This window comes from Streptomyces sp. NPDC087901, assembly GCF_044742205.1.
Lineage (GTDB): Bacteria > Actinomycetota > Actinomycetes > Streptomycetales > Streptomycetaceae > Streptomyces.
In genome coordinates this window covers 741,159-852,807 of record NZ_JBIUUC010000001.1, presented here as the reverse complement: position 1 = coordinate 852,807, position 111,649 = coordinate 741,159, and the positions used below count along the sequence as shown (strand labels likewise).

At 71.6% G+C, this 111,649-nt stretch carries 102 protein-coding genes, 1 other RNA gene and 1 pseudogene (2 of these 104 only partly in view); 56 read left to right on the top strand and 48 right to left on the bottom strand.

The genetic code is table 11. The features are described from left to right. Positions 1-2,254: the 5' portion of a bifunctional [glutamine synthetase] adenylyltransferase/[glutamine synthetase]-adenylyl-L-tyrosine phosphorylase gene (locus tag ACIOEW_RS03805; protein WP_362554583.1), read on the bottom strand. It extends 746 nt beyond the left edge of the window; the window shows 2,254 of its 3,000 coding nt (coding positions 1-2,254); it begins with the start codon at positions 2,252-2,254; its stop codon lies off the left edge, out of view. A gap of 136 nt (positions 2,255-2,390) precedes the next feature. Here ACIOEW_RS03805 and ACIOEW_RS03800 point away from each other — a divergent pair, with 136 nt between their 5' ends. Further along, the gene (locus ACIOEW_RS03800) at positions 2,391-2,906 is read left to right on the top strand and encodes a pyridoxamine 5'-phosphate oxidase family protein (protein ID WP_401961022.1); all 516 of its coding nucleotides are present in this window, start codon (positions 2,391-2,393) and stop codon (positions 2,904-2,906) included. A gap of 49 nt (positions 2,907-2,955) precedes the next feature. On the opposite strand, the gene ACIOEW_RS03795 is transcribed toward ACIOEW_RS03800, so the two are convergent. Further along, entirely contained in the window at positions 2,956-3,747 is a 792-nt protein-coding gene (locus ACIOEW_RS03795; protein WP_362554586.1) for a putative protein N(5)-glutamine methyltransferase, read from the bottom strand. A 209-nt stretch (positions 3,748-3,956) separates the two neighbouring features. Between ACIOEW_RS03795 and ACIOEW_RS03790 the strand changes: the two are divergent. After that, a pseudogene (locus tag ACIOEW_RS03790) lies at positions 3,957-4,546 on the top strand (TetR family transcriptional regulator). Positions 4,547-4,598: 52 nt separating this feature from the next. Here ACIOEW_RS03790 and ACIOEW_RS03785 read toward each other — a convergent pair. The 6 genes from ACIOEW_RS03785 to glnA all read right to left on the bottom strand — a co-directional run bounded on the left by ACIOEW_RS03785 (position 4,599) and on the right by glnA (position 11,585). Next, the gene (locus ACIOEW_RS03785; protein ID WP_401961019.1) at positions 4,599-5,015 is read right to left on the bottom strand and encodes a universal stress protein; all 417 of its coding nucleotides are present in this window, start codon (positions 5,013-5,015) and stop codon (positions 4,599-4,601) included. A gap of 1 nt (position 5,016) precedes the next feature. Continuing rightward, a complete protein-coding gene (locus ACIOEW_RS03780; RefSeq protein WP_401961016.1) occupies positions 5,017-6,510 on the bottom strand; it encodes an APC family permease in 1,494 nt (497 codons plus the stop codon). A 121-nt stretch (positions 6,511-6,631) separates the two neighbouring features. Next, a complete protein-coding gene (locus tag ACIOEW_RS03775; protein ID WP_401961014.1) occupies positions 6,632-7,852 on the bottom strand; it encodes a saccharopine dehydrogenase family protein in 1,221 nt (406 codons plus the stop codon). 43 nt (positions 7,853-7,895) lie between these two features. Next, positions 7,896-8,423, bottom strand: coding sequence for a hypothetical protein (locus ACIOEW_RS03770; RefSeq protein ID WP_401961012.1), 528 nt, complete (start codon positions 8,421-8,423; stop codon positions 7,896-7,898). Between the two features lie 126 nt (positions 8,424-8,549). Continuing rightward, positions 8,550-9,773 (bottom strand): NADH:flavin oxidoreductase, encoded by a 1,224-nt coding sequence (locus tag ACIOEW_RS03765; protein ID WP_401961010.1) that lies wholly within the window; start codon positions 9,771-9,773, stop codon positions 8,550-8,552. Positions 9,774-10,223: 450 nt separating this feature from the next. Then, positions 10,224-11,585, bottom strand: a complete 1,362-nt coding sequence (glnA, locus tag ACIOEW_RS03760; protein ID WP_362554600.1) for a type I glutamate--ammonia ligase — start codon at positions 11,583-11,585, stop codon at positions 10,224-10,226. A 243-nt stretch (positions 11,586-11,828) separates the two neighbouring features. Here glnA and ACIOEW_RS03755 point away from each other — a divergent pair, with 243 nt between their 5' ends. The 6 genes from ACIOEW_RS03755 to ACIOEW_RS03730 all read left to right on the top strand — a co-directional run bounded on the left by ACIOEW_RS03755 (position 11,829) and on the right by ACIOEW_RS03730 (position 17,819). Next, a complete protein-coding gene (locus ACIOEW_RS03755) occupies positions 11,829-12,506 on the top strand; it encodes a DUF3105 domain-containing protein (RefSeq protein ID WP_401961007.1) in 678 nt (225 codons plus the stop codon). Positions 12,507-12,508: 2 nt separating this feature from the next. Then, complete coding sequence (locus ACIOEW_RS03750; protein ID WP_401961540.1) at positions 12,509-13,255, top strand: DUF305 domain-containing protein; 747 nt, start codon at positions 12,509-12,511, stop codon at positions 13,253-13,255. 125 nt (positions 13,256-13,380) lie between these two features. Beyond that, positions 13,381-13,806 carry a CBS domain-containing protein gene (locus ACIOEW_RS03745; RefSeq protein ID WP_362554604.1) on the top strand — a complete coding sequence of 142 codons (426 nt, stop codon included), beginning with the start codon at positions 13,381-13,383 and terminating at the stop codon, positions 13,804-13,806. Between the two features lie 100 nt (positions 13,807-13,906). Further along, positions 13,907-14,347, top strand: a complete 441-nt coding sequence (locus ACIOEW_RS03740; protein WP_401961005.1) for a hypothetical protein — start codon at positions 13,907-13,909, stop codon at positions 14,345-14,347. A 60-nt stretch (positions 14,348-14,407) separates the two neighbouring features. Continuing rightward, a complete protein-coding gene (locus ACIOEW_RS03735; RefSeq protein ID WP_401961004.1) occupies positions 14,408-15,985 on the top strand; it encodes a multicopper oxidase family protein in 1,578 nt (525 codons plus the stop codon). A gap of 79 nt (positions 15,986-16,064) precedes the next feature. After that, positions 16,065-17,819, top strand: coding sequence for an NAD+ synthase (locus ACIOEW_RS03730; protein ID WP_401961002.1), 1,755 nt, complete (start codon positions 16,065-16,067; stop codon positions 17,817-17,819). A 147-nt stretch (positions 17,820-17,966) separates the two neighbouring features. On the opposite strand, the gene ACIOEW_RS03725 is transcribed toward ACIOEW_RS03730, so the two are convergent. The 4 genes from ACIOEW_RS03725 to ACIOEW_RS03710 all read right to left on the bottom strand — a co-directional run bounded on the left by ACIOEW_RS03725 (position 17,967) and on the right by ACIOEW_RS03710 (position 23,144). Then, positions 17,967-19,178 carry an MFS transporter gene (locus ACIOEW_RS03725; protein WP_362554612.1) on the bottom strand — a complete coding sequence of 404 codons (1,212 nt, stop codon included), beginning with the start codon at positions 19,176-19,178 and terminating at the stop codon, positions 17,967-17,969. A 220-nt stretch (positions 19,179-19,398) separates the two neighbouring features. After that, positions 19,399-20,421, bottom strand: a complete 1,023-nt coding sequence (locus ACIOEW_RS03720; RefSeq protein WP_401960999.1) for an endonuclease/exonuclease/phosphatase family protein — start codon at positions 20,419-20,421, stop codon at positions 19,399-19,401. A gap of 192 nt (positions 20,422-20,613) precedes the next feature. Then, positions 20,614-21,396 (bottom strand): TetR/AcrR family transcriptional regulator, encoded by a 783-nt coding sequence (locus tag ACIOEW_RS03715; protein ID WP_401960997.1) that lies wholly within the window; start codon positions 21,394-21,396, stop codon positions 20,614-20,616. A 143-nt stretch (positions 21,397-21,539) separates the two neighbouring features. Then, a complete protein-coding gene (locus ACIOEW_RS03710) occupies positions 21,540-23,144 on the bottom strand; it encodes an MFS transporter (RefSeq protein WP_401960995.1) in 1,605 nt (534 codons plus the stop codon). Positions 23,145-23,331: 187 nt separating this feature from the next. On the opposite strand from ACIOEW_RS03710, the gene panB reads away from it, so the two are divergent. The 3 genes from panB to ACIOEW_RS03695 all read left to right on the top strand — a co-directional run bounded on the left by panB (position 23,332) and on the right by ACIOEW_RS03695 (position 26,269). Next, positions 23,332-24,219, top strand: a complete 888-nt coding sequence (gene panB, locus ACIOEW_RS03705) for a 3-methyl-2-oxobutanoate hydroxymethyltransferase (RefSeq protein ID WP_401960994.1) — start codon at positions 23,332-23,334, stop codon at positions 24,217-24,219. Positions 24,220-24,395: 176 nt separating this feature from the next. Continuing rightward, positions 24,396-25,415 (top strand): ATP-binding cassette domain-containing protein, encoded by a 1,020-nt coding sequence (locus ACIOEW_RS03700; RefSeq protein ID WP_401960991.1) that lies wholly within the window; start codon positions 24,396-24,398, stop codon positions 25,413-25,415. Further along, complete coding sequence (locus tag ACIOEW_RS03695; protein ID WP_362554623.1) at positions 25,412-26,269, top strand: ABC transporter permease; 858 nt, start codon at positions 25,412-25,414, stop codon at positions 26,267-26,269. Before ACIOEW_RS03700 ends, ACIOEW_RS03695 begins: the two co-directional genes overlap by 4 nt. Positions 26,270-26,296: 27 nt before the next feature. Here the strand turns inward: ACIOEW_RS03695 and ACIOEW_RS03690 are convergent, their stop codons facing one another. Beyond that, complete coding sequence (locus ACIOEW_RS03690; protein ID WP_401960990.1) at positions 26,297-29,617, bottom strand: BTAD domain-containing putative transcriptional regulator; 3,321 nt, start codon at positions 29,615-29,617, stop codon at positions 26,297-26,299. A 203-nt stretch (positions 29,618-29,820) separates the two neighbouring features. Between ACIOEW_RS03690 and ACIOEW_RS03685 the strand changes: the two genes are divergently transcribed. After that, positions 29,821-30,624 (top strand): site-2 protease family protein, encoded by an 804-nt coding sequence (locus ACIOEW_RS03685; RefSeq protein ID WP_362554627.1) that lies wholly within the window; start codon positions 29,821-29,823, stop codon positions 30,622-30,624. A 5-nt stretch (positions 30,625-30,629) separates the two neighbouring features. Here ACIOEW_RS03685 and ACIOEW_RS03680 read toward each other — a convergent pair whose 3' ends face one another. Both ACIOEW_RS03680 and npdG read right to left on the bottom strand, forming a co-directional pair. Then, positions 30,630-30,821, bottom strand: a complete 192-nt coding sequence (locus ACIOEW_RS03680) for a hypothetical protein (protein WP_401960988.1) — start codon at positions 30,819-30,821, stop codon at positions 30,630-30,632. Positions 30,822-30,909: 88 nt separating this feature from the next. After that, positions 30,910-31,620 (bottom strand): NADPH-dependent F420 reductase, encoded by a 711-nt coding sequence (gene npdG, locus ACIOEW_RS03675; protein WP_362554631.1) that lies wholly within the window; start codon positions 31,618-31,620, stop codon positions 30,910-30,912. 142 nt (positions 31,621-31,762) lie between these two features. Here npdG and ACIOEW_RS03670 point away from each other — a divergent pair, with 142 nt between their 5' ends. Both ACIOEW_RS03670 and ACIOEW_RS03665 read left to right on the top strand, forming a co-directional pair. Further along, the gene (locus tag ACIOEW_RS03670) at positions 31,763-32,365 is read left to right on the top strand and encodes a hypothetical protein (protein ID WP_401960986.1); all 603 of its coding nucleotides are present in this window, start codon (positions 31,763-31,765) and stop codon (positions 32,363-32,365) included. Positions 32,366-32,444: 79 nt separating this feature from the next. Beyond that, positions 32,445-33,755 carry an MFS transporter gene (locus tag ACIOEW_RS03665; RefSeq protein ID WP_401960985.1) on the top strand — a complete coding sequence of 437 codons (1,311 nt, stop codon included), beginning with the start codon at positions 32,445-32,447 and terminating at the stop codon, positions 33,753-33,755. Positions 33,756-33,801: 46 nt separating this feature from the next. On the opposite strand, the gene ACIOEW_RS03660 is transcribed toward ACIOEW_RS03665, so the two are convergent. Continuing rightward, positions 33,802-34,035, bottom strand: coding sequence for a hypothetical protein (locus ACIOEW_RS03660; protein ID WP_148017597.1), 234 nt, complete (start codon positions 34,033-34,035; stop codon positions 33,802-33,804). 206 nt (positions 34,036-34,241) lie between these two features. Between ACIOEW_RS03660 and map the strand changes: the two genes are divergently transcribed. Together map and ACIOEW_RS03650 are read left to right on the top strand one after the other, a co-directional pair. After that, complete coding sequence (gene map, locus ACIOEW_RS03655) at positions 34,242-35,099, top strand: type I methionyl aminopeptidase (RefSeq protein ID WP_362554637.1); 858 nt, start codon at positions 34,242-34,244, stop codon at positions 35,097-35,099. Between the two features lie 216 nt (positions 35,100-35,315). Continuing rightward, positions 35,316-35,981, top strand: coding sequence for a biliverdin-producing heme oxygenase (locus tag ACIOEW_RS03650; RefSeq protein ID WP_362554639.1), 666 nt, complete (start codon positions 35,316-35,318; stop codon positions 35,979-35,981). Positions 35,982-36,114: 133 nt separating this feature from the next. On the opposite strand, the gene ACIOEW_RS03645 is transcribed toward ACIOEW_RS03650, so the two are convergent. From ACIOEW_RS03645 to ACIOEW_RS03635, 3 genes are all read right to left on the bottom strand, one after another. After that, positions 36,115-36,786, bottom strand: coding sequence for a PhzF family phenazine biosynthesis protein (locus tag ACIOEW_RS03645; RefSeq protein WP_401960982.1), 672 nt, complete (start codon positions 36,784-36,786; stop codon positions 36,115-36,117). Between the two features lie 84 nt (positions 36,787-36,870). Further along, entirely contained in the window at positions 36,871-38,454 is a 1,584-nt protein-coding gene (locus tag ACIOEW_RS03640) for an HtaA domain-containing protein (protein WP_401960980.1), read from the bottom strand. A gap of 80 nt (positions 38,455-38,534) precedes the next feature. Continuing rightward, positions 38,535-39,959: an HtaA domain-containing protein gene (locus tag ACIOEW_RS03635; RefSeq protein ID WP_401960978.1), complete on the bottom strand. Its 1,425-nt coding sequence runs from the start codon at positions 39,957-39,959 to the stop codon at positions 38,535-38,537. Between the two features lie 136 nt (positions 39,960-40,095). Here ACIOEW_RS03635 and ACIOEW_RS03630 point away from each other — a divergent pair, with 136 nt between their 5' ends. From ACIOEW_RS03630 to ACIOEW_RS03600, 7 genes are all read left to right on the top strand, one after another. After that, on the top strand, positions 40,096-41,169 hold the full coding sequence (locus ACIOEW_RS03630) for a hemin ABC transporter substrate-binding protein (RefSeq protein ID WP_401960976.1): 1,074 nt from the start codon (positions 40,096-40,098) through the stop codon (positions 41,167-41,169). After that, positions 41,166-42,263 (top strand): FecCD family ABC transporter permease, encoded by a 1,098-nt coding sequence (locus tag ACIOEW_RS03625; protein WP_401960974.1) that lies wholly within the window; start codon positions 41,166-41,168, stop codon positions 42,261-42,263. The genes ACIOEW_RS03630 and ACIOEW_RS03625 overlap by 4 nt, the downstream gene beginning before the upstream one ends. Next, a complete protein-coding gene (locus tag ACIOEW_RS03620) occupies positions 42,260-43,099 on the top strand; it encodes a heme ABC transporter ATP-binding protein (protein WP_401960973.1) in 840 nt (279 codons plus the stop codon). The genes ACIOEW_RS03625 and ACIOEW_RS03620 overlap by 4 nt, the downstream gene beginning before the upstream one ends. 191 nt (positions 43,100-43,290) lie before the next feature. Then, positions 43,291-44,427: an iron uptake system protein EfeO gene (efeO, locus tag ACIOEW_RS03615; RefSeq protein ID WP_362554653.1), complete on the top strand. Its 1,137-nt coding sequence runs from the start codon at positions 43,291-43,293 to the stop codon at positions 44,425-44,427. Positions 44,428-44,450: 23 nt separating this feature from the next. Further along, entirely contained in the window at positions 44,451-45,728 is a 1,278-nt protein-coding gene (efeB, locus tag ACIOEW_RS03610) for an iron uptake transporter deferrochelatase/peroxidase subunit (RefSeq protein WP_401960969.1), read from the top strand. A gap of 30 nt (positions 45,729-45,758) precedes the next feature. Continuing rightward, complete coding sequence (efeU, locus tag ACIOEW_RS03605; protein ID WP_362554657.1) at positions 45,759-46,742, top strand: iron uptake transporter permease EfeU; 984 nt, start codon at positions 45,759-45,761, stop codon at positions 46,740-46,742. Beyond that, positions 46,675-47,607 carry a hypothetical protein gene (locus ACIOEW_RS03600; RefSeq protein ID WP_401960967.1) on the top strand — a complete coding sequence of 311 codons (933 nt, stop codon included), beginning with the start codon at positions 46,675-46,677 and terminating at the stop codon, positions 47,605-47,607. Before efeU ends, ACIOEW_RS03600 begins: the two co-directional genes overlap by 68 nt. Before the next feature lie 127 nt (positions 47,608-47,734). On the opposite strand, the gene ACIOEW_RS03595 is transcribed toward ACIOEW_RS03600, so the two are convergent. Continuing rightward, positions 47,735-48,481: a bifunctional DNA primase/polymerase gene (locus ACIOEW_RS03595; RefSeq protein WP_401960965.1), complete on the bottom strand. Its 747-nt coding sequence runs from the start codon at positions 48,479-48,481 to the stop codon at positions 47,735-47,737. Positions 48,482-48,750: 269 nt separating this feature from the next. Between ACIOEW_RS03595 and ddaH the strand changes: the two genes are divergently transcribed. Continuing rightward, positions 48,751-49,647 (top strand): dimethylargininase, encoded by an 897-nt coding sequence (gene ddaH / locus ACIOEW_RS03590; protein ID WP_362554663.1) that lies wholly within the window; start codon positions 48,751-48,753, stop codon positions 49,645-49,647. A 12-nt stretch (positions 49,648-49,659) separates the two neighbouring features. On the opposite strand, the gene ACIOEW_RS03585 is transcribed toward ddaH, so the two are convergent. Beyond that, entirely contained in the window at positions 49,660-50,673 is a 1,014-nt protein-coding gene (locus ACIOEW_RS03585) for a small ribosomal subunit Rsm22 family protein (protein ID WP_401960963.1), read from the bottom strand. 142 nt (positions 50,674-50,815) lie between these two features. On the opposite strand from ACIOEW_RS03585, the gene ACIOEW_RS03580 reads away from it, so the two are divergent. Next, positions 50,816-52,177, top strand: a complete 1,362-nt coding sequence (locus tag ACIOEW_RS03580) for a hypothetical protein (protein WP_401960960.1) — start codon at positions 50,816-50,818, stop codon at positions 52,175-52,177. Positions 52,178-52,247: 70 nt separating this feature from the next. Here ACIOEW_RS03580 and ACIOEW_RS03575 read toward each other — a convergent pair whose 3' ends face one another. Further along, positions 52,248-53,567 carry a multidrug effflux MFS transporter gene (locus ACIOEW_RS03575; protein WP_401960957.1) on the bottom strand — a complete coding sequence of 440 codons (1,320 nt, stop codon included), beginning with the start codon at positions 53,565-53,567 and terminating at the stop codon, positions 52,248-52,250. Between the two features lie 78 nt (positions 53,568-53,645). Between ACIOEW_RS03575 and ACIOEW_RS03570 the strand changes: the two genes are divergently transcribed. Further along, positions 53,646-54,650, top strand: a complete 1,005-nt coding sequence (locus ACIOEW_RS03570; protein WP_350993904.1) for a Gfo/Idh/MocA family oxidoreductase — start codon at positions 53,646-53,648, stop codon at positions 54,648-54,650. Between the two features lie 50 nt (positions 54,651-54,700). Here ACIOEW_RS03570 and ACIOEW_RS03565 read toward each other — a convergent pair whose 3' ends face one another. After that, complete coding sequence (locus ACIOEW_RS03565; RefSeq protein WP_362554673.1) at positions 54,701-56,329, bottom strand: alkaline phosphatase D family protein; 1,629 nt, start codon at positions 56,327-56,329, stop codon at positions 54,701-54,703. A gap of 307 nt (positions 56,330-56,636) precedes the next feature. On the opposite strand from ACIOEW_RS03565, the gene ACIOEW_RS03560 reads away from it, so the two are divergent. From ACIOEW_RS03560 to ACIOEW_RS03550, 3 genes are all read left to right on the top strand, one after another. Beyond that, complete coding sequence (locus ACIOEW_RS03560) at positions 56,637-57,410, top strand: SDR family oxidoreductase (RefSeq protein WP_401960954.1); 774 nt, start codon at positions 56,637-56,639, stop codon at positions 57,408-57,410. A 159-nt stretch (positions 57,411-57,569) separates the two neighbouring features. Further along, on the top strand, positions 57,570-58,037 hold the full coding sequence (locus ACIOEW_RS03555; protein WP_401960951.1) for a lamin tail domain-containing protein: 468 nt from the start codon (positions 57,570-57,572) through the stop codon (positions 58,035-58,037). A gap of 97 nt (positions 58,038-58,134) precedes the next feature. Further along, on the top strand, positions 58,135-59,019 hold the full coding sequence (locus ACIOEW_RS03550; protein WP_401960948.1) for a PhzF family phenazine biosynthesis protein: 885 nt from the start codon (positions 58,135-58,137) through the stop codon (positions 59,017-59,019). Positions 59,020-59,051: 32 nt separating this feature from the next. On the opposite strand, the gene ACIOEW_RS03545 is transcribed toward ACIOEW_RS03550, so the two are convergent. Together ACIOEW_RS03545 and ACIOEW_RS03540 are read right to left on the bottom strand one after the other, a co-directional pair. Continuing rightward, positions 59,052-59,984, bottom strand: coding sequence for an NAD-dependent epimerase/dehydratase family protein (locus ACIOEW_RS03545; protein ID WP_401960946.1), 933 nt, complete (start codon positions 59,982-59,984; stop codon positions 59,052-59,054). Next, positions 59,981-61,054, bottom strand: a complete 1,074-nt coding sequence (locus ACIOEW_RS03540; RefSeq protein ID WP_362554682.1) for a ScbA/BarX family gamma-butyrolactone biosynthesis protein — start codon at positions 61,052-61,054, stop codon at positions 59,981-59,983. Before ACIOEW_RS03540 ends, ACIOEW_RS03545 begins: the two co-directional genes overlap by 4 nt. 126 nt (positions 61,055-61,180) lie before the next feature. Here ACIOEW_RS03540 and ACIOEW_RS03535 point away from each other — a divergent pair, with 126 nt between their 5' ends. Together ACIOEW_RS03535 and ACIOEW_RS03530 are read left to right on the top strand one after the other, a co-directional pair. Further along, entirely contained in the window at positions 61,181-61,843 is a 663-nt protein-coding gene (locus tag ACIOEW_RS03535) for a ScbR family autoregulator-binding transcription factor (protein ID WP_350993888.1), read from the top strand. 155 nt (positions 61,844-61,998) lie between these two features. Continuing rightward, positions 61,999-62,376, top strand: coding sequence for a VOC family protein (locus ACIOEW_RS03530; RefSeq protein WP_401960945.1), 378 nt, complete (start codon positions 61,999-62,001; stop codon positions 62,374-62,376). A 155-nt stretch (positions 62,377-62,531) separates the two neighbouring features. Here ACIOEW_RS03530 and rnpB read toward each other — a convergent pair. The 3 genes from rnpB to ACIOEW_RS03515 all read right to left on the bottom strand — a co-directional run bounded on the left by rnpB (position 62,532) and on the right by ACIOEW_RS03515 (position 64,207). Further along, an RNA gene (rnpB, locus tag ACIOEW_RS03525) (RNase P RNA component class A) lies at positions 62,532-62,933 on the bottom strand. 61 nt (positions 62,934-62,994) lie between these two features. Beyond that, positions 62,995-63,564 (bottom strand): Uma2 family endonuclease, encoded by a 570-nt coding sequence (locus ACIOEW_RS03520; protein ID WP_401961537.1) that lies wholly within the window; start codon positions 63,562-63,564, stop codon positions 62,995-62,997. A gap of 115 nt (positions 63,565-63,679) precedes the next feature. Further along, on the bottom strand, positions 63,680-64,207 hold the full coding sequence (locus tag ACIOEW_RS03515; RefSeq protein ID WP_362554690.1) for a TetR/AcrR family transcriptional regulator: 528 nt from the start codon (positions 64,205-64,207) through the stop codon (positions 63,680-63,682). Positions 64,208-64,349: 142 nt separating this feature from the next. Here ACIOEW_RS03515 and ACIOEW_RS03510 point away from each other — a divergent pair, with 142 nt between their 5' ends. Both ACIOEW_RS03510 and ACIOEW_RS03505 read left to right on the top strand, forming a co-directional pair. Then, on the top strand, positions 64,350-65,093 hold the full coding sequence (locus ACIOEW_RS03510) for a MerR family transcriptional regulator (RefSeq protein ID WP_401960943.1): 744 nt from the start codon (positions 64,350-64,352) through the stop codon (positions 65,091-65,093). Beyond that, entirely contained in the window at positions 65,090-65,959 is an 870-nt protein-coding gene (locus tag ACIOEW_RS03505; RefSeq protein WP_401960941.1) for a hypothetical protein, read from the top strand. The genes ACIOEW_RS03510 and ACIOEW_RS03505 overlap by 4 nt, the downstream gene beginning before the upstream one ends. Here ACIOEW_RS03505 and ACIOEW_RS03500 read toward each other — a convergent pair. Further along, entirely contained in the window at positions 65,910-67,331 is a 1,422-nt protein-coding gene (locus ACIOEW_RS03500; protein ID WP_401961535.1) for an RNB domain-containing ribonuclease, read from the bottom strand. The genes ACIOEW_RS03505 and ACIOEW_RS03500 overlap by 50 nt on opposite strands. 190 nt (positions 67,332-67,521) lie before the next feature. Between ACIOEW_RS03500 and yaaA the strand changes: the two genes are divergently transcribed. Further along, entirely contained in the window at positions 67,522-68,322 is an 801-nt protein-coding gene (yaaA, locus tag ACIOEW_RS03495; RefSeq protein ID WP_401960940.1) for a peroxide stress protein YaaA, read from the top strand. Between the two features lie 85 nt (positions 68,323-68,407). Continuing rightward, the gene (gene eda, locus ACIOEW_RS03490) at positions 68,408-69,028 is read left to right on the top strand and encodes a bifunctional 4-hydroxy-2-oxoglutarate aldolase/2-dehydro-3-deoxy-phosphogluconate aldolase (RefSeq protein ID WP_401960938.1); all 621 of its coding nucleotides are present in this window, start codon (positions 68,408-68,410) and stop codon (positions 69,026-69,028) included. 221 nt (positions 69,029-69,249) lie between these two features. Here eda and ACIOEW_RS03485 read toward each other — a convergent pair whose 3' ends face one another. From ACIOEW_RS03485 to ACIOEW_RS03470, 4 genes are all read right to left on the bottom strand, one after another. Further along, positions 69,250-70,506, bottom strand: coding sequence for a bifunctional RNase H/acid phosphatase (locus ACIOEW_RS03485; protein WP_362554699.1), 1,257 nt, complete (start codon positions 70,504-70,506; stop codon positions 69,250-69,252). Then, entirely contained in the window at positions 70,506-71,249 is a 744-nt protein-coding gene (locus ACIOEW_RS03480; protein ID WP_362554710.1) for a C4-type zinc ribbon domain-containing protein, read from the bottom strand. Before ACIOEW_RS03480 ends, ACIOEW_RS03485 begins: the two co-directional genes overlap by 1 nt. Beyond that, complete coding sequence (locus tag ACIOEW_RS03475; RefSeq protein WP_350993876.1) at positions 71,246-72,082, bottom strand: Nif3-like dinuclear metal center hexameric protein; 837 nt, start codon at positions 72,080-72,082, stop codon at positions 71,246-71,248. Before ACIOEW_RS03475 ends, ACIOEW_RS03480 begins: the two co-directional genes overlap by 4 nt. A 299-nt stretch (positions 72,083-72,381) precedes the next feature. Beyond that, a complete protein-coding gene (locus tag ACIOEW_RS03470) occupies positions 72,382-73,425 on the bottom strand; it encodes an iron-siderophore ABC transporter substrate-binding protein (RefSeq protein ID WP_362554701.1) in 1,044 nt (347 codons plus the stop codon). A 198-nt stretch (positions 73,426-73,623) separates the two neighbouring features. Between ACIOEW_RS03470 and ACIOEW_RS03465 the strand changes: the two genes are divergently transcribed. Next, a complete protein-coding gene (locus tag ACIOEW_RS03465; protein WP_401960933.1) occupies positions 73,624-75,057 on the top strand; it encodes a hypothetical protein in 1,434 nt (477 codons plus the stop codon). Positions 75,058-75,441: 384 nt separating this feature from the next. Here the strand turns inward: ACIOEW_RS03465 and ACIOEW_RS03460 are convergent, their stop codons facing one another. The 3 genes from ACIOEW_RS03460 to ACIOEW_RS03450 form a co-directional block, all read right to left on the bottom strand. Beyond that, entirely contained in the window at positions 75,442-76,383 is a 942-nt protein-coding gene (locus ACIOEW_RS03460) for a 3-oxoacyl-ACP reductase (RefSeq protein WP_350994857.1), read from the bottom strand. Positions 76,384-76,426: 43 nt separating this feature from the next. Then, positions 76,427-77,503: a Zn-dependent alcohol dehydrogenase gene (locus tag ACIOEW_RS03455; RefSeq protein WP_401960929.1), complete on the bottom strand. Its 1,077-nt coding sequence runs from the start codon at positions 77,501-77,503 to the stop codon at positions 76,427-76,429. Positions 77,504-77,578: 75 nt separating this feature from the next. Further along, positions 77,579-78,451 carry a MaoC/PaaZ C-terminal domain-containing protein gene (locus ACIOEW_RS03450; RefSeq protein ID WP_362541370.1) on the bottom strand — a complete coding sequence of 291 codons (873 nt, stop codon included), beginning with the start codon at positions 78,449-78,451 and terminating at the stop codon, positions 77,579-77,581. Between the two features lie 286 nt (positions 78,452-78,737). Here ACIOEW_RS03450 and ACIOEW_RS03445 point away from each other — a divergent pair, with 286 nt between their 5' ends. The 5 genes from ACIOEW_RS03445 (at position 78,738) to ACIOEW_RS03425 (ending at position 82,582) form a co-directional block, all read left to right on the top strand. Further along, positions 78,738-79,682, top strand: a complete 945-nt coding sequence (locus ACIOEW_RS03445) for an ABC transporter ATP-binding protein (RefSeq protein ID WP_401960926.1) — start codon at positions 78,738-78,740, stop codon at positions 79,680-79,682. After that, entirely contained in the window at positions 79,682-80,404 is a 723-nt protein-coding gene (locus tag ACIOEW_RS03440; protein ID WP_362541364.1) for an ABC transporter permease, read from the top strand. The genes ACIOEW_RS03445 and ACIOEW_RS03440 overlap by 1 nt, the downstream gene beginning before the upstream one ends. An 11-nt stretch (positions 80,405-80,415) precedes the next feature. Continuing rightward, positions 80,416-81,603: a sensor histidine kinase gene (locus ACIOEW_RS03435; RefSeq protein ID WP_401960924.1), complete on the top strand. Its 1,188-nt coding sequence runs from the start codon at positions 80,416-80,418 to the stop codon at positions 81,601-81,603. A 26-nt stretch (positions 81,604-81,629) separates the two neighbouring features. After that, a complete protein-coding gene (locus tag ACIOEW_RS03430) occupies positions 81,630-81,860 on the top strand; it encodes a hypothetical protein (protein ID WP_401960921.1) in 231 nt (76 codons plus the stop codon). 89 nt (positions 81,861-81,949) lie between these two features. Next, on the top strand, positions 81,950-82,582 hold the full coding sequence (locus ACIOEW_RS03425) for a response regulator transcription factor (RefSeq protein WP_362541439.1): 633 nt from the start codon (positions 81,950-81,952) through the stop codon (positions 82,580-82,582). Positions 82,583-82,609: 27 nt separating this feature from the next. On the opposite strand, the gene ACIOEW_RS03420 is transcribed toward ACIOEW_RS03425, so the two are convergent. The 3 genes from ACIOEW_RS03420 to ACIOEW_RS03410 form a co-directional block, all read right to left on the bottom strand. Further along, complete coding sequence (locus ACIOEW_RS03420) at positions 82,610-84,040, bottom strand: DHA2 family efflux MFS transporter permease subunit (protein ID WP_401960918.1); 1,431 nt, start codon at positions 84,038-84,040, stop codon at positions 82,610-82,612. A gap of 89 nt (positions 84,041-84,129) precedes the next feature. Continuing rightward, on the bottom strand, positions 84,130-85,326 hold the full coding sequence (locus ACIOEW_RS03415; protein ID WP_401960915.1) for a lipid-transfer protein: 1,197 nt from the start codon (positions 85,324-85,326) through the stop codon (positions 84,130-84,132). A gap of 170 nt (positions 85,327-85,496) precedes the next feature. Then, positions 85,497-87,671, bottom strand: a complete 2,175-nt coding sequence (locus ACIOEW_RS03410; RefSeq protein ID WP_401960912.1) for an acyl-CoA dehydrogenase — start codon at positions 87,669-87,671, stop codon at positions 85,497-85,499. 261 nt (positions 87,672-87,932) lie between these two features. Between ACIOEW_RS03410 and ACIOEW_RS03405 the strand changes: the two genes are divergently transcribed. Beyond that, on the top strand, positions 87,933-89,744 hold the full coding sequence (locus ACIOEW_RS03405) for an MFS transporter (RefSeq protein WP_401960910.1): 1,812 nt from the start codon (positions 87,933-87,935) through the stop codon (positions 89,742-89,744). On the opposite strand, the gene pepE is transcribed toward ACIOEW_RS03405, so the two are convergent. Both pepE and ACIOEW_RS03395 read right to left on the bottom strand, forming a co-directional pair. Continuing rightward, complete coding sequence (gene pepE, locus ACIOEW_RS03400) at positions 89,707-90,435, bottom strand: dipeptidase PepE (RefSeq protein ID WP_401960908.1); 729 nt, start codon at positions 90,433-90,435, stop codon at positions 89,707-89,709. The genes ACIOEW_RS03405 and pepE overlap by 38 nt on opposite strands. Positions 90,436-90,470: 35 nt before the next feature. Further along, the gene (locus ACIOEW_RS03395) at positions 90,471-91,304 is read right to left on the bottom strand and encodes an IclR family transcriptional regulator (protein ID WP_401960905.1); all 834 of its coding nucleotides are present in this window, start codon (positions 91,302-91,304) and stop codon (positions 90,471-90,473) included. A 147-nt stretch (positions 91,305-91,451) separates the two neighbouring features. On the opposite strand from ACIOEW_RS03395, the gene ACIOEW_RS03390 reads away from it, so the two are divergent. The 7 genes from ACIOEW_RS03390 (at position 91,452) to ACIOEW_RS03360 (ending at position 99,122) form a co-directional block, all read left to right on the top strand. Further along, positions 91,452-92,405: a DUF1177 domain-containing protein gene (locus ACIOEW_RS03390; RefSeq protein WP_401960902.1), complete on the top strand. Its 954-nt coding sequence runs from the start codon at positions 91,452-91,454 to the stop codon at positions 92,403-92,405. After that, the gene (locus ACIOEW_RS03385) at positions 92,405-93,793 is read left to right on the top strand and encodes a cytosine permease (protein WP_401960899.1); all 1,389 of its coding nucleotides are present in this window, start codon (positions 92,405-92,407) and stop codon (positions 93,791-93,793) included. The genes ACIOEW_RS03390 and ACIOEW_RS03385 overlap by 1 nt, the downstream gene beginning before the upstream one ends. Beyond that, positions 93,790-95,118 (top strand): M20/M25/M40 family metallo-hydrolase, encoded by a 1,329-nt coding sequence (locus ACIOEW_RS03380; RefSeq protein ID WP_362541335.1) that lies wholly within the window; start codon positions 93,790-93,792, stop codon positions 95,116-95,118. The genes ACIOEW_RS03385 and ACIOEW_RS03380 overlap by 4 nt, the downstream gene beginning before the upstream one ends. 161 nt (positions 95,119-95,279) lie before the next feature. Further along, on the top strand, positions 95,280-95,867 hold the full coding sequence (locus ACIOEW_RS03375) for a class I SAM-dependent methyltransferase (protein WP_401961531.1): 588 nt from the start codon (positions 95,280-95,282) through the stop codon (positions 95,865-95,867). A 194-nt stretch (positions 95,868-96,061) separates the two neighbouring features. Then, complete coding sequence (locus ACIOEW_RS03370) at positions 96,062-97,000, top strand: N-acetylmuramoyl-L-alanine amidase (RefSeq protein WP_362541329.1); 939 nt, start codon at positions 96,062-96,064, stop codon at positions 96,998-97,000. 211 nt (positions 97,001-97,211) lie between these two features. Further along, positions 97,212-97,997, top strand: coding sequence for a hypothetical protein (locus tag ACIOEW_RS03365; protein WP_362541327.1), 786 nt, complete (start codon positions 97,212-97,214; stop codon positions 97,995-97,997). 114 nt (positions 97,998-98,111) lie between these two features. Further along, positions 98,112-99,122: an LLM class F420-dependent oxidoreductase gene (locus tag ACIOEW_RS03360; RefSeq protein WP_362541324.1), complete on the top strand. Its 1,011-nt coding sequence runs from the start codon at positions 98,112-98,114 to the stop codon at positions 99,120-99,122. Positions 99,123-99,180: 58 nt separating this feature from the next. Here the strand turns inward: ACIOEW_RS03360 and ACIOEW_RS03355 are convergent, their stop codons facing one another. The 4 genes from ACIOEW_RS03355 to ACIOEW_RS03340 form a co-directional block, all read right to left on the bottom strand. Beyond that, on the bottom strand, positions 99,181-99,981 hold the full coding sequence (locus ACIOEW_RS03355) for an SAM-dependent methyltransferase (RefSeq protein WP_362541321.1): 801 nt from the start codon (positions 99,979-99,981) through the stop codon (positions 99,181-99,183). 222 nt (positions 99,982-100,203) lie between these two features. Further along, positions 100,204-101,250 (bottom strand): PHP domain-containing protein, encoded by a 1,047-nt coding sequence (locus ACIOEW_RS03350; RefSeq protein ID WP_401960895.1) that lies wholly within the window; start codon positions 101,248-101,250, stop codon positions 100,204-100,206. Between the two features lie 131 nt (positions 101,251-101,381). Next, a complete protein-coding gene (locus tag ACIOEW_RS03345) occupies positions 101,382-102,161 on the bottom strand; it encodes a maleylpyruvate isomerase family mycothiol-dependent enzyme (protein WP_401960893.1) in 780 nt (259 codons plus the stop codon). Positions 102,162-102,202: 41 nt separating this feature from the next. Next, positions 102,203-102,757 carry a hypothetical protein gene (locus ACIOEW_RS03340; RefSeq protein WP_362541312.1) on the bottom strand — a complete coding sequence of 185 codons (555 nt, stop codon included), beginning with the start codon at positions 102,755-102,757 and terminating at the stop codon, positions 102,203-102,205. 140 nt (positions 102,758-102,897) lie between these two features. Here ACIOEW_RS03340 and ACIOEW_RS03335 point away from each other — a divergent pair, with 140 nt between their 5' ends. After that, complete coding sequence (locus ACIOEW_RS03335; protein ID WP_326735924.1) at positions 102,898-103,188, top strand: hypothetical protein; 291 nt, start codon at positions 102,898-102,900, stop codon at positions 103,186-103,188. A 12-nt stretch (positions 103,189-103,200) separates the two neighbouring features. On the opposite strand, the gene ACIOEW_RS03330 is transcribed toward ACIOEW_RS03335, so the two are convergent. The 3 genes from ACIOEW_RS03330 to ACIOEW_RS03320 form a co-directional block, all read right to left on the bottom strand. Further along, complete coding sequence (locus ACIOEW_RS03330; protein WP_401960891.1) at positions 103,201-104,274, bottom strand: prenyltransferase; 1,074 nt, start codon at positions 104,272-104,274, stop codon at positions 103,201-103,203. Then, complete coding sequence (locus ACIOEW_RS03325) at positions 104,271-105,047, bottom strand: class I SAM-dependent methyltransferase (RefSeq protein WP_401960888.1); 777 nt, start codon at positions 105,045-105,047, stop codon at positions 104,271-104,273. The genes ACIOEW_RS03330 and ACIOEW_RS03325 overlap by 4 nt, the downstream gene beginning before the upstream one ends. Before the next feature lie 71 nt (positions 105,048-105,118). Continuing rightward, positions 105,119-106,459, bottom strand: coding sequence for a glycosyltransferase family 4 protein (locus tag ACIOEW_RS03320; RefSeq protein WP_362541303.1), 1,341 nt, complete (start codon positions 106,457-106,459; stop codon positions 105,119-105,121). Positions 106,460-106,689: 230 nt separating this feature from the next. Between ACIOEW_RS03320 and ACIOEW_RS03315 the strand changes: the two genes are divergently transcribed. The 6 genes from ACIOEW_RS03315 to ACIOEW_RS03290 all read left to right on the top strand — a co-directional run. Next, a complete protein-coding gene (locus tag ACIOEW_RS03315; protein ID WP_362541300.1) occupies positions 106,690-107,301 on the top strand; it encodes a TetR family transcriptional regulator in 612 nt (203 codons plus the stop codon). Between the two features lie 149 nt (positions 107,302-107,450). Beyond that, entirely contained in the window at positions 107,451-108,728 is a 1,278-nt protein-coding gene (locus ACIOEW_RS03310) for a substrate-binding domain-containing protein (protein ID WP_401960885.1), read from the top strand. Positions 108,729-108,731: 3 nt separating this feature from the next. Continuing rightward, a complete protein-coding gene (locus tag ACIOEW_RS03305) occupies positions 108,732-109,526 on the top strand; it encodes an ABC transporter ATP-binding protein (RefSeq protein WP_401960882.1) in 795 nt (264 codons plus the stop codon). Beyond that, complete coding sequence (locus tag ACIOEW_RS03300) at positions 109,523-110,266, top strand: ABC transporter ATP-binding protein (RefSeq protein ID WP_401960880.1); 744 nt, start codon at positions 109,523-109,525, stop codon at positions 110,264-110,266. The genes ACIOEW_RS03305 and ACIOEW_RS03300 overlap by 4 nt, the downstream gene beginning before the upstream one ends. Then, positions 110,266-111,153: a branched-chain amino acid ABC transporter permease gene (locus ACIOEW_RS03295; RefSeq protein ID WP_401960878.1), complete on the top strand. Its 888-nt coding sequence runs from the start codon at positions 110,266-110,268 to the stop codon at positions 111,151-111,153. The genes ACIOEW_RS03300 and ACIOEW_RS03295 overlap by 1 nt, the downstream gene beginning before the upstream one ends. Then, on the top strand, positions 111,150-111,649 hold the start of the coding sequence (locus ACIOEW_RS03290) for a branched-chain amino acid ABC transporter permease (RefSeq protein ID WP_362541286.1). It continues 610 nt past the right edge of the window; 500 of the gene's 1,110 nt are visible here — the first part of the coding sequence; it begins with the start codon at positions 111,150-111,152; its stop codon lies off the right edge, out of view. Before ACIOEW_RS03295 ends, ACIOEW_RS03290 begins: the two co-directional genes overlap by 4 nt.

Here is a 111,649-nt window from a genome sequence, read left to right as displayed (position 1 = left end):
CCTCCTGGTCGTCGACGCCCTCCCGGGGCGCATGGACGAACAGGACGTCGGCGTCGGAGCCGTATCCGAGCTCGTGGCCGCCGAAGCGGCCCATGCCGATCACCGCGAACCGGGTGGGCAGGGTGTCGCCCCACTCCGCGCGGACGGCGGCGCGCAGCGCCCCGGCGATCGTGACGGCGTTCAGATCGGTGACGGCGCTGCCGACCCGGTCGACGAGCGCCCCGGGGTCGGGTTCGGCGGGGCTGTCCTCGGTGCCGTAGGAGCCGATGAGGTCGGCGGACGTCGTACGGAACAGTTCGCGCCGGCGCACCCCGCGCACCACCGCCACCGCGGATTCGGCGTCCTCGGCCCGCCCCACCGCGGCCAGCACCTCCTGCTCCATGGCGTCCCGGCTGCGCGGCTTCAGCCCCTGCGGGTCGCCGAGGATCGCCACCGCCTCGGGGGCGCGCAGCAGCAGGTCGGGGGCGAGGCGCCCGGCCGACAGGACCCGGGCGAGGTTCTCCGCCGCGGCGCCCTCGTCCCGGAGCAGTCGCAGGTACCACGGGGTCTTGCCGAGCGCGTCGGACACCTTGCGGAAGCCGAGGAGTCCGGCGTCCGGGTCGGCGGAGTCCGCGAACCAGCCGAGCAGCACCGGCAGCAGGGTGCGCTGGATGGCGGCCTTGCGCGAGACCCCGGACGACAACGCCTCCAGGTGCCGCAGAGCGGCCGCCGGGTCCTCGTATCCGAGGGCTTCGAGGCGGTGCGCGGCGGCCTTCGCGCTGAGCCGGGACTCACCGGGCGCGAGCTGGGCGACGGCGTCGAGCAGCGGCCGGTAGAACAGCTTCTCGTGCAGCCGCCGCACCACGGACGCGTGCCGCTTCCAGGCCTGGTTCAGCTCGGCGATGGGGTCGGTGCGCATACCGAGGGAGCGTCCGAGCCGCCGCAGGTCCGGCTCGTCCACCGGGACCAGGTGGGTGCGGCGCAGCCGGTAGAGCTGGATGCGGTGCTCCATGGCGCGCAGGAAGCGGTAGGCGTCGTCCAGCTGGGAGGCGTCCACCCGTCCCACGTATCCGCCCTCGGCGAGCGCGCCCAGCGCCTCCAGGGTCGATCCGCTGCGCAGGGCGGGGTCGCTGCGGCCGTGCACGAGCTGGAGCAGCTGGACGGCGAACTCGACGTCCCGCAGCCCGCCGGGGCCGAGCTTGATCTCGCGGTCGACCCGGTCGGCGGGGATGGTGTCGACGACGCGGCGGCGCATCTTCTGCACGTCGGGCACGAAGTTCTCGCGGTCGGCGGCCTGCCAGACGAGGGGCGAGACGGCCTCGACGTACTCGGCGCCCAGCTCGGGGTCGCCGGCCACCGGCCGGGCCTTGAGGAGCGCCTGGAACTCCCAGGTCTTGGCCCAGCGCTGGTAGTAGGCGAGGTGCGAGCTGAGCGTGCGAACCAACGGCCCGTTGCGGCCTTCGGGCCTGAGGTTGGCGTCGACGGGCCAGATGGTGCCCTCGACGGTCGTGTCGGAGCAGATCCGCATCATGTGCGCGGCCAGTCGGGTGGCGGCCTGCATGGCCGCGCTCTCCTCGGCGCCGTCGGTGCGGTCGGCGGGCTCCGCCACGAAGATGACGTCGACGTCGGAGACGTAGTTCAGCTCGTGGCCGCCGCACTTGCCCATCGCGATGACGGCGAGCCGGCACTGCGCGGCGTCGGCGGGCGTGGCCGTACGTGCGACGGCGAGCGCGGCCCGGAGCGTCGCGGTGGCCAGGTCGGCCAGCTCGGCGGCGGTCTCGGCGACATCCGTCGTACCGCACACATCACGTGCCGCTATCGACAGCAGGCACCGGCGGTAGGCGACGCGCAACGAGTCCGGGTCGTCGGCCCCGGCCAGCTCGCGTTCGAACTCGGGGACCCCGGGGTGCAGATCGGCCGCCTCGTACGTGACGAGGGCCTGCCAGTCGCGCGGGTGCCGGGCCAGGTGGTCGCCGAGGGCCTCGGATGCTCCGAGCACCCCGAGAAGCCGGTCCCGCAGGGGTTTGGCGGTGACGAGGGTGTCCAGCAGGATCTGCCGCTCGTCGGCCTCCTCGGCCTCTACGAGCCGGACGAGGCTGCGCAGCGCCAGATCGGGGTCGGCGGTGGCCCCGAGGGCTTCGAGGAGGACGGGGTCGGACCGTACGGAGGACAGGTCGGGCAGGTCGAGGAGCCGCTCGGCGGCGGACGGATCGGTGAAACCGTGCCGCAGCAGTCGGGTGAACGTACTGCTCCTGCGCCCCGGCAACGTCGTCATTCCGCGCTCTCCTGCTCGCCGCCCGATCACCACCCAGTTCTACGAGCGTAGTCCCGCACCGATGAATACGGAGCAGGTGCGCAGTCCGTACTTCGTAGGCAGGATCGCATTCAGCACCCGACCGGAAGGCCCGACCATGTCCGCATCCGAGCCAGTCACCGAGCTCGACCCCCGCTACAGCAGCCCTGGCGCGGTGCCGAGCCCCTGGGCCGGCGCCCAGCAGCTGCTGACCGATGCCGAGCTGTACTGGCTGAGCACGGTCCGCCCGGACGGACGCCCGCACGTCACACCCCTGATCGGTGTCTGGTGGCAGGGCGCGCTGCACTTCTGTACGGGCTCCGAGGAGCGCAAGGCCCGCAATCTGGCGGCCAACGACGAGGTCGTCCTCACGACCGGAAGCAATTCCTGGTCGGCGGGGCTCGACGTGGTGGTCGAGGGCCGGGCGGAGCGGGTGACCGACGCGGACAGGCTGGCCGGCCTCGCGGAGGCGTGGAAGGCGAAGTACGGCCCGGTCTGGCACTTCGACGTGGCCGACGGCGCGTTCGTGGGCTCGCAGGACAACCGGGCCGAGGTCTTCGCGGTGTCCCCGCGCACGGTGTTCGGCTTCGGCAAGGGCGACCCGTTCACCCAGACCCGGTGGCGGTTCGTCTGAGCGCCCGGCCCGGACGAGCCCGGCGTGCGGGGCTCGTCCGGGTCTCTGCTCAGCCGGTCGGCAGAGTCCCGATGACGACGGTGGCGTACCACTCGTCGGAGGTGACCACACGCGGGACGAGCCCGCTGCCGCCCACGGCCTCCTCGGCCCGTGCCGCCTGCCGTTCGCTGGTCTCGACCAGCAGGCTGCCGCCCGGGGCGAGCCACTGCGGTGCCTCGGCGGCCACCCGTCGCATCACGTCGAGACCGTCGCCGCCTCCGTCGAGGGCGACGAGCGGTTCGTGGACGCGCGCCTCGGCGGGCAGCAGGGCGACATCGTCCGTCGGTACGTACGGCACATTGGCGAGGAGCACGTCGACGCGCCCGCGCAGGGAGCCGGGCAGGGGCGCGAAGAGGTCGCCCGCGTAGACCCGGCCCAGGTCGCCGATGTTGCGCCGGGCGCAGCGCACCGCGGCTGGTTCGACGTCGGCGGCGTGCAACTCGACGTCGTCCAGCACGGCGGCGAGCGCGGCACCGAGCGCGCCCGAACCGCAGCAGAGGTCGACCACGACAGCCGGGCTCGGGGCCAGTTCCGCGGCCTGGCGGATCAGGAACTCGGTGCGGCGGCGGGGGACGAAGACCCCGGGATCCACGGCGATGCGCAGACCGCTGAACTCGGCCCAGCCGAGGACGTGTTCCAGGGGGTGGCCGGTGACGCGCCGTTCCACCATGGCGGCGAGTTCGACGGGACCGGCCGCGGTGGCGGCGATCAGATCCGCTTCGTCCTCGGCGAATACGCAGCCGGCGGAGCGAAGGGTGGTGACGAGAGAGGAGAGAGCGAGGGGTGACAGCGGGACCGGCATGGAGCGGAGAGCCTTTCGGGAAAACGCCGATGGGTGCTCCGCGGCCGGTTACGTCCGGTCGACCACGCGATCGTGTGAGGCGAGCACCCAGCCTGATGCAGCGGTAATGGGTCCCACCTCCTTCGGTACGTCCCCGTGCGGGGATGCGAAACACTACCGCAGCCCGGCTCAAGATCCGGTCCCCACTGCGGCCACAGATAATGACGCCCATGGAGCGCTCTGTGGGACTACGGGAACGCAAGAAGGAAGCCACCCGGCAGGCCGTGCACGAAGCGGCGTTGCGGCTGACCGTCGAGCACGGCTTCGACCAGCTCACGGTGGAGGCCGTGGCGGATGCGGCCGGGGTCTCCCGCAGAACGTTCTCCAACTACTTCACCGGCAAGGAGGACGCCCTTCTCCACGGCGAGGAGCAGCAGATCAGGGAGCTCGTCAGGGCCGTGCGCGAGCGCCCCGCCGAGGAGGACGCCTGGACGGCGCTGCGGGCGGCCGTGGCACGGTTCGCCGAGCGCGTCGCACCTCCGGAACGCGAATGGGCGGTCCGCACCCGCCTGGCCATGCACCACCCCTCCCTCCTGGCCCGCCAGCTCGCCAACCACGCAGCGCTGGAACGCGACTTGGCCGAGGCGGTGGCCGGGCGCCCGGCCCACTCGACAGAGCCGGTCCGCCCCCTGGTCCTCGCCACGGCGTTCCTCTCCTCGCTGCGGATCGCGATGCGCATGTGGATCGAGGAGGCCCGGCCCGGGAGCCCATCGAAGTGATCGACGAGATCCTGGACGAGATGGGACGCAGCTTCGGCTGAGTCGGGCGAGTCGGCCGACCGGGCAACCGCCGGGGTGTCGCCGTCTGCCGGCTCACACCTCGGTCGGCACGCAGAGCACCGGAACGGTCGACAGGTGGAGGAGCTTGTGCGGGGTGGAGCCGAGCAGTGCCCCGCGGATCGGGCTCTCGCCCCAGCTGCCCACCACGATGACCCGGGCCTCGTGACGTGCGGCGGCCTCGATCAGGGCCTGCGCCGGGCTCCGGTCGATCACCTCGACGGTGGCGGACACGCCCGCCTCTTCGGCCGCCGCGAGCGCACGCTCGAGCCCCGAACGGCCCGCCTGGCGGACAGCCTCGTAGTGCGCCCGGTACTCCTCGCCCGTGGGGCCGGGCGGCGCCGCCCCGTAGACCAGGACCAGCGGCTCGCCGTACGCGGCGGCCACCTCGATGGCGATACGCAGGGCGCGTGCGGCACCGGGTGACTCGTCGTAGCCGAGGACCACGGACATGTCAGCGCTCCTTGCCGTGCACGAGTTCGGGGTCGACCACACCGCGGCGCTCGTCCCAGAACAGGGACGACCGGAACCGCCACACCACCATGAGCACCACACCGATCAGGCTGATGAAGATACCGATGACGAGTGGCGGGCCGAGACCGAACCACGAGGTGCCGCTGTACGAGTTCGCCGGGTCCGACATGTCGATGACGGACCGCACGAGCAGCCAGGTCAGCAGACCGGATCCGATCAGCGGACCGAGGCCGATGAGCAGGAAGCTCCGTACGCTCTCGGTCAGATGGTGGCGGTAGTAGACCGCGCAGGCCACCCCGGTCAGCGCGTAGTAGAAGGCGATCAGCAGGGACAGCGCCGTCAGTGAGTCGAACAGGGCGTTCTCGCTGATCTGGTTGACGACGAGATACCAGGCGATGGCGATGGCGGCCACCCACCAGGTGCTCACGTCAGGTGTCCTGAACCGCGGGTTGATACGGGCGAAGTGCGCCGGCAGCGCATGCCTGCGGGCCATCGACAGCGCGGTGCGGGAGGCGGGAATGATAGTGGTCTGGGTCGAGGCGAGCGCGGACGTCGCCACCGCGAGCAGCACGACCCAGTCCCAGCCGCCCATGACCTCGCGGGCGAGCAGGGCGAAGACGAACTCCTCCTCGTCGGCGTTCTCGGCCAGGTACGCCGTTCCGGCGAACGCGACGACCGCGAAGCCGACGGACAGGTACGTCACCAGCAGGATGACGGTCGACCACACACCCGCCTTGCCGGGGGCGGTCGCGGAGTCCTCGACCTCCTCGGTGAGGTTGACGGCGGATTCCCAGCCCCAGTAGATGAACACGCCCAGCAGCAGGCCGCTGGTGAGGGCCGCGCCGCCCGCCCCGAAGGGGTTGAGCCACGCGGCCGACGGATGGATGGAGTCGAACGACGTCGTGCCCGCGTAGACGCGGTACAGCGCGACGATCACGAAGACGATGAGGAAGGCCACCTGCGCCAGGATCAGCACGTTCTGCACCTTGGCCGACAGCTCGGTACCGATGACGCAGAGGCCGGTCATCACCAGGATCAGGATCACGGTGAGCAGTTGGCGCACGAACGTGTTGTCGGCCCAGCTGTCGAGTCCGACTGCCAGCAGGCCGAAGCTGACGGCGACGTCCGCGAGGGAACCCACGACGAGCACACCGGTCATCGTGATGGCCCATCCCCCCAGCCACCCGCTCCACGGCCCCATCGCGCGGGTCACCCAGGAGAACGTCGTCCCGCAGTCCTGGTCGACCTTGTTCAGGTAGTAGAAGGCCGACGCGATGAAGAGCATCGGCACGAAGGAGGCGAAGAGCACTCCCGGTGCGTAGATGCCGACGAGCGCGACGATCGGCCCGATGACGGCCGCCACGGAGTAGGCCGGGGAGGTGGCGTTCAGCCCGATGACGAGCGCGTCGACGAAGCCGATCGCGTTGGCCTTCAGAGTCGCCGGCTGTGCTGGTCCGGCAAGGTCCTTCGCCATGTGCCCTCGCTACGTCACGGGCCCGGGGAGGAAGCGGAATGGGCCGATTTCATGCTATTGAGACGATTCTGGTTACGCACATCCGCCGCGCACACGGCCCAACGGATGTGCGCGGTACGGGTCACTGCTCGCGCATGCCCCACGGTGCGCCGTACTCGGTCAGGAGATCGAGGAACGGCCGCGGGGGCAGGGCCTCGGGCCCCAGCACTCCGCTGCCGCCCCACGCGCCGCCCGCGAGGAGTTCGAGGGCGGCCACGGGATTGATCGCGGTCTGCCAGACGACGGCCTGGGAGCCGTACTCCCGCATCGACCACTGGTTGTCGACGACGTGGTAGAGGTACACCTCCCGGGGCCGGCCGTCCTTGACGCCCTTCACCCAGGTTCCCGCGCACGTCTTGCCGTGCATGCGCTCGCCGAGTCCGGCGGGGTCCGGCAGGCAGGCGGCGACCACGTCACGAGGCGATACCGCGGCCTGCCCCGAGCCGCTCTTCACGGACACGGGTTCGGTCCGGTCGAGTCCGAGCATGTGGAGGGTCCGGAGCACCCCGATGAACTCGTCGCCGAGCCCGTACTTGAAGGTGACTTTCCGGGCCTTCAGCCACCGCGGGACGAGCAGCACCTCCTCGTGCTCCACGTTGACGCACTCCACGGGCCCGATGCCTTCGGGGAAGTCGAAGACCTCCGGCTCGCTGAAGGGGGCCGTGGTGTACCAGCCCCGCTCCTGCTCGTACACGACCGGCGGGTTCAGGCACTCCTCGATGGTCGTCCAGATACTGAATGACGGCGCGAAGTCATAGCCGTCCACCGTCAGATTCGCCCCGTCACGGATCCCGATCTCCTCGATCTCGTCGAAGAGCTCGTCGGAGGCGTACCGGGCGAACACATCGGACATGCCGGGCTCCACGCCCATGCCCACGAGCGCGAGACGCCCTGCGGCCTCCCACTCCGCGGCCCGTTCGAACTGCGCGTCCCCGAGCTTGACCCCGCACTCCTCGTACGGACGGGTCGGGTGCGGCCGGGACAGGGACATGGCCATGTCGAGGTAGTGGGCGCCGTGGGCGAGGGCGGACTCGAACAGCGGCAGCACGAAACGAGGGTCCGTGGCGTTCAGCAGGACGTCGCAGCGGTGCTCACCAAGCGCCTGCCGCACCGCTGCCCGGTCCGAGGCGTCCAGCCGGACGGCGCCGAACCGGTCCCCCCGCTCCCCCAGGGCCGCGACGGCGCTCTCCGCCCGTCCGAGGTCGTAGTCGGCGACGGTCATGTGCTCGAAGAAGGGCCGGCGGGCCGCGATCCTTGTGATCGCCGTGCCGACGCCTCCCGCTCCGACCAGGAGGACACGCATGGGAACACCACTCCTTCAGCTGTTCGGGCGATCTTCCGGGGCCTCAGCCGCAGTGCTCGATCTGCGAGGACTGCATCCCGGCGAGGAACGTGGGCTTGACGTCATGCTTCCTGTTCTGCGGAGGACTCGGCTCCTTGGGCCCCTTGTCCTCGATCAGCCAGCTCTTGGCCGGGTCCGCGACATCGGTGAAATAGAGCCGGCTCGGCTCGCCGAGACCGGCGCTCTCCCCGGTGGGGGCCACCAGGCTCAGCGGTGTGACCCACCAGACGGTGCACCCGTCCATGGATCCCACGTCGATGTAGTCACCCCCGGGAAAGGTCAGTGTGATGTCGTGGATGGGGAGGTGCCCGTGATTGGCGATGCTCAGGGTCTCCGTACCGTCGGCGTTGGGCTGCCGGATGAAGCTGACCTTGACCGCCTGCTCACGTTCCGCCTGTCGCTGGGCCTTGTTGCTCGCGTCACGCGACTGCATCAGGCTCAGGACGGACACGACCAGCGCCAGCAAGGCGACTGCGGCGGCGATCCACTCCGTACGGAGACGGCGACGCGACGGCGGCGGAGCAGATGTCATGGATCCACCGTCGGTCGACTCGCCGCACCACGCCTCCGGGGCGCATCCTTCCGGGGGCCGGCTCCGGCTCCGGCCCGGACTCCCGGACCCCGCGCCCTGAAGCCGCTCGGCGCGACCGTTCCTGAATCAGCGCGCCCGTTCCTCGATCAGCGGGCAGCGGGTCCCTGTGTAGATGGTGGGCATGCAGCGGTTGCAGTGGATGCACTGCGAGCGGGTGGCGGCGTCACGGCCGATGCGGTGCAGCAGGTCGGGCTCGCGCAGCAGGGCGCGGGCCATCGCGACGAACTCGAAACCCTCCGCCATGGCGCGGTCCATGCCCTGCCGGTCGGTGACCCCGCCGAGCAGGATCAACGGCAGCTCCAGCTCGGCGCGGAACCGCCGGGCCGAGTCGAGCAGGTACAGGGGGCGGTAGGGATACGTACGGAACACGCCGCGGCCCACCGCCCGGATCGCAAGCCGCTGGGGGAGCGGGAAGTTGGCCGCGAACTCGGCGACGGGGGCGCCTCCCCGGAACAGGTACATCGGGTTCAACAGCGAGCTGCCCGCAGTCAGTTCGAGTGCGTCGACGCTGCCGTCCGCCTCCAGCCAGCGCGCCACCTGGAGGCTGTCGTCCACGGTGAGCCCGCCGGGCGCACCGTCCTTCATGTTCAGCTTGGCGGTGATGGCGAGCCGGTCCCCCAACGCGTCGCGTACCGCACGCGTGACACCCAGCGCCACGGCGGCGCGGGCACGCAGTGAGCCACCGAACGCGTCGGTGCGGCGGTTCAGCCGGGGGCTGAGGAAGGCGCTGGCCAGGTAGTTGTGGCCGAGGTGGATCTCCACGGCGTCGAAACCGGCCTCGGCTGCCAGCAGGGCGGCCTCGGCGTGGGCCTTGATGACACGGTCGATGTCCTCGGCGGTGGCCGCCCTGTTGCGGCGCATGCTCAGCGCGTTGAACCCTGCCATCGGGGCGAGGGAGGTCAGCCCGTTGGACCGGCCGTCGGCCACCGGCCCGGCGTGGCCCAGCTGTGCGCTGACGGCGGCACCGGTGTCGTGCACCGCCTCCGTCAGCCTGCGCAGCCCCGGCAGCGCCTCGGGTCGCATCCACAGCTGACGCCGCTCGGTACGCCCCTCCGGCGCCACCGCGCAGTAGGCCACGGTGGTCATGGCGACCCCGCCTGCGGCGGGTCGCAGGTGGTAGTCGATGAGCTCCTGGGTAACCAGTGCGTCGGGGGTGGCGCCCTCGAAGGTCGCGGCCTTGATGACCCGGTTGCGCAGCCTCAGCGGCCCGAGCCGGGCGGGCGCCAGCACATCCGGGGCACCCTGGGGCGCCTCTCCCGTCGGCCCTGTCGTTCCCGGTCCATCCACCATGGCGCGGAGCATCGCAGAGATCTGACGAATAGTCAGTAGCGGGGTGGCTGCAATGTGCACCCGTGCTGCGAGCACGTCTGCCGCCTCTCGGCTTCTCCCTCCGCCCGCCCTCCGAGCCGAAGGCGATGGTCAGGTCGGCGCCGGTGAGGAAGGGGGCGAGACGCGGTCGGCCGTTCGGACAGCGTCCAGGTCGGCTACGAGGATCCCGGAGGGGGCACACATCCTGATCGCCGGCCCGGCAGCCAATGTGAAGGTGCATCGCCCCGGCCGTCTCCGCATCCGGCCACGGGAGCGGGGGACCCGACGAGCGCCGGCCGCGGCACACCCGCCCCGGCTGTTCCTCCCCCGCCTCGCACGGCGTGATCGCCTCGCACCCGATACGGCTTCGGGCCGACGGTACGAAACCGTCGGCCCGAAGCCGTCCACACACACCGCACGCGCCGAGGGCGCCTACAGCACCGGCAGCAGTGCCTTCAGCTCGAAGGCCGTGACCTCGCTGCGGTACTCCTCCCACTCCTGCTTCTTGTTGCGCAGGAAGAAGTCGAAGACGTGCTCGCCGAGCGTCTCGGCGACCAGTTCGCTCTTCTCCATCAGCGCGATCGCCTCGCCCAGGTTCTGCGGCAGCGGCTCGATGCCCATCGCGCGGCGCTCCGCGTCGGACAGGGCCCAGACGTCGTCGTCGGCGCCGGCCGGGAGTTCGTAGCCCTCCTCGATGCCCTTGAGGCCCGCGGCGAGGAGCACCGCGTACGTCAGGTAGGGGTTGGCGCCGGAGTCGATGGAGCGGACCTCGACGCGGGCCGAGCCGGTCTTGCCGGGCTTGTACATCGGGACGCGGATCAGCGCGGAGCGGTTGTTGTGGCCCCAGCAGATGTACGAGGGGGCCTCGCCGCCGGCGCCCGCGGCGCGGGAGGAACCGCCCCAGATGCGCTTGTAGGAGTTGACCCACTGGTTGGTCACGGCGGAGATCTCCGCGGCGTGCTTGAGCAGGCCCGCGATGAAGGAGCGGCCGACCTTGGAGAGCTGGTACTCGGAGCCGGACTCGTAGAACGCGTTGCGGTCGCCCTCGAAGAGGGAGAGGTGGGTGTGCATGCCCGAGCCGGGGTACTCCGAGAACGGCTTCGGCATGAAGGTCGCCTGCACGCCCTGCTCCAGCGCGACCTGCTTCATGACCAGGCGGAACGTCATGATGTTGTCGGCGGTGGACAGTGCGTCCGCGTACCGCAGGTCGATCTCCTGCTGGCCGGGGGCGCCCTCGTGGTGGCTGAACTCGACCGAGATGCCCATCGATTCGAGCATGGTGATCGCCTGGCGGCGGAAGTCCATGCCGACGTTCTGCGGGGTGTGGTCGAAGTAGCCGGAGCTGTCCGCCGGGGTGGGGCGGGTGCCGTCGACCGGCTTGTTCTTCAGCAGGAAGAACTCGATCTCGGGGTGGGTGTAGAAGGTGAAGCCCAGGTCCGAGGTCTTGGCCAGGATGCGCTTGAGCACGTAGCGCGGGTCGGCGAAGGAGGGCGAGCCGTCGGGCATCAGGATGTCGCAGAACATCCGGGCCGTGCCGGGGGCCTCCGCGCGCCAGGGCAGGATCTGGAACGTGCCCGGGTCCGGCTTGGCGATCATGTCCGACTCGTACACCCGGGCGAAGCCCTCGATGGCCGAGCCGTCGAAGCCGATGCCCTCGTCAAACGCCTGTTCCAGCTCGGCAGGGGCCACGGCCACCGACTTGAGGTAACCGAGCACGTCGGTGAACCACAGCCGTACGAACCGGATGTCGCGCTCCTCAAGTGTCCTGAGGACGAATTCCTGCTGCTTGTCCATAGCCACATCCTTGCAGTTCAGACGGTCCGTGCACCACCGCCCGGGGTAGGGGAGGAAGTCCAGTATCACGACCCCGGATTTCACCCAGATTACGCACCCGACGTGAGATGGAGCACTCGGCCACCCACTACGATCGGCGGCCATGGTGTGTATGGGACGCGACGGCCTCGCAACTGCCCTGCGCACACCGGTTCCCGACCCGTTCCCGTCATCTCATCGCCCCTTCGCAGAAGGACCTACGACATGAGCTTCGACCGCAGGACCCGCATAGAGCAGATGCGCAAGGCCGACCGCGCGCGAGACCGCCGCACCCGCGTGCTCGTCATAAGCCTCAGCGTCGTCGTCGTCGCTGGTCTCGTCACCTTCGGCACCTACACGCTGATCGACAGGTCCGAGGCCTCGGCCGACCAGAAGGCCGCGGACGCCAAGAACGCCGAGCAGTCCGAGGCGGAGAAGAAGGAACTGGCCGAAGGGCCGATCCAGGGCGAGAAGACGTGGGACGCGAAGAAGCTGGCCCGCAACCACGTCACCGAGACCGTCTCGTACCCGATGAAGCCGCCGGTCGGCGGGGACCACAGCCCCGTCTGGATGAACTGCGACGGCGACGTATACAAAAAGGCGATTCCCGACATGAACGCCGTGCACGCGCTGGAGCACGGTTCGGTGTGGGTGACGTACACGGACAAGGCCTCGGCCGCCGACGTGGACAAGCTCGCCGAGCGGGTCGGGAAGACCCCGTACTCGCTGATGAGCCCGTACAAGGACCAGGCCGGTGCCATCATGCTGAGCGCCTGGGGCAAGCAGGTCACGGTGGACGGTGCCGATGACCGCCGGGTGGCGCAGTTCTTCGCCAAGTACGTGCAGGGTGCGCAGACGCCCGAGCCGGGCGCGGCGTGCACCGGCGGACTGGCGGCTCCGTGACGGTGACCGATCGCACCCGGCGCATCCGGTGGGCGGCGGGTTCCGCCGTCGCGCTCGCGCTGCTGTTCGCGGGGGCGGCGACGGTCGCGGCCGCGCGGGGCGACGGGGCGGAGCATCACGCGGCCGCCCCCGCCGCGAAGAACCCGGCATCCGGTTCCGCGGACGCCGGGTTCGCCCGCGACATGGCCGTCCACCACCAGCAGGCCGTGGAGATGTCCTTCATCGTGCGCGACCGCACCCAGGACGAGGACGTGCGCCGTTTCGCGTACGACATCGCCAACACGCAGGCCAACCAGCGAGGCATGCTGCTCGGCTGGCTGGACCTGTGGGAGCTGCCGAAGGCGGCCGCCGGGCAGGAGCCGATGGCCTGGATGGCTGCCGGCCGGCACGCGGGCCACGACATGGCCGGGATGCCGGGCATGGGCGGCGGTTACGAGGCCCACGACGGGTCCCTCATGCCCGGCATGGCGACCCGTACCGAGCTCGAACAGCTCCGCAGGGCCAGTGGCAAGCAGGCCGAGATCCTGTACCTCCAGCTCATGACCGACCACCACAGGGGCGGTATCGACATGGCCCGCGGCTGCGTGGACCTGTGCACGGTGAAGGTGGAGAAGCGGCTGGCCCGGGGCATGGTCGAGGGCCAGCAGTCGGAGCTGGAAGCCATGGCCGGGATGCTGGCAGAACGGGGTGCCCCGCCCCTGACGCACCGCCCCGGTCCGCACAACGCCCAGGCCGGGCTCGCCCCGTAAGGTCCCCCTCCGCCGCAGATGCACCCGAATGGGCGATAGCGGTCGCGTACTCCGAACGGGCCCATGACGATGGGTTCGCTCGGGGTCGTACGGAAGTGCCCATCGGCACGCAGGAGGAATCCCCCATGACCACCGCCAAGGACATCATGCACACCGGCGTCACCTGGATCCCGGCGCACGAGACCCTCGACCGGGCCGCCCAGATGATGCGCGACCACAACGTCGGCGCGCTGCCCATCTCCGAGAACGGCGATCAGGACCGGATGATCGGCATCCTCACGGACCGCGACATCGTGGTCGGCTGTGTGGCCATGGGCCGGGATCCGTCGAAGACGACCGCCGGCGAACTCGCTCAGGGCACGCCGCGGTGGATCGACGCGGAGGCCGGTGTCGAGGCGGTGCTGGAGGAGATGCAGAACCACCAGATCCGCCGGCTGCCGGTGATCGAGAACAAGAAGCTGATCGGGATGATCAGCGAGGCCGATCTGGCCCAGCACCTCTCCGACGACCAGATCGCCGGCTGGGCGGAGAAGGTCTACTCCCGCAGCTGACCCGTGCGCGACCGGTGCGGTCGGTACGGCCCGTCCTCCCGCGGCGCGCGGGGTGACGGGCCATCGCCGTCCATATACCCGGTGGGGGTAGTGTGACGGCATGTCCGGACCAAGGAGTGCGACGTACGGGCAGCTGCTGCTGTTCGCCGCGCTGCTCTTCGGGATCTTCACCATGCACACCGTCGGACACCCGTCGGAACACAGCGGCCCCGGGCTCACGGCGCGAGCCGCCTCGCACGTGATGGCCGGGCCCGACGCGGCCGTGGCGCCGCCCGGGCCCGTCATGACACCCGGACCTGCGGCGGCCGTCCGGCACGACTCCCCGGCACCCCAGCACGGTATGGACCCGATGGCCGTCTGCCTGGCCGTGCTCGCCACCTGGGGCGTCGCCCTGCTCATCCTGCTGTCGTCGGTACGCCGGTACGCCGGCCGGGGGCTGGGCCAGGGCCGGGTCCGGTCGTTGCGGATGCCCCGGCCCCCTCCTCCCCCGCCCCGGCCGCGCAAGGCCGTCCTCACCGGACTGTCGGTGCTTCGGATATAGGCGCCCCGCGCCCCCGTCCGTCCTCAGCACACCGACAACATCCTTGAGGTGCACTCAGTCATGCCCGCTCAGCACACCCGACGCGCCGTGCTCGGCGCCTCGCTCGCCTTTGCCGGTACGGGAGTTCTCGCCGCCTGTTCCAGCGGCGACGGAGCCGCCGACCACGCCGCCATGAATCACGGGGCCCCCTCCGGCACCGCGGTCCCGGAGGGCTACGTCTCCCCCGACGGCCCGGAAGTCGCCGCGGCCGAGAAGCGGCGGGGCGCCGGCCCCGAGCGCAAGATCGCCCTGACCGCTACCGCGTCCCGGCTCGACCTGGGCGGCGGGCGCACCGTCAGTTCGTGGGCGTACGGGGACCGGCTCCCCGGGCAGGAGATCCGGGTCACCGCGGGCGACACGCTCGCCCTCACCCTCGCCAACCATCTGCCGCAGGCCACCTCGCTGCACTGGCACGGACTCGCCCTGCGCAACGACATGGACGGAGTACCCGGGCTGACCCAGCGGGCCATCGGGGCGGGTACGGACTTCACCTACCGGTTCGCGGTGCCCGGCCCCGGGACGTACTGGATCCACCCGCACTCGGGCGTCCAGCTCGACCGCGGGCTGTACGCGCCGCTGATCGTTGAGGACCCGAAGGAGCCCCTGTCGTACGACAAGGAGTGGGTCGTCGTCCTGGACGACTGGGTCGACGGGGTGGACGGCTCCACCCCCGACGCGGTGCTCCAGGAACTCACCGGGGGCAACGGCCACAGCGGGCACGCGATGCCGGGGACGCCCGCGGCGGAAGAGGACGGCGGCGGGCCCTCGCGGATGCTCATGGGCGCCACCAGTGAGCTGCTGGGCGGCGGCGACGCCGGTGACGTCGGCTATCCGTACTACCTGGTCAACGGCCGTGTGCCCGAGGACCCGTCCGCCTTCACCGCACGGCCGGGCGACCGGATCCGGCTGCGGATCATCAACGCGGGCGGCGACACCGCCTTCCGCGTCGCACTCGGCGGCCACCGGATGACGGTGACGCACACCGACGGCTTCCCGGTCCGGCACACCCCCACGGACGCCCTGCTGATCGGCATGGGCGAGCGGTACGACGTGCTGGTCACCGCCGGGGACGGGGTGTTCCCGCTGACCGCGCTGGCCGAGGGCAAGAAGGCCTCCACGATGGCGCTGCTGCGGACCGGGAGCGGCGCGGCGCCCGGCGCGTCCGTGCGGCCGAAGGAGCTGGACGGCGAGCTGGTGACGGCCGGCCGGCTGGCCCCCGACGAGTCCGTGGCCCTCTCAGGCCGCAAGCCCGACCGGACCGTGCGGATGCGGCTGACGGGTTCCATGGAGGCGTACGACTGGGCCTTCGACAGGAAGCCGTACACCGCCGACCAGCGGCACCCGGTGAAGACCGGGGAGCGGGTCCGGATGGAATTCCGGAATGCGACCGCGATGTGGCACCCCATCCATCTGCACGGGCACACCTTCGCGCTGGCCGGTGGCGCTGCCGGGGCCCGCAAGGACACCGCGATCGTGCTGCCCCGGCAGACGCTGACCGTTGACTTCGACGCGGACAACCCGGGTCTGTGGATGCTCCACTGCCACAACCTGTACCACGCGGAGGCGGGCATGATGACGGTCCTCGGCTACCGCCGCTGACCGGCGCCCTGGCGGGCCGCGGCACTTTTCGCACGGCCCGCCAGGACATTGCGTCAGTCAGACGATTACACTGGGCGGCGTGCCTCAACTACGCCTCGCACTGAATCAGATCGACTCGACCGTCGGCGATCTCGCCGGGAACACCGAGTCGATCCTCCACTGGACCCGGCACTCCGCCGAACAGGGCGCCCACCTGGTGGCGTTCCCCGAGATGGTGCTGACCGGTTACCCCGTCGAGGACCTGGCCCTGCGGTCGTCCTTCGTCGAGGCGTCGCGGGACGCGCTGCGCGCGCTCGCCGCCCGCCTGGACGCGGAGGGCTTCGGGGAACTCCCGGTCGTCGTCGGCTACCTCGACCGTTCCGAGTCCGCCGCGCCCCGCTACGGCCAGCCCGCCGGGTCTCCGCGGAACGCCGCCGCGGTGCTGCACCGCGGGCAGGTCGCGCTGAACTTCGCCAAGCACCACCTGCCCAACTACGGGGTCTTCGACGAGTTCCGGTACTTCGTGCCGGGCGACTCGATGCCCGTCGTGCGGGTGCACGGCGTCGACGTGGCGCTCGCGATCTGTGAAGACCTCTGGCAGGACGGGGGCCGGGTGCCGGCCGCGCGCGCCGCCGGCGCCGGGCTGCTGCTGTCGATCAACGCCTCTCCGTACGAGCGGGACAAGGACGACACCCGGCTGGAACTGGTCCGCAAGCGGGCCCAGGAGGCCGGCTGCACCACCGCGTACCTCGCGATGATCGGCGGCCAGGACGAGCTGGTCTTCGACGGCGACTCGATCGTCGTCGACAAGGACGGCGAAGTGATCGCCCGCGCCCCGCAGTTCGCCGAGGGCAGTGTGATCCTGGACCTCGACCTGCCGGCCGCCTCGCCTGAGGCGCCGGCCGGCGTGGTGAACGACGGGCTGCGGATCGACCACGTGGTCCTCTCCGAGGAGCCGCTGCCCGCGTACGAGGCGGAGCTGGCCGGAGGGTACGCCGACCGGCTCGACGACGACGAGGAGCTGTACTCGGCGCTCGTCGTGGGCCTGCGGGCGTACGCGGCGAAGAACGGCTTCAGCAGTGTGCTGATCGGGCTCTCCGGCGGGATCGACTCGGCGCTGGTCGCGGCGATCGCCTGCGACGCGCTGGGCGCACAGCACGTGTACGGCATCTCGATGCCGTCGAAGTACTCCTCGGACCACTCCAAGGGTGACGCGGCCGAGCTGGCGCGGCGTACCGGGCTGAACTTCCGGACCGTACCGATCGAGCCGATGTTCGACGCGTACATGGGGTCGCTGGGGCTCACCGGCCTCGCCGAGGAGAACCTGCAGTCCCGGCTGCGCGGCACGATGCTGATGGCCGTGTCCAACCAGGAGGGCCAGATCGTCCTGGCGCCGGGCAACAAGTCGGAGCTGGCGGTCGGTTACTCGACGCTGTACGGCGACTCCGTAGGCGCGTACGGGCCCATCAAGGACGTCTACAAGACGTCGGTCTTCCGGCTGGCGAAGTGGCGCAACCGCGCCGCCGAGGAGCGCGGGCAGACCCCGCCGATCCCGGAGGCCTCCATCACCAAGCCGCCCAGCGCGGAGCTGCGGCCCGGTCAGGTCGACACGGACTCGCTGCCCGACTACGACGTGCTGGACCGGATCCTGGAGATGTACGTCGACCGCGACCAGGGGCTCGACGCGATCGTCGCGGCCGGGTTCGACGCGGCGCTGGTGGCGAAGACGCTGCGGATGGTGGACACGGCGGAGTACAAGCGGCGGCAGTACCCGCCGGGCACGAAGATCTCGCCCAAGGGCTTCGGCAAGGACCGGCGGCTGCCGATCACGAACCGGTGGCGCGAGTCCGGCTGACGCCGGGGGGTGGGGTTACGGACCCCTGGACGTGTCCGGAGCGAAGTGCGTGCGGCCCGTCCGGCCGAGGTCTTGTCCTCAATCGCCGGACGGGCTTGATTTGGCAGGCTCGCGTTCGGCGGGCGCGGGCTTGATCGGTCGTTGGGTTCAGTGCACGTCCGCCCCGGCCTTCTGCGGGGCGGACGTCACCGCCCGGGCCACGACCCTCGACGGGGTCCGGTCGCGGTCCAGGACGCCCGCTGTGACCGCCACCGCGAGTCCCGCCACTGTCAGTACCGCGCCGACCAGGGCCGGGGAGGTCCAGCCCCAGCCCGCCGCGATGGCCATGCCGCCCAGCCACGCGCCACCCGCGTTGGCCAGGTTGAACGCGGAGTGGTTGGAGGCGGACGCCAGGGTCGGGGCGTCCTTGGCCTTGTTCATGACGAGCATCTGCAACGGTGTGGTCGTCATGAAGCCGACCCCGCCGAGCAGCACGACCATCACCAGCGCGGCCCACTGCACATGGGCGGCGAAGGGGAAGACGACCAGCACGACAGCGAGCGCGCCCAGCGAGCCGTACAGCGTCGGGCGCAGCGCCCGGTCCGTGAGCGGTCCCGCGGCGAGTGCGCCCAGGGTCATGCCGATGCCGAAGAGCGCCAGCACCAGCGTCACGGAGGACTCGCCGAAGCCCATCGCCTCGGTCGTCATCGCCGAGAGGTAGGAGTACACGGCGAAGACCCCGGCGAAGCCGAAGACGGCGGTGAGGAGTCCGAGCAGGACCTGACGGTTGCCGAGGGCCTTCAGCTCGTGGCGGACGTGCCGTTGCGCCTCTGCCGGGATCTGCGGGACGAGGCGGGCGAGCGCGGCCATCGCGCAGAGCCCGATGACCGCGACCACGAGGAAGGTGGCCCGCCAGCCGAGGTGCTGGCCGAGCAGGGTGGCGGCTGGGACGCCGACGACGTTGGCGATGGTCAGGCCGAGGAACATCGTCGCCACGGCCCGCGCCTGGCGTCCCTCGGCGGCGAGCCGGGTGGCGACGACCGCGCCGACTCCGAAGAAGGCTCCGTGCGGAAGCCCGGCCAGCAGCCGTCCGGCGAGCAGCCAGCCGAAGCCGGGGGCGAGCGCGGAGGCGAGGTTGCCGACGGTGAAGAGCCCCATCAGCAGGAGGAGCATCCGTTTGCGCGGGATGCGTGAGCCCACGGCGGTGAGCAGCGGGGCGCCGAGCACCACACCGATCGCGTACGCCGACACGAGGTAGCCCGCGGTGGGGACGGAGGTGCCCAGATCGTCCGCGACGTCGGGCAGCAGGCCCATCATCACGAATTCCGTAGTACCGATGCCGAAGGCGCTCACAGCGAGTGCGAGCAGAGCCAGAGGCATGAAGAGAGACCTTTCCGAAGTGGGCCCCGTGCGCTCCGGCAGGCCCGGTGGGCCCGCGGGAGCAGGAAGGCAGGAGGAGACGCGGCCGTACGTGCGCCGGCGCGGGCCGGCTGGGGCCGGATCGCACGGTGACGGACCGGCTTCCTCGCCGGCGGCCTTGTTCCCGTTCGGAACAAATTCTCTCAGACGATTTATGCCCGGAGGTAAACGGACCGTTGCGTCACAGTTTGACGCGGGCGGCGATCGGAAGATGGTCGCTGTCCGTGGCCGGGAGCGTCCACGACGACATCGGCTCGACACCCTTCACCATGATCTGGTCGATCCGGGCCATCGGGAACGACGCGGGCCAGCTGAATCCGAAGCCGTCACCCGCCGCGCCCTGGGTGGAGCGCATCTGGGCGGTGACCGCGTGGAGCGAGCGGTCATTCATGGTCCCGTTGAGGTCGCCGAGCAGGGCGACCCGTTCCAGCGGTTCGTGGGAGATGGCCTCGCCGAGGGCGTCCGCGCTCTGGTCCCGCTGGCTGGCGGTGAATCCGGCGTGCAGCTTGACCCGTACCGAGGGCAGGTGGGCGACGTAGAAGGCGATCGGGCCCTCGGGGGTGGTGACGGTGGTCCGCATGGCGCGGACCCAGCCCATCTTGATGTCCACCGGGCGGGTGCCGCTCAGGGGGTACTTGCTCCACAGGCCGACGGTCCCCTGCACCGAGTGGTAGGGGAAGCGGTCGGCGAGCGCCGATTCGTACGCCGCGACCTTGCCGCTGGGGAGCTCCTGCAGGGCGATGACGTCGGCGCCCGAGCCGGCGACCTGCTGGGCGGTGCCGGCGGGATCGGGGTTGTCCGCGTTGACGTTGTGAGTGGCGACGGTGAGGTCGCCGCCGGTGCCCGACTTGTCGGTGAGCAGCCCGCCGAAGAGGTTGAACCAGACCACGACCGGCAGCAGCAGGGCGATCAGCGCGGTCGCCGAGCGGCGCACCAGGCCCAGGATCAGCAGCAGCGGGACGAAGACGGCGCACCACGGCAGGAACGTCTCCGTGAGGCTGCCCAGGTTGCCGATGGTGTTCGGGATCTGGGCGTGGAGGAGCATCACGAGGGTCAGCAGGACCGAACAGCCGGCCAGGACGATCCCCCGCCGCCAGATGCCCCGGTCACGGGTCAGTCTTTCGCGCAGGTCCCGGAAGCGTGATCCGGTGCGCTGCGGTCCTGCGTCGCCGTTACCGGTGTCCGCCCTGTACGCCTGCACCATTGCGCTGTCCTCACTGCCTTGCCGTACACATCGCCGCGCCCCACGACCCTAGGCGATGTGCGATGACTTTCCGGCCGTCGGCGACGGCCGTACTGCCCTGAGGACGACGCGAACGGTACGGCGGGTTCCGGTCGCCGGGGGTCCGCTTTGCCTTGTGACAGAACGATCACACTCGCCCGGGACCCGGGCGAGTCAGCCGTGGCCTGCGTCTTCACCGGATCCGGCGGCGGCGGACCTCGGCCCGAGGCCCTCGACCAGCAGGCCGATGATGCGGTCGGCGAGGTCCTCGGGAAGCGGCGCTTCGGGCCGGTGAATCGTGCGTACGAGCATGGGGCCGAGGAACAGGTCGTCCATCAGCTCGACGTCCGTGTCACCCCGCAGCTCACCCGCCTCGACCGCACGGCCGACGGCGGCGAGCATCGCGACCCGGCGGGGTGCGATCACGGTGCGCTGGTACTCGGTCCACAGCTTGGGATGGCTCTTCATCTGCGCGAAGACGTTGTGCAGCAGCACCGAGGAGCGCTGGGCGAGTCCGCGGGTGCGCATGGACTCCAGCAGGACGCGCAGGTCGTCGAGGCCTCCGGTGCCGGAGACCTCGGGTTCCGGCGGCTCGATCTCGCACAGGACGTCGACGAAGAGTTCCTCCTTGCCGGCCCAGCGCCGGTAGATGGTGGCCTTGCCGACTCCGGCGGTGCGGGCGATCCGCTCGATGGACAGTCCGGCCAGGGGCTCGCCCGCCTCCAGGAGCCCGACGACGGCGTCCAGGATGGACCGCTCGGCCGCCGCGCTGCGCGGGCGGCCGCGTCGGGGCTCCTGCTCATCTCCGGGGCGGGGCTCCGGGTCCTGGCCGTCGTGGACCTGCCGGCCCGCTTCCCGGCCGTCGTGGACCTGCCGGCCCCGCTCCTCGGAGGGCCGGTCGTCCCGGTCCCGCTCCCCGGGGAGCCGGCCGTCCCGGTCCGGTGCCTGAGCCTGCACGTGAAACCACCTTTCGCCGCCCCCGATTCTCCCCGACGCGGGCGGCGCCCGGCCGCATCGGCGCCTGCCGTCCGGGCCTGACCGGGCCCGCCCCGTCCGGCCCGGTCAGGACGAAGGCCCCGGGCCGTGCCGGGCCGCCGGCCTCACCGTCCGGCGGGCGCGGGCACGGCCTCCTCGTCCTGCGCGGCCTCCTGCCCGGCGGGAGCCCCGCCCGGCAGGAACAGGGCGACCACGATCGTTCCGACCAGGGCGACACACGCCGACCCGATGGCCGTGACGTGCATGGCGCTCATGAAGGCGTCGTGCGCGGCGGCGACCAGCGGGGTGCCCGCCGGGCCCATCTTCTCCGCGACGCCGAGCGTCGCCTCGATCGACTCGCCCGCCACATCCCTGGCCGCGGCCGGGACCGCGTCGAGGTGTCCCTCGATGTCGCCGCGGTAGACGGCGGACAGCACCGACCCGAGGACGGCGATCCCGAGGGCGCCACCGACCTGCCGGAACGTGTTGTTGACGGCCGAGCCCGAGCCGGCCTTCTCGCGGGGCAGCGCCTGCATCACGGCGACGGTGACCGGCGGCATCACATGGGCCATGCCGGTGCCCTGGACGAAGAAGACCACGCACATCACCCAGACCGGGGTGGTGGCGTCGAACAGGGCGAACGCCGCGAGGCCGGCGGCGACCATCAGCATGCCGACGGTGCACACGGCGCGGGCGCCGAACCGGTCGACCACAAGCCGGGCCCGTGGGGCGAAGACCATCTGCGCGACGGCCAGCGGCAGGATCAGCAGCCCGGACTGCAGGGCGCTCCAGCCGCGCACGCTCTGCATGTAGAAGGCGGAGAAGAACGTCACACCCATCAGCGCGAAGAAGACCAGCGCGATGGCGGCGACGGCCGCGGAGAAGGCCGGCTTCCTGAAGTAAGACACGTCGATGGCCGGGCTGCTGCTGCGCTTCTCGTGAAGGACGAACACGACCAGGACGGCCAGGCCGCCGATGACCGGCAGAACCACGGAGGCGTCGGTGAAGTCGGCGAGTTCGCCGCCGCGGATGATGCCGTACACCAGCAGCACCAGGCCGATGATGGAGAGCACCACACCGACCGGGTCGAGCCGTCCCGGCTTCGGGTCCCTGGAGTCCGGCACGAGCACCACCATGGCGATCAGCGCGAGAACCACGACGGGCACGTTGACCAGGAAGATCGAGCCCCACCAGAAGTGTTCGAGGAGCAGTCCGCCGGTGATCGGGCCGATCGCGATGCCGAGGCCGACACTGCCGGCCCAGATACCGATGGCCTTGGGCTGCTCGTCACGCTCGAAGACGTTCATCAGGACGGCGAGCGTCGCCGGCATGACGAAGGCGGCGCCGAAGCCCATCACCGCACGCCAGGTGATCAGTTCGGCGGGCGATCCGGACATGGCGGCGAAGGCGGAACCGGCTCCGAACAGCACGATGCCGAAGAGCAGGACCTTCTTGCGCCCGATGCGGTCGCCGAGCAGGCCCGCGGTGAAGAGCAGCCCGGCGAAGACGAGCGTGTAGGAGTTGATGGCCCACTCCAGCTCGCTCTGGGTGGCTCCCAGACCGGTGGGCGAGGGGGACGCGATCGTCTTGACGGCGACGTTCAGGATCGAGTTGTCCAGCACCACGATGAGCAGGCTGAACATCAGGACGGCGAGGATCGCCCAGCGGCGGCGGTGGACCGCCTCGGGGACCTGGGGCACGGCGACAGGAGCGCCGGACGGTATGGACATGACGAGAAGCGTAACTTCATTTCGATACGAGACCGTCTCGTATTGGAAAGTCTTTACCGGACTGCCGTGACACCGGATGCCACCCTTGTGGCGGGCCCACTTCCCGGGAACGGCTCCGGGATGCCACCATGGAAGAGATCCGGGGACGCCGTCAGGGCGCCTCGAGATGACGAAGGAGCCGTTGGCAATGTCGCTTCAGGCTGCGCACAACCAGTCCGCCACACCCCCCGCGGGAGCCCCGTCCGACAGCAGCAAGGCGCTGTACGGAGGAAAGAGCAACCGCCGCATCACCATCCACGACATCGCCGCCGCCACCGGGCGCGGCGAGAAGTGGCCCATGCTCACCGCCTACGACGCGATGACCGCGTCCGTCTTCGACGAGGCCGGCATCCCGGTCATGCTCGTCGGTGACTCCATGGGCAACTGTCACCTCGGCTACGAGACCACCGTGCCCGTCACGATGGACGAGATCGCCATCCTGTCCGCCGCCGTCGTCCGGGGCACCAAGCGCGCCCTGATCGTCGCCGACCTGCCTTTCGGGGCCTACCAGGAGAGCCCGGTCCAGGCCCTGCGCAACGCCACCCGGCTGATCAAGGAGTCCGGGGTCGGCGCGGTCAAGCTGGAGGGCGGCGAGCGCAGCCACGAGCAGATCAAGCTCCTGGTCGACGCCGGCATCCCGGTCATGGCCCACATCGGCCTGACACCGCAGTCCGTCAACGCGATGGGCTACCGCGTGCAGGGCCGCGGTGAGGAAGCCGCCCAGCAGATGCTGCGCGACGCCAAGGCCGTACAGGACGCGGGCGCCTTCGCCGTCGTCCTGGAGCTCGTCCCGGCCGAACTGGCCGCCGAGGTCACCCGCACCCTGCACATCCCCACGGTCGGCATCGGGGCCGGCCCCGACACCGACGCGCAGGTGCTGGTCTACACCGACATGGTCGGCCTGACCGGCGGCAAGGTGCCGCGCTTCACCAAGCAGTACGCCGACCTGCGCCAGGTCCTCGGCGACGCCGCGAAGGCGTACGCGGACGAGGTCGTGGGCGGCACCTTCCCGGCGCCGGAGCACACCTTCCACTAGGGCCCGCACGGCTTCCACCGAAGCCTGCACGGCCCCGGACCCGCCCCGGGAGCCGTCCGGCACCGGGGCCCACCGACCACTGCCGCACCACCGACAGCCCGCCGACTTCCCCCATCGGCGGGCTGTCGCCCTGCTGTCGGCGGCCTGTCGGCGTGCTGTCGGTGGCGGCTGGTCTGATGGTGGACATGACGCGAATCGACAAGAACCCCAGGAACGGCAAGAACGCCGTCGAGGTACGGGGACTGGTCAAGCACTACGGCTCGACCAAGGCTCTGGACGGCGTGGACCTCGATGTGCGCGAGGGCACCGTCCTCGGCGTGCTCGGCCCCAACGGCGCCGGCAAGACCACCCTCGTACGAGTCCTGTCCACCCTGATCCAGCCCGACGCCGGACACGCGACCGTGGCGGGCTTCGACGTGGTGAAGCAGCCCCGCGCGCTGCGCCGCACCATCGGCCTGACCGGGCAGTACGCCTCGGTCGACGAGAAGCTCTCCGGCTGGGAGAACCTCTACATGATCGGGCGGCTGCTCGACCTGCCGCGCAGGAAGGCCCGCTCGCGCGCCGACGAGCTGCTCGAGCGCTTCTCGCTCACCGACGCGGCGAAGAAGGCCGCGATGGAGTACTCCGGCGGAATGCGCCGCCGGCTGGACCTCGCCGCCTCCATGATCGGCAGCCCGGCCGTGCTCTACCTGGACGAGCCGACGACGGGGCTCGACCCCCGTACCCGTAACGAGGTCTGGGACGAGGTGCAGCGGATGGTCGCGGAGGGGGCGACCGTGCTGCTCACCACCCAGTACATGGAAGAGGCCGAACAGCTCGCCAACGAGCTCACCGTCATCGACAAGGGCAAGATCATCGCCCGCGGCGGCGTCGACGAGCTGAAGGCCAAGGTCGGCGGCCGCACCCTGCAGATCCGCCCCTCCGACCCGGCCGAACTGGCCGCGATGGCGCAGGCCATCAGGGAGGCCGGCCTCGACGGTGTGGCAGGTGCCCAGGCGGTCCCGGACGAGGGACTGCTCTACGTACCGATCCTCAGCGACGAGCAGCTCACCGCCGTCATCGGCCTGCTCGGCACCCGGGGCTTCTCGCTGGCGCACGTCGCCACCGCGCTGCCCAGCCTCGACGAGGTGTTCCTCGCCGTCACCGGCGGCAAGGCCACCGTCACCGACACGATCCCCCAGGAGGTCGCGGCATGAGCACGACGACTCTGACGCCCACCCCCACCGACGCGGCCGTGGCCGCCCCGGCCACGAAGGTCCACGACGAGGGCCGGATCGGACTGCGGAACAACCTGCGCCACATCGGGGCGCTGGTGCGGCGCAATCTGCTCCAGATCAAGAAGGATCCGGAGTCGATGTTCGACGCACTCCTGATGCCGGTCATCTTCGTGCTGCTGTTCGTGTACGTCTTCGGCGGTTCTGTCGGCAGCAGCATGGGCGGCGGGCGGCAGGAATACCTGAACTACCTGATCCCCGGTCTGATGGCGATGATGGGCATGAACATCGCCATGGCCGTCGGCAGCGGTGTCAACGACGACTTCCGCAAGGGGGTCATGGACCGGTTCCGCACCATGCCGATCGCCCGCTCCTCGGTGCTCATCGCCAAGATCGTGGTCGAGCTCGCCCGGATGATGGTCGCCACGCTGATCCTGCTGGGCATGGGCTTCGCGCTCGGCATGGAGCTCCACGGGTCGGTGCTGGGGCTCATCGGGGCGATCGCCCTTGCGGCCGCGTTCGGCGCCGCCATCATGTGGATCTTCATCCTGCTCGGACTGTCCATGAAGACGGCTCAGGCCGTCCAGGGAATGGGGATGATCGTGATGATGCCGCTCCAGTTCGGCTCCTCCATCTTCGCCCCGCCCACGACGATGCCCGGCTGGCTCCAGACGTTCACCGACTACAACCCGCTCTCCAACCTGGCCGACGCGGCCCGCGCCCTGATGATGGGCACCTCGGTCGGCAACTCGGTCTGGCTGACGCTCGGCTGGACCGTGGTCATCACCGCGGCGATGGCCCCGCTCGCGGTGTCCAAGTTCCGCAAGAAGTCCTGACCTCCTGACCGCAGGGGTTCGGGTCCATCAGCCCCGGTACGCGTCCACGAGGGCGGCGGCCTCCTCCCGGGAGAGACCGCCGCCCTCGGCGTGCGCGGCCTCGTAGGCGGTATCCCCGAGTGCCGCACGGACCATCGCCTCGGCCCGGGCGAAGTTCTCCCGCTCCATCGACGTCAGGAAGTGCCCCTCCGGCAGCAGCGCCCGGCCGGCGGCCAGCAGCCGCGCGCCGAGCTCCGCCCCGCGCTCCTCGCCGAGCCCGCCCAGCGCCCATGCCACGGTGACCAGGTGGATCACCGCCATCTGCGGCGCCACCATCTGCGTCAGCGGATCACCCAGGCGCGTCAGCGCCTGCCGGCCCAGGTCCAGGCCGCCGGCGTAGTCCCCGTCCTGGTTGTCCAGCCAGGCCAGGCCGCCCAGCACGAACCCCTCGAAGATCGCCATGGTCTGGGATCTGAACTCCTCGAGCAGTTCGAGGAACTGCTCGCGGGCCTCGGCCGTACGGTCGGAGCGGCCCAGCCACAGCGCCAGGAAGAGCCGGGCCGCCGGACGCGCCTCGTGTCCCGCATGCCGCTCGTCCGCGATCACCTCGCGCAGGATCACCTCGCCCTCGGCCCCCCGGTCCAACTCGGTGAGCGCGGAGGCGTAGCGGGTGCGGAGCACCGACACCTGCGCCAGGGCGCCGAGCTTCTCCGCGTAGTCGATCGCGGCCTGGTAGTCCTCGGCCGCCCGGATGAAGTCGCCGGACTTCTCGCTCGCCTCACCGCGCGAGGAGAGCGCCTCGGCCATGCCCCAGTCGTCGCCGAGACGGCTGAAGATCTCCAGGCTCTCGTCGGCGTCCACATGGGCCGCGCCCGCCCAGTCGGGGCGGTTGGCCAGGACGTTGGCTCGCATCTGGAGCGCCGCGGCAAGCTCCCACTCGAAGGCGAACTCCCTTGCGGCGCGGACCGTTTCGTTCAGCAGGTGCCGCAGATCTGCGACGCCGCCGGTCAGCATGACGGCGAAGAACCAGAGCGACGCGGGGCTCCGGCAGGTCTGCGGCTGACCGGCCCGGTAGGTGTCGGCGATCCCCCGCAGCCGCACCATGCTGGCCTCGTTCGTCCACTCGTCCATCGCGTGGTCCATGTTGACCAGCTGCACCAGCGCCACCTGGCGCCGTGCTTCCTGGAGCAGTTCGGGTCCCATGGGCGGGGGCGCGTCGGTGCAGCGTTCAAAGATCGAGGGCGCGGGCCGCACGGGTGCGGCGAACGGGTCGGGGCCGAGAGCCGCGGCGGCGTCGGCCCAGTGCAGGGCGTCGCTGCGCAGATTGCGGATCTGCCAGTACCAGGAGAGGGAGATCACCAGGCACAGCGACTCCTGCTCGTCACCTGCGGAGACGGCGTGCCGCAGCGCGGTGCGCAGGTTCTCGTACTCGCGCTGGAAGAGCTCGATGGCGGCGCGCTGTCCGGCGCCGCGGAGCAGAGGGTCGGTGGTACGGGCCAGCTCCCGGAAGTGCACGAGGTGCCGGCGCTCGACGGCGTCCCGCTCCCCCGTCTCGTCGAGCCGCTCCGCCGCGTACTCGCCGACGGTCTCCAGGAGGCGGTAGCGCATCCCGCCGTCCGCCGCGGGTGCGGCGACGACCAGGGACTTGTCGACAAGTGAGCCGAGCAGTCCGGCGACCTCCTGCGCCTGCTGCGTCCCGTCCGCGCAGACCGCCTCGGCCGCTTCGAGGGTGCAGCCGCCGGCGAAGACGGACAGCCGCCGCAGGGTGGCGCGTTCGTCCTCGGTGAGAAGGTCCCAGGACCAGTCGACGACGGCCCGCAGGGTCTGCTGGCGCGGGAGCACCGTGCGGCTGCCGCCGGTCAGCAGCCGGAACCGGTTGTCGAGCCGGTCGGCGATCTGCTGCGGGGTAAGCATCCGCAGCCGGGCGGCGGCGAGTTCGATGGCGAGCGGCAGACCGTCCAGGCGGCGGCAGATCTCGGCGGTGGCCGCCGCGGTCGCCTCGTCGGCGTCGACCCGGAAGCCGGGCAGGGCGGCGGCGCCGCGCTCGGCCAGCAGGCGCAGTGCCGTCGGGTCGGGCAGCGGCTCGACGGGCCGGACGAACTCGCCCGGCACGCCGAGGGGTTCGCGGCTGGTGGCGAGGACGGTGAGCCCCGGGCAGCGGGCCAGCAGATGATCGGCGAGGGCAGCGGCGGCCTCGATCACATGCTCGCAGTTGTCCAGGAGCAGCAGCATGCGGCGCCGGGAGCAGTGTTCGGTGAGCCGGGAGAGCGGCTCGCCCGCACCCCTTTCGGCGGCCCGGAGTTCCTCGGCACCGGCACCGCGCAGCACGGTCTCGCGAGCGCCCAGGGCGCCGAGGACCGCCTCCGGTACCGCTTCCGGGTCGTCGACGGGCGCGAGTTCGGCCAGCCAGACGCCGTCCGGCCAGGACGCGGGGTCGAAGGATTCCGCGGCTTCCTGGGAGAGCCGGGTCTTGCCCGCCCCGCCGGGTCCGAGCAGGGTGACCAGCCGGGCCCGGGAGAGGTCGTCGCGCAGGGCGTCGATATCGCGCTCGCGTCCGACGAAGCTGGTGAGCCGGGCCCGGAGGTTGCCCTGCCGGACAGCCGGTGCCGGGGCTCGGGGGGTCGTCGTTCGCGGGGCGGGACGGGGCGGTTCCTGGCGGAGCAGTCCGGCGTGCAGCGCGCTCAGCTCGGGTCCCGGGTCGGTACCGAGCCGGTCGGCGAGCACGGTGCGCACCTCGTCGTACGCGGCCAGTGCCTGCGCCGTCCGCCCGGCGTCGCGCAGGGCACGCAGCCGCAGCGCCTGGAGCGGTTCGTCGATGGGGTGCTCGTCGCAGAGCGCGGCCAGCTCCGGCAGCACCTCGTCGGCCCGCCCGAGCGCGAGCGCCGCGGTGAGCCGGTTCCTGCGGGCATCGAGGCGGCGGACGGTCCAGCGGGCCGCGGCGGAGTGCCGGTCGGGCAGATCGGCCAGCGCCGGTCCGCGCCAGAGGCCGAGCGCATCGTCGAGGACGCTCAGGGCCTTCGCCGGATCGCCCGCTTCCAGGGCTCGCGCCCCCTCGCCCGAGAGGCGTTCGAAGCGGTAGAGGTCGACGCTGTCCGGTTCGGCGGCCAGCCGGTAGCCGTTGTCCGCGGAGGCGACCGCCGTATGGCCGAGCGCCCGCCGGAGCCGGCCCACGAGTGCCTGCAGCGCCCCCGACGCGTCGGCGGGCGGGTCCCCGTCCCACACCTCGTCGACGAGCACCGCGGCCGACACCGTCCGGCCGGGGCGCAGCGCGAGCACGGCGAGCAGGGCGCGCAGCCGCGCCCCGCCGATGGCGACGGCCGTACCGTCGTCGCGAAGTGCCTGGGTGGTACCGAGGATGCCGTAGCGCACGCGCCCATTGTCCGTGACGGGGGCCGGGCCATCCACAGCCACCCGGCCGTACCCGCTCGCCCCGCCCGTATCCCTGCCCGTCATGCCTCCACCATTCATGGAACCACCGGCCCGAAGCGAGACGTTTTCCGCGTGTCGCCTGTACGGTCGGGGCTCGCCGCCCGCCCGCTCCCGCCTTCCCCGCAGCCACCAGGAGCTCGCCGATGACCACCGCAACACCCCGCAGCGACCGGCGTATCAGCCCGGTCTTCCTCGGTATCGCCGCCGTGACGGCGGTGTCCGGCTGGGCGGTGTGGACGGACTTCGCCGAGCAGCCCGGCTTCGCCACGTTCCTGTTCGTCACGGCGGCCTGGGTCGTCTCGCTCTGTCTCCACGAGTACGCCCACGCCCGGACTGCGCTGCACAGCGGCGACATCTCCATCGGTGCCAAGGGCTACCTGACCCTCAACCCCTTGGCGTACACGCATGCCCTGCTGAGCATCGTGCTGCCCGTGCTGTTCGTGATCATGGGCGGCATCGGGCTGCCCGGTGGTGCGGTCTTCATCGAGCGGGGACGGATCCGCGGCCGCTGGCGGCACAGCCTGATCTCGGCGGCGGGCCCGCTGACGAACGTCCTGTTCGCGCTCGTGTGCACCGCACCGTTCTGGCTGGACGCACTGGACGGCGTCCCCCTCGCCTTCCGGTACGCGCTGGGCTTCCTGGCGCTGCTCCAGGTGACGGCCGCGATCCTGAACTCCGTACCGGTGCCGGGGCTGGACGGCTACGGGGTGATCGAGCCGTGGCTCTCGCACTCGGTCCGGCGCGCGGTGGAGCCGTTCGCGCCGTTCGGGCTGATCGCGGTCTTCGGCCTGCTGTGGGTACCCGGGGTGAACGCGGCCTTCTTCGACGCGATCGACGCGCTGCTGCGGTCGCTGGGCGTCAGCGAGTTCGAGACGTACTGCGGTCTCGACGCCTACCGGTTCTGGCAGACGCAGAATCCGGTGTGCGCGATGAACGTGAACGGATAGGCGCCCTACACACCCTGCGCGGCCTGGGCGTTCACGACGCGCTGCCGGCGCACGTAGTACCAGGACATGTTGGACGAGAGCCCGACCAGCAGCACCCAGACGATCCCGAGTAGCCAGCTGCCCTGCACGAAGGAGATCACGGCAGCCGCGACGGCGAGGACGCAGACGGCGATGGCGTAGAGAGCGAGGCGGGGCATGGGGGTGGCTCCTGTCGGGGGATGATGCGCGGTCCCGTCCAGTGTCCCCCATGCCCCCGGCCGCCGGGCGCAGGGTGCGGTGGCCGGCTCACACGTCGGTGGTGCGCAGCCCCGCGTGTGCCTTGTAGCGGCGGTTGACCGAGATCAGGTTGGCGACGAGCGACTCGACCTGGTGGGCGTTGCGGAGCCGGCCCGCGAAGATGCCGCGCATGCCCGGGATGCGGCCGGCCAGTGCCTGGACGATGTCGGTGTCGGCGCGGACCTCGCCCAGCACCAGCACATCGGTGTCGATCTCCTCGATCGTCTCGTCCTGGAGCAGCACCGCCGAGAGGTGGTGGAAGGCGGCCGTGACGCGGGACTCCGGCAGCAGGGCGGCGGCCTGCTCGGCGGCGCTGCCCTCCTCGGGCTTCAGCGCGTAGGCGCCCTTCTTGTCGAAGCCGAGCGGGTTGACGCAGTCGATGACGAGTTTGCCGACGAGTTCGTCGCGCAGGGACTCCAGGGTCTTGGCGTGCCCGTCCCACGGCACTGCGACGATCACGACGTCGCTGTCGCGCGCGCAGGCGGCGTTGTCCGCGCCGCGGACGCCGTTACCCAGCTCGTCGGCGGCGGTCTGTGCGCGGTCCGCCGCACGGGAGCCGATGATCACGTCGTGTCCGGCGCGGGCGAACCGGTAGGCGAGTCCGCGCCCCTGCGGGCCGGTGCCGCCGAGGACGCCGATGGTCAGGCCGGATACGTCGGGGAGGTCCCACGGGTCCTTGGCGGGGGGCTTGGGCGCGCTGCCGCTGTCATTTGTAGTCATGGCCCCGACACTACTGCCAGGTACGAGAGCGGGACGCTGTGTCCTCGGCCAGTGGGACGGACCTTCGCGCGACGCCCCGTACGGATGGTTCCGCCACCGTTCGCCGGTGTGCGGTCCCCGGTGTGGTGCATGATGCCGGGCCATGGATGCCGTACGAGTGGCGCTGCTGCGTGAGGTGCTCGCCGGGACCCAGTGGCCGTCGGCTACCCGACGGTTCGCCGGGACGCTGCGCTCGTCCGTCGTGCCGCACGGAGGCGGGCTGCTGCTGGTCGGGACCGAGGTGTACGAGCCGTGGCACCTGGCGGCCCATCTGGTCGACGAGTCCACCTGGTCGGGGCTGCCCGAGCTGGTGCCCACGCTGGTGCGCCACCGGGTGGAACCGGGCGACCCCGCGCACCTGGCGGTGGGGCTGGGCCGGATCGAGGCGGCGGGGCGGGGCGAGACGCTGCTCGTGGTGGTGCCGGAGCGGCCGGGCGAGGGGCTGCTGGAGCGGGTGCACGATGCCCGCCGGGCCGGGGCGACCGTCCTGTCGCTGGACAACGGCGATCCGGAGGTCCGGGGGCTCGCCCACGAGGCGCTCTCCGTGACGGGCGGCGACGATGTGGACCTGGACACGGTCCAGCACCTGGTCAGCGCGGCGGCAGGGGAGAACGGCACTCCGGTGCAGCGCGGCCGGCGTCGGTTCCGGGACCGGCTGTCCCGTCTCGCCGACCAGCTGACCGCGCCGCCGCCGGCGCGGTGGTGACCCGGAACACCAGCGGCCGGGCTCCACGCTCCGAAATCTGTTTGCATCGGGCACGCACCGGGACGGACCATGTCTCCTCGTGACCTCTCGCCCCTCCCTCGCCGCCAGGCTCGCCGCGCTGCTGCCCGACCTCTCGCCCTGGCGTTCCTCGGCGGACTTCCGCCTGTTGTGGGTGCAGGGGATCGTCACCTACTTCGGCAGCTTCATGGCACTGATCGCGCTGCCGCTCCAGATCAAGGACCTCACCGGGTCCCCGCTCGCCGTCGGCGCGATGGGCGCGGTCGAGCTGGTGCCGCTGGTCGTGTTCGGGCTCTACGGTGGGGCGCTCGCCGACGCGGCCGACCGTCGCAAGGTCATCCTGGCCACGGAGGCGGGGCTCGGTCTGCTCGCGCTCGTCCTGCTGGTGAACGCGGCCCTGCCCGATCCGATGCTCTGGCCGCTCTATGTGGTCGCCGGGGGTGTCTCCGCACTCGCCGGGCTCCAGCGGCCCGCGCTGGACTCGCTGATGGCCCGCATCGTGCCGCACGACCAGCTGGGCGCCGCCGCCGCGCTGAACTCGCTGCGCTGGCAGGCCGGCGCGATCATGGGCCCGGCGCTGGCGGGCCTGGTGGTGGCCTATGCCGGGCACGCCACGGCGTACGCCGTCACCGTGGTCACGTTCGCCGTCTCCGTGGTCCTGTGCCGCAGGCTCACGCCCGCGCCGCCCGCGGAGCAGGGGATGAAGCCGTCGCTGCGCGGCATCGCGGAGGGGGCGCGCTACGCGTGGAGCCGGCCGGTGCTGCTCGGGACGTACGCGATCGACATGGCGGCGATGTTCTTCGCCTTCCCGAACACGATCTTCCCGTTCCTAAGTGACGAGCTGGACGCCGAGTGGTCGCTGGGGCTGATGTACGCGGCGGGCTCGGTCGGCTCCCTCGTTCTGGGACTGACCAGCGGCTGGACGTCGCGGGTGCGTCGGCACGGGCTGTTCGTGGTGTTCGGTGCGGCCGTCTGGGGGCTGGCCATCGCGGCGGCCGGCTGGTTCGGCAACGTATGGCTGGTGCTGGTCTGTCTGACGGTCGCCGGTGCGGGCGACATGCTCAGCGGGCTCGGCCGTTCGACCATCTGGAACCAGACGATCCCGGAGGAGCTGCGGGGGCGGCTCGCGGGCATCGAGGTGCTCTCGTACAGCGTCGGCCCGCAACTGGGGCAGGTACGGGCCGGCGGTATGGCCGGGTGGACGGGGACCCGCACCGCGGTCTGGTCCGGGGGCGTGGCCTGCGTCGCCTCGGTGGCGCTGCTGGCGGCGGCCCTGCCGAAACTCCTCACGTACGACTCGGAGACGGACGAGGACGCGCTGCGCAGGCGCGCGCAGAGCGAGGAGGCCCTGCGGGCGGCGCCGACGGGCTGAGCCCGGGGCTCGCGGGCCCCGGACCCCTGCCGTCAGAACCCTGCCTTCAGCCGCCCGCGTTCTCGTCCGGGTCCGGGCGGTCGTGCCATTTGGGGTCGGTCTCCCATTCCAGGTTCCGCTCCTGCGCGGTCTCCATCGCGTGCTGCGCCTCCTGACGGGAGGTGTACGGGCCGAAGCGGTCCTTGGCCGGGCACTCGGGGCCCTCCTCGACCTTCTTGTGCTCCAGGCAGTAGAACCACTCGCCCGGCTTGCCGACCGTGCGCTTCTTGAAGAGAGCCATCGTGGGTTCCTTTCCTCGGTGCCATGCTGCCCCATACACGCTGGTTAGGGCCTGCTATTCGGATCAGGGAGCGGGGTCCGGGGCGTGCGACTGCAAGGCGGAGGAGTCACTGCGGAGCATTGGCGACCGACGACAACGCGGCAGATGTGCGTGCCGGACCCCGCGAGCCCGGCATGATCCGAATCGCAGGCCCTAAACTCACTGGCATGTCTGGCCAGTCGCTGCTTGTACCAGGGGAGCTCACTCCCGTCCGTTCCGTGCCCGGAAACATCCGGCGCCCCGAGTATGTGGGCAAGCCCGCTCCGACGCCGTACAGCGGCCCGGAGGTCCAGGACGCCGACACCGTCGAGCGCATGCGCGTCGCGGGACGCATCGCCGCCCAGGCGATGGGTGAGGCTGCGAAGCACATCGCGCCGGGTGTGACGACGGACGAACTCGACCGGGTCGCCCATGAGTTCATGTGCGACCACGGCGCGTATCCGTCGACGCTGGGGTACCGGGGCTTCCCCAAGTCGCTCTGCTCCTCGCTCAACGAGGTGATCTGCCACGGCATCCCGGACTCCACGGTGCTGCGCGACGGCGACATCGTGAACCTCGACGTGACGGCGTACATCAACGGGGTGCACGGCGACAACAACGCCACCTACCTCTGCGGCGACGTGGACGAGGAGTCGCGGCTGCTCGTGGAGCGCACCGAGGAGTCGCTGAGGCGGGCGATCAAGGCGGTGCGGCCGGGCCGCCAGGTCAATGTGATCGGCCGGGTCATCGAGTCGTACGCGAAGCGCTTCGGGTACGGGGTGGTGCGGGACTTCACGGGGCACGGGATCAACTCCTCGTTCCACTCCGGACTGATCATTCCGCACTACGACAGCCCGCACGCCACCACCGTGATGCAGCCCGGCATGACGTTCACCATCGAGCCGATGCTGACGCTCGGGTCCCACGACTACGACATGTGGGACGACGGCTGGACCGTGGTCACGAAGGACCGCAAGCGCACGGCGCAGTTCGAGCACACGCTCGTGGTGACGGAGACGGGCGCCGACATCCTCACGCTCCCGTAACTCCTCCCCTGTTCACCGAACGGCCGCCCCTTCCGGGCGGCCGTTCCTCGTTTCCTCCGGCCGTTTTTACCGACAAGCCGTCGGGAAGCAGTTGACTTAGGTAAGCCTTAGTAGGAAGATCGACGCATCGGCAGGCGCCGGGCGAACAGCCTCGGCGGCCCGGTATTTCCGTCTCTTTCTGGACTTCCCGTCCCCCTCGGTCCCCGGAGGCCCGCCTTGGACGCAACCGTCACCGCCACGCCCTTCTCGACGCTGATCCGCACCGCGTCGCACGAGCAGCACACCGAGGCGGAGACCTCGACCTTCATGAGCGATCTGCTCGGCGGGCGTCTCGGGGTGGACGCGTACACGCGTTACACCGAGCAGCTGTGGTTCGTGTACCGGGCACTGGAGGACGGCGCCCAGGCGCTGGCGGACGACCCGGTCGCCGGGCCCTTCATCCAGCCCGAGCTGATGCGCACCGCCGAGCTGGAGCGGGACCTGACGCATCTGCGGGGTGCGGACTGGCGCGAGGGCCTGGAGCCGCTCCCGGCCACGGCCGCGTACGCCGACCGGGTCGCCGAGTGTGCCCGCACCTGGCCCGCCGGGTACATCGCGCACCACTACACCCGGTACCTGGGCGACCTCTCGGGCGGTCAGATCATCCGCGACAAGGCGGAGAAGACATGGGGCCTCGCGCACAAGGGTGACGGGGTGCGGTTCTACGTCTTCGAGGAGATAGCCAACCCCGCCTCCTTCAAGCGGGGTTACCGGGAACTGCTGGACGCGGTGAACGCGGACGACCTGGAGAAGCAGCGCATCGTGGACGAGTGCAAGCGCGCGTTCGCGCTGAACACCGCGGTGTTCCGGGAGCTTGGCGAGGTGTTCCCGCTCAGCGCTTAGGCCTTGTGCGGCCGGCGGCGGGGCACCCGGGCTCGGGGTGCCCCGCCGCTTCGTCGTGTTCTCATTCGCTGTGTCCTCAATCGCCGGGCAGGCTTGATCTCGCCGCTACGGGGATTGGCCTTCCGCCTGGCGGTCAGCCCTTGAGCGCCAGTACGACCCGGCCGCCGATCTCCACCGTGCCGTCCGGTGCGGGGGCCGTGAGGATCTGGGAGCCGTGGCCCTGCCTGATGTTCAGGGCGCGGCCCAGCCGGTCGCTGAGCAGCAGCGCCGCAGCCCCCGTCGCCTCGTCCTCCGCGATCCCATCGAACCGCCGGGGGAACCCCCGCGCCCTCACCCGGCCTGCGGCCTCGTCCTCCCACGCCCAGGCGTAGAGCCAGCCCTCACCGGGCGGCGGGGCCGGCAGCGCGTCGACCTCGGCGACCGAGCCGTACCGCTCCAGCGTGCGCGGCGGCGCCCACTCGGGGCGGGCGGTGATCCAGCTGAACTCCCCGTCCTGGCGGGCGAAGACCTCCCCCACACCCAGCTCCAGGATCTCCAGGTCCAGCAGCCATGCGGCGCCGACCACGGGATGCCCGGCGAACGGCAGCCTGAGCCCCGGTGTGTAGATGTCCAGGTGGCCGCGTTCGGGGTCGTCCACGAACACGGTCTCGCTGAAGCCGAGCTTCCGGGCGAGCTCCTGCCGGGAGACCGCATCGGGGTGGTCGCGCCCGTCGCGTACGACTCCGAGGGCGTTCCCGTGCCGGCCGTCGGGGCCGCAGAACACGCGTAGTACGTCGATGCCGGCGGGTACGTCGTAGTCACTCACGTGCGCATTCAAGCACCCGCCCGGGCACCCGCCCCGTGTGAGGGCCGGTACCCGGGCGGTGGTGTCGCCCGGTGGGGACGGGGATCAGACGGTACGGCGACGGCGGGCCACGACGACCGCTCCCGCACCGGCTGCCACGATGGCGCCCGAGGCGGCGAACAGGGTGCCGGCCGGGAGGTCGGAGCCGGTGGAGGCGAGGGCGCCCGAGCCGCCGACCGTGCCGGCGCCGCCGGTGGACGAGCCGCCGATGGTGGACGAGCCGCCCGTGGTGGAGGTGCCGCCCGTGGTCGAGCCGCCCGTCGAGCCGCCGGTGGAGGGGAGTTCGGCATCCTCGTCGAGGGCGACCGCGACGGTCAGCGCGTCGAGCTGGTCACCCGCCTGGTACATCCCGCCGAAGGCCTTGGTGGCACCGGCGGCGGTGAGGTTCGCCGGAACGGCCGAGAGGGTCACCACGCCGTTCTTGGCGGTGAGTCCGCCCGCGGGCAGCTTGAGGTCGGCGAGCGCGAGACCGGTGTAGTGGGCGGTCTCCTTCGTCTCACGGTCCTTGGCGGACACGTCGGCGATGAGCTTTCCCTCGGTGCCGTCCGCCTCGATCTTCAGGTTGGTCAGGGAGAGGTCGAGGGCGTACGCGCCGTTCTCCTCGTGGCCCAGGAAGCGGACCTTGCCGTGGAACGCGGCGCTCAGGGTCTGCTTCGCGGCGTCGAACCGGCCCGTGGCATCGGGGAAGCGGTAGCCGTTGCCGGACGCGGTGGCGCCGGCGGCCGTCTCGACCTTGCCCTTGGCGATGGTGCCCGTGATGTACGAACGGAAGGAGGCCTTGACGCCCCAGTCCAGGGTGCCGTCGACGATCGTGCCCGGGGCGACGGCGGGCTTGTCGGTGACGGTGGTGGTCGGGGACGGCTTCGGCGTCGACTCCGTCGGCTGCGTCGTGGGCTTCCCGGTGGGCTTCTCCGTCGGCTCGGCCGGGTCGGTCGGCTTCTCGGTGGGCTTCTCGGTGGGCTTCTCCGTCGGCTCGGCCGGGTCCGTCGGCTTCTCGGTCGGGGTGGCGACCGCCTTCACGGTGAGCGTGGCGGGGTCGAGCACCTCCCCTTCCTTGTACTGGCCGTTGAAGGCCTCGGAGCCCGCCTTCGTGAGCTTCGCGGGGATGTCCTTGAAGACCATCGCCCCGCCCGCGCCCTGCCCCGGCCGGACGGCCGACAGGTCGAGGTCGGCGACCGCCACGTCGTTCGAGGTGCCGGCCGGGGTCGCCACATCGGCGGTGATCGCACCGCCCGTGCCGGCCGTGGAGAGCTTGACGTCCGAGAGCGTGATGTCCAGGACGCCGCCGTGGGCGGAGAAGTTGACGCCGCCCTCGAAGGCGGTGTCGGTGCCGTGCGTGGTCATGTCGTACGTGCCCTTGCCGTTGACAAAGGTGAACACACCGTTGCCCTCGGCCTGGGTGGCGCCGTCCTTGACCGTGATCTTTCCGGCGGCGCCGATGTACTTGCGGAAGGACTCCTTGAAGCCCCAGTCCAGGGTGCCGTCCTTCAGCTCCATCGCCGGTGCTGCCGCGGCGGCGCTCTGCGTGGACTGCTCGGCAGCGAGCGCCGGAAGAGCGAAGGCGGCGCCGAGGGCGGCGGCCGTGGCGACGGCGGCGGCAAGGGCTATGGGACGGCGGGTGGCTGCCATGGTCGGGGGTCTCCTCAGGGATGAACAGCGATCAACGGGGGTGGTGCGGGGGATTTTTCTGGCGGGGAAAGGGATGCGGGTCAGGAAGGGGTGTCCGCGGTGGAGCGGTTGCGGCGTACGAGAAGGAGCACGCCGGCCGCGGCCACGGCGAGCACTCCGGCGCCGAGTGCCACGTACAGCCCGGTGGGTGAGCTCTCGTCCGCCACGGTGGCCGCGGCCACGGGGGTCCTGGCCGGGGCGCTGTCCGACGGCTGCGCCGAGGGCGTCGGCTCACTGCCCAGGTCGGGAAGCGCGGGCAGCTCCGCCTTCGCCGTTACGGCCACGGCGAGCGAGACCGGGTCCATCGCGGTGCCCGCCTTGTAGAGGGAGCCGAACGCCTTGGCTCCGCCGGCGGTCAGGGTGGCGGGGGCCTCCGTGAGGACCGCGAGGCCGTCCTTCGGGGCGAAGTCCTCTGCCGTGAAGGTGACCAGGGGGACGGCCCTGCTGGTGGCGCCCTCGCTCAGGACGTCGGCGCGGAGCGTGCCCGTGCCCGCCTTCAGGACCACCGCGAACCGGGAGAGCTTCAGGTCGAGGCCGCCCGCCCCGGTGAAGCGGACGCTGCCCGCGAAGTCCGCCGCCAGGCTCTGCCTCTCCGGGTCGTACGTGCCCGTGCCCTCCGGGAAGCGGAAGAGCGCTCCGCCGTCCTGGGCGCCGCCGGACAGCGTCCACTTGCCCTGGCCGATCGCGCCGGTGACGTACTCACGGAAGGTGCGGCGCACACCCCAGTCGACGGCCGCGTCCTCGAAGCGGCCCGACGTCTCCTTCGGGCTCGCACTGCCCTTCGGCGTCCCGGGGGACTTCGGCGTCCCGGGGGACGTCGACGCGGCGGGCTTCCCGGCCGGGGCCGAGGTGTCCACGGAGAGGCTGACCGGGTCCAAGGGCGTACCGGTCGTGTAGTAGCCGGCGAAGGCCTTGGCGCCCTGCGAAGTGAGCGTCGCCGGGATGTTGTTGAGGGCGATGGGGGTGGAGCCGCCCGTCATGTCGATCCCGGAGAGGCCGAGCGTGGCCAGCGGGACCTGGGCGGTGGAGGTGACACGGCCGCTCCCCCGGTCCTTGCTGACCATGTCCGCGTACACCGTGCCGCTGCCACCCTGGATCCGGACGGTGGGGCGGCTGATGGTGAGGTCGAGTTCGTAGGATCCGCCGGACTGCTTGTGGCCGGTGAAGTGGACACCACCCGAGAAGCCGGCCCGGAAGGCGCCGTTCGCCGGGTCGTAGGAACCGGTCGCGGAGTGGAAGCGGAACTGACTGCCGCCGACCGTTGCCGCACCACCGGTCAGGCCCCAACTGCCCTGTGCGATCGGGCCCGTGACATAGCTCTGGAAGGAGGACTTGATGCCCCAGTCCAGCCGTCCACCCTGCACCGTGCGGGTCGCCGCTTGCGCCTCGGCGGCCGGGAGCAGCGCTGCCGGCAGTACCGCGAGAAGCGCGACGGCGAGCGCGCGGGCAGGTCTGAACGAGGACATGAGGACCCCTCCGAGGTCTAGAAAATAAGGTAAGGCTAACCTAAGGTATGTACATCGTGTGCCGGTACCCCTTTCCGTCACATTCCTCGCAATCCCTTACCAACTGCACGCCGCAGAACGACAGGACGGTGCCCCAGTGCGCTTCCATCAGGACTTCGACCCGCCGGGCCGGGGCGCCGGGCAACCAAGGCGCAGGCGCACCGGCGTCCTGACGGCCGCCGTATCCCTGGCGACGGCGCTGCTGCTGGCCGGCTGCGGGGGTACGGGGGCTACCACGGCGAAGACGGCGGGAGCCGAGGCGTCCACGGCAGCCGACCGGATCGAGCCGCTGGCCGCGACGCCCGCACCCCGGTTGCCCGTCACCGTGGAGTCGGCGGACGGCAAGCGGACCACGATCACCTCGGCGGACCGGATCGTGCCGCTCACCGGCAGCCTGAGCGAGATCGTCTTCACCCTCGGCCTCGGCGAGCAGGTGGTGGCCCGCGACATCACCGCCACCTTCGAACAGGCGGCGAAGCTCCCCGTGGTGACCCGGGCCCACGACGTGTCGGCGGAGAGCGTCCTGTCCCTGCGGCCCACCGTCGTGCTCGCCGACACCACGACCGGCCCGGCCGAGGCCATCGGCCAGATCCGCGACGCCGGCATTCCGCTCGTGGTCGTCGAACCCGCCAAGGAGCTCGCCGACGTGGGCCGCCGGATCGACACGGTGGCCGCCGCCCTCGGCGTACAGAAGTCCGGTGACGCGCTCAGGAAGCGCACCCAGGACCGCATCGACGCCGTACGGAAGTCCGTGCCCGCGCCGGCCGACGGGGCGGAGAAGCCGCGGGTCGCCTTCCTCTATCTGCGCGGCTCCGCGTCCGTCTATCTGCTGGGCGGCCGGGAGTCCGGGGCGAGTTCGCTGCTGGAGGCGGCGGGCGCCGTCGACGCGGGCAAGGCGTCCGGGCTGAAGAAGGACTTCACCGCCATCACCAGCGAGGCCCTGGCCAAGGCGGCCCCCGACGCGATCCTCGTGATGGCGAAGGGCCTCGACTCGGTCGGCGGTGTCGACGGGCTGGTGAAGATCCCGGGCGTAGCGGAGACCCCGGCGGGCCTGGACCGCCGGATCGTCTCGATCGACGACGGGGTGCTGCTGAACTACGGGCCGCGCACGGACCGGGTGCTGAGCGACCTGGTCGCCCATCTCCACCCCGAGGGCGGTGCGGCCAAGTGACCACCTCGTACAAGGCCCCCACCCGGCCGGCCGCGGCCGAAGAGGCCCCTGCGCCGCCCCCGGCCCGGCACTCCACGGCCGTCACCCTGACCGCCGGGCTGCTCACCGCACTGCTCCTGGGCTGCCTGCTGTCCGCAGGCCTCGGCGCGTACAGCATCCCGCTCGGCGACGTGCTCGCCTCCGTCCAGCACCGGATCGGGCTCGGCGGTCACGCCCTGGACCGGGTCGGCGAGAGCGTCCTGTGGAACGTACGGCTGCCGAGGGTCGTCCTCGCGCTGCTGGTCGGCGCCTCGCTCGGCTGCGCGGGAGCCCTGATGCAGGGCGTGTTCGGCAATCCGCTCGCCGAGCCGGGCGTCATCGGGATCTCCGCGGGGGCTGCGGTCGGTGCGGTGGCCTCGATCGCGCTGGGGCTGAGCTTCTTCGGCAACTGGACCATCACCGTCTGCGCGTTCGTCGCAGGGCTGCTCACCGTCCTGCTGGTGTACGCGCTGTCGCGGTCGGGCGGCCGGACGGAGGTGGTGACGCTGATCCTCACGGGCATCGCCGTCAACGCGTTCGCGGGCGCGCTGATCGGTCTGTTCATCTTCTTCGCCGACAACGCGCAGATCACCCAGATCACCTTCTGGCAGCTCGGTTCGCTGGCCCAGGCCACCTGGCCCAAGGTGCTGGCGGTACTGCCGTGCGCGGTGCTCGGGCTCGCCCTGGCCCCCTTCTACGCGCGGAAGCTGGACCTGCTGGCGCTCGGCGAGCGGCCGGCCCGGCACCTCGGCGTCGACGTCGAGCGGCTCCGGATCGTGCTGGTGCTCGTCGTGGCACTGCTGACCGCCGCCGCGGTGGCCGTCGCCGGGATCATCTCGTTCGTCGGGCTGCTGGTGCCGCACCTGCTGCGGATGGCGAACGGCCCGGGGCACCGCTTCCTCGTGCCCGGCAGCGCGCTCGGTGGTGCGCTGGTGCTGGTCGCGGGTGATCTCGCGGCCCGTACCGTCGCCGATCCGGCCGAGCTGCCGCTCGGTGTACTGACCGCGCTCTTCGGCAGCCCGTTCTTCTTCTGGCTGCTGCGCAGAACCCGTCGCAGGCAAGGTGGTTGGGCATGAGGACGCTGCGGAACCTCTTCGCGGTACGGGGCCGGCAGCTGCCCGCGCCCGTCTCCCCCGGCGACCCGGTCGCCGAGGCGCGCGGCCTGCGGGTCCGCCTCGGCGGGCGGCAGGTGCTCGACTCCATCGACCTGACGGCCCACGCGGGCGAGGTGCTGGCGCTCGTCGGCCCGAACGGGGCGGGCAAATCGACCCTCCTCGCCGCGCTGGCCGCCGACCTGCCCGTCGAGGGCGGGGAGGTGCGGATCGGCGGGCGCCCGGTCACCGACTGGTCCGCGCCCGAACTGGCGCTGCGCCGGGCGGTGCTGCCGCAGTCCGCGGCTCTCTCCTTCCCGTTCCCGGTGGAGGACGTCGTACGGATGGGGCGCGCACCCTGGGCCGGGACGGACCGGGCGGACGAGGACGATCCGGCGGTCCGCGCGGCGATGGCGGCCACCGAGGTCACCGAGTTCGCGGCCCGCCCCTTCTCCGCACTCTCCGGCGGCGAGCGGGCCCGGGTGGCCCTGGCCCGGGTGCTGGCGCAGCGCGCACCGCTGCTGCTGCTCGACGAACCGACCGCCGCGCTCGACCTGCGCCATCAGGAACTGGTGCTGAGGATCTGCCGGGAACGGGCCGCGGCCGGGGACGCGGTCGTGGTCGTCCTGCACGACCTGGGCCTCGCGGCCGCGTACGCGGACCGGGCCGCCGTGCTGCACGACGGGCGGATCTCGGTGGCAGGCCCGCCGGCCGAGGTGTTCACCAGTGCCTCGCTCAGCAGCGTCTACCGACAGCCGGTCGAGGTGTTCCCGCATCCGCGGACCGGGGTGCCGCTCGTCGTGCCGGAAAGGGCCTCTTGACCATCGCATGACCCGTTCCGGGGTCGCTCATGGGTCGGTTGTGATCACTTCGTTTCTGTGAGTCCTCTGTGAGAGCTGAATCACTGCGAGGAGGGGTATCAGTCAGGTAAGCCTCGGTTAAGTTAGGTCGGCCTCACCCGGCTTTGTCCGGCTGTTCCTTCCTTCTCCTTTCGTCGTCAAGTGGAGCCCGCATGCGAGCCGTTCGTTTCTCCGTCGTCACCGCTGCCGCCACCGTGGCCGCTCTGACCGCTGTCACGGGCTGCGCCGAGAAGAGCGACGGCAAGGGCGAGGGCGCCGTCCAGGTCGTCGCCAAGGACGACTCCTGCGACGTCTCGAAGACGAAGCTGCCTGCCGGGCACATCGAGCTGGCCGTGCAGAACAAGGGTTCCAAGGTCACCGAGGTCTACGTCCTGTTCCCGGACGACCGCATCGTCGCCGAGCGCGAGAACATCGGCCCGGGGACCAAGGCCACCATCACCGCCGAGATCAAGGCCGGTTCGTACGAGATCGCCTGCAAGCCCGGCATGAAGGGCCACGGCATCCGGCAGAAGATCGAGGTCAGCGGCGGCAAGGTGGCCAAGCGCAGCCCTGAGATGGACAAGGCCGTCGCCGCGTACCGCACCTACGTCCAGGCGCAGGCCGACGAGACGCTGCCCAAGGTCAAGGTCTTCACGGACGCCGTAGCCGCCGGTGACATCGAGGCCGCGAAGAAGGCCTACGCCGACTCCCGTATCGGCTGGGAGCGCACCGAGCCGGTCGCCGAGTCCTTCGGCGACATCGACCCGAAGGTCGACGTCCGCGAGGACGGCCTGGAGGACGGTCAGAAGTGGACCGGCTGGCACCGCCTGGAGAAGGCGCTGTGGCAGGACAAGAAGCTGGGGACCGAGGAGAAGGCCCTCGCGCCCACCCTCTACAAGGACCTGCTCGACTGGCAGAAGCGGGTCGGCACGGCGGAGATCACCCCGACCTCGATGGCCAACGGCGCCAAGGAGCTCCTCGACGAGGTCGCCACCGGCAAGGTCACCGGTGAGGAGGAGCGCTACAGCCACACCGACCTGGTCGACTTCAAGGCCAACGTCGAGGGCGCGGAGAAGTCCTACGCGCTGCTGAAGCCGATCGCCACGAAGAACGACGCGGCGCTGACCTCGTCCCTGGACAAGCAGTTCGCGGCACTGAACACGCTGCTCGACAAGTACCGCACGGACAAGAACTCGTACGTGTTCACCTCGTACGAGAAGGTCGGCAAGGCGGACCGCAAGGAGCTGTCGGACGCGGTCAACGCACTGGCCGAGCCCCTCTCGCGGCTCGCCGCCGCGGTGACGAAGTAACCGGCCGGAAGGAGGTTCCGGGCATGTCCGAGCAGAATCGGCAGACATCCGACGACGCCGACGAGACCTCGGGGGGCGCCCCGTCCAGGCGGGCGCTGCTCGGCTGGGGCGGCGCCGGGCTCGCGCTCGGTGCGGCTGCGGCCGGCGGCGCGGTGGCCGCGGTGCGTTCCGGGGACACCCCGGTCACGGCCGCGGACAGCGGCGCCGCGGTGCCGTTCCACGGTGCGCACCAGGCCGGGATCGCCACCGCTGTCCAGGACCGCCTGCACTTCGCCGCGTTCGACGTGACGACGAAGGACCGCGCCGAACTGGTCGCGCTGCTCAAGGAGTGGACCCGGGCGGCCGAACGGATGACGGCCGGCCACGCGGTCGGCGACGGGGCCTACGGGGGTCTGGCGGAGGCTCCGCCGGACGACACGGGCGAGGCCCTGGGGCTCAAGCCGTCCCGGCTGACCCTGACGATCGGCTTCGGCCCCTCGCTGTTCGCCAAGGGGCGGTTCGGCCTGGAGGACAGGCGGCCCGAGTCCCTGGTCGAGCTGCCGAAGTTCCCGGGCGACAACCTCGACAGGGCCCGCAGCGGCGGCGACCTGTGCGTCCAGGCCTGCGCGGACGACCCGCAGGTGGCGGTGCACGCCATCCGCAACCTCGCCAGGATCGGCATGGGCCGCACCGCGATCCGCTGGTCGCAGCTGGGCTTCGGCAAGACGTCCTCGACGACGCCCGACGCCCAGACCCCGCGCAACATGATGGGTTTCAAGGACGGCACCCGGAACATCTCCGGCACCGACACCGCCGCCCTCGGCCGGCACGTGTGGGTCGGCGAGAAGGACGGCGCCGGCTGGATGACCGGAGGCTCCTATCTGGTGGCCCGGCGCATCCGCATGCACATCGAGACCTGGGACCGGACCGGACTGCAGGAGCAGGAGGACGTCTTCGGCCGCGACAAGGGCGAGGGCGCCCCGGTCGGCAAGGCGAAGGAGCGCGACGAGCCGTTCCTGAAGGCGATGCTGCCGACCGCTCACGTACGGCTCGCGCACCCCGACACCAATGACGGGGCGACGATCCTGCGCCGCGGCTACTCCTTCACCGACGGGACGGACGGCCTCGGCCGTCTCGACGCCGGGCTGTTCTTCCTCGCGTACCAGCGCGACACCCGCAAGGCGTTCGTACCGCTCCAGCGGCGCCTGGCGGCACACGACGCACTCAACGAGTACATCCAGCACGTGGGTTCGGCGCACTTCGCCGTCCCGCCGGGCGTCCGCGACAAGGACGACTGGTGGGGCCGGGCGCTGTTCTCGTAACGGGACTCGAAGCGGAAAGGGAACCGAAACGTGTTCAGCAACTTTTTGATCGGCCTGCGCGAGGGCCTTGAGGCCAGCCTGGTCGTCTGCATTCTCATCGCGTACCTGGTGAAGACCGGCAACCGGCACAAGCTGCTGCCGATCTGGGTCGGGGTCGGCATCGCGATCGTCGTCAGTCTGGCCTTCGGCGCCGGTCTCGAATTCGGTTCGCAGGAGATGACGTTCAAGGCCCAGGAGGCGCTCGGCGGTTCGCTGTCGATCCTCTCGGTCGGCCTGGTCACCTGGATGGTCTTCTGGATGCGCCGCACCGCGCGTCATCTCAAGGCGGAGCTGCACGGCAAGCTCGACGCGGCGCTCGCGATGGGCACCGGCGCCCTGGTCGCCACGGCGCTGCTCGCGGTGGGCCGCGAGGGCCTGGAGACCTCGCTGTTCGTGTGGCGTGCGGTGCACGCGGCGGACGACGGCTGGCATCCGATGATCGGCGCGGTGCTGGGCATCGCCACGGCCGTCGTGCTGGGGTGGCTGTTCTACCGGGGCGCGTTGAAGATCAACCTGGCGAAGTTCTTCACCTGGACCGGCGGCATGCTGGTGGTCGTCGCGGCGGGTGTGCTCGCGTACGGCGTCCACGACCTGCAGGAGGCCGAGTTCCTCGGCGGTCTGCAGAACCGGGCGTTCGACATCAGCGCCACGATTCCGCCGGACAGCTGGTACGGCACGCTGTTGAAGGGGACGTTCAACTTCCAGCCCGATCCGACCGTTCTCCAGATCACGGTGTGGGCGCTGTATCTGATCCCCACCCTCGCGCTGTTCCTCTCCCCGGTAGGGTTCGGACGGTCAGAGAGCCCTGCAGTGGGGGCGACGGATCAGAAGGCGCGGAAAGCAACGGATGAGAAGCCTGAGGCCGGTTCGGCTGGCGACGGGGCTCGCGACAGCGACAGTGCTGAGCATGACGGCGAGCGGGTGCGTGACGGTGCACGGCGAGCTGGAAGTCGTCCCGGCGGCGACGCGGCCTGAGGCCGCGCAGGCCCTGGAGGATTTCACCACCGCGTACAACGCGGCGGACAAGGCCTACGACCCCGCGCTGGACGCGGAGCAGGTCACCGGCGCGCTCGGAGCGATCAACCAGGCGGGGCTGCGGGCCCGGGGGAAGAGCTATCCCAACGGCAACGCGAACCACCGGCCGCTGGAACTGACCGACGTGAACTACGTCGTTCCGAAGAAGGCCGGCTGGCCGCGGTGGTTCCTCGCGGACACGGACTCCAACCGCGATCAGGACAGCGGGAAGCTCGACACCCGCTGGTTGTTCGTCTTCGTCAAGTCCGGCCCCGACGCGAGGTGGAAGGCCGCTTATCTGTCGGTCGTCACCCCGTCCCAACTCCCCGACTTCGCGAAGGACGGCGAGGGGCGGGCCACACCCACGGCCGCGGACAGCGCCGAACTGGTGGTGGCTCCGCAGGACTTGGGCGCGAAGTACACGGGCTACCTGCAAAAGGGCGCGCCGGACGTGTTCGCCCCCGGATCGTCCACCTCGGCCTGGCGCAACGCCCGCCTGAACACCCGACGGGCCGGCTTCTCGTACCAGTACATCGACCAGCCGCTGAGCAGCGGGCCTTTCGGGCCGCTCGGCCTGGAGACGGCTGACGGCGGCGCGCTGGTCTTCTTCAGCAGCAAGCACTTCGAACGGCAGACCGCCGCGAAGGGGCTGCGCCCGACGGTCTCCCCGGACGTCGCCGCACTGCTGACCGGTGAGGTGCAGAGCACCCTCACGAAGGAGCGGGTCTCCAGCCAGCTGGTGTACGTCCCGAAGAAGGGTGCCGGGTCGGGCAAGGTGATCGTGCTGAACCGCGTGCCGGGGCTGACGGCGGCGAAGGGGTCCTAGCACCGGAACGGCGCGGGCGAAGGGGGCCCAGCACCGGAACGGCGCGGGGCGAAGGAATCCCAGCACGGGTACGGCGCGGGGCTAACGGCCCCGGCCGCCCGGTCCGGGGCTCCCGCACCGATCCCGGCTACCGGCTCAGCGGCCAGGCCACCGACTCGTGGTCGACGTCGCTCTGCTCCGCGGAGCCCACGAACCGCGCACACGCGTCCGTCAGGGTCTCCAGCAGCGTCAGCGGGTCGGGCAGCGGATTCTCCGGCCCCCGGACCCAGCGGACGTCCAGCTCACCCGGAAGCATGGCCGGCGGCAGCAGCACATAGCTGCCACGGCAGTGCCACCGCAGCCCGGGGTGCTCGTCCATCGTCTCGGGGTGGCAGTCCAGCTCGCACGGCCACCACTCGTCCTCGTCCTCCGGCGTACCGCGCGTCGCGGTGAAGAAGAGCATCCGGTCGTCGCCGGAGCAGGCCACGGGGCCCACCTCGATACCGGCGGCGAGGAGCCGTTCCAGCGCCTGCGTGCCCGCCGACAGCGGCACGTCGAGAACATCGTGGATCATGCCGGTCGCGGTGATGAAGTTGGCCTGCGGCTGGCTGCGGGCCCAGCGCTCGATCTGTGCGCGGTCGGTCGTGGACTGTGTCTGCCAGGCGAAGGAGACCGGGTGCCTGGCGGGGGTGGGACAGCCGACGCGTTCGCACGAACATCGGTAGCCGACCGGATGGGCGGCGGGCGCGATCGGCATCCCCGCCTCGGCGACAGCCAGGAGCAGCGCCTCGCGTGCGGCGCCGTCGACATCGCTCTGCTGCGGTTTGGGCCGTCGGCGCAGCCAGTGGGAAAACCTGCTCTCCGAGCCGCGACTGTGGCTGAAATCGGCGCCCATCTATCCCCTTACCTCAGCGTTGCCCCTGCCCATGGTCCCACCATCCTGCGCTTCGGGTGGCCAGAGTTCCGAAGCGGGGTAGGACGGCCGACGCCCCGTGGTGACCGATGTTGCACTGTTTGTCATGAAATGGCAGATGAATTTCAGGTGATCGGGGCCGTGGAAGGGGGTGGCCACCGCTCTCGCACGGAACCACGCGGTCACACGTCACACAGCTGTACGGAACCACCCGATCGGTCCACTGTGCCTGCGGCCCGGAACGGCGCACTATGGGCTCACGCACACACCCGTGCGACGCACCGGCCGCAGCGGCCACCAATGCCGCAGCGACGATTCGTGAGGAGCCACCGTTGCCTCGTGAAGCCACACCCCGCCGCTACCTGATGTGTGCCCCGGCCCACTTCAAGGTGACGTATTCCATCAATCCCTGGATGGACCCCACCAAGCCCGTGGACCTGCCGCTGGCGCAGACCCAGTGGGAGGACCTGCGCGACCGCTACCGCACTCTCGGTCACACCGTCGAGCTGCTCACGCCTCACCCGGACCTGCCGGACATGGTCTTCGCCGCCAACGGGGCCACCGTCATCGACGGCCGGGTGCTGGGGGCCCGCTTCGCGTACCAGGAACGGTTCCCGGAGGCGGCCGCCCACCGCGACTGGTTCCGCGGCCACGGCTTCACCGAGATCCATGAGCCGGTCCACGTCAACGAGGGCGAGGGCGACTTCGCGGTGACCTCCTCGTACGTCCTGGCGGGGCGCGGCTTCCGGTCCAGTCCGCTCTCGCACGACGAGGCCCAGGAGTTCTTCGGGCGGCCGGTGATCGGTCTCGATCTGGTCGATCCGCGCTACTACCACCTGGACACGGCGCTGAGCGTGCTGGACGACGCGGCCGACGAGATCATGTACTACCCGGGCGCCTTCTCGCCGGGCAGCCGGGCGGTGCTGGCCCGGCTCTTCCCGGACGCGCTGATCGCGAGCGAGGCGGACGCGGCCGCGTTCGGCCTGAACGCGGTGAGCGACGGGCTCCACGTGCTGCTGCCGCAGGCCGCCACCGGCCTGTTCGACCCGCTGCGGGAGCGCGGCTTCGCGCCGGTGCCGATGGACCTCGGTGAGCTGCTCAAGGGCGGCGGCAGCGTGAAGTGCTGCACGCAGGAGCTGCGCGGCTAGCCGGCCGGGGAGTCACCGGCCGGAGGGGCTCTCCGGCTCCTGCGGGGGCGGCCAGGCGTCGCCCCAGTCGATGTCCCGGGCGGCGCGGTACAGCTCGCCGTGCCGCTTGGTGACCGTGGCCCGTCGCAGCGCCTCGTCCCGGGTGCAGAGCTCCAGCAGCACCTGGCCCTTGCGGATCTGCGGCCGGCGCGTGATCCGTGCGTCCACGGGCCGCGGGGTGAAGCGGGTGGCCACGACGTAGCTGAACTTCTCGTCCTCATACGGCAGCGAGCCGCCCTTCACCTTCCGGTGCAGCGAGGAGCGGCTGACGCGGGCCGAGAAGTGGCACCAGTCCGTGCCCGGCTCGATGGGGCAGGCGTCGCTGTGCGGGCAGGGTGCGGCGACGGTGAGTCCGGCGGCGATCAGCCGGTCCCGGGCCTCGATGATGCGGGCGTAGCCGTCAGGGGTGCCGGGCTCGACGATCACGACGGCCTGCGCGGCACGGGCCGTGGCGTCGACGAGGGCGGTCCGCGCCTGCGGTGTGAGCTCGTTGAGCACGTAGGAGACGGTCACCAGGTCGGTGGCGTCGAGGGCGAGGTCCTCGCCGATCCGGGCCCGCTGCCACTCGGCGGCGCGCAGTCCCGGGACGCCGGAGGCCGCGGCCAGGTCGCGGCCCAGTTCGAGGGCGGGCTCGGCCCAGTCCAGGACGGTGGTCCGCGGCCCCTCCCAGGCCCCGGCGACCGCCCAGCTCGCCGCCCCGGTGCCGCCGCCGACATCGGTGTGCGTGGCCGGCTCCCAGTCCGAGGCGGCATCGCGCAGGGCGTCGAGTGCGGACCGTACCGCCTCGAAGGTCGCGGGCATCCGGTACGCGGCGTACGCGGCGACGTCCGAGCGGTCGCGGAGCAGCGGGGCGTCGGTGGGGGTGGTCCCCCGGTAATTGGCGATGAGCCGGTCGACGGCCTGGGCGGCCTGCTTGGGCGGCAGCCCGTCCAGGAGTCCGGCCAGGGCGGCGCGCAGGGTTTCCGCGGTGGGGAGGGTGACGTTCACCGAGGAATTGTAGGCGGACGCGCACGGGCCCGGACTCCGCACAGGATCGGGACTGAATGGAAACGGAACCGAACTGTAAACGCATACACGCCAGTTGCTACGCTGACCGCCGCGAGGTCGCGTCGTGCCCATCGGAGGGACCATGAGACTGAAGTTCGGGCGCCTGACTCCGGTCAGCAGTGGGAGCAAGAGGCAGAGGGTCGTGCGCCTGGCTCTGGTCGGTGGGCTGGTGGTGCTCACTCTGCTGCTCCTGCTGTCCGCCGGCGGTGGTGACAGCGGCAACAAGAAGGCCGACCCCAAGCCGAAGAAGCCGGTGAAGCGGAGTGCGGGCCCGGCGACGCAGCTGACCGTCCCGTCCACGTACACGACCAGGCGCGGCTGGGAGCTCATCGGCACCTCCCCCGACTACGCGCTCTCCCGGACGACCGGGCGGCTCGCCTATCTGGTGCGGACGGCCCAGGGGGAGTACCAGCTGCGGACCATCGACCCGGAGACCGGGCGGGCCGGCTGGAGCGGGGACGCCTGGCGCCCGCCGGCCGCGGCGCACTTCCCGAAGCTGCTCACCGTCACCACGGAGGACCAGGAGTACTTCGTGACCTGGGCGTACGGGAAGGTCGGCGAGGACGCTCCGGCGCCGGCCGACCGGATCGTCTCCCTCGACGTGTACAGCGTGGAGACCGGCGACCGGCAGCGCGTCGAGGTGCCGTGGAGGTCGGTGCCGACCGTCATCGCCACCGGCCCCGGCATCGTGATCGGCGACGGCGGGACTTCGAGCGTGGTGGTGGACCCGGGGACCGGCAGGGTCACCAAGGTCCCCGCCAAGGCGCTGAAGTACCCGAAGGACTGCGCGTCCTGCAAGCACCTCACCGAGGTGCGCGGTCTGACGTCGAAGGGCCTGCTGGTGAGCGGGGCCCGGGAGTTCTGGGTGCAGGGCGGCTGGTTCAGCCGGAAGGTGGCGCCCAAGGGCGCCGACAAGCGGAGCGGCGTCCCGACGTCCGTGGCCCCCGGAGTGGTGCTGGCGAAGTGGCAGCTCACGAAGGGCTCGAAGCTCGCCGCGACCCACGAGCTGTGGACGGTGCACGACACGGAGACGGGCAAGGCACTGGTCTCCGTGCAGTGCCACAAACCGGCGATCGCGCCGGGCCAGTACCCGCAGGCCGTCGTCTCGTCGTCGGGCGACTATCTGGTGGCCGGGAACCTCGCGTTCGATCTGGAGGCCGGCAAGGGCTTCTGCTTCGAGGACACCGAGGGGTCCAAGACGCTCGTCCTGGCGTCGGTGACCGACGGCGGAACGGCGTACGGGGCGACGAACGTGCGCAACGCGGCGGATGTGCTGGCCGGGGGCGGCTTCCCGGTCGAGGCCGACCTGTCGGCGGGGGTGACGGACATGCTGTCGCCGAACGTGCGGGTGCCGGGCGCGGAGTCCCCGGAGGGGGTCGGGCTGTTCCGCTGGGCCGACGACAAGGACCGGCTGCACCTGATCGGCTATCCGCAGGCGGACTGACACCCGGCCGCCCACCGGAAGGGGCGGGCCGGCCACGGGAGCGGGCCGGCCGGCCCGCTCCCTCACGGCCTCAGGCCCGCGCGGCCACCTGCTGCCACGGGCGGCACAGCCCGAGGAAGCACGCCAGCGCGCCCACCGCGCACACCAGTTGCACGACGGCCATCGGCACGGCCGTCGCCTCCCCCGCGATCCCGACGAGCGGCGAGGCGACGGCGCCGATCAGGAACTGGGAGGTGCCGAGGAGCGCGGACGCGGAACCGGCGGCGTGCTTGGTGCGCATCAGCGCCTGTGTGTTGGTGTTCGGCATCGCCAGGCCCATCGCCGACATCAGCACGAACAGGCCGGTCGCCACCGGTACGAGTCCGACGTCCCCGAAGACCCCGGACGTCATGAGCAGCAGCGCCGTCGCGGCCAGCACGATGACCGCGAGGCCGAAGCCGAGCGCCTTGTCGAGGCTGACCCGGCCGACGAGGATCTTGCCGTTGATCTGGCCCACGGCGATCAGCCCGACGGAGTTGATGCCGAACAGCAGGCTGAAGGTCTGCGGCGAGGCACCGTAGATTTCCTGGACCACGAACGGAGACGCGGCGACGTAGGCGAAGAGTGCGGCGAAGGCGAGACTGCCCGCGATCATGTAGCCGCTGAAGACGCGGTCGGCGAGCAGGCCGCGCATGGTGCGCAGCGCGTCCCCGATGCCGCCGGTGTGGCGCTCCGCGGGCGGCAGGGTCTCGTGCAGCCACTTCCAGACGACGAGCGTGAGCAGGATGCCGACGACGGTGAGGACGGCGAAGATGCCCCGCCAGTCGGTGAGCCGCAGGACCTGTCCGCCGATGACGGGGGCGATGACCGGGGCGACGCCGGAGATGAGCATCAGTGTCGAGAAGAACCTGGCCATCTCCACACCGTCGTACATGTCGCGCACGACGGCCCGGGCGATGACGATGCCGGCCGCGCCCGCGAGGCCCTGGACGAGGCGGAAGCCGATGAGGAGTTCGGCGGTCGGGGCGAAGACGCAGATCGCGGTGGCGAGTACGTAGACGACCATCCCGAGGAGCAGCGGGCGGCGCCTGCCCCAGCGGTCGCTCATCGGGCCGACGACGACCTGGCCGAGCGCCATGCCGGTGAGGCAGGCGGTCAGGGTGAGCTGGACCGTCGTGGCGGGTGCGTGCAGCGCGTCGGTGACGGCGGGGAGCGCCGGGAGGTACATGTCCATGGACAGCGGCGGCAGCGCGGTCAGTCCGCCGAGGACCAGAGTGACGAGGAGTCCGGTGCGCCGGGCGGTGGCGGCGGGGCCGGGTGGGAGGGGGGCGGGCCTGCCGGGAAGTCCGGCCCCGGCCCCGGTGTCGGGCGTGGGTATCTGCTGGGCTCGGCTGACGCCGCTCTCCGGCATTCTCATCTCCATAGTTGTTGAATCCGCCTCTATGCTCTCAGCTCAGCCGGAATGGTCGACACCTTTGTGGGAGCGTGCATGAGCAGGACTGTCCGTTGGGGCGTGCTGGCGACAGGTGGGATCGCGGCGACTTTCACCGCCGACCTGCAGGCGATGCCCGATGCGGAGGTGGTGGCCGTGGCCTCCCGTACGGACGCCTCGGCGAAGGCGTTCGCGGAGCGGTTCGGGATACCGCGGGCGTACGGGAGCTGGGCCGCGCTCGTCGCCGACGAGGACGTCGACGTGGTGTACGTGGCCACGCCGCACTCCGCGCACCGGGAGGCGACGGCCCTCGCCCTGGAGGCCGGGAAGCACGTGCTGTGCGAGAAGGCGTTCACGATCAACGAGCGCGAGGCCCAGGAGCTGGTGAAGCTCGCCCGGGACCGCGGCCTCTTCCTGATGGAAGCGATGTGGACGTACTGCAACCCGGTCATCCGGCGGATGACGGAACTGGTGCGGGACGGGGCGATCGGCGAGATCCGCACCGTGCAGGCCGACTTCGGCTTCGCCGGCGACATCGGCGCCGGGCACCGGCTGCGCGATCCCGCGCTGGGCGGCGGGGCGCTGCTGGACCTGGGGGTCTATCCGGTGTCGTTCGCGCAGCTGCTGCTGGGCGAGCCGGACCGGGTGCAGGCCGATGCGCTGCTGTCGCCGGAGGGCGTCGACCTGAGCACCGGCATGCTGCTGGGCTGGGAGTCGGGCGCCAACGCCCTGCTCTCCTGCTCGATCGTCGGGCATCACCCGACGGCCGCCACGGTCATCGGGACAGCCGGCCGGATCGACTTCCCGGACAGCTTCTTCTATCCGCAGCGCTTCGTGCTGCACCGGGCAGGCAGGGAGCCGGAGGAGATCACCTCCGGTCCGGGGCCGCAGGGCCTGACGGGGATGCAGTTCGAGGCGGCCGAGGTGATGCGGGCGGTCCTGGCGGGCGAGACGGAGTCCCCGCTGGTGCCGCTGGACGGTTCGCTCGCGGTGATGCGGACGCTCGATGCGGTACGTGAGCGCATCGGCGTCCGCTACCCCGTGGACGGCGTGGTGTCGTAGGACGTCCGACCCCCAGATCAAGCCGGGGTCGGGCCGGGGTCAGGCCCTGGTCAGGCCGGGGTCAGGCCCTGGTTGCCCACCTCCGTGACGAACGAGGCGGCCGTCGTCACGGGGGCGCCGGGCGTGGTGACGGCGGACACCGTGCGGTAGTCGGCGCGCGCCTGGCGCTCCTGGAGCGTGACGAGGACGTAGCCGCGGCGCCCGTTGTAGAACTTCATGTGCGGGTTGGCGGTCGTCTGGTTCGTCCAGTTGGCCGGCTTCTCCGAACCGTTCTTGCCGCTGGCGATGGAGGTGGCGACGATCTCGGTGCCGACGGTGCGGGAGGCCGGGTCGTCGAAGTCCCGCTTCAGGTCGAAGGCGTAGCCGACGTGCACGTCGCCGGTCAGCACCATGAGGTTGTCCGTCCCGGTGGCCTCGGCGCCCCTCAGGACGCGGTCCCGGGACGCCGGGTAGCCGTCCCACGAGTCCATGGAGAGCTTGTAGGCGTCGGTCGGGACGTCGCGCCGCTGGGCGAAGGTGACCTGCTGCGGGACGACGTTCCAGGTGGCCTTCGAGTGGCGCCACCCGTCGATCAGCCAGCGCTCCTGGGCGGCACCGGTCAGGGTGCGCGAGGGGTCCTCGGACTCGGGTCCGGAGGTCTGCCAGCCGTCGCCGTACGCCTGGTCGCTGCGGTACTGGCGGGTGTCGAGGATGTCGAACTGGGCGAGCCGGCCGAACTGCAGGCGCCGGTAGAGCTTCATGTCCGGGCCGTGCGGCTGCTGCGGGGCGCGCAGCGGCTGGTTCTCCCAGTACGCGCGATAGGCGGCGGCCCGGCGGATCAGGAACTCCTCGGGCGGCACGTTGTTCTCGGGGGTCTCGCCCGCGTAGTTGTTCTCGGTCTCGTGGTCGTCCCAGGTGACGACGAAGGGGTGCGCGGCGTGGGCGGCGCGCAGGTCGGGGTCGGACTTGTAGAGGGCGTACCGCAGCCGGTAGTCCTCCAGCGTGGTCGTCTCCCGGTTGAAGAGGGCGGGCAGGGTGCGGTCGGTGTAGTTGCGGGCCCCGCCGGTCGCGGTGACGGCGTACTCGTAGAGGTAGTCGCCGAGGTGGAAGACGACGTCGACGTCCTCCTCGGCGAGGTGCTTGTACGCCGTGAAGTAGCCGTCGTGGTAGGCCTGGCAGGAGACCGCGGCCAGGCTCAGTTCGCGCTTGTGGGCGCCGGGGGCGGGCGCGGTGCGGGTCCGGCCGACCGGGCTGGTCCACTGCCCGGTGCGGAAGCGGTAGTAGAGGACGCGGTCCGGGGCGAGGCCTCTGACGTCCACGTGGACGCTGTGGTGGAACTCCGGGTGGGCGGTGGCGGTGCCGCGCCGGACGATGCGCTGGAAGCGCTCGTCGCGGGCCAGCTCCCAGCGCACCTCGACGCGGGCGGCGGGCAGTCCGCTGTCGGGCTCGAACGGGCGGGGCGCGAGCCTCGTCCACAGCAGGACGGAGTCGGGCAGCGGGTCACCGGAGGCGACGCCGAGGGTGAACGGGTCCTCGGTGATCTTCCGGGCGTCGAGCTCGGCGGCGCTCGCCGCTCCCGCGGCCGGCAGGCCGACGGAGAACGCAAGTGCGGCGGCGGCTCCGGTGACGGTGAGAAAGCGGCGACGGCCGGTGTGCCGGGCCGCGTCGCGCATCTCCTGCTGGTGCGATGAGTGCGTCATCTGTCCCTCCCCTGACTGGTGATGTGGGGGAAGTCCATCGGGCCGGCGCATCGGGCGGTTGGCGTGCTCACGTCGCACGGACGTCGCCTGGATGAGGAATGCGGCAGAAATGGATCCCCAGGGGCAAATCCCGCGTATGCGGCACATCCATGATCGTTTACTGTCGCTGCGACACCCGCGGAATCGCCGGCACCCGGCGCGGGAGTCACCGCTCAGGACGCGAACACCCCTTCCGGCCAAACGCTTTCACCCTGCCCGGCCCGTCCGGAACCGGGTCGCCCCGCGACCGGGCGTACGCTGCCGCACCATGAGCAACAAACCGTTGAACTCCGCAACGAAGACGGCCGTGGTCACGGGCGCGGGCTCCGGAATCGGCCGCGCGGTGGCTCTCGCCCTGGCCGGCGCCGGCTGGTCGGTGGCGCTCGCGGGCCGCCGCCCGGAGCCTCTCACCGAGACCGCCGCGCTGGCCGGGCCGGACGCCCGGGTGATCACCGTCCCCGCCGATGTGTCGCGCCCGGGCGACGTGGACGCCCTGTTCTCCTCCGTACGGGAGTGCTTCGGCCGCCTCGACCTGCTCTTCAACAACGCGGGCACCTTCGGGCCGCGTGCGGTGCCGGTCGAGGACCTCTCGTACGACGACTGGCGCACGGTGGTCGACGTGAACCTGACGGGGGCGTTCCTGTGCGCGCAGGCGGCGTACCGGCAGATGAAGGAGCAGGACCCGCAGGGCGGACGGATCATCAACAACGGCTCGGTCTCCGCGCACGCGCCGCGCCCGCACTCGGTCGCATACACCGCGACCAAGCACGCCATGACCGGCCTCACCAAGTCGCTGTCGCTGGACGGCCGCCCGTACCGGATCGCCTGCGGGCAGATCGACATCGGCAACGCCGCGACCGACATGACGGAGCGGATGCGGACCGGGATCCTCCAGGCCAACGGCGAACTGGCCGTGGAACCGGTGATGGCGGCCGCGGACGTGGCCCGGACGGTGGTGCACATGGCGGAGCTGCCACTGGAGGCCAACATCCCGTTCGTGACGGTGATGGCGACGGCGATGCCGTACGTGGGCCGGGGCTGACCGGTCCGGGCCGGAACCGCCCCCCGGACGACCACAACTGACCGGCCCTCACGCCCGAACGACCGATGCCCGCCGGATTCTCACCCCGCCCGGTCCGGCAAGCGCGTGCTGCCCTTATGCTCACAGTTCTTCACCGGAACTCCACACAAGGAACACAGCATGCGCATACGCACCGCGGTGCCCCTCGCCCTGGCCGCCACCACCGCCCTCGCGGGCTCGCTGCTCCTGGCCACCCCGGCCTCGGCCGCGAAGCACCAGGGCGGGGTGCACCTGGGCAAAATCCAGTACGACAGCCCCGGCAAGGACACCCGGTCCAACACCTCGCTCAAGGCCGAGTGGGTCGAGATCCACAACAACACCAAGGCGAAGGTGCAGCTCAAGGGCTACAAGCTCAAGGACAACACGGGGTACACCTACACCTTCCCCGCCTACAGCATCGGCGCGGGCAAGACCGTCCGGGTCCACACCGGCAAGGCCAAGAACAGCTCCGGGCACGTGTACTGGAACCGCGGCTCGTACGTCTGGAACAACACCGGTGACAAGGCGCGGCTGATCAAGCCGAGCGGCAAGCTCCTGGACTCCTGCTCCTGGACGAAGGCGAGCAACGGCACCAAGAACTGCCACTGAGCATGCCGCCGCGGTCCCGGGCCGTCCCCGGTCCCGCCCGGTGACGGGGCGGGACCGGGGGGGGAATGCCCCGGGCCGCGGCGCGGTTGTGCCGCACATGACTGATCTTCCCGGGACCGCGATCCTGCGCTACACAGCCTTCTCCGCCGACCCCGCGGGCGGAAATCCGGCGGGAGTCGTGTTGGACGCCTCCGGTCTGGACGATGCGGGCATGCTCGCCGTCGCGGCCGGGCTCGGCTACAGCGAGTCGGCGTTTCTGACCGGCCGGACCGAGGCGTCGGAACCCGGTGCGCGCGGTTACGCGATCCGCTACTTCAGCCCGAAGGCCGAGGTCCCGTTCTGCGGCCACGCCACCGTGGCCACGGCCCTGGCCCTCGCCGAGCGGGACGGCCCCGGGAACCTGGAGTTCGCCACCGCGGCGGGCCGTGTGCCGGTCTCCGTCGTCCGCGAGGGGGCCGAACTGCGGGCGACCCTCACCAGCGTGGAGCCGCACGTCACGGACGTCGCTCCGGAAGACGTCACGGAGGCGCTGGCCGCGCTGGACTGGCCGGCCGCGGATCTCGACCCGGCCCTGCCTCCCCGGATCGCCTACGCGGGCGCCCGCCATCTCGTGCTGGCCGCCGCGAGCCGTGAGCGACTGGCCGCGCTCTCCTACGACTTCGCGCGCCTCGAAGCCCTGATGCACCGGCTGGACCTGACCACGCTGCAGCTGGTGTGGCGCGCGTCGGACACCGTCTTCCACGTCCGCGACCCGTTCCCCGTCGGCGGTGTGGTCGAGGACCCGGCGACGGGCGCGGCGGCGGCCGCCTTCGGCGCGTACCTGCGCACCCTGTCCCTGGTCCCGGAGACCGCCGGGCTGACCCTGTACCAGGGTGAGGACATGGGCCGCCCCGGCACGCTGACCGTCACCCTGCGGGCGGGCGACGCGCGGGTGCGGGTGAGCGGGACGGGCACCAGCATCCCGGCCCCGGCGGGCGCGTGACGGGAATCCCCGCACACGCGTGAGCGGCAGCGTCAGCGGTCGAGGAACTTCCGGTACCAGGGGGCGTGTGCGGCGAAGGACGTCCGGAAGTCCGGCCCGGGGTCGCAGCCGAACTCCTGCCGGACCCGTTCGTCGGCGAACCAGTGGTCCACGGTGAGCATCTCGAAGTGGTGTGTGGCGTACGGGACACCGGCCAGCCGCGCGCGGGCCTCGTCCAGTCCGATCTCCGTGCCCGCCCAGGGCAGTCCGAGTGCGCCGAGCACCGTGGACAGCAGATCCGAGCAGCCCACCGGTTCGGGGTGATTGACGTGGTAGACACCGGACGGCGGCTTCGGGGCGAGCGCCGCTCCCAGCAGTGCCCGGCCCAGGGTCTCCACGTCGATCAACGAATGGCGGGCGTCGCAGCCGGCCGGCGCCGCCTCCAGGTAGCGCAGCAGGGCGACGAGTCCGGGAATCGCCCACCGGTCCCCCGCCCCGTACACGATGTGCGGGCGCAGGACGGCTCCCCCGGCAGCCAGGACGTGCTGTTCGGCGGCGACCCGGGTCAGGCTGGTGGCAGAGGCGGGTGCGGGCTCGGCCGCGCCGGGGAGCAACTCGGTGAAGGGGCCCCTGCCGTAGACGGAGGCGGTGCTCAGCTGGACGATCCGGCCGACTCCGCTGCGTACGGCCTCGTCGACCAGCGCGCGGGTTCCGTGGTCGTTGACCGTCCGGGCGGTCTGTTGGTCGGAGCCGATCAGGGAGGCGCAGTGGATCACGGCGTCGACACCCTCGCAGCTGCCGCGCAGCGATCCGGGGTCGGCGAGATCCCCGTACACCGTCTCGAATCCGGGCCCTTCGGCCGCGGCGTCGAGCGCGGTCCGGTGGCTCATCAGGCGTAGCCGGACCCCGGGCGTCGCGCGGGCGGCGGCGGTGACCCGGCTGCCGATGAAGCCGGTCGCACCGGTGATGAGGATGCGGGGGGTCACGAGAGTTCGCTCCGGACGTCGCCGGGACCGGCCGGGTGGGGGCCCTGCGCGCGAAGGGTGCAGGTGAAGGCCGGTTCGCCGTCCTGGACAGCCCGTACGAACACGCTGGGGGGCGAGACGCCGTCGGCCGGGAGCGGTGTGGCCTCGATCCGGCAGGGCCGGTCCAGCTCCACGTACTGGAGGAAGTCGGCCTGAAGATCCGTCGGCAGGAAGGCCGAACCGGTGGCGGCGTGTGCGGCCTGCCGGGCCGCCTCCAGCAGCAGAATGCCGGGCACATGGTCGTTGGGGCGGCCGAAGAGTGTCGGGTGCCGGGTGTCGGTGCGCAGCAGCCAGGTGCCGGACTCGGTGCCGGGCGAGAGGACGACGTCCTCTTCGGAGGTCCTGCCGACCGTGCGCGGTGCGACGGCGGGCAGGAGGGGTATCGGGGTGCCGAGCACGGCGCTGCGGTGGCCGCGCAGCCGCTGGTACGCCGCCGCCGAGGAGCAGCTGATCCGGCCGCCGCCGGATGCGAGCACGGTGCCGCGGCGGTGCAGGAGAAGTTCGATGTGCATGGAGCCGAGACTCCGGCCCCGGCGGCGGATCCGGGAGCAGGACACGTCCACGGTGATGTCCCAGGCGTCGTCGCCCAGGGCGAGCCGTTCGGACGCGGAGGTGTACCTCAGCTCCCACATCACGAAGGCGTCGCCGACCGGCACACCGAACTGCTCATGGGCGACCAGCATCGTCGTCTGCCGCATGGTCTCGGCTATGAGCAGGGGGTCCTGATGGCGGCCGCCGACGGGGGCGAAGAACCGGTGGGACCGCGGCCAGTGGGCCGGTACCGAGAACTGGGTGTCGGTGAGCCGGATGAGCCCGGTGGGGAAGACGTCCTGCGAATCGGTCCGGTGGACCAGCTGTCTCAGCCGGTCGGGCGACCCTCCTCCTCTGGCGCCGGGTGCCTCCCCACCGGCCGATGACGCCTCTGCCGGAGCGCCGGAAGCGGCATCGGTACGGCCGGCACCCGCAAAGTGCCCGACGTGCCCGACGCTCTCCAGCGACATCGAAGCGCTGCGTGAGGTGAGCTGAACCATGAAGTTCCCCCAGGAGGATCCGAGTCAAAGGGCCGAGCCGCCCCGCAGTAAGATACTGACAGCCCGGTTTTCCTTTCCAGCCAACCCCCTGTGGCACGAACCACGCCACTACGTAGAGAGAAGCTGATGGCACAGCAGGCGCGCGCGATCCAGACCCGCCGGTCGATCCTGGTGGCGGCCGCCGACGTGTTCGACGAGCGCGGGTACAGCAGCGCCACCATCAGCGAGATCCTGGCACGCGCGGGGGCGACCAAGGGCGCACTGTATTTCCACTTTGCCTCGAAGGAGGACCTCGCGCTCGGGGTGATGGACATACAGCTGCACAGCGATCCGCTGCCGCCCCAGCTGACGAAGCTCCAGGAACTGGTGGACCAGGGCATGCTCCTTGCCCACCGTCTGCGCCATGAGCCGCTGGTCCGTGCCAGCGTCGGCCTCGCCATGGACCAGGCCGTGGAGGGCCTCGACCGCGGCACACCTTTTCGCGCCTGGATAGACCGGCTCGAACACCTCCTGGTGACCGCCAAGGCGCAGGGTGAGCTACTGCCTCACGTCGATCCCAGCGAGGCGGCCGAGATGCTGGCGGGATCCTTCTCGGGCATCCAGGTGATGTCCCAGGTCCTGTCCAACCGCGAGGACCTGGGCCGGCGGATCTCGGTCCTGCTGCATTACGTCCTGCCGAGCATCTCGACGCCGGCCGTCCTGGCCACGCTGGACATGGCCGAAGATCGCGGTGAGCGTCTGCTCCGCAGCGTCGAAAACGTACCCAGCCAGGCCGGCGCCCCCAACTAGGCGTCCGCGGTGGCCTCTTGCCCACCGGAATCAGACCGACCGGTCCGCTACGGCTCGCCGAATACCCTGCGCGGCACCTGGTCGCGCACCCGGCCGTCCGGCCCCCCGCCCCGTAAGCTCGGTTGCTCACCGTCGGCCACCGACAGGAGTCACCGATGCCGGCCCGCCGCGTCGTCCCGAACATCCCGATCGGCACGGGTGACGGAAGCGGGGACGATCCCGAAGCCATGCGGGCCAACGCCGTCTTCTACGGGCACTTGGGCTTCGAAGAGGTCATGAACCACGGATGGATCATGACGCTCGCCTCCCCCTCCCACCCCACGGCCCAGATCAGCATCATGACCGCCGACAGAACCGGCCCCGTCACCCCGGACCTGAGCGTGGAGGTGGAGGACGTGGACGCGGCGTACGCGGCGGTGGTGGAGGGCGGCGCGGAGATCGTCTACGGCCCGGCCGACGAGGAGTGGGGCGTGCGCCGCTTCTTCGTACGCGATCCGAACGGGCGCGTCATCAATGTCCTGAGCCATCGGTGATCCGGCGGCGGCAGGGGCACACTGACGCTCCGGCCCCTGGGCCTTCCCAACGGACTTTCGGCCGGGGGCTCGGGGGAGGGTGATCCGGACGCCGATGTGCGTCAACGCCTGCTTCGGGGGCGGCAGCGGGGGTGCGGCCCCCGCAGGAGGAGCGGCAGACGAGTCGGGCTGTACGCCGGGTTCTGTCGCCCGGTCGCCTCGCGGCGGCCGGGGAGACGGCCATCCATCTAGGACCGGCATTGCTGCCGGTCTCGTGCGGTCTACCCGCGAACTCGGGCGGGCCGCCCTCGAACGTTCGCGCAGAGCCGTCTTGCGACGGCCCCTCTTGACCTTGCTCCGGGTGGGGTTTACCTAGCCGCCTGAGTCGCCTCAGGCGCTGGTGGTCTCTTACACCACCGTTTCACCCTTACCGGGGACCGAAGTCCCAGGCGGTCTGTTTTCTGTGGCACTGTCCCGCGGGTCACCCCGGGTGGCCGTTAGCCATCACCCTGCCCTGTGGAGCCCGGACGTTCCTCGGGAGGGTCCGAAGATCCTCACGCGGCCGTCCGCCCGGCTCGTCTGCCGTGGCGCCCATGCTACCCGTCCGGCCACGGAGTCCCGACAGGGCACGTGAACGGCTCAGATGAACGGCTCGGTCTCCAGATCGAGCGCGAAGGGCGCCGGAAGGCGGATCGGCTTGCCGAACGGAATCGTGCAGTGCTGGCGGTAGTCGTCCCCCTGCGGGTCGCTGAAGAGCGTCACCGAGGACTCCTCGCGGTCGACCAGCAGGTAGAGCGGGACGGGGCCTCGCGCGTAGCAGTGCCGCTTGCCCGTACGGTCGGCCGCCGGCTTGGACGAGGTGACCTCGACAACCAGGGCCACCCCCTCACACGGCATCCAAGGGTCCGCTCCCCGGTACAGGCGCAGTTCGGTGGGAGCGAACGTGCCGTCCGGGATGACGTGGTTCTTGGGGCACCCCCCGCCGCTGCGCAGCTTCAGGCCCTTGTTCCCGGAGAAGTCCATATCGGTCCGCGCATGCCTGATCACCTGCTTCATGATCACGCTGATGTAGTCCTCATGATCCCCGTCCGGCGGCGGCATCACGACAATCTCCCCCTCGATCAGCTCGGCCCGGAAGCCCTCCGGCGTGTCCAGCGCCAGGAAGCCCTCAAGCAGGACTTCCGCCTGCGAGAGCGGTTCGTGCGGCATGGCAGACATGTCACGCCCCTTCCTCGGTCGCTCGCCAGAATGGGACATCGGGGAATCCGCCGTCCGTGAGATGGGAGTGTTTCCCCCGATCGTGGCACAGGACAGCAGGCAGTTGTCAGAGGCGGACCGAGGCGAACGCCGCGATCCCTGCCGTCCAGGCCGCCGCGACGTCGGAGTCCGTGGGGAAGCGGCCGTTGAGCTCCATCGTGACCATCCCGTTGGCGAAGGCCCAGGCCGCTCTGGCAAGCCCCTCGTCGCCGGCCAGGGCGCGGAAGAGCGGGGCGGCGGCGCGCTCCTCCAGGTCCTGCGGGAGGGGGTGGCCGGTGGTGAGGCGGTAGAGGTGGGGGTGGGCCAGGGCGTGGGCGCGGTAGGCGGTGGCCAGGGCGGGGAAGGAGCCCGGGGCCGCGGCCTCGGCCGCTTCGAGCACCCCGGAGGTCTCCCGGAGCATCGCGTCGGCCAGGGCGTTCACCACGGACGACTTGTCCGGGAAGTGCTTGTAGAGCGAGGGCGCCGTGATGCCCACGCACCCTGCGAGGCGGCGCATCGTGAGAGCCTCAGGGCCCTCCTGCTCCAGCAGGGTGCGTGCGGCGGCGAGGATCTGACGGGCACGGTCGGTGGCGGGCCGGGCCGCGAGACCGGTCATGGCGCCCTCCTCTTCCTGCAGACTCGGGGTTGCGGAGCCGAAGGCGCGATCGTACGAGATGGGGAGACGCACCGCAGGGACCAGGGGGCGTGGCCCGGCGCTGCCTTGACCTTGCCGCAGCGTCAGGGTTTCTACTGGCCCCATGCGCATCGGAGAGATCGCCGCGCTCGTCGGGCTCACCCCGAGGGCCGTGCGGCACTACCACCAGATCGGTCTGCTGGCCGAGCCCGCCCGCCGGGCCAACGGCTACCGCTCCTACAGCGTGCGCGACGCCGTACTCCTGGCCCGGATACGGCGGCTCACCGAGCTGGGGCTCGGGCTGGACGAGGTGCGGGAGGTGCTCGCCGGTGACGCCGGGCGTCCGCTCGGGGACGTACTGCGTGAGCTGGACGCCGATCTGGCTCGTCAGGAGCGGGAGATCCGGGAGCGGCGACTGCGGCTCGCCCAGTTGATGGAGGGGCCGCTGACCGGTGTCGAACCCGTGTCGCCCGCGCTGGCCGAGCTGCTGGCCGCCGGGCCCGCCACCGACTCCCCGACCGCCGCCAAGGACCGGGAGCATCTGGCGTTGCTGGACACGGCCGTCGGCGACAGCGAGATCTTCGCCGGGCTGCGGACGCTGGCCGCCGACCCCGCCGTCCTCGCGCTGTACGAGGAGTTGGACGCGCTCGACGGGGCGCCCGTGGACGATCCGCGCATCGCGCCGCTGGCCGACCGGATGGTCGCGTTGACGCCCGACGCGTTGCTGGCCGCGATCCCGGACGGCGGACCGGTGATGACGGGGTTCGGGGAGGCGCTGCTGGCCGACTACCCGCCCGCGCAGGCCGAGGTGGTGCGCCGGGTGATGGTGGCGCTGACGGAGCGGGTCAAGGGGAGGACGGGGCGATGAGGGCGACGAGAGGGGTGCGGGGCGCGCAGCTCGTGACTGCGGCCGTGTTTCCCGCCGAGCTGGCGGTGGGGGTGTGCCTGGTGGCCGGTGTGCGGATACCGGGGGCCGTACTGGCCGGTGCGGAGGGGGTGGTTCTGGTTGCGTTCGCCCTGGAGGCCGTCGTGCTGGGGCGGCTGTGGCGCGCGGGGCGCAGGGAGGGTGCGGGACGGCGGGAAGCGGCGGTTGCGGCGCTGCGGACCGTCGTACCGGTGCCGGTCGGGCGGCTCGTCGCGCACGAGCTGCGGGCCCTGCACAGCCTGGGGCTGTGGGTGGTGCGGCGGCGGCATGCCGTGCCGGAGGGGGCACTGGCTGTCGCGTACACCGGGCCGCAGACCGCGATGATGTACGGCCTGGTCTTCGTCTCGGTGGTGGAGACGGTGATGCTGGCGCTGCTGATTCCCTGGCCCGTCGTGCACCGGATCCTGCTCGTACTGGATGTGTACGGGGTGCTGCTGGTGCTCGCCCTGCACGCCGCCTGCGTCACCCGCCCCCATGTCGTGGGCGGGGACGGATCACTGCGGATTCGCTACGGTGCGCTCTTCGATCTGCGGATCCCCGCTGCCTCGATCACCGCCGTACGGGTCGAACGGCGCTTCCCCGAGGGGCGGTTGGTTCAACTCGATCCTGACGGGGTGCTCGATCTCGCGGTCGGCGGCCAGACGACGGTGACGGTGGAGCTGGCCGCGCCGCTGGGTTTCGTACGACCCCTCGGCGGTCGCGGGCAGGCGCGCGCCGTCCGGTTCCAGGCGGATGATCCGCGGGCCGCCGTGGCCGCGCTCACGCGGGCGCGAACAGCACCTTCGACGATCCCGGATCTGCCTGGGTGAGCCGGACCCGCAGCCGCTCGCCCAGGGGGAGTTCGGCGGTGCCGCCCTCGATGCGGGCGACGATCGCCGGGTCGTCGATGTGGATGGTGCCGGCGGTCGGCTCCTGCTCCTTCACGTCGACCACGTACGCGTCGAAGACCGCACCGACCCGGTCCTTGAGCAGCGCCGCCTCGACGAGGTCGACGCACTCGCGCTCCACCGTGTTGGTGCGCCGGGTCCCGTCCGCCATCTCCTTGGGCAGCGCGGGAAGCGCGGTCAGGGCCCACTCGGGCGGATCGCGGTCCGCGGCGGCCGCGACGCACAGTTCGGCGGCGTACCGGTCGACGAGGCGTCGCAGCGGCGCGGTGCAGTGCGTGTAGAGCTCGGCGACCGCGGCGTGCACGGCGGGGGTGGGCAGTTCGCCGTTCTCGAACACGGTGTAGCCGGCGCCGCGCAGCAGCGTGGTGCACTCCTGGAGGAACGCCGCGTGGTTGGTCCGCTTCGGGTCGAGCGACCGGACGACCTGCGCGTACGGGACGTGGTGCGGCCAGTCGATACGCAGCGCCTCGGCCGAGCGGCGCAGCCGGGCCACCGCGCCGTCGGGGGCGACCGGGAGCGTGCGCAGGATGCCGGTGCCGGACTCCTGCATCAGCCGGGCCGCGGCCATGCCGGTGAGCAGTGAGATCTGGGCGTTCCAGCCGTCGGCGGGGAGCGGGGCGCGGTATTCGAGGCCGTAGGTGCCGTCTCGTTCGACGATCTCCTGCTCGGGCACGTTGAGCGAGATGCCGCCGCGGGCGACCTCCTGTTCCTCGCGCAGCGTGCCGATGTCCTTCAGCAGGGCGAGGGACTCCTCCGCGGTGCCCGTGTCGATCTGATGCTGCACGCCCGCGTAGTCGAGTTTGGCGCGGCTGCGTACGAGGGCACGGCGCACCCGGGTGGCGACGGCGCGGCCCTCGGCGTCGAGGTCGATCTCCCAGAGCACGGCGGGGCGGGTCTCGCCCGGCAACAGGCTGGCGGCGCCCTCGGAGAGCGTTTCGGGGTGCAGCGGCACCTTGCCGTCGGGGAAGTAGAGCGTGGTCACCCGGCGGTGGGCCTCGGTGTCCAGCGCACCGCCGGGGCGGACGAAGGCGGCGACGTCGGCGATGGCGTAGTGCACGCGGTAGCCGTGGGCCCGGCGTTCCAGGTACATCGCCTGGTCGAGGTCGGTGGAGGTGGGCGGATCGATGGTGAGGAACGGCAGATCCGTGGCGTCCTCGTGCCCGGCGACTTCCGGGTTCCGTGCCGCTTCGGCCGCCTCGGCAAGCACGTCGGACGGGAAGCGGTCAGGGAGTGCGAGCTCGGTGCGCAGCGCGCGCAGGGCCGTCCGCAGCGGCGTGTCGGCTGCGCCGGTCATGTGGAGATGGCGGCGGGGCATGGACCGAGCGTATGGCGGGGCGGGGCGGGCGGCATCCCGGGTGGCGGGATGGACGGGCGCCCGTTCCCCGTACGCTGGCGCGAGGGGTTCGAACGGATCCGGGCGACGCCGCGGGGATCCGTGCGCAGGCCGGAGGGCCCCTTTTCCGTACGTACGAAGGAGAACCGCCGTGCTCGTGCTGTTGCCGCCCTCCGAAGGAAAGGCCGCCTCGGGGCGCGGAGCACCTCTGAAGCCCGAGTCGCTCTCGCTGCCCGGTCTGGCCGGGGCGCGGGCCGCCGTGCTGGACGGGCTGGTGGAGCTGTGCGTCGCGGACGAGGAGAAGGCCCGCGTGGTGCTGGGGCTCAGCGAGGGGCTGCGCGGCGAGATCGCGAAGAACGTGGAGCTGCGGACCGCGGGGGCGCGTCCGGCCGGGGAGCTCTACACCGGGGTGCTGTACGACGCACTGGACCTGGCGTCCCTGGACGCGGCTGCCCGCCGCCGGGCCGGGAAGTCTCTGCTGGTCTTCTCCGGGCTGTGGGGCGCGGTGCGGGTGGGCGACCGGATTCCGCCGTACCGCTGCTCGATGGGGGTGAAGCTGCCGGGGCTCGGCGCTCTCGGGGCGTTCTGGCGCGAACCGATGGCGGAGGTCATGCCGGAGGCGGCCGGGGACGGTCTTGTGCTGGACCTGCGGTCGTCCGCGTACGCGGCGGCGTGGAAGCCGAAGGGTGCGGTGGCCGATCGCACGGCGAGCGTGCGGGTGCTGCACTCCCAGCTGGTGGACGGGGTGGAGAAGCGGTCGGTGGTCAGCCACTTCAACAAGACCACGAAGGGCCGGATGGTCCGCGATCTGCTGCAGGCGGGGGCCCGGCCGAAGGACCCGGCGGAGCTGGTGACGGTCCTGCGGGACCTGGGGTACGTGGTGGAGGCCCAGGCACCCGCGCGGTCCGGGCGGACGTGGGAGCTCGATGTGGTGGTGACGGAGATCCACTGACCCGGCCACGGGAGCACTTCTAGGCCCGTTGCATCATGTGCAACGCTCGTTGCGTACGGTGCGGTATGCGGGGCAGGATGAGGGCATGACCTCCTCCGTACTGGACCTTGCCCCCGTCGTGCCCGTCGTCGTGCTGGAGGACGCCGCCGACGCGGTGCCGCTCGCCCGGGCCCTGGTCGCGGGCGGGCTTCCGGCGATCGAGGTGACGCTGCGGACCGCCGCCGCCCTGGACGCGATCAAGGCGATCGCGGCGGAGGTTCCGGACGCGGTGGTCGGCGCCGGCACGGTGATCTCGGCGCGGAACGTCTCGGACACCGTGGCCGCGGGCGCCCGGTTCCTGGTGAGTCCCGGCTGGACGGACGCGCTGCTGGACGCGATGAAGGCGTCGGGGGTGCCGTTCCTGCCGGGTGTCTCGACGACGTCCGAAGTGGTCGCGCTGCTGGAGCGCGGGGTCACCGAGATGAAGTTCTTCCCGGCCGAGGCGGCGGGCGGCACGGCCTATCTGAAGGCGCTGTCCGCCCCGCTCCCCCAGGCCAGGTTCTGCCCGACCGGCGGCATCTCGCTCGCCTCGGCGCCCTCCTACCTGGCCCTGCCGAACGTCGGCTGCGTCGGCGGCAGTTGGATGATCCCCGGCGACGCGGTGGCGGCCCGGGACTGGTCCCGGGTGGAGCGGCTGGCCGCCGAGGCGGCTGCGCTGCGCGGCTGAGCGGAGGGCGCCGCCCCGGAGTCCGGTGCCGGCCGGCCGCAACTCGTCGCGATTCGAACGCATGCTTCCCGGAGGTCCGGGGCACGAGACCTTTGAAGGCACGTGACCCGGACTCCGGGATACCCGGGCTCCGGCAGGCAATCCCCCGGCCTGCCGGAGCCGCCCCGGCCCCATCGGCCTCCCCCCGGCCGATGGGGCCGAGTGCTGTCCGGGCACGGTGGCTACGACAGGTGGGACGTGTCGTTCAGCAGCCGTACGGAGGCGTTGCCGTCCGCGTAGTAGGCCACGGTCGACACGGACGCCGCCGAGAGCTCCATCCGGAACAGCGACTCGGGCGGTGCGCCCAGCGCCAGCCGGACGAGGGTCTTGATGGGTGTCACGTGCGTGACCACGAGAACCGTGCGCCCGGCGTAGCGGGTGACGAGGCGGTCGCGGGCGGCGGCGACACGGCGGGTGACCTCGGCGAAGGTCTCGCCGCCACCGGTCGGGGCGGCCTTGGCGGAGGCGAGCCAGGCGTCCAGATCGGCGCCGTACCGCTCCTTGGTCTCGCCGAACGTCAGGCCCTCCCAGGCGCCGAAGTCCGTCTCGCGCAGCCCTTCCTCGATCCGGACCTCCAGACCCAGCCGGGCCGCCACCGCGGCGGCCGTCTCGCGGCAGCGGCGCAGCGGGGAGCTGACGATCTCCTGCACCGTTCCGCGCGCGGCGAAGGCGTCGGCGGCCCGCTCGGCCTGCCCGCGGCCGACGGCGGAGAGCTCGGGATCGGTGCCGCCGCTGCCGGAGAACCGCTTCTCGGGGGTGAGGGCGGTCTCGCCGTGGCGGAGCAGCACGAACGTGGCGGGTGCGCCGAGGTCCGGGGCGACACCCCAGCCGACCTGCGGGGTGGTCGTGGCGGCGCGAGCGGGACGGTTCAGCGCCGCCCTGGCCCTCGCCGCACCGGCCGCCGCGTCACCGGGCGGTCCGGAGACCGGCGGCAGGGCGGCGGCCACCGAGGACCTCGGGGTGTCGAGGTCCGCCGTCGATGACGCCGGCTCCCACTGCTTGCCGCGCTTGCCCGCATCCATCGCCTCGTTGGCGAGCCGGTCCGCGTGCTTGTTCTGCTCGCGCGGGATCCACTCGTACGTGACGGCGGACGCCGGCAGGACGCGTGCCGCCTCGGCCGCGAGCGGCTTCATGTCGGGGTGCTTGATCTTCCAGCGGCCCGACATCTGTTCCACGACCAGCTTGGAGTCCATCCGGACGTGCACCCGCGGCCCGCCGTCGGCCGAGGCATCCGGAACCAGCGCCTTCGCGGCCCGGAGTCCGGCGATGAGGCCCTTGTACTCGGCGACGTTGTTCGTCGCGACGCCGATGTACTCGGCGGCCTCGGCCAGGGTCTCCCCCGTCGCCGGGTCGATGACGACCGCGCCGTAACCGGCGGGCCCCGGATTGCCCCGGGAGCCGCCGTCGGCCTCGACGACGAACTGGCGCGGCTGCGTCACTACAGACCCGAGTCCGCGGTGCGGACCAGGATGCGGTGGCAGTTCTCGCAGCGCAGCACCGTGTCGGAGGACGCGGCCTTCACGTCGTTGACCTCGGTGATGTTGAGCTCGAGACGGCAGCCCTCGCAACGGCGCTGGTAGAGGCGGGCGGCGCCCACCCCGCCCTGCTGGGAGCGGAGCTTGTCGTACAGCTTGAGCAGATCCGCGGGGACGGAACCGGCGACGACCTCGCGCTCCTTGGTGACCGTCGCGGTCTCCGTGTCGATCTCCTGGGTCGCGGCGTCCCGGCGGGCGGTGGCGTCGTCGGCCTTGGCCTGCACGGCGGCGACCCGGTCGGTCAGCTCGGCGACCCGCTCCTGCGCGGACTCGCGGCGCTCCATGACCTCGAGGACGACGTCCTCCAGGTCGCCCTGGCGCTTGGCGAGCGAGACGATCTCGCGCTGCAGGCTCTCCAGGTCCTTGGGCGAGGTGACCGCTCCGGAGTCCAGGCGCTGCTGGTCGCGGGAGGCGCGCTGGCGCACCTGGTCGACGTCGTGCTCCGCCTTGGTCTGCTCGCGGGCGGTGTCGCTCTCCTCGGTCGTCGAGGCGACGAGGAGGTCACGGAGCTGGGCGAGGTCGGCCGTGAGCGACTCGATCTCGGCGTGCTCGGGCAGGGAGTTTCGGCGGTGCGCAAGCTGGGAGAGACGCTGGTCGAGGGCCTGGACGTCGAGGAGTCGGATCTGGTCGGCGGGCGCGGCGTTCAGTTGGGGGCTCCAGAAGAGTGGTGGGTGGTCCAGGGGTCGGTGACCTGCTTCGAGACATGGACCCGCAGGTCCCATCCGTGGCGGTCGGAAATCGCGTCGAGCTGTGCGGCGGCCTGCTCGCACCACGGCCACTCGGTGGCCCAGTGTGCGGCATCGACCAGGCCGAGCGACGAGTGCTGGACGGCCTCGGAGGCCGGGTGGTGGCGCAGGTCCGCGGTGAGGAAGGCGTCCACGCCCGCGGCGCGCACCGCGTCGAAGAGGCTGTCGCCCGATCCGCCGCTCACCGCGACGGTCCGCACGAGGGACTCCGGGTCGCCCGCGAGGCGGATGCCCTGCGCGGTGGCGGGCAGCCGGGCAGCGGCCCGGGCGGCGAACGCGCCGAGGGTCTCGGGGTGGTCGAGCGCGCAGATCCGGCCGAGGCCGCGGCGGCCGGCGGGGTCCGTGGGGTCCGGTACGAGGGGCCGCTCGACACGCAGGTCGAGGGCGCCCGCCAGGGCGTCGGAGACGCCGGGATCCGCGGAGTCCGCGTTGGTGTGGGCCACGTGCAGCGCGACGTCGTGCTTGATGAGGGTGTGCACGACCCGGCCCTTGAAGGTGCCGGCCGCGACCGTCGTCGTACCACGCAGATAGAGCGGGTGGTGGGTGACGATCAGCTGGGCGCCGAGCTTCAGCGCCTCGTCGGCGATCTCCTGCACGGGATCGACGGCGAAGAGCACCCGGTCGACCTCGGCGTCCGGATCACCGCAGACGGTGCCGACCGCATCCCATCCTTCGGCCCGCTCGGGAGGCCACAGGGCGTCGAGCTCGGCGATGACTTCAGACAGACGGGGCACAAAGGAAAGGCTACCTGGCCTCCGTGCCCCGCATCCCATGGCCGGTCGGACCCGTGGCATCGGGCCGCCGGGCGGTCATCAATCGTTACGTCCCGGCGCCGCGCCGCAAGGCGGTGCCGCGTCACGAGCGGGGCGCGGCCGGCAGCTGCGTCACAGGGCGCGAGGCGCAGGGCTCATCGCACGCTGCGTTCCGGGACGCGACGCACCGTCGCGCCAGAGGACGCAGGACACAGAGCGCAGGACACGCCGCGCCCCGAGGGGCAGGGCGCAAGGCGCGGGGGCGCCGGCGCGCGGGCGGGCTACTTCACGAGGTCCGCGCGCAGGTCGTCGAGGACCAGGTTCGCGGCCGTGACGCCCAGACCGAGGTACCAGGTCTCGTCGGAGACGTTCTTCGCCCGGCCCTCCTTGACGGCCTTCAGGTTCTTCCACAGCGGGTTGGCCTGAGTCGTGTCGCGCTTGGTGGCCTTCACGTCGCCGTACACACCGGTGAAGATCCAGTCGGCGTCCGCCTCGTCGATCTTCTCCGGGCTGATCTCCGCGGCCAGCTCGTCGATCTGCTGGTTCTCGGGCCGCGGCAGGCCCGCGTCGTCGAGGATGGTGCCGATGAAGGAGGCCTTGGCATAGAGACGGATCTTGTCCGGCAGGTAGCGGACCATGGAGATGGTCGGCTTCTTCGGGCCGATGTCCTCGCCGAGCTTCTTCGCGTTCGCCTCGTAGGCGCCGAGCGCCGACTTCGCCTTGGCGGTCCTGTCGAGCGCCGCGGCGTTGAGGAGGTAGTTCTCCTTCCAGGTGAAGCCCGGACGGATGGCGAACACGGTCGGTGCGATCTTGGACAGCTCGTCGTACTTGTCCGCGGCGCGCAGCTGGCTGCCGAGGATCAGGTCGGGCTTGAGTCCGGCGATCGCCTCAAGGTTGAGGTTGTTGATCGTGCCGACGTTCTTGGGGTCGCCCGCGTCCTTCTTCAGGTACGACGGGATCGCCGCGTCGCCCTCGGAGGGGGCGTAGCCCACCGGCTTCACACCCAGCGAGACGACGTTGTCGAACTCACCGACGTCGAGCACGACGACCCGCTTCGGGGCCGCCTTGAGCTCGGTCTTGCCCATGGCGTGCGTGACGGTACGGGGGAACGTGCCCGCCGGGGCGTCGGTGCCGTACTCCGCGGTCTTCTTCGCCGCGTCGCCGAAGTCCTTGCCGCCCGTCGCGACCGCGGCCTTCTTGTCGGCACCGGCCTCGGACTTGCCCGAGGCGCCGGAGTTGCCGTCGTCGCTCCCGCAGGCGGAGAGGGACAGGGCGGCCGCTACGGCCAGGCCGACTGCGGCAGTGCCGCGGCGACGAAGGGACATCACTTGCTCCAGTCGAGGATCACACAGGTAACTCTTAGGAATGCCTTACCTTAGGCACCCCGCATCCCGTAGAGCACAACCACCCCCGCCTTCTCAGGCGAATCCGGGCATCGCCACCCTTATGTGTGAAGTGACGTGGCTCGTGTTGTTCGGCAGGAAGTGCGATAACTAGCTTCGGTTGCCGGAGGTGATGAGGCGATGACTGTCTGTGCCATCGAGGACGGGACCGCTGAGGCGGCCGGAACCGGCGAGACGGTGGAGCCGGGGCCCGACGAGCCGGAGGAAGCCGGGGAGGCACCGGCGGCGGCCGGGAGCGCAGCGGCCCTGCCGGAGCCGTTGCAGCAGCCGGCGACAGTCGGGGCGGTCTCGTCGGTGACGTCGGGAGGCCCGATGGAGGCCGTCACGTCGGGAGGCCCGCTGGAGGCCGTCACGTCGGAGGGCCCGCTGGAGCCCGTCGCGTCGGGTGAGCAGCTGGGGCCGGGCCCTGGCGAAACGGTCCTGCCCGCCTTCACGCTCACTGCCGACGGCGGCTACGCGGCACGGCTCACGGCCGCCCGCGGCGTCGCCACCGGAACGGAACCGGGCAGCACGCCCGCCTGGTACGCCGAGCGCTGGACGCTGGACGGCCCCGAGCCGTACGCCGTGCCACTCCCGCTGGACCAGCCGGAGGAGGCCGACTCGCAGGTGCTGCCGCTCGCCGACGGCCGGGTGCTGATCCGGCGCCGGGTCGCCGGCCGGCACACCTTCTCGCTGCTCTACCCGACCGGGCCCGGCACCGGTGAACTCCAGCTGGGCGCCGTCGAATGCGGCGATCTGACCCTGCTGCCGCCCTCGCCGGACGGTGTCAGTGCGTACGCCCTGTCGGTCGGCGCGTACTCCACCGGGCTCTGGCTGGTGGCGGGCGGCGCGTTCGGACCGGAGCACATCGTGGACCTGCCGGGGCGCTGTTCCGGCGGAGTCTGGCTGGACCGGGCGGGCCGGCTGCTGGCCCTGGACCGGGAACCGGCGGGCGGCGGCCCGGTGAAGGCGGTCGCGGTGGACCTGGGGCGTGGCGCCGAAATGACCCCCCTGCTCCAGATCGCACCGGACAGCAACGACCGGCTGCTGCTCGCCGATCCGGACAGCGGCCTGCTGCTGATCCGCTCCGACGCGCCGGGGCACGACCGGCTCGGCTGGGGGGTGCTGGGCAGTTGCCTGCCGGTGCGCTTCCCGGAGTGCCTGCGTCTGCCGGATGCCGCCGTGACGCCGTTCGCGGTGCAGCCGGGGCAGATGCTGATGCCGGAGAGCTGCGCGGTGGCCCTGCGGATCGACGGGGCCGGGGGCAGCTGGGCCGGGATCTGGCGCCCGTCGGGCCGCCGGCTGCACCACCTCGCCGCGCCCGAGGGATGGCTGGCCGGCAGCGGGGTCTGGTCGCGTGACGGGGTGCTCAGACTGCCGTACGCGAACGCGGAGACAGCCTGCGCGGTCGCGCTCCTGACGGCCCCCGTCGACGTACAGCCGACCGGGCATCCGGGCCCGGCGCACTGCACGGAAAGCGGTATGCAACCCTCCGCCGCCGTAACGCCTCCTCCTGTGTGCAGACCCGTTCCCCTGGGGCAGGCGCCGCTCGTGGGGCGTACCGCACCTGACTAGAGTTGGGCCGGGGATCTCACGCAATCGCGCACCGCGGTCGCCGACGGTGACCGTTCCCGGGCGGTGGTGCGAGGGCCCCGGAGACCAACACGCAAGCGATCACAACGGGGTGACTTCCCAGATGTCTGAGGCGCGATCCGACACGACCCAGACGCGTCCGCCGGGGGCGGACGCGCAACGGGCCGAAGCCGGCGGCTACGGAAAGCACCGAGGGGGTGTGGCGACGGACGACACGGCAGCACAACCGCACGGCCGCCACCGCCGCCCCTCCGAAGGTGGCAGCAGGGCGGCCTGACCTCCGCCCAGGAAATTCAACGAGGGAGAGGAGGGCCCCCGCAGCCGGCCGGCTGCGGGGGCCCTCCTCTGTCTCCGTCCGAGACGGGCTCAGCCGCGCTTGAGTCCGAGGACCTCCGCCGCCGCGAACGTCTCGTTCGGCGGCCGGTCCGCGTAGTACGGGGAGATCAGCTCGTCCAGCTCGTCGAAGGAGAACGTCTCCTTCGACGAGTCGAACTTCGCCGCCACTCGCGGGCGTTCGACGATCGCGACCATCCCACCGTGCACCACGAGCAGTTGCCCGTTGACCTTGGCGGCCGCCGGGGATGCCAGATAGCCGACGAGCGGGGAGACGTGCTCGGGCGCGAGCGCGTCGAGCCGCCCGTCCTGCGGCTCCTGGAAGCCCGCGAAGACGTCCTCGGTCATCCGGGTCCGGGCGCGCGGGCAGATGGCGTTGGCGGTGACGCCGTACTTGGCCAGGGCCAGCGCGGTGGAGGTGGTCAGTCCGACGATGCCGCCCTTGGCCGCCGCGTAGTTGGGCTGCCCCGCCGAACCGGCCAGGAACGCCTCCGACGAGGTGTTGACGATCCGGCCGTAGACCGGGCCGCCGGACTCCTTGGACCTCGACCGCCAGTGGACGGCTGCGAAGTGCGTGGTGTTGAAGTGGCCCTTGAGGTGCACCCGCAGGACCGAGTCCCACTCGTCCTCGGTCATCGAGAAGATCATCCGGTCGCGCAGGATGCCCGCGTTGTTGACCAGGATGTCGAGCTTGCCGTAGGTGCTGACGGCCAGCTCGACCAACGCGCGGGCCTGCTCGTGGTCGGAGACATCGCCGAGGTGGGCGACCGCCCGCCCTCCGGCGGCCCGGATCTCCTCGGCGACCTCCTCGGCGGGGGCGGCCGACGCCTCGCCCGAGCCGTCGCGGCCCGGTTGCCCGTAGTCGTTGACGACGACGGCCGCGCCGAGCCGCGCCAGCTCCAGCGCTTCGGCCCGTCCGAGGCCGCGGCCTGCACCGGTGACGATCGCGGACAGTCCGTCCAGGGGAAGTGACATCGGTTCTCGGGGTCCTCTCGGGAGGGGGCGGGCGGTGAGGTCGTCAGAGTTCGATGCAGGTGCGCAGCGATTCGCCGGTCCGCATCTGGTCGAGGGCGTCGTTGATGCCGTCGAGCCGCACCCGGTGGGTGATCATCGATTCGAGGTCGATGCGACCGGCCCGCCAGAGCGCGATGGCCCGCTCGTACGACCGGAGCACGTCCCCGCCTCCGTACATGGAGGGCAGGATCCGCTTCTCGTCGAAGAACAGCTCGAACATGTTGACCTGGAAGTTGTCGTCCATGGCGCCCGCACCGACGATGCAGAGGGTGCCGCCGCGCCGGGTCTGCTCGTACGCGGTGCGGGCCGTGGCGGACTTGCCGACGACCTCGAAGACGTAGTCGAAGCCCTCGCCACCGGTGATCCGCTGCTTGGCGTCGGCGAACTCGTCGGGTGAGACCGCCTCGGTCGCGCCGAACCGCAGCGCCGCCTCGCGACGGGAGGCCACCGGGTCCACGGCGACGATCTGGGCGGCGCCCTGCACCCGGGCGCCCTGGATGGTGGAGATGCCCACGCCGCCGCAGCCGATCACGGCGACCGACGAACCGGCCTCCACCTGCGCGGTGTTGATGGCGGCGCCGAGGCCGGTGGTGACCCCGCAGCCGATCAGCGCGGCGATCTCGAACGGCACGTCGTCGGGGATCGGCACCGCGCAGCCCGCGCCGACGACGACCTCCTCGGTGAAGGTGCCGGTCCCTGCGAACCCGAACACATCGCCGCCCGGGCGCTTGAAGTTGGGCGTACCCGCGTTCATGAAGCCGGCCAGGCAGAGGTGGGTCTGGCCGCGTTTGCAGGCCTGACAGGTGCCACAGGCCGGCAGCCAGCAGACCAGCACCCGGTCCCCCGCGCTCAGCCCGGTCACCCCGTCGCCGACGTCGATGACCTCGCCGGCACCCTCGTGGCCGGGGATGAACGGGGCGGGCTGCGGCAGTACCCCGCTCATCGCGGAGATGTCGGAATGGCACAGCCCGGTGGCCCGGACGCGAAGCCTGACCTTTCCGGGGCCGAAGCCCACCGCCTCGACGTCGTCGAGTACTTCGAGTTTGTCCTGGCCGATCTCGTGCAGTACGGCTGCGCGCATGGTGCGGCTCCCCTCACGGGCCTGCGGTGCTCTTGGAATCGGTACGGGTACGGGCTTTCACATGCGGATTCGGGTTCAGGAGTGTTCGACGAAGGTGTCGCCGAGGACCATGGCGTTGTCCCTTTCCATGGCTCGCACCTCGACCCGCACCTCGTTCTCGCCGGTCCACATCTCGATGCGGAGGGTCTCGCCGGGGAAGACGACCCCGGTGAACCGGGTGCGGTAGGAGCGGATACGGGTCACGTCGCCGCCGAGCACCGTGTCGGTGACGGCCTTGAGCGTCATGCCGTAGGTGCACAGGCCGTGCAGGATCGGCCGGTCGAAGCCCGCCTTCGCGGCGAAGTCCGGGTCGGCGTGGAGCGGGTTCCAGTCCCCGGAGAGGCGGTACAGCAGCGCCTGGTCGGGGCGGACCGGCCGTTCCACTACGCGGTCGGGGGCGATGGCGGGATAGGCCATCCGCTCGGACGGGCCGCGCTCGCCGCCGAATCCGCCCTCGCCGCGCACGAAGATCTGGGAGTCGCTGGTCCACAGCGGGCCGTCGTCGTCGGCGGCCTCGGTACGCAGTACCAGCACGGCCGCCTTGACCTTGTCGTACACCGCGGCGACCTTCGAGGTCACTGCGGCGCTGCCCTTCACCGGGACCGGCCGGTGCACCCGTACGCTCTGCCCGCCGTGCAGGACGGCCGCGAGGTCGATGTCGACACCGGGTACGGAGAGGCCGCCGGCCATGGCCGTGCCCGCGCCGGCGACCGTGGCGAAGGAGGGCAGCACCTGGAGCCGGGACTCCAGCGTGTAGCGCAGCTCGCCGGGGTCGACGGCGGGGTCGGCCAGGTCGGGACGGGCGCCCGCGCCGATCCCGAGGTGGTAGAGCTGGACGTCCTTGTGGTCCCAGCTGATCCGGCTGGTCCGGGGTTCGGCAGCGAGAGCTTTTTCGGCATCAATGGGCATGGGGAAGCTGCTCCTCGACGGTGAAAGACCTCGGTGCGGCCGTCCGCACCGTCGGCCGCACCGAGGTCGTGCGGGGACCGGAGACCACGCCCGTTCTAGAACGCGTTCTAGCCGGTTGGCCCTATGTATAACGCAGCGCCGAGCACTTGTGAAGACTGCTGACGTCTCGTCAGATCCACATTCACGCAGCCTCTTCGCCCTCCGCCACGGGCGATGACATTTGTCATCGCCGAGTCCGTACATACGCCTCTGCCACGACGGCTCCCGGCTCCGTAGCGTCGTACGCATGACGCAGACAACGGGGAACGGGGCCGCGGTGGTCTTCACCGGGGCGGTGAAGACCTTCGGCAGACCCGGACAGCGGGTGCGGGCCGTGGACGGGATCGGACTGACCGTCGAGCGGGGCGAGACCGTCGCCCTGCTCGGGCGCAACGGCGCGGGCAAGTCCACCGCGATCAGCCTCCTGCTCGGGCTGAACGAGCCGGACGCCGGCAGTGTGCAGGTGCTGGGTCGCACCCCCGAACAGGCCGTACGGGCGGGCCTGGTCGGGGCCATGCTCCAGGACGGGCGCCCCATCCAGCGGGTCACCGTCCGCGAACTGATCACGTTCGTGGCCTCCACCTACCCGAGGCCGCTCCCGGTCGCCGAGGCGCTGGACCTGGCGGGTGTCGCGGAGTACGCGAACCGGCGGATCGACAAGCTCTCCGGCGGCCAGATCCAGCGGGTCCGGTTCGCCGTCGCCCTCGCAGGAAATCCGGAACTGATCGTGCTGGACGAGCCGACCGCCGCACTGGACGTGGAGGGGCGGCACGCGTTCTGGGAGTCCATGCGGGCCTATGCCCGGCGCGGCAACACCGTGCTCTTCTCCACCCACTATCTGGAGGAGGCCGACGAGAACGCCGACCGGATCGTCGTCGTCGACCGCGGCCGGATCGTCGCGGACGGCAGCGGCGAGGCCATCAAGGCGGCGGCCGGCCACAGCCAGGTCTCCTTCGATCTGGCGGGCCGGTCCACCGAGGGCCTGGAGCTGCTGCCCGGTGTCGTGACCGTCGAGGTGACCGGCGACCGGGCGGTGCTGCACACCGACGACTCGGACGCCACCGTCGTGGAGCTCGCCCGGCTCGGCCTGATCCGCGGCCTCCAGGTGTCCCTGGCGACGCTGGAGGCCGCTTTCCTCTCCCTCACCGCGCCGGCCGCCGGCGCCTCCAGGCCCGCGAAGGAGTCCGTCTGATGTACCAGTACATCGTGCTCGAAATACGCCGCACCCTGCGCGACGGCACCTTCCTCGTCTTCGGCACCGGAATGCCGGTGATGATGTACCTGATCTTCACGAACATCGGTGGCGGTGACGGAGTCGACGGCTGGAAAACCGCCTCGATGGTCGGCATGGCCGCGTACGGCGCACTGGGCTCCGCCATGTCGATCGGCACGGGCGTCGCCTCCGACAAGTCCCTCGGCTGGCTCCAGCAGTTGCGGATCACCCCGCTCTCCCCCACACACGCGGTCGTGGGCCGGGCGGTCAGCGGTTCGGTGACCGTGCTGCCGACGATCCTGACGGTGCTGCTGGCCGGCGGGCTGGTCAACGGGGTACGGATGGCGGTCTGGCAGTGGGCCGTGCTGGTGCTGCTGCTCTGGATCGGCGCGCTGCCCTTCACCCTGCTCGGAATCGGCAACGGCTACCGGCTCACTCCGCAAGGCACCGGAGTCGTCAACGTCGCGTGTCTGATGGGCTTCGGTGTCGTCGGCGGACTGTGGTTCCCGCTGGAGCTGCTGCCCGGGTGGCTGCGCTCCCTCGGCAGGTTCACCCCCGCCAACCGGTTCGCCGACCTGGGCTGGGCCACCACCGAAGGCCACGCGCCCGGCGCCACCACTCTCGCCGTACTCTCCGCCTGGCTGCTGCTGTTCGGCATGTACGCCGTGATCTCGTACCGTCGGTCCGCGAGGACCGTGTGACGGGAGTGAACATGCCCAGGAACGGAAGAGCAGCCCGGAGGGAACGGCGCCGGCTGCGCCAGGAGGGGCGCCGGCCCGGCCCCCCGGGACCGTACGTCCTGCTGCCCTGGCTCCTGATGGGCCTGGGTTCCTTCTCCAACCTCTTCCAGGGCGAGACGCCCAACCCGTGGATCGGCGGCCTCGGGCTTCTTGCCTTCAACTCCCTCTACATCTCCGTGGTGTTCCGCGGATTCGTGAAGGAGAAGCGCGAGAGCCCGGTGTCGTACGTCCTGCTGGGCGCGATGGCAGCCATCACCTTCGGACTGGCGATCGGCTACGGCGGCAGCTGGCTGCTCTTCTTCCCGCTGCTCTCGCTGGCGTGCGGCACCATCCTGCGCCACCGCTGGCTCGCCGCCGGGCTGCTCGGCCTCGCCGTGTCCGCGTGCCTGATCGCGGTGTGGCGCGAGGACGGCGGGCCGACGCCCTGGACGCTGGGCTACGGGACGTTCATCTCGGGTGCGGTGACGGCCGCGATCCTCACCCTGTCGGAGACGGTGATGGAACTGCGCGCCACCCGGCAGGAACTGGCCCGTACCGCCGTCGAGAAGGAACGGCTGCGCTTCTCCCGCGATCTGCACGACCTGCTGGGCCACACGCTCTCGGTGATCGTCGTCAAGTCGGAGGCGGCGCGCAGGCTCGCACCGCGTGACGTCGACGCCGCGCTCCTCCAGGTCGCCGACATCGAATCCGTCGGCCGGCAGGCGCTCACCGAGATCCGCGAGGCGGTCACCGGCTACCGCGAGGGCAGCCTGGCCACCGAACTCGACGGTGCCAGATCCGCGCTGACCGCCGCCGGGATCGAACCGTCCGTCCGCCGATCGGGCCCCCCGCTCGCGCCGCAGACGGAGGCGCTGCTGGGCTGGGTGGTGCGGGAGGCCGTCACCAACGTCGTCCGCCACTCCACCGCCACCGTCTGCGCGTTCGTCGTCGACGGCACCCCCGACCGGGTCCGTCTCACGGTCACCGACGACGGCCGGACCCCGGCGACACCGCCGTCCCCGGGCATAGGCGGCACGGGCCTGAAGGGCCTCACCGAACGCCTCGCCGTGGCCGGCGGCTCACTGGAGGCGGGGCCTGGGCCGGAGGGCGGCTTCGTGGTGACGGCGGAGCTTCCGGCGGGCACGCCGGGCGCACCGGACGACGAGGCCGGCGAGAGCTGAACGGCTTCGCGGAGGAACTGGAAGGAGTGGAACCGGCGTCCCTCGCCCGCAACGCCTGGATGGATTCGGCGCACATGGTGCTGGTCCTCGTGGCCTTCTGCGGCGGGGCGGCGGCGGCATGGTCCGCGAGGCGTTGCTACGGCCTGCCCGAGTTCCGCCAAGCGCTCCGCACAGTCGTCGGCGCGGCCCTCGGCGGGACCGTGCCAGGCGGATGGAAACGCATGGTCCAGGCTCTGGAGTTGGCCCCCGTCCAGTAGCCGCCGGGCTTGAGGGCCGGGCGTGCGTCCACGGCCTTGCCGGACCGGCCCGACAGGCAGCCCGCCCTACGCTGTCCCCCGTGAACGAGATGCCGCAGGATCACCGGCCGACCAATTCCGTACGAGTGCTGCTCGCCGAGGACCAGGGCATGATGCGCGGCGCGCTGGCCCTGCTGCTCGGGCTGGAGCCGGACATCGAGGTGGTCGCCCAGGTGGGCGCGGGCGACGAGATCGTGGCCGCCGCCCTGATGTCCCGGCCCGATGTGGCGCTCCTGGACATCGAACTCCCGGGTCGCAGCGGCCTGGACGCGGCCGCCGATCTGCGCGAGGAGGTGCCGGACTGCCGGGTGCTGATCCTCACCACGTTCGGCCGGCCCGGCTATCTGCGGCGCGCGATGGAGGCCGGGGCGGCCGGCTTCCTGGTCAAGGACGGGCCGGTCGAGGAGCTCGCGGTGGCGATCCGCCGGGTGCTGACCGGGGAGACAGTCATCGACCCCGCCCTGGCCGCCGCCGCCCTGAGCGCGGGGCCGAGCCCGCTGACCGCGCGGGAGCGCGATGCGCTGATGGCCTCGGTGGACGGCGCGACGGTCGCCGACATCGCGCTGAAGCTGCACCTGTCGGAGTCGACCGTCCGCAACTACCTGTCCGCGGCGATCGGGAAGACGGGCACACGCAACCGGATGGAGGCGGTCCGGGCAGCCCGGCAGCAGGGGTGGCTCTGAGGACGGTGCCGGTACCCGGCGCAGCCGTCAGCGCTTCGCCGACCCGTGGCGCGGCAGCCAGAAGACCATCAGCAGCAGTCCGCCGAGCAGCACCCCGCCCGCCGTCCGGAAGGCCAGCGCGTAACCGGCCGTGAGCTCCACCGCGTCCGTGGAGCCCGCCGTGCGGGCCGCGGCGACCGTGGAGAGCACGGCCAGGCCGAGTGCACCGCCCATCGTGCGGGAGGTGTTGACGAGGCCGGAGACCAGGCCGGCTTCGCCGGGGGCCGCGCCCGAGGTGGCGAGGGTGGCGAGCGGGGTGGCCGCGAGGCCGGTGCCTGCCATCATCAGGATGCCGGGCAGGCAGACCGCCGTGAGATACGAGCCGTCGGCCGTCATCGTGGACTGCCAGCCGAAGCCCGCGGCCGCGGTCGCCGTGCCGATCAGCGCCAGGTTCTTCGCGCCGGTGCGGACCATGAGCCGCGGCGCGCACTTGGAGCCGACCACGACGGCCACCGAGGTGGGAATCAGGGCGAGTCCGGCCTCCAGTGCGGAGTAGCCCAGGACGTTCTGTGCGTACACGGTCATGAAGTACCACATCGAGAACGTGGCCGAGCCGATCACGAACATCGCCACGTTCGCCGAGGCCACCGCCCGCGCCGCCAGCACCCGCAGCGGCATCAGCGGCTTCGCGGTGCGGGCCTCCACCAGGACGAACAGGGTGAGCAGCGCCACTCCGCCCAGCAGCGGAAGCAGGGTCGCGACGGCGGTCCAGCCCGATTCCTCGGTCTGCACGATGCCGTAGGCGACCGAGGCCAGGCCCGCCGTGACGAGCAGCGCGCCCAGGAGGTCGATACGGCTGCGCTCACCGGCCCGGCCCTCGGCGAGCCGGAGTGCGGCGCCGGCCAGGACGAGCACCCCGATGGGTACGTTGATGAGCAGGACCCACCGCCAGGACAGGGCGTCGGTGAGCACCCCGCCGATCAGTCCGCCGGCCGCACCGCCGCCCGCTCCGACGGCCATCCAGGTGCCGATGGCCCTGGTCCTGGCCGGCCCCTCGGGGACGGCCGCGGTGAGCAGGGTGAGGGTCGCGGGGGCGAGCACCGCGGCGCCGAGTCCCTGGGCGGCGCGGGCGGCGAGCAACTGCCAGCCCTCCTGGGCGAGTCCTCCGGCGAGGGAGGCGGCGGTGAACAGGCCGAGGCCGACGAGGAACATCCGCTTGCGGCCGTAGAGGTCGGCGGCCCGCCCGCCGAACAGCATGAATCCGGCGAACGCGATCGAGTACGCGTTGAGCACCCATTGCAGTCCCGCGGCGCTCAGCCCCAGGTCGGTGCGCATGGACGGGAGGGCCACATTGACGACGGACACGTCGAGCACGACGAGGAACTGGCCGGTACAGGCGGCGACCACGACCGCCCAGGTACGGGTCCGGGTACCGCCGCCACGGCGTGTGGGCGTCGAGATGTCAACCATGAACGTCATACTCTCAGCCACCTCGCGACCCGTACATCGGTTTCCAGGCCGTACCGGCCTCGGTCCAGCGGCGTAGGACCGAGGGCTCCACCGGGCCCTCACCGCCGCAGGAGCGTCACCACCGCCGCTCCCCCGAGCCCGATGTTGTGGGCGAGTCCGGTCCGGGCGTCCGGCACCTGGCGGGCCCCCGCCTCGCCCCTGAGCTGCCAGGTGAGTTCGGCGGCCTGGGCGATTCCGGTGGCCCCGAGCGGGTGCCCCTTGGAGATCAGCCCGCCCGACGGGTTCACCACCCAGCGGCCGCCGTGGGTGGTGGCGCCGGACTCGACGAGCGCCCCGGACTCGCCCTCGCCGCACAGTCCGAGCGCCTCGTAGGTGAGGAGTTCGTTGATGGAGAAGCAGTCGTGGAGCTCGATGACGTCGAGGTCGTCGGGCCCGATGCCGGCGGTCTCGTACACCTGCCGTGCCGCCTCCCTCGACATGGGCAGTCCGACCGCGTCGATACAGGTCCCGGAGGCGAAGGAGGCCTCGGTGTCGGTCGTCATGGCCTGGGCGGCGATCTCGACCGCCCGGTCGCCGAGGTCGTGTTGCCCGACGAAGCGCTCGGAGACGACGACGGCCGCTGCCGCCCCGTCGGAGGTCGGTGAGCACTGGAGCCGGGTCAGGGGGCGGTGGATGGGCTTGGCCGCGAGGACCTCGTCGACCGTGTACGGGTCCTGGAACTGGGCGTACGGGTTGCCGGCCGAGTGGCGGTGGTTCTTGGCGGCGACGGCGGCGAGCTGCGCCTCCGTGGTGCCGTACCGCTCCATGTGTTCCCTGGCGGCGTTGCCGAAGATCTGCGCGGTGGGCGGGGTCATCTCGAAGCCGTGGGCGGCGGCCATGATCCCGTAGTGCCGGGCCACCGGGGATGTCTTGAAGTCGCCGGCGCCGCCGTCGGATCCGCCGCCGCCGAGCGATCCGCGCGCCATCTTCTCGAAGCCGAGCGCCAGGACGCAGTCGCTGCCGCCGCCCTCGACGAACTGGCGGGCCATCATGAGGGCGGTGGAGCCGGTGGCGCAGTTGTTGTTGACGTTGTAGACGGGCACACCGGTCAGTCCGAGCTCGTAGACGGCGCGCTGTCCGGCGGTGGAGGCCTGGAAGCAGTAGCCGACGGCGGCCTGCTGGATGTCCTCGTACGCGACCCGCGCATCGGCGAGCGCCGCGCTCCCGGCCTCCTTGGCCATGTCCCAGTACTGCCAGTCGCGGGTCTCGGGCTTCTCGAACTTCGTCATCCCGACGCCGACTATGTATGCCTTCATATCGTGTCCTCTCAGAGGGGGCGGCGATTGGGGGTGGGTGAAGGAGCGGGGCGGGGTGCGTGCGGCTGCAAGGCGGAGGACTGAGCCGTGGCGGAGCCATGGTGGTCGACGGCAACGCGGCAGATGCGCGTGGCCGGCCCCGCGACGCCGCCCCCCGTCGCCGCTCCCTCTCAGTCCCGGGGGAGGCCGAGGATGCGCTCGGCGACGACATTGAGCTGAACCTGGGTGGTGCCGCCCGCGATGGTGAGGCAGCGGGACATCAGGAAGCCGTGCACCGTCCGCTCCCCCGCTCCCTCGCACACCGCCCCGTCCGGGCCGAGGAGTTCGAGGGCGAGCTCGGCGACCTTCTGCTGGTGGGCGGTCTGGACGAGCTTGCGTACGGAGGCTCCCGCGCCCGGTTCCAGTCCGGAGACCTGCTGGAGTGTGGTCCGCAGCCCGATGCAGGCCAGCGCGTGGGCCTCGGCGGCGAGTGCCCCGATCCGGGCCCTGCAGGCGCCGTCGAGTCCTTCGGCACGTTCGATCAGGGCTTCCAGACCGGTGTCGAAGGTCAGCTGGTCGGCCATGTGGACGCGTTCGTTGCCCAGGGTGTTGCGGGCGACCTGCCAGCCGCCGCCGGCCTCGCCGACGAGGGCGTCCGCGGGCAGCAGGACGTCGTCGAAGTACACCTCGTTGAAGAGGGAGTCGCCGGTGATCTCCTTCAGCGGGTGGATGTCGATGCCCTCGGTGTTCTTCATGTCCACGAGGAAGTAGCCGAGTCCCTGGTGCTTGGGGGCGTCCGGGTCGGTCCTGGCGAGCAGGATTCCGTGGTCGGCCCACTGGGCGGCGCTCGTCCACACCTTCTGGCCGTTGATCCGCCAGCCCTCGGGGGTCCGTTCGGCCCGGGTGCGCAGCGAGGCGAGGTCGGAGCCTGCGCCGGGTTCGGAGAACAGCTGGCACCAGAGGAGTTCGCCGCGCAGCGTGGGCAGGAGGTAGCGGTCCTGCTGCTCGGCGGTTCCGTGCGCGATGAGGGAGGGCACCACCCAGGTGGCGATCCCCAGATCGCTCAGCTTCACGCCCTGCTCGCGCAACTCCTGTTGCACGGCGAGTTGTTGTACGGGGCCGGCGCCCAGTCCGTAGGGCGCGGGCAGATGAGGGGCCGCGTAGCCGGTGGGGGCGAGGGCGCGGCGGGCGGCTCTCGGGTCGAGGCCGCGGGCGGCCGCGAGGGCCTCGCGGGCCGACGTGCGGTGCTCTGCCGCCTGCGCCGGGAGTTCGAGGGTGAGTTCGCGGCGCGCTCCGCCTCCGGCCAGGCGGACGGCTCGCTGCCGGTGTTCGTCCCCGGCGCCCAGCAGCTGGCGCGCCACCAGGGCGCGGCGCAGATACAGGTGGGCGTCGTGCTCCCAGGTGAAGCCGATTCCGCCGAGGATCTGGATGCTGTCCTTGGCGCAGCTGTACGCGGCGTCCAGGGCGGTCGCCGCGGCGAGTGCGGCGGCCAGGCCGCGCACTCCCTCGGGTTCACCGGCCGCGCGGGCGGCGTCCCAGGCCAGCGCGCGGGCCTGTTCGACGCGTACGAGCATGTCGGCGCACAGGTGCTTGACGCCCTGGAACTGTCCGATGGGGCGGCCGAACTGCTCGCGCACCTTGGCGTGTTCGGTGGCGGTGTCCAGCGAACGGGCCGCGACGCCGCACGCCTCGGCGGCGAGGAGGACGGCGGCGAGGTCGCGGACGAGCCCGGAGTCGGTACGCAGGGCGCGTTCCGCGGGGACCAGGACCCCGTCGGCGCGGACCGCGGCGGTGGGCCGGGTGGGGTCGGCGCTGCGGTGCGGGCGCACGGTGAGGCCCTGCGCGGCGCCGTCGACGGCGAACCAGCGGATGCCGGTGGCCGAGGTGGCGGGCAGCAGGAGCAGGTCCGCCTCGGCGCCGGACAGCACCGGCGGCAGCTCGCCGTCCAGGAGGTGGCCGTCCTCGTGCTCGACGGCGGTGAGACCGCCGGGGCCGAGGGCGACGGCCCCGATGCGGGTACCGTCCGCCAGGCCGCGCACCAGCTCACCGGCGCCCGAGGCGTGCAGGACCGCCGAGGCGAGGGCGCTCGCCAGGTACGGGCCCGGCAGTGCGGCGCGGCCCGCCTCTTCGAGGACGACGGCCAGATCGAGGAGATCGCCGCCCCCGCCCCCGTACTCCTCGGGCAGATGGATGCCGAGGAGCCCCTGCTCCGCGAGCCCGTCCCAGTACGCGGGGCGTGCGCGAGGGGCGGCGAGGGCTTCCGCGTCGAGCAGTTTGCGGATTTCCCCGGGCGGTACGGCACGTGCCAGCCATCCCCGCACGGCCTGTGCGAGCTCCCTGTGTTCTTCGGTGATTCCGATGCCCATGCGGATCCTCGCCGGTCGCAGCCACTGGAACGGCGCAAGAGTAGAACACGTTCCAATCTGACGGAAGGTCAGATGCGCCCCGACTTACGACCGGGCCGGAAACCGGGCAGGCCGCCTTGACCTGTTCTTGCCTCATTCACCGGAATACCACGGGCATCCGGAAGGTTTCACCATGCACGTACCTGGCGGTCAGCGCTGTCCGCCGCAGGGACCGCACTCCCCGCCCCACCCCTCCTCTTCCGCTGCCCGGAGGCCGCACGTATGCCACAGACGACGCACGAACAGCCCGCCGCGGAGCTTCCTGATCCGCGGACATCGAAGACGGGCCGCGGGATCGTCCCCGTGCTCGCCTTCGCGGGCATCACCGTCGCGGTGATGCAGACCCTGCTCGTCCCCGTCATCAAGGACCTGCCCGCCCTCCTGCACACCGACCCGTCCAACGCGACCTGGGTGATGACCGCCACCCTGCTCGCCGGTGCCGTCGCCACCCCGATCATGGGGCGGCTCGGGGACCTCAACGGCAAGCGCAAGATGCTGCTGGTCAGCCTCGCCGTGATGGTGGTCGGTTCGCTGGTCTGCGCGTTCACCGACGATCTCGTGATCATGATCGTGGGCCGTGCGCTCCAGGGCTTCGCCATGGGCGCCATCCCCCTGGGCATCGGGATCATGCGCGACGAGCTGCCGCGCGAGAAGCTCGGCTCCGCGATGGCCCTGATGAGTTCCTCGATCGGGGTGGGCGGCGGACTCGCGCTGCCCGCCGCCGCGCTGGTCGCCCAGCACGCCGACTGGCACACCCTCTTCCTCGGTTCGGCCGGTCTCGGCGTCCTGGCCATGGGGCTGACCGTGCTCGCGGTGCCGGAGACCTCGCTGCGCGCTCCCGGACGGTTCGACGTCACCGGGGCGCTCGGCCTTTCGCTCGGCCTGGTCCTCCTGTTGCTGCCGATCACCAAGGGCAGCGACTGGGGCTGGACCTCGGGCACCACGCTCGGCCTGCTCGCCGCCGCTCTGGTGGTCCTCGTGCTGTGGGGCGTCTTCGAGCTGCGGAGCGACGCGCCGCTGGTCGATCTGCGGACCACGGCCCGGCGCGAGGTGCTGCTCACCAACCTCGCCTCGATCATGGTCGGGGTCGCCTTCTACGCCGTCTCGCTGGTCCTTCCGCAGCTGCTCCAGCTGCCGGCGTCCACGGGTTACGGGCTCGGCCAGTCCATGGTGGTCGCCGGCCTGTGCGTGGCCCCGCTCGGCCTGACGATGATGTTCGTCGCCCCGCTGTACGCGCGGATCTCCGCCCGGTACGGCCCCAAGGTCTCGCTGATGCTCGGCATGCTGGTCATAGCGATCGGTTACGGGGCCGGGCTCGGCCTGATGAGCGCCGCCTGGCAGACCATCGTCATCGCGGTGCTGCTCGGGGCCGGCATCGGGCTCGCGTACTCCTCGCTGCCCGCGCTGATCATCGGCGCGGTCGACGCCTCCGAGACGGGCGCGGCCAACGGGCTGAACACCCTGATGCGCTCGATCGGCACCTCGGTGTCGAGTGCGGTGATCGGCATGGTGCTGGCGAACACCTCGGTGCAGATGGGGCCGGTCGCGGTGCCCAGCATGGAGGGGTTCCGGACCTCGTTCATGATCGCGACGGGTGCGGTGCTGGTCGGTCTCGTGCTGGCCGCGTTCCTGCCGTCGCAGCGGAAGGCCGGCGCGCCGGTGCTGCTGGCGAGCAGCTCGGCCGACGCGGCCGCGCGCGAGGCCGGCAACCCGCTCCCCGCTGTCCCGCACCCGTATCTCGGCTCCGACGGCTTCCGCGGCCGCGTGCTGGAGGCGGACGGGACGCCGGTGGCCGGGGCCAACGTGACCCTGATCGACCGGCACGGCCGGCAGGCCGGGCTCACCACCACGGACGCCCAGGGCCGCTACGCGCTCGCCGCACCCGGCAACGGCAGCTTCGTCCTGGCCGGATCGGCCGCCGGATACGCACCGCGGGCCCGCCCCGCGTCGCACCCGGCGCCCGGGCCGCGGACCGAGACCGACCTGGTGCTGACGCTCAGCGCACCGGCGCGTCGAACCGGGGTGCGGTCGTGAGCAGATGAGAGACGTCCGTCCCCACCGGGAGCTCCTGCGGCTGCGTGCCGCGGGTGAACAGCCGGGCGGGGCGGGCGCCCTGGACCCGGGCCTGGCGCCCGTTGACCCGCAGCCATGAGCCCTCGCGCAGACCGAGCACCGGCACGTCGTTCTCCTCCAGGAACTCCATGAGCCGCTCCTGGCGGGTCTCGCCCTTGTGGGTGCTTTCCGGGTCCGGGTCCAGGTAGTGCGGGTTGATCTGGAACGGGACGAGGCCGAGCGTCTCGAAGGACGGCGGCTGCACGATGGGCATGTCGTTGGTCGTGCGGAGGGTGGGCGCCGCCATGTTCGTCCCCGCGCTGGCCCCCATGTAGGGGAGCCCCTCGCGCACCGCCTCGGTGACGGCGTCGCGCAGACCGGTCCGGTAGAGCGCGCTCAGCAGCCGGAAGGAGTTGCCGCCGCCGATGAACACGGCGTCGGCAGCGGCGAGTTCGGCGACCGGGTCAGCGTTCTCATGGACGCCGCGGACGCTGATCCCGGCCGGCTCCAGAGCATCCCGGACGCGCGCGGTGTACGTGGTGTAGTCGGCGAGCGCGTAGGGCACGAAGGCCAGCCGGGCGCCGGAGGGCAGGAAGGCCGCGACCGTGTCGATGGCGTGTTCCAGGTAACCGCAGCCGTGCTGGGTGGAGTTGGAGAGCAGGAGCAGATTCACGGGGTTCCTCCGGGGCTTCTTTCGGTCTCTTCGGGTCAGGCCGTGCGGGTGCGGCGGGCCTTGGGCTTCGGGCGCTGCGGCGGGTGGGTGAGGCGCTTCTCCAGGAGCTCGGCGGCCTGCCGCAGTGCGTCGAGGCGGTTCTCCGGCGCCCCCTGGAACCGCTCCTCGGCGCCGCCCAGGCTGAGGCTTCCGTACGGTTCGCGGCCGAGGAAGACCGGTACGGCGACGGTCGCGACGCCGGTGTCGTACTCGCCGACCGTCCAGGCGTACCCCTGGGCGCGGACCTTCAGGAACTCCTGCTCCAGCAGGTCCGGATCGGTGACGGTCCGGTCGGTGAACCGGGCCATCGGGCGCCCCCGGAAGAGCCGGTGGCGCTGCTCGTCGGGCAGGTAGGCGTAGAACGACTTGCTGGTCGCCCCGGCGTGCGCCGGGTAGAGCTCACCGACCAGCGGGTAGTAGCGCAGCGGCCCGGTCTCCCCCTCCTCGGCAGCCACGCACCGCATGTGGAAGCTGTCCGGCAGACAGAACAGCACGGTGTCACCGGTGACCCGGCGCAGCTCCTCCAGGACCGGTCCGGCCAGCAGCTCCAGGGATCCGGAGCGCTCCCAGAGCCTGCCCAGGCGCAGCACGGCGGGGCCGATGCGGTAGCGGCGGGTGGCCGGGTCGGAGACCAGGAAGCCGCGCCCCGCGAGGGTGGCGAGCAGCCGCTGGGCCACCGAGGTGTCCCAGCCGAACTCCTCGGCGACCTCGGTGACGCCCCAGTCGGGCCGGGTCCGCTCGAACGCGAGCAGCGCGAGGAGCGCCCGGTCGACGGTTTGCAGGGCGCCGGCGGGGGTGCGCCGGTCAAGATCGAAGTCCGCCATCGTCATCTCACCATTCAGACCTGAATTGCAAATAACGGGAAACAGTTGCGTTCAACGCTATCCGATCCCGAATCTGCTCTCAGCACCCCGTCCGGCGTCCCACTCCCTGCCGGGCGCCGGACGGGTGTGATGGATGCGCGAGAAAGGCCCCCCATGTTGAAGTACGTACTGGACATCGTCGATCTCCTCGACGATCCCCAGGTCAATGGCAAGACGGTCGTCGAGTACCTCGACTCCGTAGCGGGGGCCGAGGGCTCGTCCGCGGAGGTCACCACGGTCGCCGGCGAACAGGGCTCGACGGACTTCGTCATGGTCCGCGTCCCCGGCTCCCGGGGACGCACGGCCGGGGGCGACGCCCGCACGCTGGGCGTCGTCGGCCGGCTCGGCGGCATCGGCGCCCGGCCCGAGGTGACCGGTCTGGTCTCCGACGCCGACGGCGCGGTCTCGGCCGTCGCCACCGCCGCGAAGCTGCTGGACATGCGCCGCCGCGGCGATGTGCTGCCCGGCGATGTGGTCGTCGCCACGCACATCTGCCCGAACGCGCCGACCGAGCCGCACGACCCGGTGCCGTTCATGGGCTCGCCCGTGGACATCGCCACGATGAACCGGCACGAGGTGACCGGCGAGATGGAGGCCGTGCTCTCCATCGACACCACCAAGGGCAACCGGATCATCAACCACAAGGGCCTCGCCCTGTCGCCCACCGTCAAGGAGGGCTGGGTGCTCCGGGTCAGCGAGGAGCTCGGTGAGCTGCTGGCCGTGGTGACCGGTGAGCCCTTGGTCACGTACCCCGTGACCACACAGGACATCACGCCGTACGGTAATGGTGCACACCACATCAATTCGATCCTCCAGCCCTCCACTGCGACGGCCGCTCCCGTCGTCGGCCTGGCCATCACCTCGGCCGCCGCGGTGCCGGGCTGCGGTACCGGCGCGAGTCACGAGAGCGACATCGCGTCCGCCGCCCGCTACGCCGTGGAGGTCGCCAAGGCCTACGGCGGCGGCCACCTGGACTTCCACGACGCGGTGGAGTTCGACAACCTCGTCAATCGCTACGGGTCGCTGGCTCACCTGCAGACCTTCGGCCGTACACCCCAGGAGTCCTGATGGCAGCCGCCCCGCAGGCCGACGCCGTGGTCCAGGAGACCAAGAGCATCGGCAGCGACGACTACTCGCTCTCGCGCGTCCCGCGTGACAAGCGGTTCGGCTTCTGGTCCATGCTGCTCCAGTGGCTGGCCCAGTCCGGTTCGATCTCGCAGTTCACTCTGGGCGCCACCATCGGCGTCGGCATGACCTTCGGCGACGCGTTCCTCGCCTTCACGCTCGGCGCGGTGATCCTGGAGGTCGTGATCTTCGCGATCGGCCTGGCCGGGATGCGCGAGGGTCTCGCGACCCCGATGCTGACCCGCTGGGTGGGCTTCGGCCGCAACGGCTCCGCGCTGGTCAGCTTCGTCATCGCGGTCAGCCTCGTCGGCTGGTTCGGCGTCCAGAACACGATCTTCGGCAACAGCGTCTCGGCGCTGGTCGGCGGACCGTCCTGGATGTGGTGCGTGTTCGCCGGGATCGCCATCACCGCCCTGGTGATCTTCGGCTTCAAGTACATGGCGAACTTCGCGAAGATCGTCACCCCGCTGTTCTTCGCGATGGTCGCCTGGTCCGTCATCACCACGCTCAACGACCACTCGTTCAGCGACCTGATCCACTCGCCGCCGCCCGGCGAAACGATCCCGCTGGCCGTCGCCGCCACCGCCATCGCGGGCGGCTACATGACGGGCGCGATCGTCTCCCCGGAGATGACCCGCTACAACAAGCGGGGCTCGCACGTCTTCCTGCAGAGCGCCTCGTCGATGATCCTCTCCGAGTACATCGTCGGACTGACCGGTGTGCTCCTGGGCCACCTGGTGAAGAGCAACGAGGTCTCGCACATCGTGCTCTCCACCTCCGGCGCCTTCGGCGTGATCGTGGTCCTGATGTCCACCGCCAAGATCAACGACTGGAACCTGTACGGCTCCTCGCTCGGCGTCGTCAACTTCTTCCAGGTCGTCTTCGGCAAGCGCGTCCACCGCGGCGCCGTCACGATCGTCCTCGGCATCGCGGGCACGCTCCTGTCCGCGGTCGGGATCATGACCCACTTCACCGAGTTCCTGACCATCCTCGGAGTCGCGATCCCGCCGATCGGCGGCATCATCGTGGCCGAGTACTGGGTCGTGAAGAAGATGCGCAAGCCGCTGGACGACACCCGGGAGTCCGAGACGCTGCCGAAGTCCTCGCCGACCTGGGTCCCGATGTCGATCGTCATCTGGATCGCGGCGTTCTGCGTCGGCAAGTTCTACGACGGCGGCATCCCTGCCCTGAACTCGCTGGCCACCGCGTTCGTCCTGTACAGCGTCCTCGGCCTGCTGGGCTGGGTGAAGCCGTACGGCACTTCCACCCTGGACGACGGGGACGGCGCCGTCCCCGCCGCCCGCACCACCACCTCTGTGGGAGCAGCATGAGCACCACCCCCGACCCCACCCCCCTGGTCCCGGCCTCCGACGAGGCCCAGGCCGAGGTCGTCGACCTCTGCGCCGAACTGATCAGGTTCGACACCTCCAACCCCACCAGCGACGAGCGCGCGAGCGCCGAGTGGGTCGTGGGCCGCCTCGCCGAGGTGGGCATCGCCTCGGAGCTCATCGAGTCCGCCCCCGGCCGGGCCAGCGTCATCGCCCGGATCTCGGGCCGCGACACGGAGCGCGGCGCCCTGCTGGTCCACGGCCACCTGGACGTGGTGCCCGCCGACGCCTCCGAGTGGCAGGTGCCGCCGTTCTCCGGCGAGATCCGGGACGGCTACCTCTGGGGCCGCGGCGCGATCGACATGAAGGACACGGTGGCCGTCATGCTGGCCACCGCCCGCCACTTCGCCCGCACCGGCACGCAGCCCTCGCGCGATCTGGTGCTGGCCTTCCTCGCCGACGAGGAGGCGGGCGGCAAGTTCGGCGCCCACTGGCTGGTCGGGCACCGCCCGGAACTGTTCGCCGGGGTCACCGAGGCGATCGGCGAGGGCGGCGGGTTCTCCTTCGCCATCGACGACACCCGTCGCCTCTACCCGATCGAGAACGCCCAGCGCGGCATGGCCTGGATGGAGCTCACCGCGACCGGCCGGGCCGGCCACGGCTCGTCCCCAAACGACGAGAACGCGGTCACCGACCTCGCCGAGTCGCTGACCCGGATCGGCCGCGAGACCTTCCCGATCCGGCTGATCGAACCGGTCCGCGCGCTGCTCGAGGAGGCCGCCCGGCTCTACGGTGTCGAGTTCGACGAGAACGACATCGAGGGCACCCTCGCCAGGCTCGGCCCGGTCTCCGACTTCATGCAGGTGGTGCTCCGCAACTCGGCGAACCCCACCATGTTCAACGCCGGTTACCAGACCAACGTCATCCCCGGGAAGGCCACCGCCCGTGTCGACGGCCGCTTCCTGCCCGGCCACGAGCAGGAGCTGATCGACACGATCGACAAGCTGCTGCTCCCTTCGGTCACCCGGGAGTGGGTCAACCACGACATCGCGATGGAGACCACGTTCGACGGCCCGCTCGTCGACGCCATGTGCGACGCGGTGCGCGCCGAGGACCCGGACGGCCACCCGGTGCCGTACTGCAACCCCGGCGGTACGGACGCGAAGGCCTTCACCCACCTGGGCATCCGCTGCTTCGGCTTCAAGGGCCTGAAGCTCCCGCACGACCTGGACTACGGCCGGCTCTTCCACGGCGTGGACGAGCGCGTCCCGCTGGAGGGACTGCGCTTCGGTGTCCGTGTCATGACCCGCCTCTGGCAGAGCTGCTGAGCCAGCCCTCCGTCACGGCCGCACACCCCCGCCGACCATGTCGGCGGGGGTGTGCGGCACGATGGGGCGCCGTCGAAACGACCCGTCCCACCAGGAGGAACCCCGTGGCCGCCGAGCCCAAGCCGGAGATTCTCGCCGCGTTCCAGGCCGCCAAGGGCTTCATGCCGGTGGTCGAGGGACTCGCGCTGTACGCCGCAGCCGCCGAGGCGGCCGCGCTCGGTCTGCCGCTGCTGGAGGTGGGCACGTACTGCGGGCGCTCCACCATCCTGCTCGCCGACGCGGCACGTGCGGCAGGTGTGACGGCTCTCACCGTCGACCACCACCGGGGCAGCGAGGAGCAGCAGCCCGGCTGGGAGTACCACGACCCGACGGTGGTGGACCCCGAGGTGGGGCGGATGGACACACTGCCCACGTTCCGGCGCACGCTGCACGCAGCCGGTCTGGAGGAGCACGTGGTGGCGCTCGTGGGGCGTTCGCCGCAGGTGGCGGCTGTCTGGGGAGGGCGGCTCGGCCTCGTCTTCATCGACGGCGGTCACACCGACGAGCACGCGAACGGCGACTACGAGGGCTGGGCGCCATATGTCGCGGAGGGCGGGCTGCTGGTGATCCATGACGTGTTCCCGGACCCGGCCCACGGCGGCCAGGCCCCGTACCGGGTCTATCGGCGGGCGCTGGCTTCGGGGGCGTTCACCGAGATCTCCGTCACGGATTCGCTGCGCGTGCTGCGGCGTACCGGGGCCGGAATCTGAGCGCTCCCGTTCGCTGAGACGTACGGGGGCGGCATCCGAGCGCTCCCGTTCGCTCCGGCGTGCCGGTACGGAACCGAGCACTCCCATACGTTGCGCCGCACCGGTACGGAACCGAGCACTCCGGTACGTTGCGCCGCACCGAAGGGAATCCGAGCGCTCCGGACACCGCGCGGGCTCCCGGATAGCATCGCCGGGTGCGTCACGACGAGAGTGTTCCTCCCACGCCCCGCCGCCCCGCCCTGTCCGCCGCCGCGGCGCTGACCGTGCTGTCCCTGGGCGTCGCCGGCTGCGGCGGCGGTGGCGCCGCACAGGCGCAGCCCGGTAAGGGCGGCGACGCCGCCCCGTCCTCGGCGGCCGCGTCCGCCTCGCCGTCACCGGCGCGCACGAGCCCGTCCCCTTCCCCGTCCCGGTCGAAGAAGCCCGCCTCCCCCTCGCCGTCCGCTCCGGACGCCCCGTCCGGGCCGCTGTCCGGCAGGACGGTCGTCATCGACCCGGGCCACAATCCGGACAACCACCTGCACACCGCCGAGATCAGCCGCCAGGTGGACATCGGGACCACGCACAAGGAGTGCGACACCACCGGCACCTCCACCAACTCCGGTTACGCGGAGGCCCGGTTCACGCTCGATGTCTCGCACCGGTTGCGGACGCTGCTCCAGGCGCAGGGCGCGAAGGTGCTCCTGACGTACGACGGCGACCGGGCGTTCGGGCCCTGCGTCGACGAGCGGGCCCGGATCGGCAACAAGGCAAAGGCCGACGCGGTCGTCTCGGTCCACGCGGACGGTTCGGCGGCCGGGAACCGCGGCTTCCATGTGATTCTTCCCGCATCGGTGCGCGGCGGCGGAGCGGACACCTCGAAAATCGTGGGCCCTTCGCGTGATCTGGGGACCCGGATCGCCGGACTCTTCGTCCGCGCTACCGGAAGTGCGCCTTCCAATTACATCGGCGGCAAAACCGGCTTGGACACCCGCGAGGATCTCGGCGGACTGAATTTGTCGACCGTGCCCAAAGTCTTCATCGAATGCGGCAATATGCGTGATCCGGATGATGCCGCCCTGCTCACCAGTGCGGGTTGGCGTCAGAAGGCGGCCCAGGGCATCGCGGACGGCATCAGCAGCTACCTCAAGGGGTAGTCAAGAGGTGGTTCTGCGATGAATTCGGGAGGATGCCCGCCCAAGGACCGGGCAGGGACACAACCCGCCCGGGCAGACGATAGATTCATCCGTACGATGGGGGGCCGCTCCCGAGCTTCGCGCCGTACCGGTGGCAGCGACGACCGCCCCGACGAGACGACCGACTAAGGACCTTCACGTGAATATCCGCTCCCTCACTCGAGGCGATGGCGTGGTGATCGGAGCAGCGGTCGTGCTGTTCATCGCCTCTTTCCTCGACTACTTCGACTACGGAAGCACCAGCCTCGACGCGCCCAACTCCTGGGATTCCCTGGGTAACGCGATCGGCGTCTACATGGTCGGGGTGGTCGGTGCCGCACTGATCGTGCTGTCCCGCTCACAGCCCCAGCCGCGCAAGGTCCTCGGCCTCGACCTCGCCGCATTCGGCGTGGCCGCCACGGTGTTCACCGCGTGGAACCTCTTCTGGACCATCATCGACCTCGGCCAGATCGACGCCGGGGCCGGCCTGATCCTCGGCCTGATCTCCTCCCTGGCGCTGGCCGCCGGTGCGGTGGCCTCTCCGATGCTCCCCGCCCTCAAGGCCCCGCTGGCGGGCGCTCCGAAGCCGCAGGCCGTGCAGCCGCCGTACGGCGGCCAGCCGGGCCAGGGCTATGGCTACCCGGGCGGCCAGCAGCAGCCGCCCTACACCGGACAGCCCCAGCCGCAGGGCCAGGCGCCGTCGTACGGTGGTCAGCCCGCCCCCGGTCAGCCCGACCCGCAGCAGGGTCAGGCGCCTGCCCAGCAGGCCGCGCCCGCCGGTGACTTCACCCCGTTCTGGTTCGCCGTTCCGGTGGCCCGTCCGCTGTACGGCGAGGACGGTTCGCCGTCCCCGATCGCCGAACTGGCGCCGGGCACCTGGTATCTCGCGGTCGAGCAGAGCGGTCCGGGCCTCATCGCCCAGACGCAGGACGGCCGTCGTGGTGTGCTCCAGGACACCACGGGCATCCAGCGCGGCTGACGCAGCGCCACACGCACCACCGACAGCGGCCCCCCGCCCCTTCCGGGCGGGGGGCCGCTGTCGTACCCTCCGACTACATCTGATGCATCGTCAGAAATGCCTGGAGGCACCGGAATGCGGCTCGGACTCGCTCTCGGATACTGGGGCCGCGGCCCGAACCCGGCCCATCTGGACCTCGCCCGCGCGGCGGAGGAGCTGGGATACGCGTCGGTGTGGACGGCGGAGGCCTGGGGTTCGGACGCCTTCACCCCGCTGACCTGGATCGCCGCCCACACCTCCCGTATCCGACTGGGCACCGCCATCGCACAGATGGCGGCCCGCACCCCGACGGCGACCGCCATGCACGCCCTGACCCTGGACCACCTCTCCGGCGGCCGGATGATGCTCGGCCTCGGGCTCTCCGGTCCGCAGGTCGTGGAGGGCTGGTACGGACGCCCGTTCCCCAGCAGCCCGCTCACCGCGACCCGCGAGTACGTCGACGTGGTTCGCCAGGTGCTGCGCCGCGAGGCGCCCGTCGCCCTGGACGGCCGGTTCCACGCGCATCCGTACAACGGCCCGGACGCCACCGGCCTCGGCAAGCCGCTGAAGCCGATCACGCATCCGCTGCGCGCCGGGCTCCCGGTGCTGCTGGGCGCGGAGGGGCCGAAGAACATCGCGCAGACCACCCGGATCGCGGACGGCTGGCTGCCGCTGTACTGGTCGCCCCTGCGCACCGATGTGTACGAGGCCTCGCTGAGCGGCCTCCCCGAGGGGTTCATGATCGCGCCGATGGCCCGCGCGCAGGTCTGTGACGATGTCGCGGAGGGGCTGCTGCCGGTGAAGGCGATGCTCGGCTTCTACATCGGCGGCATGGGCGCCGCGGCCCGCAACTTCCATGCCGACCTGATGGCGCGGATGGGATACGCGGAAGAGGCGCGGCGGATCCAGCAGCTGTTCCTGGAGGGGCGGAAGCAGGAGGCGGTACTGGCCGTGCCGGATGCGTTCGCCGACGAGATCTCGCTCGTCGGGCCGAGGGAACGCATCGCGGAACGGCTGGAGTTGTGGCGCAAGGGCCCGGTCACCGATCTCCTGGTGACCGCGCCGGACCCGCATACCCTGCGGGTGCTGGCGGAGCTCAACCGGTAGGACCGCTACCGCCCCGGGCTCCGCCTCACCCGGCTCATCATCCTGCGGCCGGCGCCGGCTACCGCTTGGCGGCCACGAATCCCCACTGGTCGACCGGCTCGCCGACGGCCGGCTCCTCGGGGCGCCACAGGCTGATCGAGCCGAAGCCCGGCTCCACCAGCTCGAGTCCGTCCGCGAAGGCCCCCACGATCTCCCTGGGACGTGAGATGTACGGCAGGGCACCGCCGCTGGCGTACTCGTCGGACCCGGCCTGCGTCTCCGGAGTCTCGATGGTGTCGCACAGCATCAGGTGGCTGCCCGCGGGCAGCGCGTCCAAGTAGCTGCGGAGCAGCGCCGCGGCCTCGTCCGAGTCCGCGACGTGTCCCAGCGTCGAGAGCAGCATCACAGCCACCGGCTGGTCGAGGTCCAGCGTCCGGGCGGCCTCGCCCAGCACCGCCTTCGCGTCCGTCAGGTCGGCGTGCACATAGTCCGTCGCCCCCTCGGGCCGGCTGGTCAGCAGGGCACGCGCGTGAGCCAGGACGATCGGGTCGTTGTCCACGTACACGATGCGTGCCGTCGGCTCGACGCCCTGGGCGACCTCGTGTGTCGCGTTCGCCGTCGGCAGGCCGGTGCCGAGATCCAGGAACTGCCGTATCCCTGCCTCAGCGGCCAGATAGCGCACCGCTCGCGCCTGGAAGGCCCGGGAGGCGCGCGCTATCTCGATGATCTGCGGGTACAGCTCCTCCATCGTCGCCCCGAGCCGGCGGTCCACCTCGTAGTTGTCCTTGCCGCCCAGCCAGTAGTTCCACACCCGCGCCGAATGCGGCGTGCCCGTGTCGATTCCGTCCACCGGCGTCCGGGTGCCCTGCTTGTCAGTCATCGGCCCTCTTCGTCTCGCACATCGGTTGCGCGGACGACCCCCGTACCGCGCATGCCCATGCTTCCTCACCAGCAACGTCCGCACCAGCCCGGCAGGGAATCAACTCCCTTACGGGGCCGGGAGGCAGAGCCGGGCGCAGTGGCCCGGCAAGGAGAGCGGGGAGCCCGACGGGTCGCTCTTCCGGGCGGCACACCCCGCAGCCGGGCACCTCGCGCCGACGGCTCAGGTCTCTGCCTGGGGACCGGCGGGCAGCCGTCCCTCGCGGGTCCAGCCGAGCAGTTCGTCCGCCGTCCACGTCGTGACGACACGCTCCGCCGGGACCCCGCACTCCTCGGCGCGGGCGCAGCCGTGGATCTGCCAGTCGAGCTGTCCGGGCGCATGCGCGTCGGTGTCGACGGCGAACAGCGTGCCCGCGTCCACGGCCTGACGCAACAGCCGCCGGGGCGGGTCCAGCCGTTCGGGCCTGCTGTTGATCTCCACCGCCGTGCCCGCCTCGGCGCAGGCGGCGAAGACCTCGTCCGCGTCGAACCGCGACTCCGGGCGGCCACGGCCGGTGACGAGGCGCCCGGTGCAGTGACCGAGGACGTTCGCCTGCGGGTGGCGGACGGCGGCGACCATGCGCCGGGTCATCGGGCCGGGGTCCATCCGCAGCTTGGAGTGCACGGACACCACCACGAGGTCCAGCCGTTCCAGCAGCTCCTCCTCCTGGTCGAGTGAGCCGTCGAGGTGGATGTCGCACTCGATGCCGGTCAGCAGCCGGAACGGCGCCCAGTGCTCGTTGAGTTCGGCCACCACGTCGAGCTGTCGCCGGAGCCGCTCGGGCGAGAGTCCGCCCGCCACCGTCAGCCGGGGCGAGTGGTCGGTGAGCACCGCCCAGTCGTGCCCGAGCTCCGCCGCCGTGCGGCCCATCTCCTCGATCGGGCTGCCGCCGTCCGACCAGTCGGAGTGCAGATGGCAGTCGCCGCGCAGCAGCCCGAGCAGCCGTTCACCGCCCTCGGCGAGCGGGCCGCTCTGCGCGGTCTCCGTCTCCAGCCGCTCCAGATAGGCGGGCGTGCGCCCGGCGACCGCCTCGCGGACGACCTGGGCGGTACGGGGGCCGATGCCCTTGACCCGCTCCAGGGAGCCGTTCGTCACCCGTTCCGCGGCCTCGCCGTCGTCCATCGCCGCGACGGTGCGGGCGGCTGTGCGGAAGGCCTGGACGCGGTAGGTGTCGGCCCTGCCCCGCTCCAGCAGGAAGGCGATCCGCTCCAGGGCCCGGACCGGGTCCATCGGCACCTCCTGGCAGGACGGGACGGGCTGCCCATCCAGCTTGGCCCAGGCCCGCCCGGCCCGCACACCGGCGCATCCCGGCGGCCGGGGCGTGCGCCCCGGCCCGCAGACCGGCCGCACGGCCGTGCCGGTCAGCCGAAGGAGGACCGGGCCAGCCAGAAGTCCAGCAGCTCCGCGTCGCCCAGCAGCTCGACCCGGTCACTGTCCGGGGCGAGACGGCGGTTGAAGACGAGCATCAGGTCGGTGAGCGGCCCCCGCAGGGCCACGGTCGCCTTCCCGTGCGCGCGGCGCCACGTGAAGCCGTCCTCACCGAACTCGATGAGCCACTCGGCGTCCGGTACGTCGGTGGCGTGCAGGTGGATGGAGCGGCCCGCCCCGCGCAGCTCCGCGGCCTCCGGGTCACCCCCGGCCTGGGCGAAGGCGACGATCTCCAGCCACTCGTCGATCGTGTCGGCGGCCAGTTCCGGCGACATCGTGTACGGCACCTTCGCGGCCAGGGCAGCGTCCGCCAGGTGGACGACGGTCTCGATCGCCATGCGCCGCGCCCAGAAGCCCGCGTTGCGGTCCCGGTACCAGGACCAGACCTCCGCCTCCGGGCCCGCCTCCCGCAGCGCCCCGGCGGTCCCGGCCGCCCCGTCCGCCAGCCAGGCGTCGAGCACGGCGGGGTCGTCGCCGCCGGGGGTGAACGCCGGCACCTGCTCGTCCGGGACCTCCTCGGTCGCCCGGGAGCGGACTATCTCGCCGGCCCAGCGGTGGGCGCCGCCGATGTGGACGGCGAGGTCGCGCAGCGTCCACTCCGGACAGGTCGGGACGGTCGCGTCGAGGTCCGCGCCGCTGATCGCCGCCCTCAACACGTCGGTCAGCCGGACGATTTCGTCGCAGTAGCGCGTATGCGCGATGGGGGTGGTCATGCCCGCACTCTAGTGCGGGCATGACCACCCCTCACATGCGGTTATCCGCTGAGCTGCGAGGTGGACGGCACCTTGTCCCTCACCTCGGCGCCCGCGCTCTTCCCGGCGTCCTTGATGCTGTTGATGACGCTCTCGAACGCGCCGACGTCCCCGTCACCGGCCTCACCCTTGCGGAGCTTGGTGGCCATGCCCTTGAGGGACTCGATGCCCGCGGTCAGCGGGGCGACGGCCTTCGAGAGCAGGGGGTCGCCCTTGGCGTTGTCCGACGCCGCCCTGAGCCGGTTGTAGGCGAATCCGCCCGCGAGCCCGGCCTTGACGAGTGCGAAGGTCCGTCCGTCGGCCCCCTTCTTGAACTTCCCGGCGCGGTACGGCTTGACGATCCACTGGTACGTCGCGCCCGCCGCGAGCCCCGCGTTGGCGACGAACCGCGTCTTGGCGAACTTCTGCGCCTCGGCCGACGACGTACCGGTGGGCGATGCCGAACTGCCCGTACCGCTGTTCTCGTCGTCGCTCCCGCACGCGGTGGTGCTCACCAGCACGGTGCAGGACAGCAGCAGTGCCACGAGGAGTCGGCGGAGCGGTGCGGAGCGGGGCACGGCGGGCCTCTCTGACCGGGGACATCGCAGCGGGTGCCGGGGCCCGGCACTCCTCCGTCAGGCTGGCTCCGGGGGCCCGGCCCCGCCACCCGGGACCGCCGTCCGGGTTTCACCGGGCCGAAAGCGGCAACCCGGACTCCATGTCCTACAGCAGAGGCAAGGGAAGCAGCACCGCAGCACGTGTCATAGCCGTGGTGGCCGACATCATGGCTTTCATCATCGGCCTGTGGATTCTGATGTACCTGCTCGACGCCAACCGGGCCAACGACCTGGTCGACTTCGTGCAGCACACCGCCCGGTGGCTCGCAGGCTGGTCGTACGACCTGTTCACCTTCGACGCGGCTTGGGCCCGGGTCGTCTGCGGATACGGCCTGGCCGCCGTCGTGTACCTCTTCGTCGGCCACGCGGTGGCCGGCCGCATCCGGCACTGAGAGCGGGCTCTCTCAGCCGCAGCAGTCCGGCTCCAGCCCCTTCGGCAGCCGTTCCCCGCTGAAGACCGCGGTGGTCGCCTCGTCCCCACCGAGCGCGGCCACCGCCAGCAGCAGCGATCCGGCGGTCCACGCGGTGTGCTCCTCGGGCCAGAACGCCCGGTTGCCCTCGAAGACGTACCCCGTCCAGTACATCCCGCCCTCGGCCCGCAGGTGCTGGACCGACTGGAGGATCTCCAGAGCCCGGTCGGATTCCCCCATCACCCAGAGGGCCAGGGCGAGTTCGCAGCTCTCGCCGCCGGTCACCCATGGGTTGGGCAGCACACAGCGCACGCCGAGGTCCGGGACGACGAAGCGGTCCCAGCCCTCCTCGATCCGCTGCTTGGCGCCCGCTCCGCTGAGCGCGCCGCCGAGGACCGGGTAGTACCAGTCCATCGAGTAGTGGCTCTTGTCGAGGAAGCGCTCCGGGTGGCTGCGGATCGCATGCGCCAGCGCCCCCGTCGCCAACTCCCAGTCGGGCTGCGGCTCCTCGCGGCTCTCGGCGAGGGCCAGCGCGCAGCGCAGGGCCTGGTGGATGGAGGAGGAACCGGTCAGCAGCGCGTCCGTCACCGGAGTGCCGTCGGCCTCCCGCTTCCAGCCGATCTGCCCGCCGGGCTGCTGGAGCCGCAGGACGAACTCGACGGCGGCGAAGACCGTCGGCCACATCCGGTCGACGAACGCGTCGTCGCCGGTGGCGAGGTAGTGGTGCCAGACGCCGACGGCCACGTAGGCGCAGAAGTTGGTCTCCAGGCCGCGGTCGGTCGGCTGCTGCGGGTCGCCGTCGTGGTAGGCCGCGTACCAGGAGCCGTCCTCGTTCTGGTTGCGGGCAAGCCACTCGTACGCGCGTTCCGCGGCGGCGTGCTCGCCGGCCGCGTCCAGGGCCATGGCTGCCTCGGTGTGGTCCCACGGGTCGAGGTGGTGGCCCCGGAACCACGGAAGCGCGCCGTCGTCGCACTGCACGGCGAGCACGGCGGCGACGGTCTCTGCGGCCTCCTCGGCGGTGAGCACGCCGGGCAGGACGAGGTGTTCGGTCCGCTCGGGAAGACTCACGCCTCGGCCTTGGCGGAGTCGTCGGTCCGCACGGGCGCCTGGGCGGCCGCGGCGACGGGCAGGTGCGGCTTGGTCGCGTAGGCCACGAAGCTCTTGCCGACGACCGGGTTGAGCAGCTGCTCGGCGACCCGGGTGACCATCGGCTTCTTCATGATGTCCCAGACGAGCAGCTTGTGGTACGCCCGCACCGGCAACGCCTTGTCGTTGTCGACGCCGAAAGCGCACTTCAGCCACCAGTAGGGCGAGTGCAGGGCGTGCGCGTGGTGGCTGCCGTACGGCTTGAGGCCGGCGCCGCGGATCTTGCCGAGCAGCTCGTCGGCCTTGTAGATGCGGATGTGCCCGCCCTCGACCTCGTGGTACGCGTCGGAGAGCGTCCAGCAGACCTTCTCGGGGCCGTAACGCGGCACGGTGATCGCGATCCGGCCGCCGGGCTTCAGGACCCGGACCATCTCGGCGAGCACGCCCTTGTCGTCGGGGATGTGCTCCATGACCTCGGAGATGATCACGACGTCGAAGGACTCGTCGGGGAACGGCAGGTTGAGCGCGTCGCCCTCCATCGCGGTGGCGGTGGCTCCCTCGGGCGCCTCACCGGCCTCCTTCATCGCGGCGAACCACTTCGCGACCTCGCGGATCTCCTCGCCGTTCTGGTCGAGAGCCACGACCTGGGCGCCGCGCCGGTAGCACTCGAAGGCGTGGCGTCCGGCGCCGCAGCCCAGGTCGAGCACTCGGTCGCCTGCGGCGAGCGGGAAGCGGGTGAAGTCCACGGTCAGCACGAATGCCTGCTTTCGCGGTCGAGGGAGTCGGGAGGGGAAGGAGGGAGGTCAGGGGATCGGGAAGCGGGGTGTCACCGCCGGCCGCCGGGGCCGGTGGCGGCGCGGGCCGCGATCGCCTCCCGGTACAGCGCGGCGGTGCCGATCGCGGCCTGTTTCCAGGTGAACCGGGCGAGGACCCGTGCGCGCCCCGCGGCCCCGAGCCGGGCGCGCAGCTCCGGGTCGCCCAGCAGCCGGCCGAGCGCGTCGGCCAGAGCCCCGGCGTCGGCGGGCGGGACCGCCAGACAGGTCTCGCCGTCCGGGCCCGCGACCTCGGGGATCGCACCGCCGGTGGTCGCGACGAGCGGGGTCCCGGTGGCCATGGCCTCGGCGGCGGGCAGCGAGAAGCCTTCGTACAGCGAGGGGACGCAGGCGATCTGGGCGCTGCGCACCAGGTCGACGAGTTCGGTGTCGCTGATGCCCTTGACGAACTCGACGGCGTCCGCGAGTCCGTGCCGCTCGATGGCCTGGGCGACCGGTCCGTCCTCGGCACGGCGGCCGACGACCACGAGGTGTGCCGCGGGGTTCTCGGTACGGAGCTTGGCGAGCGCCTCGACGAGGTGGACGAGGCCCTTGAGCGGGACGTCGGCGCTGGAGGTGGTGACGATCCGGCCGGGCACCTCGGCGACGGCGGGATCGGGCGACCACAGGTCGGTGTCGGCACCGATGTGCACGACGCGGACGCGGCCGGGGCGCACACCCAGGTGGTCGACGATCTCCTGCTTGGAGGAGCCGGAGACGGTGAGTACCGACGGCAGCTTGCGCGCGACCCGCTTCTGCATGCGGGTGAAGGCGTACCAGCGGCGGACGGAGGCGCGCCGGCGGCGGGTCGGGGCGGCGTCCAGGTCGAGCTTTCGATCGACGGTGATGGGGTGGTGGATCGTGGTGACGAGCGGGGCGCCGAGGTCGCCGAGGAGCCCGTAGCCGAGTGTCTGGTTGTCGTGGATGACGTCGAACTCGCCGCGCCGGGCCACGAGATGGCGCCGGGCGCGCAGGCTGAAGGTGAGCGGTTCGGGGAAGCCGCCGGTCCACATGGTGGCGACCTCGGCCGCGTCGATCCAGTCCCGGTACTCGCCGCGCTTCGGGGTGCGGAACGGGTCGGGCTGCCGGTAGAGGTCCAGGCTCGGCAGCTCGGTGAGCGGGACGCCCTCGTCGAGTACGGGGTAGGGCTGGGCGCCGATCACCTCGACGCTGTGGCCGAGGCGGGCGAGCTCCCGGGCGAGGTGGCGTACGTAGACGCCCTGGCCGCCGCAGAAGGGGTTGCCCTTGTAGGTGAGGAGCGCGATGCGCAGGGGCCGGTCGCCGGCGGCGCCCGCGTCCGTGTCCGACGTGGCGTCGCCCGCACGGGGGCCCGACTCTATGGCCTCAGCGGTCACACTCGGCCCCCTATCTCACTGCGTGTTCGCCGGAGCGTAACCGCTGACGCTAATCTAGAACAAGTTACAGACTGGATCGTTCAATGAGCTACGAATCTACCGGCAGGTAGCAACGGTGCAACGGCCGGATCAGGTGATTCGCGCCACGGCACACACCCTGGCATGCTGTGCGCCGCCGGACCGGCCGCCGCAGCCTCGCGGTCGCGGACAGAAGCCTCGGGATGGGACACATGACAGCGGAAGCCAGACCGGCATCGCCGCCCCTGACGGAACGCCAGGAGGCCCGCCGCCGCCGTATCCTGCACGCCAGCGCCCAGCTCGCCAGCAGGGGCGGTTTCGAGGCCGTCCAGATGCGCGAGGTGGCGGAGGCCGCCGGGGTGGCCCTGGGCACCCTGTACCGCTACTTCCCCTCCAAGGTCCATCTGCTGGTCGCCACCATGCAGGACCAGCTCCAGCACATGCACGGGACGCTCCGCAAACGGCCCCCGACCGGGAACGACGCGGCGGAGCGGGTCGCCGACACCCTGATGCGGGCCTTCCGCGCGATGCAGCGCGAACCGCATCTGGCGGACGCGATGGTGCGCGCGCTGACCTTCGCGGACCGCAGTGTGAGCCCCGAGGTGGACACCGTCTCGCGGCTCACGACGGCGATCATCCTGGACGCGATGGAGCTCGACCGCCCGACGCCCGAGCAGCTCTCGGCCGTCCGGGTCATCGAGCACACCTGGCACTCGGCACTGATCACCTGGCTGTCGGGCCGGGCGTCGATCGCCCAGGTGAAGATAGACATCGAGACGGTGTGCCGGCTGATCGACCTGACCGCGGAGGAACCGGCCGGCTGAGCATCCGGGCGCCTGGCCCCTGGCCCCTGCCTATGGACCGCGCCCACATGCTCCCGGGGTCAGGTGGGGTGCCCTGCACCATATCGACGACGGCACGGTGTTCATACGGTTCGGCGACATCACAGGAACACGCCGAGGAGCCGGTCACCATGCGTCGCAGAGCCAGCACAGTCAGCAGATCCAGCACAGTCGGCAGCCGCACCGCCCCGAACAGGTCACTGTCCACCGCCGCCGTCCTGGCCGCCGCCGGTCTCCTGCTGACCGGCTGCACCGCCGCCGGAACGGCGGGCGACTCCGGCACCGACGGGTCCGGGAAGGCGGCCGCGGACGCGACCGTGAAGGTCGGGCTGGTCTACTCCCGCACCGGACTGCTCGCGGACTACGGCAAGCAGTACCGCGACGGCTTCATGGCCGGCCTGGACTACGCGACGAAGGGCACCGGCAAGGTCGCGGGCCACCGCATCGAGGTCACCGAGCAGGACGACGCGGGCGACCCCGGCAAGGCCGTCTCCGCCGCGAAGAACCTGATCGGCAAGGGCTACAAGGTGCTGGCCGGCACCACCGACTCCGGCGTCGCCCTCCAGATGGCGCCGCTCGCCGCACAGAACAAGGTGCTGTACGTCAGCGGCCCCGCGGCCACCGACGCGGTGACCGGCATCAACCACTACACGTTCCGCTCGGGCCGCCAGTCCTACCAGGACATCCTGACGGCGGGCACGATGCTCGGCGACGCCGAGGGCAAGAAGGTCACGGTCCTCGCCCAGGACTCCACCTTCGGCCAGGCCAACGTCGCCGCCGTGAAGGCGGTGCTCGGCGCGAAGGGCGCGAAGGTGGGCTCCGTACTGGCGCCGCCGAGCGCGACGGACCTGACGCCGTTCGCCCGGCAGGTCAAGGCGGGCGGGCCGGATCTGGTCTTCGTCGCCTGGGCCGGCTCCACCGCCCCCGCGCTGTGGACCGCGCTGGACCAGCAGGGCGTGCTGGGCGCGGGCAAGGTCGTCACCGGGCTCGCCGGGACCGCCTCGTACCCGGTCTTCGGGGCGGCCGGGTCCAAGGTGTCGTTCCTGGCTCACTACTTCCCGGGCGCGGGCGGCGGCAACGCCGTGGAGAAGGCGATGCTGGACTCGGTGACGAAGGCGGGCGGCACGCCCGACCTGTTCACCCCGGACGGCTTCACCGCGGCCCAGATGGTCGTGCGTGCCGTCGCCGAGGGCAGCGCCACCGACCCGGACGCGATGGTGAAGGCCCTGGAGGGCTGGACCTTCGACGGGGCCAAGGGCAAGCAGCAGGTGCGGGCGGAGGACCACGCACTGCTGCAGCCGATGTTCGTGGCCCGGCTGACCGGCAAGGGCGCCGCCGCGAAGCCGGAGCTCCTGGACACCGAGGCGATGGACACCGTGGCGCCGCCCGCGAAGCCCTCGGCGGGCTGAACCGTGACCGCACCCCACACCCCCGGGCGCCAGGAAGGCGGCCCGGGGGACCTCGCGACCCCCGTGCTCCGGCTGGACGGAATCGGCTGGAGCGTCGGCGGCGCGACCATCGTCCAGGACATCACCCTGAGCGTTGGCGAGGGCGAGTTCCTCGCCTTCATCGGCCCCAACGGGGCAGGCAAGACGTCCCTGTTCAACCTGATCAGCGGGCTGACCCTGCCCACCGCGGGCACGATCGCCCTGGACGGCGCGGACATGACGGACCGGCCCGCGCACGTCCGGGCCCGGCGCGGCGTCGGCCGGACGTTCCAGACGTCGAGCCTGTGGCCCGCGATGACCGTCGCCGACCACGTCCGGCTGGCCGCGCAGGCCGCCCGGGGCGGCTCGTACCGCCTCTGGCGCCGCGCCGACCCGTACACCGCCGAGGTGACCGGCGTCCTGGAGCGCACCGGTCTCGGCCACCGGGCCGGGGCCACGGCCGCCGAGCTGTCGCACGGCGAGAAGCGGAAGCTGGAGCTCGCCGTGCTGCTGGTGGGCGAGCCCCGGCTGATGCTGCTCGACGAGCCGATGGCCGGGGTGAGCGCCGAGGAGGTCCCGGCGCTGACCGAACTGATCCGCACCCTGCACCGGGAGGAGGGGCGCACCGTCCTCATGGTCGAGCACCACATGGACGTGCTGCTGGGCCTCGCGGACCGGCTCGCCGTGATGCACCACGGCCGGCTGCTCGCCCTGGACACCCCCGAGGCCGTGACCGCCGATCCGACCGTGCAGCAGGCCTACCTCGGGGAGGGACTGTGACGGAGCAACCCCTGCTCGCCGTACGAGACTTGCGGGTCCTGATCGGCGGCCGCCACATCCTGCACGGCGTGGACCTGGACGTCGCCGGTCACGGCGTGACCGCGCTGCTCGGCCGCAACGGCGCCGGAAAGACCACGACCGTACGGGGCCTCCTCGGCCTCGTCCCGCGCAGCGGCAGTGTCCGCCTCGACGGCGAGGAGACGGTGGCCCTGCCCACGCACGCGCTGGTCCGGCGCGGGATCGGCTACGCCCCCGAGGACCGTGGCGTCTTCGCCGGGCTGACGGTCGCGGAGAACCTGCGACTGGCGGAGCGGCGCGGCGCGGGCGAACCCTCCTACGCGCTGGTCCATGAACTCTTCCCCGAACTCAAGCAACGTGCCCGGCAGTTGGCCGGGACACTGTCCGGCGGCCAGCAGCAGATGGTCGCCATCGGCCGCACCCTGCTCAACGCCAACCGGCTGATCATCGCGGATGAACCCACCAAGGGCCTGGCGCCGAAGGTGGTCACCGAGGTCGCGCAGGTGCTGGAGCGGGCCGCCGAGGCGGTGCCGGTGCTGCTCGTGGAGCAGAACCTCGCCGTCGTACGGCGCCTCGCCGCGCACTGCGTGGTGCTGGCCGACGGCCGGACCGCCCACCGGGGGCCGGCGGCCGGGCTGCTCGGCGACGCGGAGGCGGCCCGCAGGCTGCTCGGCGTGGGCCACGGCCCGCTGACCCCACACACCGCGGAGGCGGATTCCTGATGTCCACCCTCGTCCTGCTCACCATGACCGGACTCGGTCTGGGAGCCCTCTACTTCCTCATCGCGTCCGGACTCTCGCTGATCTTCGGCCTGATGGACGTCCTCAACTTCGCGCACGGGGCGCTGCTGTCCATCGGTGCGTACGGCACCTGGTGGGCGGCGTCCGGGAATCTGCCCGGCGCGGGACCCGGCGGCGCCGGCTTCGTCCTCGCGGTCCTCTTCGGTACAGCGGTGGGCGCTGCGGCAGCCGTGCTCCTGGAACTCACCGTCGTCCGCCCGCTCTACACCCGGCCGCGCGAGCAGGTGCTCGCCACGGTCGGGGTGGGGCTCGCCGTCCCGGCGCTGCTGTCGGGCATCTGGGGCCCGGACGCCCGGACCTTCCCGGGGCCCGAGGCGCTGTCCGGCACCTTCGGGCTGCTGGGCGCACAGGTCCCCGTCAACCGCCTCGTCCTGATCGCGGCGGCGGTCGTGGTCCTGGTGGCGCTGCGGCTGTTCCTGGGCCGGACCCGGCACGGTCTCGTCGTACGGGCGGGGGTCGAAGACCGGGCGATGGTCACCGCGCTCGGCGTCGACGTCCGCAAGGCGTTCACGCTCGTCTTCGCGATCGGCGGCTGCGCCGCCGCACTCGGCGGGGCGCTCGGCGGGCTGTACTTCGGCTCGGTCGACCCCCGCCAGGGCACCTCGCTGCTCATCTTCGCGTTCGTCGTCGTGGTCACCGGCGGCATGGGTTCGGTGACCGGCGCCGCCGTGGCGTCCGTCGTCATCGGCCTGGTCCAGCAGTTCGCCAACTACTACACCGCGGCGGGCCTCGGCGATCTGGCGGTCGTCGTCCTGCTCGCCGCGCTGCTGCTGATCCGCCCGCGCGGACTGACGGGGAGGCTCGCGTGAGCACCGCCACCGAGACACACGAGCGCACCGGCGGCCCCGCGGCCGCGCCCCTGCCGTCCGGCCGGCCCCGGCTGCTGCGCTGGTGGCCCGCCGCCGTCCTGCTGGTCCTGGCCGTCGCACCGTTCAGCGCCGTCCCCGTGCCGGGGCTGCTGGACGGCCCGCTCGGCAGCGCGGGCAGCCTCCAACTCCTCGCCACCTGCCTGCTGTTCGGCGCACTGGCCACGGGCTACGACCTGCTGCTCGGGCGCACCGGACTGCTCTCGTTCGGCCACGCCCTGTACTTCGCGGCCGGGAGCTACGCCACGAACACGTTTCTGCTGGAGGCGGGACTGCCCTTCGGCCTCGCCGCGGTCCTCGGACTTCTCTTCGGGATCGCGCTGGCCCTGGTCCTGGGTTCGGTGAGCCTGCGCGTCACCGGCATCGGCTTCTCCATGGTGACGCTCGCCTTCGCCCAGGCGGGCTCGATCCTGGTGTCCCGCAATCCCGGCGGGGTCAC

What these genes read in the sequence shown, in the direction of transcription:
- ACIOEW_RS03800 (WP_401961022.1), top strand. Translation starts at nt 2,391, where the DNA reads ATGTCCGCATCCGAGCCAGTCACCGAGCTCGACCCCCGCTACAGCAGC.
- ACIOEW_RS03795 (WP_362554586.1), bottom strand. Translation starts at nt 3,747, where the DNA reads ATGCCGGTCCCGCTGTCACCCCTCGCTCTCTCCTCTCTCGTCACCACC.
- ACIOEW_RS03785 (WP_401961019.1), bottom strand. Translation starts at nt 5,015, where the DNA reads ATGTCCGTGGTCCTCGGCTACGACGAGTCACCCGGTGCCGCACGCGCC.
- ACIOEW_RS03780 (WP_401961016.1), bottom strand. Translation starts at nt 6,510, where the DNA reads ATGGCGAAGGACCTTGCCGGACCAGCACAGCCGGCGACTCTGAAGGCC.
- ACIOEW_RS03775 (WP_401961014.1), bottom strand. Translation starts at nt 7,852, where the DNA reads ATGCGTGTCCTCCTGGTCGGAGCGGGAGGCGTCGGCACGGCGATCACA.
- ACIOEW_RS03770 (WP_401961012.1), bottom strand. Translation starts at nt 8,423, where the DNA reads ATGACATCTGCTCCGCCGCCGTCGCGTCGCCGTCTCCGTACGGAGTGG.
- ACIOEW_RS03765 (WP_401961010.1), bottom strand. Translation starts at nt 9,773, where the DNA reads ATGGTGGATGGACCGGGAACGACAGGGCCGACGGGAGAGGCGCCCCAG.
- glnA (WP_362554600.1), bottom strand. Translation starts at nt 11,585, where the DNA reads ATGGACAAGCAGCAGGAATTCGTCCTCAGGACACTTGAGGAGCGCGAC.
- ACIOEW_RS03755 (WP_401961007.1), top strand. Translation starts at nt 11,829, where the DNA reads ATGAGCTTCGACCGCAGGACCCGCATAGAGCAGATGCGCAAGGCCGAC.
- ACIOEW_RS03745 (WP_362554604.1), top strand. Translation starts at nt 13,381, where the DNA reads ATGACCACCGCCAAGGACATCATGCACACCGGCGTCACCTGGATCCCG.
- ACIOEW_RS03740 (WP_401961005.1), top strand. Translation starts at nt 13,907, where the DNA reads ATGTCCGGACCAAGGAGTGCGACGTACGGGCAGCTGCTGCTGTTCGCC.
- ACIOEW_RS03735 (WP_401961004.1), top strand. Translation starts at nt 14,408, where the DNA reads ATGCCCGCTCAGCACACCCGACGCGCCGTGCTCGGCGCCTCGCTCGCC.
- ACIOEW_RS03725 (WP_362554612.1), bottom strand. Translation starts at nt 19,178, where the DNA reads ATGCCTCTGGCTCTGCTCGCACTCGCTGTGAGCGCCTTCGGCATCGGT.
- ACIOEW_RS03720 (WP_401960999.1), bottom strand. Translation starts at nt 20,421, where the DNA reads ATGGTGCAGGCGTACAGGGCGGACACCGGTAACGGCGACGCAGGACCG.
- ACIOEW_RS03710 (WP_401960995.1), bottom strand. Translation starts at nt 23,144, where the DNA reads ATGTCCATACCGTCCGGCGCTCCTGTCGCCGTGCCCCAGGTCCCCGAG.
- panB (WP_401960994.1), top strand. Translation starts at nt 23,332, where the DNA reads ATGTCGCTTCAGGCTGCGCACAACCAGTCCGCCACACCCCCCGCGGGA.
- ACIOEW_RS03700 (WP_401960991.1), top strand. Translation starts at nt 24,396, where the DNA reads ATGGTGGACATGACGCGAATCGACAAGAACCCCAGGAACGGCAAGAAC.
- ACIOEW_RS03695 (WP_362554623.1), top strand. Translation starts at nt 25,412, where the DNA reads ATGAGCACGACGACTCTGACGCCCACCCCCACCGACGCGGCCGTGGCC.
- ACIOEW_RS03685 (WP_362554627.1), top strand. Translation starts at nt 29,821, where the DNA reads ATGACCACCGCAACACCCCGCAGCGACCGGCGTATCAGCCCGGTCTTC.
- ACIOEW_RS03680 (WP_401960988.1), bottom strand. Translation starts at nt 30,821, where the DNA reads ATGCCCCGCCTCGCTCTCTACGCCATCGCCGTCTGCGTCCTCGCCGTC.
- npdG (WP_362554631.1), bottom strand. Translation starts at nt 31,620, where the DNA reads ATGACTACAAATGACAGCGGCAGCGCGCCCAAGCCCCCCGCCAAGGAC.
- ACIOEW_RS03670 (WP_401960986.1), top strand. Translation starts at nt 31,763, where the DNA reads ATGGATGCCGTACGAGTGGCGCTGCTGCGTGAGGTGCTCGCCGGGACC.
- ACIOEW_RS03660 (WP_148017597.1), bottom strand. Translation starts at nt 34,035, where the DNA reads ATGGCTCTCTTCAAGAAGCGCACGGTCGGCAAGCCGGGCGAGTGGTTC.
- map (WP_362554637.1), top strand. Translation starts at nt 34,242, where the DNA reads ATGTCTGGCCAGTCGCTGCTTGTACCAGGGGAGCTCACTCCCGTCCGT.
- ACIOEW_RS03640 (WP_401960980.1), bottom strand. Translation starts at nt 38,454, where the DNA reads ATGGCAGCCACCCGCCGTCCCATAGCCCTTGCCGCCGCCGTCGCCACG.
- ACIOEW_RS03635 (WP_401960978.1), bottom strand. Translation starts at nt 39,959, where the DNA reads ATGTCCTCGTTCAGACCTGCCCGCGCGCTCGCCGTCGCGCTTCTCGCG.
- ACIOEW_RS03620 (WP_401960973.1), top strand. Translation starts at nt 42,260, where the DNA reads ATGAGGACGCTGCGGAACCTCTTCGCGGTACGGGGCCGGCAGCTGCCC.
- efeO (WP_362554653.1), top strand. Translation starts at nt 43,291, where the DNA reads ATGCGAGCCGTTCGTTTCTCCGTCGTCACCGCTGCCGCCACCGTGGCC.
- efeB (WP_401960969.1), top strand. Translation starts at nt 44,451, where the DNA reads ATGTCCGAGCAGAATCGGCAGACATCCGACGACGCCGACGAGACCTCG.
- ACIOEW_RS03600 (WP_401960967.1), top strand. Translation starts at nt 46,675, where the DNA reads ATGACGGCGAGCGGGTGCGTGACGGTGCACGGCGAGCTGGAAGTCGTC.
- ACIOEW_RS03595 (WP_401960965.1), bottom strand. Translation starts at nt 48,481, where the DNA reads ATGGGCGCCGATTTCAGCCACAGTCGCGGCTCGGAGAGCAGGTTTTCC.
- ddaH (WP_362554663.1), top strand. Translation starts at nt 48,751, where the DNA reads ATGGGCTCACGCACACACCCGTGCGACGCACCGGCCGCAGCGGCCACC.
- ACIOEW_RS03580 (WP_401960960.1), top strand. Translation starts at nt 50,816, where the DNA reads ATGAGACTGAAGTTCGGGCGCCTGACTCCGGTCAGCAGTGGGAGCAAG.
- ACIOEW_RS03575 (WP_401960957.1), bottom strand. Translation starts at nt 53,567, where the DNA reads ATGCCGGAGAGCGGCGTCAGCCGAGCCCAGCAGATACCCACGCCCGAC.
- ACIOEW_RS03570 (WP_350993904.1), top strand. Translation starts at nt 53,646, where the DNA reads ATGAGCAGGACTGTCCGTTGGGGCGTGCTGGCGACAGGTGGGATCGCG.
- ACIOEW_RS03565 (WP_362554673.1), bottom strand. Translation starts at nt 56,329, where the DNA reads ATGACGCACTCATCGCACCAGCAGGAGATGCGCGACGCGGCCCGGCAC.
- ACIOEW_RS03560 (WP_401960954.1), top strand. Translation starts at nt 56,637, where the DNA reads ATGAGCAACAAACCGTTGAACTCCGCAACGAAGACGGCCGTGGTCACG.
- ACIOEW_RS03555 (WP_401960951.1), top strand. Translation starts at nt 57,570, where the DNA reads ATGCGCATACGCACCGCGGTGCCCCTCGCCCTGGCCGCCACCACCGCC.
- ACIOEW_RS03550 (WP_401960948.1), top strand. Translation starts at nt 58,135, where the DNA reads ATGACTGATCTTCCCGGGACCGCGATCCTGCGCTACACAGCCTTCTCC.
- ACIOEW_RS03540 (WP_362554682.1), bottom strand. Translation starts at nt 61,054, where the DNA reads ATGGTTCAGCTCACCTCACGCAGCGCTTCGATGTCGCTGGAGAGCGTC.
- ACIOEW_RS03535 (WP_350993888.1), top strand. Translation starts at nt 61,181, where the DNA reads ATGGCACAGCAGGCGCGCGCGATCCAGACCCGCCGGTCGATCCTGGTG.
- ACIOEW_RS03530 (WP_401960945.1), top strand. Translation starts at nt 61,999, where the DNA reads ATGCCGGCCCGCCGCGTCGTCCCGAACATCCCGATCGGCACGGGTGAC.
- ACIOEW_RS03520 (WP_401961537.1), bottom strand. Translation starts at nt 63,564, where the DNA reads ATGCCGCACGAACCGCTCTCGCAGGCGGAAGTCCTGCTTGAGGGCTTC.
- ACIOEW_RS03515 (WP_362554690.1), bottom strand. Translation starts at nt 64,207, where the DNA reads ATGACCGGTCTCGCGGCCCGGCCCGCCACCGACCGTGCCCGTCAGATC.
- ACIOEW_RS03510 (WP_401960943.1), top strand. Translation starts at nt 64,350, where the DNA reads ATGCGCATCGGAGAGATCGCCGCGCTCGTCGGGCTCACCCCGAGGGCC.
- ACIOEW_RS03505 (WP_401960941.1), top strand. Translation starts at nt 65,090, where the DNA reads ATGAGGGCGACGAGAGGGGTGCGGGGCGCGCAGCTCGTGACTGCGGCC.
- ACIOEW_RS03500 (WP_401961535.1), bottom strand. Translation starts at nt 67,331, where the DNA reads ATGACCGGCGCAGCCGACACGCCGCTGCGGACGGCCCTGCGCGCGCTG.
- eda (WP_401960938.1), top strand. Translation starts at nt 68,408, where the DNA reads ATGACCTCCTCCGTACTGGACCTTGCCCCCGTCGTGCCCGTCGTCGTG.
- ACIOEW_RS03470 (WP_362554701.1), bottom strand. Translation starts at nt 73,425, where the DNA reads ATGTCCCTTCGTCGCCGCGGCACTGCCGCAGTCGGCCTGGCCGTAGCG.
- ACIOEW_RS03465 (WP_401960933.1), top strand. Translation starts at nt 73,624, where the DNA reads ATGACTGTCTGTGCCATCGAGGACGGGACCGCTGAGGCGGCCGGAACC.
- ACIOEW_RS03460 (WP_350994857.1), bottom strand. Translation starts at nt 76,383, where the DNA reads ATGTCACTTCCCCTGGACGGACTGTCCGCGATCGTCACCGGTGCAGGC.
- ACIOEW_RS03455 (WP_401960929.1), bottom strand. Translation starts at nt 77,503, where the DNA reads ATGCGCGCAGCCGTACTGCACGAGATCGGCCAGGACAAACTCGAAGTA.
- ACIOEW_RS03450 (WP_362541370.1), bottom strand. Translation starts at nt 78,451, where the DNA reads ATGCCCATTGATGCCGAAAAAGCTCTCGCTGCCGAACCCCGGACCAGC.
- ACIOEW_RS03445 (WP_401960926.1), top strand. Translation starts at nt 78,738, where the DNA reads ATGACGCAGACAACGGGGAACGGGGCCGCGGTGGTCTTCACCGGGGCG.
- ACIOEW_RS03440 (WP_362541364.1), top strand. Translation starts at nt 79,682, where the DNA reads ATGTACCAGTACATCGTGCTCGAAATACGCCGCACCCTGCGCGACGGC.
- ACIOEW_RS03435 (WP_401960924.1), top strand. Translation starts at nt 80,416, where the DNA reads ATGCCCAGGAACGGAAGAGCAGCCCGGAGGGAACGGCGCCGGCTGCGC.
- ACIOEW_RS03425 (WP_362541439.1), top strand. Translation starts at nt 81,950, where the DNA reads ATGCCGCAGGATCACCGGCCGACCAATTCCGTACGAGTGCTGCTCGCC.
- ACIOEW_RS03420 (WP_401960918.1), bottom strand. Translation starts at nt 84,040, where the DNA reads ATGACGTTCATGGTTGACATCTCGACGCCCACACGCCGTGGCGGCGGT.
- ACIOEW_RS03415 (WP_401960915.1), bottom strand. Translation starts at nt 85,326, where the DNA reads ATGAAGGCATACATAGTCGGCGTCGGGATGACGAAGTTCGAGAAGCCC.
- ACIOEW_RS03410 (WP_401960912.1), bottom strand. Translation starts at nt 87,671, where the DNA reads ATGGGCATCGGAATCACCGAAGAACACAGGGAGCTCGCACAGGCCGTG.
- ACIOEW_RS03405 (WP_401960910.1), top strand. Translation starts at nt 87,933, where the DNA reads ATGCCACAGACGACGCACGAACAGCCCGCCGCGGAGCTTCCTGATCCG.
- ACIOEW_RS03395 (WP_401960905.1), bottom strand. Translation starts at nt 91,304, where the DNA reads ATGACGATGGCGGACTTCGATCTTGACCGGCGCACCCCCGCCGGCGCC.
- ACIOEW_RS03390 (WP_401960902.1), top strand. Translation starts at nt 91,452, where the DNA reads ATGTTGAAGTACGTACTGGACATCGTCGATCTCCTCGACGATCCCCAG.
- ACIOEW_RS03385 (WP_401960899.1), top strand. Translation starts at nt 92,405, where the DNA reads ATGGCAGCCGCCCCGCAGGCCGACGCCGTGGTCCAGGAGACCAAGAGC.
- ACIOEW_RS03380 (WP_362541335.1), top strand. Translation starts at nt 93,790, where the DNA reads ATGAGCACCACCCCCGACCCCACCCCCCTGGTCCCGGCCTCCGACGAG.
- ACIOEW_RS03375 (WP_401961531.1), top strand. Translation starts at nt 95,280, where the DNA reads ATGCCGGTGGTCGAGGGACTCGCGCTGTACGCCGCAGCCGCCGAGGCG.
- ACIOEW_RS03360 (WP_362541324.1), top strand. Translation starts at nt 98,112, where the DNA reads ATGCGGCTCGGACTCGCTCTCGGATACTGGGGCCGCGGCCCGAACCCG.
- ACIOEW_RS03355 (WP_362541321.1), bottom strand. Translation starts at nt 99,981, where the DNA reads ATGACTGACAAGCAGGGCACCCGGACGCCGGTGGACGGAATCGACACG.
- ACIOEW_RS03350 (WP_401960895.1), bottom strand. Translation starts at nt 101,250, where the DNA reads ATGGACCCGGTCCGGGCCCTGGAGCGGATCGCCTTCCTGCTGGAGCGG.
- ACIOEW_RS03345 (WP_401960893.1), bottom strand. Translation starts at nt 102,161, where the DNA reads ATGACCACCCCCATCGCGCATACGCGCTACTGCGACGAAATCGTCCGG.
- ACIOEW_RS03335 (WP_326735924.1), top strand. Translation starts at nt 102,898, where the DNA reads ATGTCCTACAGCAGAGGCAAGGGAAGCAGCACCGCAGCACGTGTCATA.
- ACIOEW_RS03315 (WP_362541300.1), top strand. Translation starts at nt 106,690, where the DNA reads ATGACAGCGGAAGCCAGACCGGCATCGCCGCCCCTGACGGAACGCCAG.
- ACIOEW_RS03310 (WP_401960885.1), top strand. Translation starts at nt 107,451, where the DNA reads ATGCGTCGCAGAGCCAGCACAGTCAGCAGATCCAGCACAGTCGGCAGC.
- ACIOEW_RS03295 (WP_401960878.1), top strand. Translation starts at nt 110,266, where the DNA reads ATGTCCACCCTCGTCCTGCTCACCATGACCGGACTCGGTCTGGGAGCC.